Annotated in this window: 108 protein-coding genes, 1 rRNA gene and 1 riboswitch (1 of these 110 cut by a window edge); of the genes, 85 read left to right on the forward strand and 24 right to left on the reverse strand. The window is 73.0% G+C overall.

What is annotated here, in order from left to right:
• The 9 genes from BLT76_RS11100 to BLT76_RS11140 form a co-directional block, all read left to right on the forward strand.
• Positions 1 to 1,140: the 3' portion of an MCE family protein gene (locus tag BLT76_RS11100; RefSeq protein WP_090855280.1), read on the forward strand. The gene continues 282 nt to the left of window position 1, outside the view; 1,140 of the gene's 1,422 nt are visible here — the last part of the coding sequence; the start codon falls outside the window, past its left edge; its stop codon occupies positions 1,138 to 1,140.
• Positions 1,137 to 2,408 (forward strand): MCE family protein, encoded by a 1,272-nt coding sequence (locus BLT76_RS11105; RefSeq protein ID WP_090855283.1) that lies wholly within the window; start codon positions 1,137 to 1,139, stop codon positions 2,406 to 2,408. Before BLT76_RS11100 ends, BLT76_RS11105 begins: the two co-directional genes overlap by 4 nt.
• Entirely contained in the window at positions 2,405 to 2,983 is a 579-nt protein-coding gene (locus BLT76_RS11110; RefSeq protein ID WP_090855286.1) for a hypothetical protein, read from the forward strand. The genes BLT76_RS11105 and BLT76_RS11110 overlap by 4 nt, the downstream gene beginning before the upstream one ends.
• Before the next feature lie 10 nt (positions 2,984 to 2,993).
• Positions 2,994 to 3,797 (forward strand): hypothetical protein, encoded by an 804-nt coding sequence (locus BLT76_RS11115; protein WP_090855289.1) that lies wholly within the window; start codon positions 2,994 to 2,996, stop codon positions 3,795 to 3,797.
• Between the two features lie 117 nt (positions 3,798 to 3,914).
• Positions 3,915 to 4,883 (forward strand): NAD(P)/FAD-dependent oxidoreductase, encoded by a 969-nt coding sequence (locus BLT76_RS11120; protein ID WP_090855292.1) that lies wholly within the window; start codon positions 3,915 to 3,917, stop codon positions 4,881 to 4,883.
• A 5-nt stretch (positions 4,884 to 4,888) separates the two neighbouring features.
• Positions 4,889 to 5,080 (forward strand): ferredoxin, encoded by a 192-nt coding sequence (locus BLT76_RS11125; RefSeq protein ID WP_090855295.1) that lies wholly within the window; start codon positions 4,889 to 4,891, stop codon positions 5,078 to 5,080.
• Between the two features lie 2 nt (positions 5,081 to 5,082).
• A complete protein-coding gene (locus BLT76_RS11130) occupies positions 5,083 to 5,991 on the forward strand; it encodes a 3-oxoacyl-ACP reductase (protein ID WP_090855300.1) in 909 nt (302 codons plus the stop codon).
• Positions 5,988 to 6,752: an SDR family NAD(P)-dependent oxidoreductase gene (locus BLT76_RS11135; RefSeq protein ID WP_090855303.1), complete on the forward strand. Its 765-nt coding sequence runs from the start codon at positions 5,988 to 5,990 to the stop codon at positions 6,750 to 6,752. Before BLT76_RS11130 ends, BLT76_RS11135 begins: the two co-directional genes overlap by 4 nt.
• A 57-nt stretch (positions 6,753 to 6,809) precedes the next feature.
• Entirely contained in the window at positions 6,810 to 7,307 is a 498-nt protein-coding gene (locus BLT76_RS11140) for a pyridoxamine 5'-phosphate oxidase family protein (RefSeq protein WP_090855306.1), read from the forward strand.
• Positions 7,308 to 7,318: 11 nt separating this feature from the next.
• Here BLT76_RS11140 and BLT76_RS11145 read toward each other — a convergent pair whose 3' ends face one another.
• On the reverse strand, positions 7,319 to 7,948 hold the full coding sequence (locus BLT76_RS11145; RefSeq protein ID WP_244509363.1) for a TetR family transcriptional regulator: 630 nt from the start codon (positions 7,946 to 7,948) through the stop codon (positions 7,319 to 7,321).
• 235 nt (positions 7,949 to 8,183) lie between these two features.
• Between BLT76_RS11145 and BLT76_RS11150 the strand changes: the two genes are divergently transcribed.
• The 3 genes from BLT76_RS11150 to BLT76_RS11160 are packed head-to-tail and all read left to right on the forward strand — an operon-like array spanning position 8,184 to position 11,282.
• A complete protein-coding gene (locus BLT76_RS11150; protein ID WP_090855312.1) occupies positions 8,184 to 9,440 on the forward strand; it encodes a glycosyltransferase family 4 protein in 1,257 nt (418 codons plus the stop codon).
• On the forward strand, positions 9,427 to 10,176 hold the full coding sequence (locus BLT76_RS11155) for a class I SAM-dependent methyltransferase (protein ID WP_090855315.1): 750 nt from the start codon (positions 9,427 to 9,429) through the stop codon (positions 10,174 to 10,176). The genes BLT76_RS11150 and BLT76_RS11155 overlap by 14 nt, the downstream gene beginning before the upstream one ends.
• Positions 10,173 to 11,282: a glycoside hydrolase family 15 protein gene (locus tag BLT76_RS11160; protein ID WP_090855318.1), complete on the forward strand. Its 1,110-nt coding sequence runs from the start codon at positions 10,173 to 10,175 to the stop codon at positions 11,280 to 11,282. The genes BLT76_RS11155 and BLT76_RS11160 overlap by 4 nt, the downstream gene beginning before the upstream one ends.
• Here BLT76_RS11160 and BLT76_RS11165 read toward each other — a convergent pair.
• A complete protein-coding gene (locus tag BLT76_RS11165) occupies positions 11,253 to 11,897 on the reverse strand; it encodes a class I SAM-dependent methyltransferase (RefSeq protein ID WP_090855657.1) in 645 nt (214 codons plus the stop codon). The genes BLT76_RS11160 and BLT76_RS11165 overlap by 30 nt on opposite strands.
• A 64-nt stretch (positions 11,898 to 11,961) precedes the next feature.
• Between BLT76_RS11165 and BLT76_RS11170 the strand changes: the two genes are divergently transcribed.
• Together BLT76_RS11170 and BLT76_RS11175 are read left to right on the forward strand one after the other, a co-directional pair.
• Positions 11,962 to 14,037: an acyl-CoA dehydrogenase family protein gene (locus tag BLT76_RS11170; protein WP_090855321.1), complete on the forward strand. Its 2,076-nt coding sequence runs from the start codon at positions 11,962 to 11,964 to the stop codon at positions 14,035 to 14,037.
• A gap of 362 nt (positions 14,038 to 14,399) precedes the next feature.
• Positions 14,400 to 15,044 carry a 2'-5' RNA ligase family protein gene (locus tag BLT76_RS11175; RefSeq protein ID WP_170867022.1) on the forward strand — a complete coding sequence of 215 codons (645 nt, stop codon included), beginning with the start codon at positions 14,400 to 14,402 and terminating at the stop codon, positions 15,042 to 15,044.
• On the opposite strand, the gene BLT76_RS11180 is transcribed toward BLT76_RS11175, so the two are convergent.
• On the reverse strand, positions 15,028 to 16,272 hold the full coding sequence (locus BLT76_RS11180; RefSeq protein WP_090855327.1) for an alpha/beta hydrolase: 1,245 nt from the start codon (positions 16,270 to 16,272) through the stop codon (positions 15,028 to 15,030). The two genes, BLT76_RS11175 and BLT76_RS11180, sit on opposite strands and share 17 nt — an antisense overlap.
• 91 nt (positions 16,273 to 16,363) lie before the next feature.
• On the opposite strand from BLT76_RS11180, the gene BLT76_RS11185 reads away from it, so the two are divergent.
• Entirely contained in the window at positions 16,364 to 17,830 is a 1,467-nt protein-coding gene (locus BLT76_RS11185; protein ID WP_090855330.1) for a WS/DGAT/MGAT family O-acyltransferase, read from the forward strand.
• Here the strand turns inward: BLT76_RS11185 and BLT76_RS11190 are convergent.
• Entirely contained in the window at positions 17,784 to 18,698 is a 915-nt protein-coding gene (locus BLT76_RS11190) for an alpha/beta fold hydrolase (RefSeq protein ID WP_090855334.1), read from the reverse strand. The genes BLT76_RS11185 and BLT76_RS11190 overlap by 47 nt on opposite strands.
• Before the next feature lie 94 nt (positions 18,699 to 18,792).
• Here BLT76_RS11190 and BLT76_RS11195 point away from each other — a divergent pair, with 94 nt between their 5' ends.
• Genes BLT76_RS11195 through BLT76_RS11215 form a run of 6 tightly spaced genes read left to right on the forward strand, consistent with a single transcriptional unit; the run spans position 18,793 to position 24,846 of the window.
• Positions 18,793 to 20,991, forward strand: a complete 2,199-nt coding sequence (locus BLT76_RS11195) for an acyl-CoA dehydrogenase family protein (protein WP_090855336.1) — start codon at positions 18,793 to 18,795, stop codon at positions 20,989 to 20,991.
• Complete coding sequence (locus BLT76_RS25700) at positions 20,988 to 21,533, forward strand: FAS1-like dehydratase domain-containing protein (protein WP_170867023.1); 546 nt, start codon at positions 20,988 to 20,990, stop codon at positions 21,531 to 21,533. The genes BLT76_RS11195 and BLT76_RS25700 overlap by 4 nt, the downstream gene beginning before the upstream one ends.
• Positions 21,530 to 21,958 carry a Zn-ribbon domain-containing OB-fold protein gene (locus BLT76_RS25705; protein WP_244509364.1) on the forward strand — a complete coding sequence of 143 codons (429 nt, stop codon included), beginning with the start codon at positions 21,530 to 21,532 and terminating at the stop codon, positions 21,956 to 21,958. The genes BLT76_RS25700 and BLT76_RS25705 overlap by 4 nt, the downstream gene beginning before the upstream one ends.
• Positions 21,958 to 22,335, forward strand: coding sequence for a MaoC family dehydratase (locus BLT76_RS11205; protein ID WP_090855339.1), 378 nt, complete (start codon positions 21,958 to 21,960; stop codon positions 22,333 to 22,335). Before BLT76_RS25705 ends, BLT76_RS11205 begins: the two co-directional genes overlap by 1 nt.
• Positions 22,332 to 23,498 carry a lipid-transfer protein gene (locus BLT76_RS11210; RefSeq protein WP_090855342.1) on the forward strand — a complete coding sequence of 389 codons (1,167 nt, stop codon included), beginning with the start codon at positions 22,332 to 22,334 and terminating at the stop codon, positions 23,496 to 23,498. Before BLT76_RS11205 ends, BLT76_RS11210 begins: the two co-directional genes overlap by 4 nt.
• Before the next feature lie 49 nt (positions 23,499 to 23,547).
• On the forward strand, positions 23,548 to 24,846 hold the full coding sequence (locus BLT76_RS11215; RefSeq protein ID WP_211752880.1) for a glycosyltransferase: 1,299 nt from the start codon (positions 23,548 to 23,550) through the stop codon (positions 24,844 to 24,846).
• Here the strand turns inward: BLT76_RS11215 and BLT76_RS11220 are convergent.
• Positions 24,836 to 25,873 carry an LLM class flavin-dependent oxidoreductase gene (locus tag BLT76_RS11220; RefSeq protein WP_090855344.1) on the reverse strand — a complete coding sequence of 346 codons (1,038 nt, stop codon included), beginning with the start codon at positions 25,871 to 25,873 and terminating at the stop codon, positions 24,836 to 24,838. The two genes, BLT76_RS11215 and BLT76_RS11220, sit on opposite strands and share 11 nt — an antisense overlap.
• Positions 25,866 to 26,597, reverse strand: a complete 732-nt coding sequence (locus tag BLT76_RS11225) for a dienelactone hydrolase family protein (protein ID WP_090855347.1) — start codon at positions 26,595 to 26,597, stop codon at positions 25,866 to 25,868. The genes BLT76_RS11220 and BLT76_RS11225 overlap by 8 nt, the downstream gene beginning before the upstream one ends.
• A 145-nt stretch (positions 26,598 to 26,742) precedes the next feature.
• Here BLT76_RS11225 and BLT76_RS11230 point away from each other — a divergent pair, with 145 nt between their 5' ends.
• From BLT76_RS11230 to pyrF, 15 genes are all read left to right on the forward strand, one after another.
• The gene (locus BLT76_RS11230) at positions 26,743 to 28,206 is read left to right on the forward strand and encodes a cryptochrome/photolyase family protein (protein ID WP_090855350.1); all 1,464 of its coding nucleotides are present in this window, start codon (positions 26,743 to 26,745) and stop codon (positions 28,204 to 28,206) included.
• The gene (locus BLT76_RS11235; RefSeq protein ID WP_090855353.1) at positions 28,207 to 28,686 is read left to right on the forward strand and encodes a 2'-5' RNA ligase family protein; all 480 of its coding nucleotides are present in this window, start codon (positions 28,207 to 28,209) and stop codon (positions 28,684 to 28,686) included.
• Between the two features lie 62 nt (positions 28,687 to 28,748).
• Positions 28,749 to 29,093 (forward strand): hypothetical protein, encoded by a 345-nt coding sequence (locus tag BLT76_RS11240; RefSeq protein WP_139175488.1) that lies wholly within the window; start codon positions 28,749 to 28,751, stop codon positions 29,091 to 29,093.
• Positions 29,094 to 29,157: 64 nt separating this feature from the next.
• Positions 29,158 to 29,721 (forward strand): bifunctional pyr operon transcriptional regulator/uracil phosphoribosyltransferase PyrR, encoded by a 564-nt coding sequence (gene pyrR / locus BLT76_RS11245; protein WP_090855359.1) that lies wholly within the window; start codon positions 29,158 to 29,160, stop codon positions 29,719 to 29,721.
• A complete protein-coding gene (locus BLT76_RS11250) occupies positions 29,718 to 30,674 on the forward strand; it encodes an aspartate carbamoyltransferase catalytic subunit (protein ID WP_090855362.1) in 957 nt (318 codons plus the stop codon). The genes pyrR and BLT76_RS11250 overlap by 4 nt, the downstream gene beginning before the upstream one ends.
• The gene (locus BLT76_RS11255; protein WP_090855364.1) at positions 30,671 to 31,966 is read left to right on the forward strand and encodes a dihydroorotase; all 1,296 of its coding nucleotides are present in this window, start codon (positions 30,671 to 30,673) and stop codon (positions 31,964 to 31,966) included. Before BLT76_RS11250 ends, BLT76_RS11255 begins: the two co-directional genes overlap by 4 nt.
• Complete coding sequence (gene hrpB / locus BLT76_RS11260) at positions 31,953 to 34,430, forward strand: ATP-dependent helicase HrpB (RefSeq protein WP_090855368.1); 2,478 nt, start codon at positions 31,953 to 31,955, stop codon at positions 34,428 to 34,430. The genes BLT76_RS11255 and hrpB overlap by 14 nt, the downstream gene beginning before the upstream one ends.
• A 39-nt stretch (positions 34,431 to 34,469) precedes the next feature.
• Positions 34,470 to 36,566, forward strand: a complete 2,097-nt coding sequence (locus BLT76_RS11265; protein WP_090855371.1) for a carbon starvation CstA family protein — start codon at positions 34,470 to 34,472, stop codon at positions 36,564 to 36,566.
• Positions 36,563 to 36,736, forward strand: coding sequence for a YbdD/YjiX family protein (locus tag BLT76_RS11270; protein ID WP_090855374.1), 174 nt, complete (start codon positions 36,563 to 36,565; stop codon positions 36,734 to 36,736). Before BLT76_RS11265 ends, BLT76_RS11270 begins: the two co-directional genes overlap by 4 nt.
• 180 nt (positions 36,737 to 36,916) lie before the next feature.
• Positions 36,917 to 38,119 (forward strand): glutamine-hydrolyzing carbamoyl-phosphate synthase small subunit, encoded by a 1,203-nt coding sequence (carA, locus tag BLT76_RS11275; RefSeq protein WP_090855381.1) that lies wholly within the window; start codon positions 36,917 to 36,919, stop codon positions 38,117 to 38,119.
• Position 38,120: 1 nt separating this feature from the next.
• Positions 38,121 to 41,435: a carbamoyl-phosphate synthase large subunit gene (carB, locus tag BLT76_RS11280; RefSeq protein WP_090855385.1), complete on the forward strand. Its 3,315-nt coding sequence runs from the start codon at positions 38,121 to 38,123 to the stop codon at positions 41,433 to 41,435.
• A 145-nt stretch (positions 41,436 to 41,580) separates the two neighbouring features.
• On the forward strand, positions 41,581 to 42,606 hold the full coding sequence (locus BLT76_RS11285; protein ID WP_090855388.1) for a quinone-dependent dihydroorotate dehydrogenase: 1,026 nt from the start codon (positions 41,581 to 41,583) through the stop codon (positions 42,604 to 42,606).
• The gene (locus BLT76_RS11290) at positions 42,603 to 43,406 is read left to right on the forward strand and encodes an iron-sulfur cluster-binding protein (protein WP_090855391.1); all 804 of its coding nucleotides are present in this window, start codon (positions 42,603 to 42,605) and stop codon (positions 43,404 to 43,406) included. Before BLT76_RS11285 ends, BLT76_RS11290 begins: the two co-directional genes overlap by 4 nt.
• Complete coding sequence (locus tag BLT76_RS11295; protein WP_090855394.1) at positions 43,403 to 44,200, forward strand: HisA/HisF-related TIM barrel protein; 798 nt, start codon at positions 43,403 to 43,405, stop codon at positions 44,198 to 44,200. The genes BLT76_RS11290 and BLT76_RS11295 overlap by 4 nt, the downstream gene beginning before the upstream one ends.
• Positions 44,197 to 45,015 carry an orotidine-5'-phosphate decarboxylase gene (pyrF, locus tag BLT76_RS11300; RefSeq protein WP_090855397.1) on the forward strand — a complete coding sequence of 273 codons (819 nt, stop codon included), beginning with the start codon at positions 44,197 to 44,199 and terminating at the stop codon, positions 45,013 to 45,015. The genes BLT76_RS11295 and pyrF overlap by 4 nt, the downstream gene beginning before the upstream one ends.
• 4 nt (positions 45,016 to 45,019) lie before the next feature.
• Here pyrF and BLT76_RS11305 read toward each other — a convergent pair whose 3' ends face one another.
• Complete coding sequence (locus BLT76_RS11305; RefSeq protein ID WP_090855400.1) at positions 45,020 to 46,138, reverse strand: M48 family metalloprotease; 1,119 nt, start codon at positions 46,136 to 46,138, stop codon at positions 45,020 to 45,022.
• Positions 46,139 to 46,171: 33 nt separating this feature from the next.
• Here BLT76_RS11305 and BLT76_RS11310 point away from each other — a divergent pair, with 33 nt between their 5' ends.
• From BLT76_RS11310 to BLT76_RS11365, 12 genes are all read left to right on the forward strand, one after another.
• Positions 46,172 to 46,645, forward strand: a complete 474-nt coding sequence (locus tag BLT76_RS11310; protein ID WP_139175490.1) for a DUF3053 domain-containing protein — start codon at positions 46,172 to 46,174, stop codon at positions 46,643 to 46,645.
• Between the two features lie 102 nt (positions 46,646 to 46,747).
• On the forward strand, positions 46,748 to 47,074 hold the full coding sequence (mihF, locus tag BLT76_RS11315) for an integration host factor, actinobacterial type (RefSeq protein WP_090855406.1): 327 nt from the start codon (positions 46,748 to 46,750) through the stop codon (positions 47,072 to 47,074).
• Positions 47,071 to 47,646, forward strand: a complete 576-nt coding sequence (gene gmk / locus BLT76_RS11320; protein WP_090855410.1) for a guanylate kinase — start codon at positions 47,071 to 47,073, stop codon at positions 47,644 to 47,646. The genes mihF and gmk overlap by 4 nt, the downstream gene beginning before the upstream one ends.
• A 4-nt stretch (positions 47,647 to 47,650) precedes the next feature.
• A complete protein-coding gene (gene rpoZ / locus BLT76_RS11325; RefSeq protein ID WP_090855413.1) occupies positions 47,651 to 47,980 on the forward strand; it encodes a DNA-directed RNA polymerase subunit omega in 330 nt (109 codons plus the stop codon).
• Between the two features lie 25 nt (positions 47,981 to 48,005).
• Positions 48,006 to 49,256, forward strand: a complete 1,251-nt coding sequence (gene coaBC / locus BLT76_RS11330; RefSeq protein ID WP_211752884.1) for a bifunctional phosphopantothenoylcysteine decarboxylase/phosphopantothenate--cysteine ligase CoaBC — start codon at positions 48,006 to 48,008, stop codon at positions 49,254 to 49,256.
• A gap of 99 nt (positions 49,257 to 49,355) precedes the next feature.
• On the forward strand, positions 49,356 to 50,546 hold the full coding sequence (gene metK, locus BLT76_RS11335; protein ID WP_090855419.1) for a methionine adenosyltransferase: 1,191 nt from the start codon (positions 49,356 to 49,358) through the stop codon (positions 50,544 to 50,546).
• 47 nt (positions 50,547 to 50,593) lie between these two features.
• Positions 50,594 to 52,633: a primosomal protein N' gene (locus BLT76_RS11340; RefSeq protein ID WP_170867024.1), complete on the forward strand. Its 2,040-nt coding sequence runs from the start codon at positions 50,594 to 50,596 to the stop codon at positions 52,631 to 52,633.
• Positions 52,634 to 52,707: 74 nt separating this feature from the next.
• Positions 52,708 to 53,253: a peptide deformylase gene (gene def, locus BLT76_RS11345; protein ID WP_090855422.1), complete on the forward strand. Its 546-nt coding sequence runs from the start codon at positions 52,708 to 52,710 to the stop codon at positions 53,251 to 53,253.
• 1 nt (position 53,254) lies between these two features.
• Positions 53,255 to 54,184 (forward strand): methionyl-tRNA formyltransferase, encoded by a 930-nt coding sequence (gene fmt, locus BLT76_RS11350; protein ID WP_090855426.1) that lies wholly within the window; start codon positions 53,255 to 53,257, stop codon positions 54,182 to 54,184.
• Positions 54,174 to 54,593: an MmcQ/YjbR family DNA-binding protein gene (locus BLT76_RS11355; RefSeq protein ID WP_090855429.1), complete on the forward strand. Its 420-nt coding sequence runs from the start codon at positions 54,174 to 54,176 to the stop codon at positions 54,591 to 54,593. The genes fmt and BLT76_RS11355 overlap by 11 nt, the downstream gene beginning before the upstream one ends.
• Positions 54,586 to 55,923: an RsmB/NOP family class I SAM-dependent RNA methyltransferase gene (locus tag BLT76_RS11360; RefSeq protein ID WP_090855432.1), complete on the forward strand. Its 1,338-nt coding sequence runs from the start codon at positions 54,586 to 54,588 to the stop codon at positions 55,921 to 55,923. Before BLT76_RS11355 ends, BLT76_RS11360 begins: the two co-directional genes overlap by 8 nt.
• Before the next feature lie 6 nt (positions 55,924 to 55,929).
• Entirely contained in the window at positions 55,930 to 56,325 is a 396-nt protein-coding gene (locus BLT76_RS11365; RefSeq protein ID WP_139175492.1) for a hypothetical protein, read from the forward strand.
• A gap of 9 nt (positions 56,326 to 56,334) precedes the next feature.
• Here BLT76_RS11365 and BLT76_RS11370 read toward each other — a convergent pair whose 3' ends face one another.
• From BLT76_RS11370 to BLT76_RS11380, 3 genes are read right to left on the reverse strand one after another with little or no spacing between them, the layout of a single operon-like run.
• On the reverse strand, positions 56,335 to 56,970 hold the full coding sequence (locus BLT76_RS11370) for a hypothetical protein (RefSeq protein WP_090855438.1): 636 nt from the start codon (positions 56,968 to 56,970) through the stop codon (positions 56,335 to 56,337).
• Complete coding sequence (locus BLT76_RS11375; RefSeq protein ID WP_244509365.1) at positions 56,967 to 57,479, reverse strand: sigma-70 family RNA polymerase sigma factor; 513 nt, start codon at positions 57,477 to 57,479, stop codon at positions 56,967 to 56,969. The genes BLT76_RS11370 and BLT76_RS11375 overlap by 4 nt, the downstream gene beginning before the upstream one ends.
• A 48-nt stretch (positions 57,480 to 57,527) precedes the next feature.
• Positions 57,528 to 58,253 carry an AAA family ATPase gene (locus BLT76_RS11380; protein ID WP_090855441.1) on the reverse strand — a complete coding sequence of 242 codons (726 nt, stop codon included), beginning with the start codon at positions 58,251 to 58,253 and terminating at the stop codon, positions 57,528 to 57,530.
• A gap of 41 nt (positions 58,254 to 58,294) precedes the next feature.
• Between BLT76_RS11380 and ligD the strand changes: the two genes are divergently transcribed.
• The 8 genes from ligD to BLT76_RS11420 all read left to right on the forward strand — a co-directional run bounded on the left by ligD (position 58,295) and on the right by BLT76_RS11420 (position 68,871).
• Positions 58,295 to 59,362, forward strand: a complete 1,068-nt coding sequence (ligD, locus tag BLT76_RS11385) for a non-homologous end-joining DNA ligase (RefSeq protein WP_170867025.1) — start codon at positions 58,295 to 58,297, stop codon at positions 59,360 to 59,362.
• An 18-nt stretch (positions 59,363 to 59,380) separates the two neighbouring features.
• On the forward strand, positions 59,381 to 59,812 hold the full coding sequence (locus BLT76_RS11390; RefSeq protein WP_090855448.1) for a Fur family transcriptional regulator: 432 nt from the start codon (positions 59,381 to 59,383) through the stop codon (positions 59,810 to 59,812).
• A 22-nt stretch (positions 59,813 to 59,834) separates the two neighbouring features.
• Entirely contained in the window at positions 59,835 to 62,096 is a 2,262-nt protein-coding gene (gene katG, locus BLT76_RS11395) for a catalase/peroxidase HPI (RefSeq protein WP_090855451.1), read from the forward strand.
• Between the two features lie 111 nt (positions 62,097 to 62,207).
• On the forward strand, positions 62,208 to 63,176 hold the full coding sequence (locus BLT76_RS11400; protein ID WP_090855454.1) for a lipid kinase: 969 nt from the start codon (positions 62,208 to 62,210) through the stop codon (positions 63,174 to 63,176).
• Positions 63,177 to 63,207: 31 nt separating this feature from the next.
• On the forward strand, positions 63,208 to 64,320 hold the full coding sequence (locus tag BLT76_RS11405) for a phosphotransferase (RefSeq protein WP_170867026.1): 1,113 nt from the start codon (positions 63,208 to 63,210) through the stop codon (positions 64,318 to 64,320).
• 10 nt (positions 64,321 to 64,330) lie between these two features.
• On the forward strand, positions 64,331 to 64,990 hold the full coding sequence (gene rpe, locus BLT76_RS11410) for a ribulose-phosphate 3-epimerase (RefSeq protein ID WP_090855460.1): 660 nt from the start codon (positions 64,331 to 64,333) through the stop codon (positions 64,988 to 64,990).
• Positions 64,991 to 64,997: 7 nt separating this feature from the next.
• Positions 64,998 to 66,359 (forward strand): 3' terminal RNA ribose 2'-O-methyltransferase Hen1, encoded by a 1,362-nt coding sequence (locus BLT76_RS11415; protein ID WP_090855463.1) that lies wholly within the window; start codon positions 64,998 to 65,000, stop codon positions 66,357 to 66,359.
• Positions 66,352 to 68,871 carry a polynucleotide kinase-phosphatase gene (locus BLT76_RS11420; protein WP_090855466.1) on the forward strand — a complete coding sequence of 840 codons (2,520 nt, stop codon included), beginning with the start codon at positions 66,352 to 66,354 and terminating at the stop codon, positions 68,869 to 68,871. Before BLT76_RS11415 ends, BLT76_RS11420 begins: the two co-directional genes overlap by 8 nt.
• Positions 68,872 to 68,889: 18 nt before the next feature.
• Here BLT76_RS11420 and BLT76_RS11425 read toward each other — a convergent pair whose 3' ends face one another.
• On the reverse strand, positions 68,890 to 69,414 hold the full coding sequence (locus tag BLT76_RS11425; RefSeq protein ID WP_170867027.1) for a helix-turn-helix domain-containing protein: 525 nt from the start codon (positions 69,412 to 69,414) through the stop codon (positions 68,890 to 68,892).
• 277 nt (positions 69,415 to 69,691) lie between these two features.
• Positions 69,692 to 69,836: riboswitch (FMN riboswitch) on the forward strand.
• Positions 69,837 to 69,926: 90 nt separating this feature from the next.
• Here BLT76_RS11425 and ribD point away from each other — a divergent pair.
• From ribD to ribH, 5 genes are read left to right on the forward strand one after another with little or no spacing between them, the layout of a single operon-like run.
• Positions 69,927 to 71,024: a bifunctional diaminohydroxyphosphoribosylaminopyrimidine deaminase/5-amino-6-(5-phosphoribosylamino)uracil reductase RibD gene (gene ribD / locus BLT76_RS11430; protein ID WP_244509366.1), complete on the forward strand. Its 1,098-nt coding sequence runs from the start codon at positions 69,927 to 69,929 to the stop codon at positions 71,022 to 71,024.
• On the forward strand, positions 71,025 to 71,642 hold the full coding sequence (locus BLT76_RS11435; protein ID WP_090855473.1) for a riboflavin synthase: 618 nt from the start codon (positions 71,025 to 71,027) through the stop codon (positions 71,640 to 71,642).
• Positions 71,642 to 72,328, forward strand: coding sequence for a nicotinamide riboside transporter PnuC (gene pnuC, locus BLT76_RS11440; RefSeq protein ID WP_090855475.1), 687 nt, complete (start codon positions 71,642 to 71,644; stop codon positions 72,326 to 72,328). Before BLT76_RS11435 ends, pnuC begins: the two co-directional genes overlap by 1 nt.
• The gene (locus BLT76_RS11445) at positions 72,325 to 73,587 is read left to right on the forward strand and encodes a bifunctional 3,4-dihydroxy-2-butanone-4-phosphate synthase/GTP cyclohydrolase II (RefSeq protein ID WP_090855479.1); all 1,263 of its coding nucleotides are present in this window, start codon (positions 72,325 to 72,327) and stop codon (positions 73,585 to 73,587) included. Before pnuC ends, BLT76_RS11445 begins: the two co-directional genes overlap by 4 nt.
• On the forward strand, positions 73,584 to 74,072 hold the full coding sequence (gene ribH, locus BLT76_RS11450; RefSeq protein ID WP_090855482.1) for a 6,7-dimethyl-8-ribityllumazine synthase: 489 nt from the start codon (positions 73,584 to 73,586) through the stop codon (positions 74,070 to 74,072). Before BLT76_RS11445 ends, ribH begins: the two co-directional genes overlap by 4 nt.
• Positions 74,073 to 74,203: 131 nt before the next feature.
• Here the strand turns inward: ribH and BLT76_RS11455 are convergent, their stop codons facing one another.
• The 4 genes from BLT76_RS11455 to BLT76_RS11470 are packed head-to-tail and all read right to left on the reverse strand — an operon-like array spanning position 74,204 to position 78,462.
• On the reverse strand, positions 74,204 to 74,596 hold the full coding sequence (locus tag BLT76_RS11455; protein WP_090855485.1) for a response regulator: 393 nt from the start codon (positions 74,594 to 74,596) through the stop codon (positions 74,204 to 74,206).
• A 59-nt stretch (positions 74,597 to 74,655) separates the two neighbouring features.
• Positions 74,656 to 75,228 (reverse strand): hypothetical protein, encoded by a 573-nt coding sequence (locus BLT76_RS11460; RefSeq protein ID WP_090855488.1) that lies wholly within the window; start codon positions 75,226 to 75,228, stop codon positions 74,656 to 74,658.
• A complete protein-coding gene (locus BLT76_RS11465; protein WP_090855491.1) occupies positions 75,221 to 75,736 on the reverse strand; it encodes a pyruvoyl-dependent arginine decarboxylase in 516 nt (171 codons plus the stop codon). Before BLT76_RS11465 ends, BLT76_RS11460 begins: the two co-directional genes overlap by 8 nt.
• A gap of 17 nt (positions 75,737 to 75,753) precedes the next feature.
• A complete protein-coding gene (locus BLT76_RS11470) occupies positions 75,754 to 78,462 on the reverse strand; it encodes a PAS domain-containing sensor histidine kinase (RefSeq protein ID WP_090855494.1) in 2,709 nt (902 codons plus the stop codon).
• A 68-nt stretch (positions 78,463 to 78,530) separates the two neighbouring features.
• On the opposite strand from BLT76_RS11470, the gene BLT76_RS11475 reads away from it, so the two are divergent.
• Genes BLT76_RS11475 through BLT76_RS11485 form a run of 3 tightly spaced genes read left to right on the forward strand, consistent with a single transcriptional unit; the run spans position 78,531 to position 80,112 of the window.
• Positions 78,531 to 78,794 carry a phosphoribosyl-ATP diphosphatase gene (locus BLT76_RS11475; RefSeq protein WP_090855672.1) on the forward strand — a complete coding sequence of 88 codons (264 nt, stop codon included), beginning with the start codon at positions 78,531 to 78,533 and terminating at the stop codon, positions 78,792 to 78,794.
• 9 nt (positions 78,795 to 78,803) lie between these two features.
• A complete protein-coding gene (gene hisG, locus BLT76_RS11480) occupies positions 78,804 to 79,652 on the forward strand; it encodes an ATP phosphoribosyltransferase (protein ID WP_090855497.1) in 849 nt (282 codons plus the stop codon).
• Positions 79,636 to 80,112 carry a PH domain-containing protein gene (locus BLT76_RS11485; RefSeq protein WP_090855499.1) on the forward strand — a complete coding sequence of 159 codons (477 nt, stop codon included), beginning with the start codon at positions 79,636 to 79,638 and terminating at the stop codon, positions 80,110 to 80,112. Before hisG ends, BLT76_RS11485 begins: the two co-directional genes overlap by 17 nt.
• A 368-nt stretch (positions 80,113 to 80,480) precedes the next feature.
• Here BLT76_RS11485 and BLT76_RS11490 read toward each other — a convergent pair whose 3' ends face one another.
• Genes BLT76_RS11490 through BLT76_RS11505 form a run of 4 tightly spaced genes read right to left on the reverse strand, consistent with a single transcriptional unit; the run spans position 80,481 to position 83,603 of the window.
• Positions 80,481 to 81,407, reverse strand: coding sequence for an aldose 1-epimerase family protein (locus BLT76_RS11490; protein ID WP_090855501.1), 927 nt, complete (start codon positions 81,405 to 81,407; stop codon positions 80,481 to 80,483).
• A gap of 9 nt (positions 81,408 to 81,416) precedes the next feature.
• The gene (locus tag BLT76_RS11495; protein ID WP_090855504.1) at positions 81,417 to 81,971 is read right to left on the reverse strand and encodes a uridine kinase family protein; all 555 of its coding nucleotides are present in this window, start codon (positions 81,969 to 81,971) and stop codon (positions 81,417 to 81,419) included.
• A complete protein-coding gene (locus BLT76_RS11500) occupies positions 81,949 to 83,169 on the reverse strand; it encodes an amino acid deaminase/aldolase (protein WP_090855506.1) in 1,221 nt (406 codons plus the stop codon). The genes BLT76_RS11495 and BLT76_RS11500 overlap by 23 nt, the downstream gene beginning before the upstream one ends.
• Positions 83,169 to 83,603, reverse strand: coding sequence for a hypothetical protein (locus BLT76_RS11505; protein WP_090855509.1), 435 nt, complete (start codon positions 83,601 to 83,603; stop codon positions 83,169 to 83,171). The genes BLT76_RS11500 and BLT76_RS11505 overlap by 1 nt, the downstream gene beginning before the upstream one ends.
• Positions 83,604 to 83,675: 72 nt before the next feature.
• On the opposite strand from BLT76_RS11505, the gene BLT76_RS11510 reads away from it, so the two are divergent.
• The 6 genes from BLT76_RS11510 to BLT76_RS11535 all read left to right on the forward strand — a co-directional run bounded on the left by BLT76_RS11510 (position 83,676) and on the right by BLT76_RS11535 (position 87,822).
• Positions 83,676 to 84,200 (forward strand): SseB family protein, encoded by a 525-nt coding sequence (locus tag BLT76_RS11510; protein ID WP_090855511.1) that lies wholly within the window; start codon positions 83,676 to 83,678, stop codon positions 84,198 to 84,200.
• A gap of 263 nt (positions 84,201 to 84,463) precedes the next feature.
• A complete protein-coding gene (gene infC / locus BLT76_RS11515; protein WP_090855675.1) occupies positions 84,464 to 85,204 on the forward strand; it encodes a translation initiation factor IF-3 in 741 nt (246 codons plus the stop codon).
• A gap of 69 nt (positions 85,205 to 85,273) precedes the next feature.
• Positions 85,274 to 85,468 carry a 50S ribosomal protein L35 gene (gene rpmI, locus BLT76_RS11520; protein WP_056862815.1) on the forward strand — a complete coding sequence of 65 codons (195 nt, stop codon included), beginning with the start codon at positions 85,274 to 85,276 and terminating at the stop codon, positions 85,466 to 85,468.
• Positions 85,469 to 85,568: 100 nt separating this feature from the next.
• A complete protein-coding gene (gene rplT, locus BLT76_RS11525) occupies positions 85,569 to 85,961 on the forward strand; it encodes a 50S ribosomal protein L20 (protein WP_090855514.1) in 393 nt (130 codons plus the stop codon).
• An 8-nt stretch (positions 85,962 to 85,969) separates the two neighbouring features.
• On the forward strand, positions 85,970 to 86,764 hold the full coding sequence (locus BLT76_RS11530) for a TrmH family RNA methyltransferase (RefSeq protein ID WP_425287097.1): 795 nt from the start codon (positions 85,970 to 85,972) through the stop codon (positions 86,762 to 86,764).
• Positions 86,761 to 87,822, forward strand: a complete 1,062-nt coding sequence (locus BLT76_RS11535) for a sensor histidine kinase (RefSeq protein WP_139175494.1) — start codon at positions 86,761 to 86,763, stop codon at positions 87,820 to 87,822. Before BLT76_RS11530 ends, BLT76_RS11535 begins: the two co-directional genes overlap by 4 nt.
• Here the strand turns inward: BLT76_RS11535 and BLT76_RS11540 are convergent.
• Positions 87,785 to 88,654 (reverse strand): DUF817 domain-containing protein, encoded by an 870-nt coding sequence (locus tag BLT76_RS11540; protein WP_244509367.1) that lies wholly within the window; start codon positions 88,652 to 88,654, stop codon positions 87,785 to 87,787. The two genes, BLT76_RS11535 and BLT76_RS11540, sit on opposite strands and share 38 nt — an antisense overlap.
• A gap of 31 nt (positions 88,655 to 88,685) precedes the next feature.
• Here BLT76_RS11540 and pheS point away from each other — a divergent pair, with 31 nt between their 5' ends.
• The 3 genes from pheS to BLT76_RS11555 are packed head-to-tail and all read left to right on the forward strand — an operon-like array spanning position 88,686 to position 95,384.
• The gene (gene pheS / locus BLT76_RS11545) at positions 88,686 to 89,792 is read left to right on the forward strand and encodes a phenylalanine--tRNA ligase subunit alpha (RefSeq protein WP_090855517.1); all 1,107 of its coding nucleotides are present in this window, start codon (positions 88,686 to 88,688) and stop codon (positions 89,790 to 89,792) included.
• A 4-nt stretch (positions 89,793 to 89,796) separates the two neighbouring features.
• On the forward strand, positions 89,797 to 92,280 hold the full coding sequence (pheT, locus tag BLT76_RS11550) for a phenylalanine--tRNA ligase subunit beta (RefSeq protein WP_090855520.1): 2,484 nt from the start codon (positions 89,797 to 89,799) through the stop codon (positions 92,278 to 92,280).
• 5 nt (positions 92,281 to 92,285) lie between these two features.
• On the forward strand, positions 92,286 to 95,384 hold the full coding sequence (locus BLT76_RS11555; protein WP_090855523.1) for an ATP-binding protein: 3,099 nt from the start codon (positions 92,286 to 92,288) through the stop codon (positions 95,382 to 95,384).
• Between the two features lie 4 nt (positions 95,385 to 95,388).
• Here the strand turns inward: BLT76_RS11555 and BLT76_RS11560 are convergent, their stop codons facing one another.
• The 4 genes from BLT76_RS11560 to BLT76_RS11575 form a co-directional block, all read right to left on the reverse strand.
• The gene (locus BLT76_RS11560) at positions 95,389 to 96,216 is read right to left on the reverse strand and encodes an ABC transporter permease (protein ID WP_090855527.1); all 828 of its coding nucleotides are present in this window, start codon (positions 96,214 to 96,216) and stop codon (positions 95,389 to 95,391) included.
• Positions 96,213 to 97,253, reverse strand: a complete 1,041-nt coding sequence (locus BLT76_RS11565; RefSeq protein ID WP_090855529.1) for an ATP-binding cassette domain-containing protein — start codon at positions 97,251 to 97,253, stop codon at positions 96,213 to 96,215. Before BLT76_RS11565 ends, BLT76_RS11560 begins: the two co-directional genes overlap by 4 nt.
• 77 nt (positions 97,254 to 97,330) lie before the next feature.
• Positions 97,331 to 98,677, reverse strand: a complete 1,347-nt coding sequence (locus BLT76_RS11570; protein WP_090855535.1) for an exonuclease/endonuclease/phosphatase family protein — start codon at positions 98,675 to 98,677, stop codon at positions 97,331 to 97,333.
• Between the two features lie 115 nt (positions 98,678 to 98,792).
• Complete coding sequence (locus BLT76_RS11575) at positions 98,793 to 99,584, reverse strand: maleylpyruvate isomerase family mycothiol-dependent enzyme (protein ID WP_090855538.1); 792 nt, start codon at positions 99,582 to 99,584, stop codon at positions 98,793 to 98,795.
• Positions 99,585 to 99,666: 82 nt separating this feature from the next.
• Here BLT76_RS11575 and argC point away from each other — a divergent pair, with 82 nt between their 5' ends.
• From argC to BLT76_RS11635, 12 genes are all read left to right on the forward strand, one after another.
• Positions 99,667 to 100,716 (forward strand): N-acetyl-gamma-glutamyl-phosphate reductase, encoded by a 1,050-nt coding sequence (gene argC / locus BLT76_RS11580; RefSeq protein ID WP_090855686.1) that lies wholly within the window; start codon positions 99,667 to 99,669, stop codon positions 100,714 to 100,716.
• Positions 100,713 to 101,177, forward strand: a complete 465-nt coding sequence (locus tag BLT76_RS11585) for an ACT domain-containing protein (RefSeq protein WP_170867028.1) — start codon at positions 100,713 to 100,715, stop codon at positions 101,175 to 101,177. The genes argC and BLT76_RS11585 overlap by 4 nt, the downstream gene beginning before the upstream one ends.
• Positions 101,174 to 102,325, forward strand: coding sequence for a bifunctional glutamate N-acetyltransferase/amino-acid acetyltransferase ArgJ (gene argJ / locus BLT76_RS11590; RefSeq protein WP_090855544.1), 1,152 nt, complete (start codon positions 101,174 to 101,176; stop codon positions 102,323 to 102,325). The genes BLT76_RS11585 and argJ overlap by 4 nt, the downstream gene beginning before the upstream one ends.
• A complete protein-coding gene (argB, locus tag BLT76_RS11595; RefSeq protein WP_090855547.1) occupies positions 102,322 to 103,260 on the forward strand; it encodes an acetylglutamate kinase in 939 nt (312 codons plus the stop codon). The genes argJ and argB overlap by 4 nt, the downstream gene beginning before the upstream one ends.
• Positions 103,257 to 104,429, forward strand: coding sequence for an acetylornithine transaminase (locus tag BLT76_RS11600; protein WP_090855550.1), 1,173 nt, complete (start codon positions 103,257 to 103,259; stop codon positions 104,427 to 104,429). Before argB ends, BLT76_RS11600 begins: the two co-directional genes overlap by 4 nt.
• Positions 104,429 to 105,352, forward strand: a complete 924-nt coding sequence (argF, locus tag BLT76_RS11605; protein WP_090855553.1) for an ornithine carbamoyltransferase — start codon at positions 104,429 to 104,431, stop codon at positions 105,350 to 105,352. The genes BLT76_RS11600 and argF overlap by 1 nt, the downstream gene beginning before the upstream one ends.
• On the forward strand, positions 105,349 to 105,900 hold the full coding sequence (locus tag BLT76_RS11610; RefSeq protein WP_090855556.1) for an arginine repressor: 552 nt from the start codon (positions 105,349 to 105,351) through the stop codon (positions 105,898 to 105,900). The genes argF and BLT76_RS11610 overlap by 4 nt, the downstream gene beginning before the upstream one ends.
• On the forward strand, positions 105,897 to 107,324 hold the full coding sequence (argG, locus tag BLT76_RS11615) for an argininosuccinate synthase (protein WP_090855559.1): 1,428 nt from the start codon (positions 105,897 to 105,899) through the stop codon (positions 107,322 to 107,324). Before BLT76_RS11610 ends, argG begins: the two co-directional genes overlap by 4 nt.
• Positions 107,324 to 107,794, forward strand: a complete 471-nt coding sequence (locus BLT76_RS11620; protein ID WP_090855564.1) for an NUDIX hydrolase — start codon at positions 107,324 to 107,326, stop codon at positions 107,792 to 107,794. The genes argG and BLT76_RS11620 overlap by 1 nt, the downstream gene beginning before the upstream one ends.
• Positions 107,791 to 109,212 (forward strand): argininosuccinate lyase, encoded by a 1,422-nt coding sequence (gene argH / locus BLT76_RS11625; RefSeq protein ID WP_090855567.1) that lies wholly within the window; start codon positions 107,791 to 107,793, stop codon positions 109,210 to 109,212. The genes BLT76_RS11620 and argH overlap by 4 nt, the downstream gene beginning before the upstream one ends.
• Positions 109,196 to 109,780, forward strand: coding sequence for a DNA-3-methyladenine glycosylase (locus BLT76_RS11630; RefSeq protein ID WP_090855570.1), 585 nt, complete (start codon positions 109,196 to 109,198; stop codon positions 109,778 to 109,780). Before argH ends, BLT76_RS11630 begins: the two co-directional genes overlap by 17 nt.
• A gap of 454 nt (positions 109,781 to 110,234) precedes the next feature.
• Positions 110,235 to 110,397 (forward strand): 16S ribosomal RNA (locus BLT76_RS11635); the annotation flags it as partial.

Below are 110,397 nucleotides of genomic sequence, written 5' to 3' on the forward strand. Positions count from 1 at the left end.
AACACCACGGCCGACATCCGCCAGGTCAGCCTGCTCGGCGAGAAGTACGTCGCGCTGGAGGCCCCCGCCGGAGCTGCGGCCAGTGGTCGTCTGGGTCAGGGCGACACCATCGAGCTGCCCGACACTGGCCGCAACCCCGAGGTCGAGGAGGTGCTGGGCGCCCTGTCCTTCCTGCTCTCCGGCGGTGGCGTGGCCCAGCTCGGCACCATCACCACCGAGCTCAACGAGGTGATGGGCGGCCGCACCGACCGGCTGCGCAACCTGCTGGGCAACCTGGAGGGCGTCATCGGCACCCTCGACGCTCAGAAGCTCGACATCGTCCGGGCCCTGGAGTCCCTCAACAGCCTGACCGGCACCCTCAACGCCGAGCGCAAGACCATCACCGGCGCCCTCGACGTCGCCGGTCCCGCCGTGAAGGTGCTGGCCGCGCAGCACGACGAGCTGATCGGCATGCTGGGGGCGCTCGACGAGCTCGGCGAGGTCGGCACCCGGGTGATCACCCGGAGCAAGGACGACCTGCTCGCGTCGCTGCGTCACCTGCAGCCGGTGCTGGCCCGCCTGCACGAGGCCGGCGACGCGCTCGCCCCGGGCCTCAACCTGCTGATCAGCTTCCCGTTCCCCAAGGAGGCCTCCGAGATCGTCAAGGGCGACTACGCCAACACCTCGATCCGGGCCGACATCAGCCTCGAGAACCTGCTGCCGGACGGCGGGCTGCTGCCACCGATCGACGTCCCCGACCCGGGGGAGGTGGTCGATGCCGTCGTGAAGTGCATCCAGAGCGGCAGCCTCGGCAGCGCGGCCTGCGCGAAGGTGCTCGACGACCTCGACCTGATCGGCAAGCTGATCCGCGACTGCCGCAAGCCGGCGTACGACGACCGCCCGGTCTGCGTGGTGGTCAACCTGCTGCCGCCGAACCCCGACCTGGAGGGCGTCGTGCAGCTCCTCGACAACATCCTGGAGCTGCTCGGCCTGCCGGGCATCCCGGGCGTCGACAGCTCGGGCGTGAACCTGCCCGAGATCCCCGGCATCCCGGGCCTCTCGGGGGTCGCCCGCCTGCAGGCGTCGCTGGCGCTGGGCGACACGGGTGACGAGGCGTCGGCCGAGCCGACCCTGTCGGCGCTGCTGGGGGGTGCGCGATGACTCGCGGCAACCGGATCCGGATCCTGGCGTTCGTCGTGCTGAGCGCGGTCGGGATCGTCTACATCACCGCGACCTACCTGGGCTTCGTCGACCGGGTGCTCGGTCGGGGGATCACGGTGCACGCGACCCTCCCGGCCTCGGGCGGCCTGTTCGAGGGCAGCGAGGTCACCTACCGCGGCGTCAAGGTCGGCAAGGTCAAGGCCATGCACGCCACCCGCGACGGCGTCCGGCTCGACCTGGCCCTCGAGGAGGGGACCGAGCTGCCGCTCGACTCGCCGATGTTCGTGCACAACCTCTCGGCGGTGGGGGAGCAGTACCTCGACTTCGAGCCCCCCGACGACGACGGCCCGTACGCCGAGGACGGCGCGACCATCGCCGGCTCGGAGGAGTCCCTGCCCGTCGACGAGGCCGACCTGCTGGTCGAGGTCGACCAGTTCGTGAGCTCGGTCGACCAGGAGAAGCTGCAGGTCGTGGTCGAGGAGCTCGGGACCATGTTCCAGGACACCGGCGCGCCCCTGCAGCGGCTGCTCGACAACGGGCGGCTGTTCGTCGACGAGGCCGCGGCGCACACCGACGAGACCGTGAAGCTGCTGGACAGCGGGCTCACCGTGCTGGACACCCAGCAGGGCCAGGGCGAGAACATCCGGAGCTTCTCGCGGGACCTGAGCCTCATCACGAAGGCGCTGCGCGAGAGCGACCGCGACCTCCGCGGCACCCTCGACGGCACGCCGGGCACGGCACGCGAGGTCCGCAAGCTGCTCGAAGGGCTCGAGCCGTCCCTCCAGGTGCTGCTCGGCAACGCGATCAGCGTCAACCAGGTGGTGGTCTCGCACCTCGCGGGCGTCGAGCAGCTGCTCGTCACCTACCCGCGGGTGATCGCGTCCGGCTTCACCGGCACGCCCGGGGACGGCTACGGCCACGTCAACCTGCAGCTCGGCTACAGCCAGCCCCCGTGCACGAAGGGCTACCTGCCGCCCGACCAGTGGCGCGGCACGCAGGACCTGACGGACGGCCCGATCTTCCCCGCCCGCTGCGAGAGCCCGCTCCCGTACGCCGCCCGCGGGGCCAACTACGTGCCCGACGCGCGGAGCGGCACCGCGTCGTCCGGCCGCGCGTACCGTTCGTCGTACGACCCGGAGTCGGGCGTGCTGGAGGGGGCCGTCGACCAGGACGGCGACCCGGTCCGCTACGTCGACCCCGGCAACCTGTCGATCCTGGGAGGGGACTCGTGGAAGTGGCTCCTGGTGGGTCCGGTGGCCAGCAAGTGAGCGGCCCCGAGAACGGCTCGAAGCGAGTGCGGCTGAACCTGCTGCTCTACGTCGTCGTCCTGGTGGTGGCCGCGGCCGCGGTGGTCGTCGGTGTCTCCGTCGTCGACCGGCTGCGCGACGACCCGGCCCCGTCGTCGTTGCCCGGGGAGCAGGACGTGCAGGCGGTGGCGCTCGACGAGTCCGACGACGAGGAGCAGGAGCGGCTCGCCGCCGTCGTCGAGGCCGCCACGGCCGAGAGCAACGCCCTGCTCAACATCACCCACGAGGACCCGCAGGCCTCCTTCGACGCGGTGCTGGCCGGCGCGACGGGGGAGTTCCGCGACCAGTTCGAGAAGGCGGTCAGCGCGGTCAGCAAGAGCCTGAAGGAGAACCGGTCGGTCCAGGAGAGCGACGTGGTGTGGACGGGCGTCGTGGCGGCCGACGCCGACTCGGCCACGGTCGCGGTGGCGGCGTCCGGCACCGTGACGAACAAGCTCCTGGAGGGCAAGCAGGACGCCCGCAACTACCGACTGCAGCTGGAGCTCGTCCTCGAGGACGGCGCCTGGCTGACCCGCGACCTGCAGTTCGTGGGCTGAGGAGGACGCGATGACCGACCGACCACGCCGGACCACGTCCCGCACCGCCGCCGCCCGTCCCCGCCGGCTCGCCGGTCAGGGCGGTACGACGACGCCCGCGGCCCCGGGGCCGACCGCCGCCGACACGGCGGTCGAGGAGTTCGACCTCGACGAGCCGGACCGCGTCGAGGAGGTCCCCGAGTCCGAGTCCGACATTGAGCCCGACTCCGTCGAGTCTCCAGCCGAGGACTCCGCCGAGCCCGCTGCGCCCGCGGCCCGGCCCGGGCTGTTCGCCGGCTCCCGGGTCACCCGGGTGCTGCTCGCCGCGATCGTCGCGCTGACCGTCGTCACGGTGGCGATGGCCGTCTACCTCGGCGTCTCCGACGACGATCCCGCGGCGGCGGGCGCGCCGACCGAGGCGGGCGCGATCGCCGTCCCGTCGGACCGACCGATCCTGCTGCCCTGGGCCGACGCGCAGCGGGCGGCGTCGGCCGCCGCGGAGGCGGCGACCTCGATCGTCAGCACGTCGTGGCAGGACTACGACGAGCAGGTGACGAAGGCGACGGCGCTGATGACCCCGTCGTTCGCCGAGGAGTTCAGCACCACCAAGAGCGACGTCCGCGAGGGTGTCGTCACCGACAAGATCGAGGTGCAGGCCCGGGTCGTGGCCCAGAGCGTCGTACGGGCCAACCGCACCGAGGTGCAGGCCCTGGTCTTCCTGAACCAGTACATCACCCGCGACGGGGGCGACACGACGTACTCGCCCTACCGCGCGCTGGTGACCGTCGTGAACACCGACGGTGGGTGGCTGGTCTCCGAGATGGAGACCAAGTGACGGGTCCTCGCAGGGCGCGGGACGGTGCTGGACAACCCCTGGGGCGCCGGTTAGGTTTCTGACTGAACTAGAACACGTTCCAGTTGTGGGGCGCCGAGCGGAAGGGGCCGAACCGCGGTGATCGTCGAGACCGACCTGCTCATCGTCGGCGCCGGCCCGACCGGGCTGTTCGCCGCCTACTACGCCGGTTTCCGGGGACACCGTGTCGCGGTCGTCGACTCGCTGCCCGAGCTGGGCGGCCAGATCACCGCCATGTACCCCGAGAAGCAGATCCTCGACGTCGCCGGCTTCCCGAGCGTCAAGGGTCGTGACCTGGTCGCCGGGCTGGTCGAGCAGGCCAACACCGCGAAGCCGGAGTACCTGCTGGGTCGCACCGCCCGGACCCTCGAGCACCGCGACGACGGCGTGACGGTCGGCCTCGACGACGGCACCGAGGTGCGGGCCGGGGCCGTGCTGGTCACCGCCGGCATCGGCAAGTTCAGTCCGCGCCCGCTGCCGGTCGGGGAGGACTGGCTGGGCCGGGGGCTGGAGTTCTTCGTCCCGAGCTTCGCGCCGTACGCCGGCAAGGACGTGGTGATCGTCGGTGGCGGCGACAGCGCCTTCGACTGGGCGCTCCACCTGGAGCCGATCGCCCGCTCGGTCACCCTCGTGCACCGGCGCGACGCGTTCCGCGCCCACGAGCGCACCGTCCAGCAGGTCCGCGACTCGTCGGTCCGCATCGTCACCCAGGCCCAGGTGTCCGCGATCGACGGTGACGGCACGGTCGCGTCGGTCGACGTGACGGTCGGTGAGGAGACCACGACCTACCCCGCCCAGGCGGTGGTCGCCGCGCTCGGCTTCGTCGCCGACCTCGGGCCGCTCCAGCAGTGGGGGATCGAGGTTCACAAGCGCCACGTGGTGGTCGACCCGTCGATGCGCACGAGCCTCGCCCGCGTCTTCGCGGCGGGCGACATCACGGAGTACCCCGGCAAGGTCCGGCTGATCGCCGTCGGCTTCGGCGAGGCCGCGACCGCCGTCAACAACGCGACCGTCGCGATCGACCCGACCGCGCACGTGTTCCCCGGCCACTCCAGTGAAGGGACCTAGTAGCCATGAAGATCAAGGTGGACTTCGACCTCTGCGAGTCCAACGCCCTGTGTGAGGCGATGGCACCCGAGGTGTTCGAGCTGGACGACGACGACTTCCTCCAGCTGAAGACCGAAGAGACGACGCCTGAGAACGTCGACAACGTCAAGCGTGCCGTGGCGGCCTGCCCGCGCGCCGCGATCACCCTGGAGGGCTGAGGATGTCCGTCAACCTGGACGCGCCCCTGGACGGCAAGGTCGCGATCGTCACCGGCTCCGGAGCCGGGCTGGGGCGCGCCGAGGCACTGGCCCTGGCCGACGCCGGGGCCCGGATCGTCCTCAACGATCTGCCCGGCGGTGCTGACGAGGCCGCCGAGGAGATCCGCTCGCGCGGCGGCGAGGCGAGCGTGGTCGCCGGCGACGTCGGCGAGCGGACGACGGCCGACGCGATGGTCGCCGCCGCGGTCGACGGGTTCGGACGGCTGGACATCGTGGTGAACAACGCCGGCATGACCCGCGACCGGATGCTGTTCAACATGTCCGACGAGGAGTGGGACGCGATCATGCACGTCCACCTCCGCGGGCACTTCCTGCTCAGCCGCAACGCCTCGTCGTACTGGCGGGCGCAGGCGAAGTCCACCGGTGCCCCGGTGGAGGCCAGCGTCGTCAACACCGCCTCGGAGGCCTTCCTCAGCGGGCCGCCCGGACAGGCCAACTACGGCGCGGCCAAGGCCGGCATCGCGGCGCTCACCGTCTCGACCGCCCGGGCGATGGCCAGCAGCGGCGTCCGGGCCAACGCGATCTGCCCGCGGGCCCGCACCGCGATGACGGCCCAGGTCTTCGGCGAGGACACGTCGGGCGAGTCGGTCGACCCGTACTCGCCCGACCACGTCGCTCCGCTGGTGGCCTACCTGAGCTCGCCGGCCGCCGCCAACATCACCGGCCAGGTCTTCGTCGTGTACGGCGGGATGGTCGCGCTGATCGCCCCGCCGACCCTGGAGCAGCGCTTCGACGCGTCGGGGTCGGTCTGGGACCTCGACGACCTCGACAAGCAGGTCGGCTCCTACTTCGAGGACCGCGACCCACTGCAGGGCTTCGCGGCCGACTCGATCATGAGGCTGCAGGCGTGAGCGGCCGGCGGCTCGCGGGCAAGGTCGCGATCGTCACGGGCGGTGCCATGGGGCAGGGGGCGGGCATCGTCCGCGCCTACGTCGCCGAGGGGGCCAAGGTCGCGATCGCCGACGTGGCCAAGGACGAGGGTCAGGCGCTCGCCGACGAGCTCGGCGCCGACGTCGCGACCTTCCACCCCCACGACGTGAGCGACGAGGCCTCCTGGGTGGCCCTGGTCGCCGAGACCAACGAGCGCTACGGCCCGGTCTCGATCCTGGCCAACAACGCCGGGGTGCTCCGCTTCGGCCAGATCGAGCGTCAGGACATCGACGACCTGGAGCTGCTGTTCCGGGTCAACCAGCTCGGGCCCTTCCTCGGGATGAAGGCGGTCGCCCGCACGATGCGCAAGAACGGCGGCGGCTCGATCATCAACGCCTCGTCCACCGAGGGCCTGGGGGGCATGGCCGGCACGGTCGCCTACGGCGCGACCAAGTTCGCGGTCCGCGGGATGACGAAGGGTGCGGCCCACGAGCTCGGCCCCCACAACATCCGGGTCAACTCGGTGCACCCCGGCATGATCGACACTCCGATGACCCGGGTCCACGGCGGCGACGCCGCCATGGAGTACGGCGCCGCCAAGGTCCCCCTGCGGCGCGTCGGCCACCCCGAGGACGTGGCCCCGCTCTACGTGTTCCTGGGCAGCGACGAGTCGTCGTACATCAACGGGGCCGAGATCGCCATCGACGGTGGGGTCACCGCGACCCACGCCTTCGGCGGTTGAGTGAGACACATCTCTACCCCTGCCCACCCTGACAGTGGAACTGTGAGAGTCTGAGCCATGGCCAACCAGCGCGCGCAGATCGTCATGAGCGAGGCCGAGCAGCTCGAGTTCCTGCAGCAGCAGCGCTCGTGCACGCTCGGGTCCTTCGGTCCCCAGGGCCAGATCCACCTGGTCGGCATGTGGTACGGCGTGCTCGACGGTCAGATCTGGTTCGAGACCAAGCGCAAGGCCCAGAAGACGGTCAACCTGCGTCGCGACCCGCGGTGCAGCTTCCTCGTCGAGGCCGGCCACACCTACGACCAGCTGCGCGGCCTGGCCATCGAGGGCACGGCCGAGGTGGTCGACGACGAGAGCGTCGTCTGGGACGTCTGCGTGAACATCTTCGAGCGCTACAACGCGCCGTACACCGAGGAGCTGCGGCCCTTCGTGGAGTTCATGGCCCACAACCGGGTGGCCGTCCGGCTCGACGTCGACCGGGTGCGCACCTGGGACCACCGCAAGCTCGGGATGGACCCGATCGAGCTCGGCGGCTCGACCGCGGCCTTCCTCGAATGAGGTCGGACAGCTCAGTCGCGCAGCAGCAGGCCGACCGCGGTCTCCATGTGCTGCGCGGTCTCCGGCGCCGTGGAGCGGCCGGTCACCCAGGCGACCAGGGCCGAGAGCCACACGTCGCCGATGACGCGTGCGATGGCGACGTCGGTGTCGGTGAGGTCCGTCAGGTCGGTCTGCTCGGGGTGCATGGCCCGGGTCATCATCTGGGTCAGCAGCATGCCGACCGTGTGGATCTCGGCCTGCACGGAGGCGTCGGCGAACATGAAGGCGCGGGTCAACGCCTCGGTCAGGTGGGCATCGCCCTGCATGCCGCGGGTGGTGCGCTTCAGGACGTGGATGACCCGCTCGGCCGCGGTGTCGCCGGGGACCGGCTTGTCCCGCAGGGCCACGTCGGCCCGCTCCAGCTCGCGGCCGAGCGCCGAGACGAGCAGGTGGATCTTCGAGGGGAAGTAGCGGTAGAGGGTGCCGAGGGCCACGTCGGCCCGCTCGGCGACCGCCCGCATCTGCACCGCGTCGAAGCCGCCGGTCGACGCGAGCTCGATGGTCGCGTCGAGGATGCGCTTGCGCCGATCGCGCTGGGCGGCGGACCCCAGGTCCTCGACACTGAGCGAGTTGGCGGTGCTCGCCGTGTTTGCGGTGCTCAAGGGGGCCCCCATGCGTTCGTCGCGTCTGCGGTGGAGTCGTGGTCACCGACACGTGGTGGCGACGGCGCTGTCGCGTGCGTGGCGATGAGGAAACCAGATGGCGGCACTAGGCTATCAACCGGTGGGACATGATAGGAACACGTTCCACTTCGTCCGGCCCGGCGGGTCACCGTTCCCGGCAAGTGTCCGAATGCCGTTCATGAGCCCAGCAAGTCGTAGAGAGAGTCGGGACGAGATGCGCGTCGCTTTGCTGTCCTATCGCAGTCAGCCCCACACGGGCGGTCAGGGGATCTACCTGCGCCACCTGAGCCGGGAGCTGGCCAACCTCGGCCACCGCGTCGAGGTGTTCTCCGGGCAGCCCTACCCCGAGCTCGACCACCCCGACGTGACGCTCACGAAGGTGCCGAGCCTGGACCTCTACCGCCAGCCCGACCCGTTCCGGGTGCCGAAGCTACGCGAGTTCCGCGACCTGATCGACGTCGAGGAGTTCGCGACCATGTGCACGGCCGGCTTCCCGGAGCCGAAGACGTTCAGCACCCGGGTCGCCCGGGTGCTGGCCGACCGGGTCGACGACTTCGACATCGTCCACGACAACCAGGTGCTGGGCTACGGCATGCTCGACATCGAGAAGCTCGGGCTTCCGCTCATCACGACGCTGCACCACCCGATCACCTTCGACCGGCGCATCGACATCAGCCAGACCCGCAACCCGTGGCGCAAGCTCACGCTCAGCCGCTGGTACGGCTTCCTGCGCATGCAGGCCCGGGTCGCGCGGAAGGCGCGCAAGATCATGACGCCCTCGGAGACGTCCAAGCGCGACATCGCGAAGGACTTCGGCGTCGACCCGGCCCGGATGCAGGTGATCCTGCTGGGCGTCGACGACGGCTTCGTGCCGCCGACCAAGCCGCGCATCAAGGGCCGGATCCTGGCCATGGCCAGCGCCGACGCCCCGATGAAGGGCATCGCCACGCTGCTGGAGGCCTTCGCCAAGCTGCGCACCGAGCGCGACATCGAGCTGGTGCTGGTCACCAAGCCGCGCCCGGGCGGCCGCACCGAGCGGCTGATCGGCGAGCTGGCGATCGGCGACTCGGTGCGCTTCGTGCACGGCATCACCGACGCCCAGCTGGTCGAGCTGATGGGCTCGGCCGAGCTGGCCTGCGTCCCCTCGCTCTACGAGGGCTTCTCACTGCCGACCGCCGAGCTGATGGCCTGCGCCACGCCGCTGGTGGTCTCCCGAGCCGGGGCGATCCCGGAGGTCGTCGGGCCCGACGGGCTCTGCGCGGACCTGGTCACCGCCGGCGACGTCGGTGAGCTGGCCGCCGCGGTCGGGGCGCTGCTGGACGACCCCGAGCGTCGCGAGCGGTACGGCGCTGCCGGCCGCAAGCGGGTCGAGGAGCTGTTCAGCTGGCGCGCGGTCGCGGCGACCGTGGCCGCGGCGTACCAGGAAGTGATCGAGGACTACGAGAAGGAGAACGCGCGTGCTGACCGTTGACTTCGACCGCCTGGGGCTGCGTCCCGGCGAGCGGGTGCTGGACATGGGCGCCGGCGGGGGCCGGCACGCGTTCGAGATGTACCGCCGCGGCGCGGACGTCGTCGCGTTCGATATGGACGCGGACGAGCTGGCGGGCGTGCTGGAGATCTTCGGGGCGATGAAGGAGAACGGCGAGGTGCCCGCAGGTGCCTCCGCCGACATCAAGCAGGGCGACGCGCTCGAGCTCCCCTTCGCCGACGGCGAGTTCGACCGGATCGTGGCGGCCGAGGTGCTGGAGCACATCCACGCCGACGTGGATGCGATCAAGGAGCTCATCCGGGTCCTGCGGCCGGGCGGCACCCTGGCCATCTCGGTGCCCCGTTGGCTGCCCGAGGTGATCAACTGGAGGCTGTCGGACGACTACCACAACGCGGCCGGCGGGCACATCCGGATCTACACCGACCACGAGCTGGTCGACAAGGTCACCAAGGGCGGCCGCTTCAACGACGGCACGCCGGGCGAGGCGATGGTCTACGAGGGCAAGGACTACGCCCACGGACTGCACGCGCCGTACTGGTGGATCAAGTGCGCGGTCGGCGTCGAGAACGACACCCACCCGCTGGCCAAGGCGTACCACAAGCTGCTGGTGTGGGAGATCATGAAGCAGCCCAAGACCCTGCAGTACGCCGGCAAGGTCCTCGACCCGCTGATCGGCAAGAGCATGGTGCTCTACTTCCGCAAGCCCGGGACGCCGTGAGCCTCCCGTACGTCGACGGGGTCCTCTCCGCCCGCCAGGTCGCCGAGACCGCCGCCTCCATCCGGCGGATGCAGGAGCCGTGCGGCGCGGTGCCGTGGGCGGTGGGCGAGCACGTCGACATGTGGAACCACGTCGAGGCGGCGATGGCGATGCTGGTCGGCGGCGAGGTCGAGGCCGCCGAGCGCGCCTACGCCTGGATGCCCGGCCTGCAGCGCGCGGACGGCTCGTTCCCGATGAAGATCGTCGCGGGAGCGCCCGAGGACGAGCGTGGCGACGTGAACATGACGGCCTACCTCGCCGTCGGCGTCTGGCACCACTGGCTGGTCCGCCGCGACCTGCGCTTCGTGCAGCGCTACTGGCCGGTGGTGCGCGCGGCCCTCGACTGGGTGGTCGCCCAGCAGGTCGCGTGGGGCGGCATCAACTGGACGCCCACCGAGGACTTCTGCCTGCTCACCGGCAACGCCAGCATCTACCAGTCGCTGCGCGCCGGCGTCGCGCTGGCCGATCTGCTCGACGACCCGCAGCCCGAGTGGGAGCTGACCGGCGGCCGGCTCGGCCACGCCGTCCGGGAGCACCGCGACCTGTTCGCGGACAAGTCGGCGCACTCGATGGACTGGTACTACCCGGTCCTCGGCGGCGCGGTCCGCGGTCGCGCGGCCTTCGAGCTGCTGGAGAGCCGCTGGGACGACTTCGTCCGGCCCGGCCTCGGGATCCTCTGCGTCGACACCAACCCCTGGGTGACCGGCGCCGAGACCTGCGAGCTCGCGATGGCCCTCGACTGCCTCGGCGACCACCGGCGCGCGCTGGCGCTGCTGACCGACATGCAGCACCTGCGCGAGAGCGACGGCAGCTACTGGACCGGCTGGGTGTACGACGAGGGCGCGGAGACCGACGAGCCGCGCGACGTCTACTGGCCGGTCGAGCACACGACGTACACCGCTGCGGCGGTGATCCTCGCCGTCGACGCCCTCGGAGAGGTCGCCGGGCACGGCACGGCCGGCTCCGGGATCATGCGTGGCACCTCGTTGGCACCGCACTTCACCGAGCTGGCGCTGGAGTGCGGCTGCCCGTCCGGCTCAGCCGACCGGGTCGCCCGCCGCGCCTGAGACCCGGCGCAGCACCCGCATCGACCCGACCGTCTCCACGTCCTCGAAGCTGCCGCTCTCCATCGCGCGCAGCCAGACGTGGTACGGCGGCTGCCCGCCGTCGGCCGGGTCCGGGAAGACGTCGTGGATGACCAGGAACCCGCCCGGCTGCACCCACGGCGCCCACCCGCTGTAGTCGTTCTGGGCGTGCTCCTCGGCGTGGCCGCCGTCGATGAACAGCAGGCTGAGCGGGGTGCGCCAGTGGGCGCTGACCGTCCTGCTCCGGCCGACGACCGCGACGACCTGGTCCTCGAGGCCGGCCCGGGCGATGGTGCGGCGGAAGAACGGCAGCGTGTCCATCAGGCCGAGCTCGGGGTCGACCACCTCGGCGTCGTGGTGCTCCCAACCGGCCTGGTTCTCCTCCGAGCCGCGGTGATGGTCGACCGTGAACACGGTGCCGCCGACCTCGCGCGCCGCGGCGCCCAGGTAGACCGCGGACTTGCCGCAGTAGGTGCCCACCTCGAGGGCCGGGCCGTGGGGGAGTCGCTCGCGGGCCGCGCGGTGGAGGAGGAGGCCCTCGTCCTCGGGCATGAACCCCTTCGCTGCTCGCGCGTGGTCCATCAGGTCGGCAGGCATGTCGGTCACGGCCTCAGACTAGTAGAGTTGGAACACGTTCTAGTTTCCGACCGGAAGGACGCCGATGTCGATCGGGATCTCCGACGAGCACGTCGAGCTGGCCGACAGCCTGCGCAAGTGGGCGGCGACGCTCGACGGTCCCGCGGTGGTCCGCGCGGTCGACACCGAGCCGGCCGCGACCTTCGCCGAGGCGTGGGCCGCCGTCGGCGAGATGGGCGTCGCCACCATCGGGCTGCCGGAGGCCGCCGGGGGTGGCGGCGGGTCGGTGCTCGACGTCGCGGTGGCGCTCGAGGCGTGCGCCCACGAGCTGGCGCCCGGCCCGCTGCTCGGGCCGGCGGTCGCCGCGGCGCTGCTGGGGGAGTCGCCGGTGGCGTCCGCGCTCGGCGAGGGAGCCGTGGTGGCGCTCGGGCTCTCCGACGTCGTGTGGGACGTGCCGTCGGCGACGCACGTGCTGCTGGTGCTCGACGGGACGTGGACGGTGCTGCCGCGCTCGGCGGTCACGCTCACGCCGGTCCTCGGGCTGGACCTGAGCCGCCGGTTCGGGTCGGTGCGGGTCGACGACCCGACCGCGGGCGTCGGCGTACCCGGGCTGGACACCGAGCTGGTGCGTCGTACCGCGGTGACGCTGGGGGCCGCCGAAGCCGCGGGCGTCGCGCGCTGGTGCCTGGAGACGGCGGTCGACTACGCGAAGGTGCGCGAGCAGTTCGGCCAGAAGATCGGCAGCTTCCAGGCGATCAAGCACCTGTGCGCCGAGATGCTGGAGACCGCCGAGTCGGTGACCGCCGCCGCCTGGGACGTCGCGTCGGTCGCGTTCGGTACCGACGACGAGCAGTGGGCGTTCGCGGCCGACGTGGCCGCCGCGACCTGCTTCGACGGCGCGCTCTCGGTGGCCAAGACCTGCATCCAGGTGCTGGGCGGCATCGGGTTCACCTACGAGCACGACGCCCACCTCTACTACCGTCGCGCGGCCGGGCTCCGGGCCCTGCTCGGGGACGCCGACGCCGCGGCCGCCCGGCTCACCGACCGGGCGGTCGACGGCGTACGACGGCGCCTCGAGGTCGACCTCGACGGCCGCGACGACGGCCTGCGCGAGGAGGTGCGGGCGGCCGTCGAGGCGATCGCGGCCCGACCGGCGGACGAGCAGCGAGCGGGCCTGGTCGAGGCCGGCTACCTCACCCCGCACTGGCCCGCGCCGTACGGCCTGGGCGCCGATGCGGTCGCCCAGATCGTCATCGACCAGGAGCTCGCCCGGGCCGCCGTGACCCGTCCCGACATCGTGATCGCGGGCTGGGCCCTGCCCACGATCCTCGAGCACGGCACCGACGAGCAGCGCGAGCGGTTCGTGCGGCCCTCGCTGCTCGGCGAGCTGATCTGGTGCCAGCTGTTCTCCGAGCCCGGCTCCGGCTCCGACCTCGCCTCGCTGCGCACGCGGGCCGTGAAGGTCGACGGGGGGTGGAGGCTGACCGGTCAGAAGGTGTGGACCTCGGTCGCGCAGAAGGCCGACTGGGGCATCTGCCTGGCCCGCACGGACCCGGACGTGCCGCAGCACCGCGGCATCACCTACTTCCTGGTCGACATGAAGAACTCCTCCGGCCTCGACGTCCGGCCGCTGCGGGAGATCACGGGCGAGGCGCTGTTCAACGAGGTGTTCCTCGACGAGGTCTTCGTGCCGGACGCGATGGTGGTCGCGCAGCCCGGTGACGGCTGGAAGCTGGCCCGGACGACCCTTGCGAACGAGCGGGTCGCCATGGCGACCAGCCGGCTGTCGAAGTCGACCGAGCGAGCGGTCGCGCTGGCCGCCTCGGCGTCGCCGGCGCAGCGGGTGGCCGTCGGTCACTCCGTCGCGCTGTCCACCGTGTGCTCGCTGCTCGGCGTCCGCACCGTGCTGCGGTCGCTGGCCGGCCAGGGTCCCGGCCCGGAGTCGTCGGTGGCCAAGCTGCTCGGCGTCCGCAACCGCCAGGAGGGCTCCGAGCTCGTGGTCGCGCTGCACGGCGACCGGGCGGTGGTCGCGGCGACCGACGACGACGTACGGGCCGACGTCTGGGAGATGCTCAACACCCGCTGCCTGTCCATCGCCGGCGGCACCACCCAGATCCTCCGCAACGTCGCCGGCGAGCGGATCCTGGGACTTCCGCGTTAGCGGGCTGCGGCCACGTCCAGGCCCGGTGATCGGCCGCCCGCCCGCTGGTTGAGGTGCGAGGGCCGCCAGGCCCGAGCCTCGAAACCCGGTAGGACGAACTAGGGCTTCAGCTCCTCCCACCCTCGCGGTCCGGCCTTTCGGGTCCGCTTGGCTCCTCGTCTTGGCTGGCTACGGGGCGCGGTCAGTGCAGGCGGCATGGGCTGCGGGCTGGTCCCTGCGTCATCGTGGAGTCCAGCACGCACCTGATGCGTGCGGCACTCCACGATCGTGCAGTCGCCTGGACCACCCTGTGGGCCGGCGCCTAGGGGAGCGCAGTCCCGGTGGGACCGCGGACGCCCGTCGGTTGGCTACCGTCGGCTCTCGTGGACACCACGAACGGGGTGACCGTCGCGGAGGACGGTGCCGACCACTGGCAGTGGCGGCCCGACTGGGCGGACGAGCGGACGTGCGCGTTCTGGTACCTCACGGTCCCCGACGGCGCCGTCCGGCTGCCCGCCCTCGACGCGTACGTCGACGCCCTCGGCCGGTCCGCGTGGCTCGACCCCGTGCCGCCGCGGTGGCGGCACCTCACGCTGACCGAGATCGGGTACGACGACGAGCTCGGCGCGGACCTGCTCGCCGAGGTGGCGCGGCGCGTGGCGGACGGTGTCGCGGCGAGCGGGCCGTTGACGCTGGAGCTGGGGCCGGTGGTCCGGTTCCGGACCGCGGTCGCGCTGGCGGCCGGCCCCGGAGACCAGCTGCGGGAGCTGCAGACGCTGGTGCGGCGCCGGACCCAGGAGGTGCTCGGGGAGGAGCGACCGGTGGTGCACCCGACCCGGTTCCGGCCGCACGTCAGCCTGGCCTACCTCAACCGGGCCGTCCCGGCGGCCGACCTGGACCGAGCGGTCGCCGACGCGCCCGCCGTACGCGCGACGGTGCCGGTCGACCGGCTGACCCTGGCCGCGGTGACGCGTCGCGACCGGCACTACCAGTGGCACGTGGTGGACGAGCTCATGCTGGGTCGGTGAGCCGCTCGCGGCGGTAGCCGTTCCAGTGCCAGTGCAGATAGCGGTCGATCGCGCGCACGACGTGGGAGCTGCGGATCGACGGGAACACGTCGAACGCGTGCTGGGCGCCGGGCAGCTCGGCGTACACGACCGTGCGCTTCGAGACCTGACGCAGCCGCTCGACGAAGAGCCGGGCCTGGTCGACGCCGACGAGGGTGTCGAGCGAGCCGTGCAGGACGAAGAAGTCGGGGGCGTCGGCGCTGACCCGCAGGATCGGCGAGGCGTCCTCGAAGGCCTCGGGCGACTCGCGCCAGCGGCGCTTGAGCACCCGCGGGCCGAGGAACCGGTCGCGCATCAGCTCGGCGCTGCGCAATCCGGTCGAGCCGGCGAGGTCGTAGACGCCGTAGTGGGGGACCGCGACCTGGATCGTGGTGTCGGCGTCCTCGAAGCCGGGCTGGTACGCCGGGTCGTTGGGGGTCAGCGCGGCCAGCGACACCAGGTGACCCCCGGCCGAGCCACCGGTGATGGCCAGGTAGTCGGGGTCGCCGCCGTGGTCGGCGATGTGCTCGCGGATCCAGGCGATGGCCTTCTTCACGTCGACGATCTGGGCCGGGAACGGGTCGTGCGGCGCCAGCCGGTAGTTGATCGAGACGCACACCCAGCCCTTGGCCGCGAGGTGCTGCATGAGCGGGATGCCCTGCTGCTCCTTCGCCCCGACCGTCCAGGCGCCGCCGTGCACGTGCAGCAGCACCGGCGCACCGCCCTCGGGTACGCCGGCCGCGGGCGTGTAGATGTCGAGCAGGCCCCGTCGGCCGTGGCGGTCGTCGTAGACGACGTCGCGCTGGCGGTGCACGTCGGGACTGCTCATTCGGAACGGGTTGACCAGCCGTCGCCACGGGACGGCGAGGTCGGCCGGCGTCGGCTTGGCGTCGAGCTGCTCGACGTAGTCGAGACCGAGCCCCTCGGTCAGCGACTCCTCGGCCCGGGTCCCGACCCGGCGGGCCTGGTCGACGAGGAAGGCCAACCCGGCGGCGTTCGCGGCGGCGAGGGCCAGGCCGCGGACGCTGCGTCTGCGACCGCGGGCGTGCGTGGCCGCGTCGGCCGCGGTCACCGCCAGCAGGTGCGGGGCGAGCTCGCCGGTCAGCCAGCCGGCGAAGAAGGCGGGGATGCCGACCCGGAAGCCCGGCAGCGGTCGGATCGCGTTGGCGGTGAGGGCGGCGGTGACGACCTGGCGGCGCAGGAAGGACATGCGTCACACCCTAGGCACGGGACCTGACCGATCTCCCGTCGTTGAGGGGTAGAACACGTTCCAGAACGACGACCGAGGGAAACGTACGGTGATGGACCGCCTGTCAGGACTCGACGCGAGCTTCCTCTACCTGGAGACGCCCGCCCAGCTCATGCACGTCTGCGGGGTGATCGTCCTCGACCCGAGCACGATCCCCGACGGCTACTCGTTCGCGACGATGCAGGCCGAGATCGATCGGCGGGTGCGTGACGTCCCCGAGTTCACCCGCAAGCTGCGCCGGGTCCCGATGGGCCTCGACCACCCGGTCTGGGTGCGCGACAAGCAGTTCGACATCGAGCGGCACGTGCACCGCCTCGCCCTGCCCACGCCCGGCGGCTACCGCGAGCTGATGGACCTGGTCGGGCACCTGGCCGGCCTGCCGCTCGACCGCTCCCGCCCGCTGTGGGAGATGTGGATCATCGAGGGGTACGACGGGGGCAGCGGGTCCGACCGCATCGTGGTGTTCACCAAGATGCACCACGCGACCGTGGACGGCGTCTCCGGCGCCAACCTGGTCTCGCACCTGTGCAGCCTCGAGCCGGCCGCCGACCCGCTCGCCTCGGCCGAGCCGCAGGCCCCCGCTCACGACCCGGGCCAGCTGGAGCTGCTGGGCCGCGCCGTGGTCAGCAACGTCACCAAGCCGCTGAGCGCCGTACGGCTGCTCGCGCCGTCGGCGGCGCTGGTCACCAAGACCGTCGGACGCGCCCGGGCCGGGACCGCGATGGCCGCGCCGCTGCGTGCGCCGCGCACGTCGTTCAACGGCACCATCACCGGCCACCGCGCGATCGCGCTCGCCGACCTGGACCTCGAGGACGTCCGCGCGATCAAGCGCGAGACGGGGACGACCGTCAATGACGTGGTGCTGGCCGTCGCGGGCGGCGCGCTGCGCTCCTACCTCGACGACCGGGGCGAGCTGCCCGACGACTCGCTGCTGGCGACCGTCCCGGTCTCGGTGCGCGAGTCGACCCGTCGCTCCAGCGGTGCCAACAAGGTCTCCGCGCTGTTCACCAAGCTCGGCACCGACGAGGAGGACCCCCTGGAGCGGCTCTCGGAGATGGCGCTGCGGAACAAGAACGCCAAGGACCACCACCACGCGATCAGCGCCGACGCCCTGCAGGACTGGGCCGAGTTCGCCGCGCCGCGGACCTTCGGGCTCGCCGTGCGGGCCTACGCCAACCTGCGGCTGGCCGAGAAGCACCCGGTCGTGCACAACCTGGTCATCTCCAACGTGCCGGGCCCGCCGGTGCCGCTCTACTTCACCGGCGCGCGGGTCGACGTGCTCAGCCCGCTCGGCCCGGTCTTCCACGGTGCCGGCCTGAACATCACGGTGATGTCCAACAACGGCAAGGTCCATGTCGGCGTGATCGCCTGCCGCGAGTCGATGCCGGACGTCGACGACCTGGTCCAGCGGTTCCCGGCGGAGCTGGCCGTCCTGAAGGCCGCCGTCGCGGCCAGGAACACCGCGACGCCGCTCAGGAGGCGCCGCGCGCGAAGTCGCGCCGCCGGGCCCACACCGTGACCGCCGCCTCGACGACCACGGGCACGAACCGCTCGGCCTCGAGCACACACGCCGCGTGCCCGCCCTCGAGGTCGTGGACGGTCGCGCCGGGGATCGCCCGGGCCAGGGCGACCTGACGGGCCGGCGGGATGATGTGGTCGCGGCCGGTCACGACCACGGCGGTCGGGACGTCGATCCGGCCCAGCCACGGGCGCGAGTGGTGACGGCCGAGCGCGGCGAGGGCCTGGCCGACGGCCCAGGGGCTGGTACTGCGGAACTCGTGCATCGCCCAGTCGTGGATGTCGCTCGGCTCCAGCGACAGCGCGCGTACGGCGGTGCGCGCCGCGCGGACCGCCGTACGGGACCGGGACAGGCTGCGGGTGCCGAGCATCGCCGTGCCCATGCCGGTGAAGAACGCCCGCTCGGCGAGGTTGAGCTGGAAGCGGTCGCTGGTGGCGGCCAGGACCAGCCCCTGCACGCGGTCTGGGTGCTGTCGCCACATCCGCTGGGCGACCACGCCGCCCATGGAGTAGCCGGCCACGACGACGCTCTCCAGCTCCAGGACGTCGAGGAGCGCGGCCACGTCGTCCGCGCAGTCGTAGAGCGAGAACTCGTCGCTGCGGATGCCCTGCCCGTGCCAGCGCTGGTCGAGCGTGACCACCCGGAAGCGCCGCGACAGCGGCTCGATCGCCGGGTACCAGGTCAGCAGCCCGGTGCAGCCGAGCGCGTGCAGCAGCACGATGGTCGGGGCGTCGGGCGTGGGACCCGGCGTGTCGGTCACGTACGTCGTGCCCCGCCCGCCCAGCTCGACGGTCCGACCGGGTGGGATCCGGGCCCAGGGCATGTAGACGCTGCGACGCAGCAGGTCGCGCGGTGACAGCAGGCCCATCGTCGTCCTCCCACTCGACGGCTCGTGTCGTTTCAGGGTAGAACACGTTACAGTTTCGCGGAGAAGCGACCCCGTGGGCTGGTGAGGAGAAGGCGTGAGCTCGGACGGATTCATCCAGGCGGATGCGGACCAGGCGGAGGCCCTCGAGGCGGTCCGCTCGGTCATCCGCGAAGCCCTCGACCGCTCGGCCGACTGGCCCGCGCTGGCCGCGGCCGGGATGCTCGCCCTGCCGGTCCCGGAGACGTACGGCGGGGAGGGGCTCGGCCTGCCCGAGGTGGCCGTCCTGCTCCGCGAGACCGCCGCCCGGGCCGTGCACCTGCCGGTCTGGGAGACCCTCTGCTGCGGCGTGCTGACCCTGGCCGCGCACGGCACCGACGCCCAGCAGGCCGAGCTGCTGCCCGGCGTCGCGACCGGCGAGGTGGTGCTGACGCCGGCCCTGCGCGAGGTCGGCACCGGCATCACGGCCACCCCCGCGACGACGTACGCCGACGGGGCGGTTACCGGCCGCAAGGTCGGCGTCTCGTACGCCGAGGACGCGGCCCGCCTGCTCGTCACCGTGAGCCACGACGGCGCGCCGGCCGTGGCCCTGGTCGACCCGAGCGGTCCCGGCGTCCAGCTGCTGGCGTCGACGTCGTCCAGCAAGGAGCCGCAGCACACGGTCGTGCTCGACGGCGCGCCGGCCGAGCTGCTCGGCGGCGGTGCCGACGCCGCCCGGCTGCTGCGCGAGGTCGCGGTCGCCGGCCTGGCCCTGACCGCCGCCGGCGTGGTGACCGGCGCCCGCGACCTGACCGCGTCGTACATCAAGGGCCGCGAGCAGTTCGGGCGCTCGCTGGCCCAGTTCCAGGCCGTCGCCATGCAGATCGCCGACGTCTACATCGCCTCGCGCACCCTGGACCTGGCCGCCGAGAACGCCGCCTGGCGCGTGGCCCAGGGCCTGGCGGCGGCCGACGACCTCGCGGTGGCGTCGTACTGGGTGACGACGGAGGCGCCGCAGGCGCTGCGGACCTGCCACCACCTGCACGGCGGGATGGGGGTCGACGAGACCTACCCGCTGCACCACTACTTCTCCTGGGCCACCGACCTCGCGCACGCGCTGGGCGCCCGTGCCGAGGACGTCCCGGTCGAGGATCCGACCACCAAGAACCTCGAGCTGAGCCGGGCGCAGCGCGAGCTGAAGGCCGAGCTGCGCGCCTACTTCGGCGGCCTGGCCGACGAGAACGAGCACCGCGACATGGGCGTCGACCGGCACGGCCCGACGTACCAGAAGGTGGTGCGCCGGATGGGGGCCGACGGCTGGATGGGCGTCGGCTGGCCCCAGGAGTACGGCGGGCACGGGCTCGGCGAGGTCGAGCAGACGATCTTCGCGAACGAGGCGCAGTACTCCGACGTGCACCTGCCGGCGGTCACCCTGCAGACGGTCGGGCCGACGCTGATCCGCTACGGCACGGACAAGCAGAAGGACCTGTTCCTGAAGCGGATCCTCGAGGGCGACGTGCACTTCGCGATCGGCTACAGCGAGCCGGACGCGGGCACCGACCTCGCCTCGCTGCGCACCAGCGCCCGCCGCGATGGCGACCACTACATCGTGAACGGCCAGAAGATGTGGACCACCGGCGGCCACCAGGCCGACTACGTGTGGCTCGCGGTCCGCACGGATCCCGACGCCCCGAAGCACCAGGGGATCTCGATCCTGATCGTGGACACCACGGACCCCGGCTACTCCTTCACGCCGATCATCACCGCCGACGGCTCGCACCACGTCAACGCGACGTACTACAACGACGTGCGGGTCCCGGTCGACATGCTGGTCGGCCAGGAGAACCAGGGCTGGAAGCTGATCACCACCCAGCTCAACCACGAGCGGGTGATGCTCGGGCCGGCCGGCCGGATCGAGGGGCTGCGCGACCGGGTCGCGGAGTGGTGCGCCAAGGCGGGGGTGCTCGACCGGCCCGACGTCCAGGAGGTGCTCGGCCGCACGACCGCGGTGTTCCGGGTCAACGAGTTGCTCAACTGGGAGGTCGCCCGCGCCGGCGCCTCCGGCGAGGTCTCCGTCGGCGACGCGTCGTCGTCCAAGGTCTTCGCCGCCGACCAGGTCCAGCACCTCTCGGCGGCCCTGGTCGGGCTCGTGCAGAAGTACGGCGACCCCTCCGACGCCGAGACCGACCACCTGCTGGCCTACCTCGACGGACAGGCCAAGCGGAACCTGGTGCTCACCTTCGGCGGTGGCGTCCAGGAGGTGCAGCGCGAGCTGATCGCGATGTTCGGCCTCGGTCTGCCGCGGGTGCCCCGATGAGCGGGGCTTCCGGTGGTCGAGTAGCGCCTGCGAGGGACGAGCAGGCGCGTATCGAGACCCACGAGCGGATCGTCGCCGAGGCGGAGCGGATCAAGGCCCTCGGCGAGGCGAGCGAGTCGCAGGCGCCGTACCCGGTCAACGAGGCGACGATCGGCACCTGGCTGGACGCGATGGGCTACGACAACCCGCGCTTCCGCGACGGCGACGAGGCACCCCCGTCGATGGCGCAGGTCTGGACGATGCCCGGGCTCGGCCGCAAGCGGCCGCCCGAGGACCCGCTCAGCCGGATGACCGACTTCCTCACCGCGGAGGGCTACACCGCGGTGCTCGGCACCAACTGCGAGCAGACCTACGAGCGCTACCTGCGCGTGGGGGAGCAGGTGCGGGTCACCAGCGCCCTCGACGCGGTCGTGGGGCCGAAGAGGACGGCGATGGGCGAGGGCTACTTCGTGACGTCGCGCAACACCTGGTACGTCGAGGACGAGGTCGTGGCGACCATGCTATTCCGGGTGCTCAAGTTCATTCCGAAGGAGCGCTCGTGACCGTCCGCCCGATGATCAACCGGGACTCGCAGTTCTTCTGGGACGGCACCGCCGCCGGGGAGCTGCGCATCCAGAAGTGCAACGCCTGTGGCGCGAAGCGGTTCCCGCCCGGCCCGGCCTGCCAGGAGTGCGACGCCTACGACCGCGGCTTCGAGGTCGCGGCCGGCACCGGCACCGTCTTCTCGTACGTCGTCCACCGCCACCCGCCCGTCCCGGGCAAGGAGCTGCCGATCGTGATCGCGCTGGTCGACCTCGACGAGGGCGTGCGGATGGTGGCCGAGGTGGTCGACGTAGCACCTGAGGAGATCGCGATCGGCCAGCGGCTGCAGGTCGACTTCAACCGGGTCGACGACGAGCTGACCCTGCCGGTGTGGCGTCTCGATACGCCTCGTTCCTCGGCTACTCGACGACCGGAGGCAGAGTGATGAACGTCGGAGACCAGCTCCCCGAGTGGAGCCTGCCGCTCACCCCGACCACGATCGTGAGCACCGCGATCGCCACCCGCGACTGGCAGGACGTCCACCACGACCGCGACGTCGCCCAGGCGGCCGGGTCGAAGGACATCTTCATGAACATCCTGACCAGCAACGGCCTGGTCGAGCGGTACGTCGTCGACGCGCTCGGTCACGACACCACGCTGCGGGGCATCGCGATCCGGCTCGGCGCGCCGGCGTACCCCTACGACACGCTGACCTTCCGCGGCACCGTGTCGTCGGTCGAGGACGGCGTGGCGACCATCGCGGTCGTGGGATCGGTGTCGCTCGGCGACCACGTCACCGGGACGGTCCGGGTGACGGTGTGAGCACGCTGTCGCGCAAGGCGGCGATCGTCGGGATCGGGGCCACCGAGTTCTCCAAGGCCTCCGGCCGCTCCGAGCTGCAGCTGTCGGTCGAGGCGGTCCGGCACGCCCTCGCCGACTGCGGGCTGACGGTCGCCGACGTCGACGGGCTGACAACGTTCACCATGGACACCTCCTCCGAGATCGCGGTGGCCCGCGAGCTCGGGATGAAGGAGATGCGGTTCTTCAGCCGGATCAACTACGGCGGCGGCGCGGCGTGCGCCACCGTCCAGCAGGCGGCGATGGCCGTCGCGACCGGCGTCGCCGACGTGGTGGTCTGCTACCGCGGCTTCAACGAGCGCTCCGAGTCCCGCTTCGGGCAGTTCTCGCTCGCGGCCGCGACCCAGGTGAACACCAACGGCCTCGACAACGCCTGGTCCTACCCGATGGGCCTCGGCACGCCCGCGGCCACGGTGGCCATGCAGGCGACCCGTTACCTGCACGAGTACGGCGCCACCTCCCGCGACTTCGGTGCCGTCGCGGTGGCCGACCGGCGGCACGCCGCGAACAACCCCCACGCGTTCTTCTACGGCAAGCCGATCACGATCGAGGACCACCAGGCCTCGCGGATGATCGTCGACCCGCTGCACCTGCTCGACTGCTGCCAGGAGTCCGACGGCGCGGTCGCGCTGGTCGTGGTCTCGGCCGAGCGCGCGGCCGACCTGCCGCAGACCCCGGCGTACGTCGCGGCCGCGGCGCAGGGGAGCGGCGCGGACCAGTACGTCATGACGTCGTACTACCGCGACGACATCGGCATCCCCGAGATGGGCGTGGTCGGCCGCGAGCTGTGGCGCCAGTCCGGCCTCGGGCCGGCCGACATGCGGATGGGCATCCTCTACGACCACTTCACGCCGTACGTCCTCATGCAGCTGGAGGAGCTCGGCTTCTGCGGTCGCGGCGAGGCGCCCGGCTTCGTGGCCGACGGGCGGATCGAGGTCGACGGCGCGTTCCCGCTGAACACCCACGGCGGCCAGCTGGGCGAGGCCTACATCCACGGGATGAACGGCATCGCCGAGGGGGTGCGCCAGATCCGCGGCAGCTCGGTCAACCCGGTCGACGACGTCGAGCACCTGGTCGTCACCGCCGGCACAGGCGTGCCGACGAGTGGTCTGGTGCTGAGCCGCTGATCGAGCGATTCCGCTGCGAGCGGGCCGGGGCCCTCGCCAGGATGGCCGCGTGAGCGCCGACCGCCCCACGTCCCCGTCCGCGATCCTCTGCTCGATGCCGGCCGACGGCCACGTCGCGCCGATGCTGGCCATCGGCCGAGGGCTGGCCGAGCGGGGCTGGCGGATCCGCTTCCTCACCGGCGAGGCGTACGCCGACCGGGTCCGCGCGGCCGGCCTCGAGTTCGCCCCGCTGCCGCCCGAGGCGGTCACCCTCGACGAGGTGGCGGCCGGCGAGCGGCCGAAGGGCGCGGCCGCGATCAACGACGGCGTCACCCGGGCGTTCCTGGACCCGGCGCCGCACGCCGGTCGGGCGCTGCTGGCCCTGCTGGACGAGGAGCCCGCGGACGCCGTCCTCTTCGAGCTCACCTTCGTCGGCGCCGTGGTGCTCGAGGCGCTCCCGGACGCGACCCGACCGCTGCGGGTGATGTGCGGGATCGGGCCGCTCGGCCTCTCGAGTCGTGCGACCCCGCCGTACGGGCTCGGGGCGCTGCCGATGGCCGGCCCGCTCGGGACCCTGCGCAACGCCCTGATGAAGCAGGTCGCGACCCGGCTGGTCCTGCGGCCGGTCCACCAGCGGGTCGAGGCGCTCCTGGCCGAGGTCGGGGCAGCGCCGCTCGACGGGGGGTTCTTCTTCGACATCGTGACCCGGGCCGACCTGCTGGTGCAGCTGACGGTGCCGGAGTTCGAGTACCCGCGGCCCGACGCGCCCGACCACCTGCACTTCGTCGGACCGGTCAGCCGGACCACGCCGTCGAGCCTCCCGGTGCCGGAGTGGTGGGACCGGCTCTCGGCCGGTGCGCCCGTGGTGCACGTCAGCCAGGGCACGGTCGCCGTCTCGGACTTCGACGAGCTAGTGGGTCCGACCCTCAAGGGGCTCGCCGACGAGGACGTCCTGGTCGTGGTCAGCACCGGCAACGCGGCGCTCGACCTGCTCCCGCCGCTGCCGGCCAACGCCGTGGCGGCCGAGTTCCTGCCCTACGACCGGCTCTTCCCGCTGACCTCGGTCTTCGTGACCAACGGCGGGTACGGCGGGCTGCACTACGCGATGGAGCACGGCACGCCGATCGTGGTCGCCGGCGACACCGAGGACAAGGTCGAGACCTCCGCGCGGGTCGCCTGGTCGAGGGCGGGCGTCCGGCTCAAGACCGGCCGGCCGACACCGGAGCAGGTCCGCCGGGCCGTGCGCCGGCTGCTGGACGACCCGTCGTACGCGTCACGCAGTGCGGCGATCGGCGCCGCCATCCGCCGCTCGCCGGGTGTGCCCGGCCTGGTCGACCTGGTCGAGGCGCGGCTCCTGCTCAGCCGCTGACCGGGGACCATCCCAGCGCCGGTCCGAGCCGGGTCGCGAGGTCGGTGAGGATCTGCTCGTAGTCGGCCGGCGCGAAGGTGAACGGCAGCGCGAAGGCCACCTCGTCGACCCGCTGGAAGCCGGCATGGGCGCGCAGCCGCTGGGCGAGCTCGTCGGACGGGCCGACCAGGTCGGGCGCGAACATCAGCCGGGCCGGGCCCTGCGGCTCGCGGGTCCGGGCCAGCCGGGACTCGGCGTACGCCTCGTAGCGCCGGCGCTGGTCGTCGCTCGCGCTGTCGGTCGGGATGACGACGAGCCCCTGGGAGACCCGGGCCGCGTCGCCGAGCGGGTGGGCGGCGCGGAAGGCGTCGATCTGGGCCGCCTGGACCGTGGCGAAGTCGGCGCCGCTGTCGTCCTCGGCCTTCATCACGCTGCTGGTGAGCAGGTTCAGGCGCTGCTGACCGGCCCACTGCGCGGAGCGGAGGCTGGCGGCGCCGTACCAGACGCGGTCGGCGAGGCCGGCCGACTGCGGCTGCACCTGGCGGGAGAAGGTCTCGATGCCCTGGGTGCCCTCGAACGGGCTGGCCGGCTCGCCGCGCAGGAACCCGAGCAGCCGCTCGACCCGGCCGTAGGTGAAGTCCTCGACGTCGCCGGTGTCGGGGTAGAGCGCCTCGCGCACGTCGTCGTAGCGCATCGGCGGACCGACGCTCAAGCCCGGGTTGAGCCGGCCGCCGGAGAGGACGTCGAGGGTCGCGAGGTCCTCGGCGAGGCGGAGCGGGTTCTCCCAGCCCAGCGGCGTGACGGCGGTGCCGAGCTCGATGCGGCTGGTCCGCTGCGACGCGGCGGCGAGCACCGCGACCGGGGACGAGATGCCGTGCTGGAGGTGCCGGTGGCGCAGCCAGGCGCTGTCGAGGCCGAGCTGCTCGCCGCGCTCGATCAGCCGCAGTGTGGCCTCGTGGCCGGGCCGCGGATCGGCCGGGTCGAACAGGCCGATGGTCAGGAAGCCGAGCCGCTTCAGGGGCCGGCCCGCGGTCGGGTGCTCAGCCACGGAGCTTCTCCCCGAAGAAGTCGAGCACCCGCGCGACGGCGACCTGGCTGCGGTCCTCGGTCACGGTCGAGTGGCCCTTGCCGGGCAGGTCGACGCGGAGGAAGGCCTCACCCAGCTCCCGCTCGAGCGTGCGGAACCGGGTCCCGGTGAGCGGGTCCTCGTCGTACTGCACGCCGAGGACCTGGCAGCCACCCGCCGCGCGCCGTCGTACCGTCTCGAGGTCGGCGGGGGAGAGGTTGAGGTCCGCGGCCCGCCGGCGCCCGACCGGGAACGGCGCGGACGGCTGGCACAGCACCGGCGCGACCACGGAGTCGTCGACCATCATGGCCAGCGCGAACCCGCCGGTGAAGCACATGCCGAGCGCGCCGACGCCGGGGCCGCCGAGCTCCTCGTGCAGCGAGCGGGCCAGGCTGCGCAGCCAGCCGGCGACCGGGGTGGTCTCGCCGGTGGCCAGCTTGGTGAACTCGCGGCTCACGCAGACCTTCGCGAACGACCGGGCCACCTCGAGCCCGCCCATCGCGGCGCCGTCGCGGCCGAAGAGGCTCGGCAGCACCACCGTGTGACCCGCGTCGACCAGCTCCTCGGCGAAGGCCACCACCGACGGCGTGAGGCCGGGGAGCTCGTGGATCACGACGATCCCCGGCCCGGTGCCGCGGCGGTACGTCGGGTGCGTCGTCGCATCGGCGTCGGTGTGGCTGCCGCGCGTCCAGTCGTCGAGGGACATGGGCCGAGTATGACGGGCGGGCCTCGTACACCGACGGACACAAGTCGCCCCGAGCGCCCTCGTCCAGGCGTCCGGCGGGCCAGCGGTGCGGACTTGTGTCCGTCCGGGTACGACGCGCCCGCTGTCCGCGGGTACCAGGAGCACCATGGGGGACCGACTCGTCCGGCTCGTGATGCCGCACCAACTGTTCGAGCAGCACCTGCGCGCGGCCGCCGGGACGGTGTTCGTGCTGGTCGAGCACGACCTGCTGTTCCGGCAGTACGCGTTCCACCGCCACAAGCTGATCCTGCACCGGGCGTCGATGCGTCGCTTCGCCGAGCGCCTCCGCGACGCGGGGTACGACGTCGAGCAGGTCGACTCCGACGGCCGGACGACCAGCCGCGCGGCGACGGCGAGGGTGCTGGCGCGGCTGAGGCCCACCCGGCTCGCGGCGTACGACGTGGTGGACGACTGGCTCGCGCAGGACCTGGAGGCCACCGCCGAGGACGTGGGGCTGCAGGTCGAGTGGCGCGACACCCCCAACTTCCTCACCACCCGGGAGCAGGTCCGCGAGCAGGTGGGCGACGGCGGGGCGCGGATGCAGCACTTCTACTCGTGGCAGCGCCGGCGGCTGGACGTCCTGGTCGAGGGCGACGGCGCGCCGGTGGGCGGGCGGTGGTCCTTCGACGAGGAGAACCGCAAGAAGCTGCCGAAGGACCACCCGGTGCCGGAGGTGCCCTGGCCCGAGCGGCACCCGGCGGTCGAGGAGGCCGCGACCTGGGTGGACGAGCACTTCCCCGGTGCGCCCGGGAGGTCGGCCACCTTCGCCTGGCCGACCGACCACGCCGAGGCGCGGGCGTCGTACCGCGCGTTCCTGCGCGACCGGCTCGCCACGTTCGGTCCCTACGAGGACGCGATCTCCGCGCAGCACCCGTTCGTCTTCCACTCCCTGATGACCCCGGCGCTCAACATCGGCCTGCTCGACCCGCGCGACGTGCTGGCGCAGGCGCTGGCGGTCGACGACGTACCGCTGGCCTCGCTGGAGGGCTTCGTGCGCCAGCTGATCGGGTGGCGCGAGTACATGCGGGCGACGTACGTCGTCCACGGCCGCCGGATGCGCACCCGCAACCACCTGCGGCACACCCGCCCGCTCGTGCCGGGCTGGTGGACCGGCGAGACCGGTCTGGACCCTGTCGACCTGGTGATCGGCCGGGTGCTGGAGCGGGGCTGGGCGCACCACATCGAGCGGCTGATGGTGCTCGGCAACGCGATGTGCCTGCTGCGCACCGACCCCGAGGCGGTGTACGAGTGGTTCATGGAGATGTTCGTCGACGCCTACGACTGGGTGATGGTCCCCAACGTGCACGCCATGAGCCAGTTCGCCGCGGGCGGGCTGGTGACCACGAAGCCCTACGTCTCCGGCTCGAACTACCTGCGCAAGATGTCCGACCTGCCCGCCGGCGACTGGACCGCCGACTGGGACGCGCTCTACTGGACCTTCGTGCGCGACCATCACGACGTGTTCGCCCGCAACCCGCGCGCCTCCGTCATCGCGCGGGGGTACGACGGTCTCGCGCCCGCCACCAAGGCGGCCCACACGAAGCGGGCGACCCGCTGGCTGGAGGACTGAGTGCCCCGCCTGCACGCGTTCGAGCTGGTGCCCGACGAGGCCGGCCGCGCGGCGGTGCTGCGCGACTGGCAGGCGCTGCGCGACGCCGGGCTGCCGTCGCAGCTGGACCACAAGGGCATGACCAACACCCCGCACGTGACCCTGCTCGCCGGGGAGCGGCTGCCGCCCGACCAGGAGGCGGTCGACCTGGTCGGCCCACTGCTGCCGGTCCGGGTCCGGGTCGCCGGGGTGCTGCTCCTGGGCGGATCCCGGGTCACGGTCGCGCGGGCCCTCGACGTCGACGACGCCCTGCTGGCCGCGGTGCTGGGGCTCCGGGCGGGCGCCGGGGACCTCCAGCACCGCGGCTGGCTCCCGCACCTCACCCTCGGGCGCCGGATCCGGCGCGCCGAGGTCCCCGCCGCGCTGGAGGCGGTCGGCACCGCGGACGTCGAGCTGGTGCTGACCGCGCTGCGCCGCTGGGACCCCGACGAGGCACCGTGACGAGCCTGATCTGAGTACGCGGGCGGATCCGGCCGGGCCCGACCCGGAGCAGGGTGGACGCCATGACCCGTCGTACCTGGATCCCGCTGTCCGTCGCCCTCGGCCTCGCGCTGGTGGCCCTGCTCTCCTGGGGCGCGCACGCCGTCTACGTGCGCGAGATCCGCGGGGTGCCCCTGATCGACGAGTGGCAGTGCTCGGACGGCGAGGTGCCGGTGACCTACCCCGAGGGCGGGGCCGAGTGCCTCCGCGAGGGCGTCGAGCTGCCGGCCGGCGCCACGCTCGACCCGCTCGGCAACCGGCCGTTCTCGTGCGACCAGCGGTGGGGCTGGACGGTCGTCGTGAAGGGCGAGGACGAGGACTGCCTGCGCGACGGCCGGCCGCTGCCCGAGGGGTGGCGGGTGCGATAGGGTCGGCGCGATCGACATCCTTTAACGAGCCGTCCCGTGAGGCGGAGAAGGAGTCCGACACCTCGTGTCTGCACCCCCTGAACCCAGCACCGGCCGCGTGGTCCTCGACGCTCGTGACATCACCCGAGCACTGACCCGCATCTCCCACGAGATCCTCGAGCGCAACAAGGGCGCCGACGACCTCGTCCTTCTCGGCATCCCCAGTCGTGGGGTCCCGCTGGCCGAGCGGATCGCCGAGCGCATCGCCTCCGTCGAGGGGTACGACGTCCCCGTCGGCTCGCTCGACGTGACGATGTACCGCGACGACCTGCGCATGAAGCCGGCCCGCGCGCTGCTGCCGACCAAGCTGCCGCCCGGCGGCATCGACGGCCGGACGGTCGTCCTGGTCGACGACGTGCTGTTCTCCGGGCGGACCATCCGGGCCGCCCTGGACGCGCTCAACGACATCGGCCGGCCCCGGGCCGTGCGGCTGGCCGTGCTGGTGGATCGCGGCCACCGCGAGCTGCCGATCCGTGCCGACTTCGTCGGCAAGAACCTGCCCACCAGCCTGGTCGAGCGGGTGAAGGTGACGCTCGCGGGCGTCGACGACGCGGACGCGGTCACGATCTTCGGGGAGGTGGCCTCGTGAAGCGGCACCTGCTGAGCGCGGGCGACCTGACCCGCGACGACGCCGAGCTGATCCTGAGCACGGCGGCCGAGCTGCGCGAGCTGGCCGACCGGCCGATCAAGAAGCTGCCCGCGCTGCGCGGCCGCACGGTGGTCAACCTGTTCTTCGAGGACTCCACCCGCACCCGGATCTCCTTCGAGGCGGCCGCCAAGCGGCTGAGCGCCGACGTCATCAACTTCGCCGCGAAGGGCTCGTCGCTGTCGAAGGGCGAGTCGCTCAAGGACACCGCGCTGACCCTCGAGGCGATGGGCGCCGACGCGGTCGTCGTACGCCACGGCGCCAGCGGGGCGCCGCACCTGCTCGCGAACTCCGGCTGGGTCCGCTCCAGCGTGGTCAACGCCGGCGACGGCACCCACGAGCACCCCACCCAGGCGCTGCTCGACGCGTTCACCATGTGGCGGCACCTGGGCGAGTCCAAGCCGGGCGGGCTGGAGGGCCGCAGGATCGCGATCGTCGGCGACGTGCTGCACAGCCGGGTCGCCCGCTCGAACGCGCTGCTGCTGAACACGCTCGGCGCCGAGGTCACCCTGGTCGCGCCGCCGACCCTGATGCCGGTCGGCATCGAGAGCTGGCCGGTGCAGACGTCGTACGACCTCGACACGGTGATCCCGAAGGCCGACGCGGTGATGATGCTGCGGGTCCAGCGGGAGCGGATGCAGGGCGGGTTCTTCCCGACCGCGCGCGAGTACTCCCGCCGCTACGGCCTCGACGGGCGCCGGATGGCGACCCTGCAGGACCACACGATCGTGATGCACCCCGGCCCGATGGTCCGCGGCATGGAGATCACGGCCGACGTGGCCGACTCCAGCCGCTCGGTGATCGTCGAGCAGGTCACCAACGGCGTCGCCGTGCGGATGGCCGTCCTGTACCTGCTGCTGGGCGGCAGCGAGCCCGCCGTCGGAGGAGAAGAGTGAGCACCACCTACCTGATCAAGAACGTCCGTGTCCTCGGCGGGGAGCCGACCGACCTGCTGCTGCGCGACGGGGTGATCGCCGACCTCGGTGGTCGAGCAGCGAGCGCCAGCGAGCGTATCGAGACCATCGACGCCACCGGCCTGATCGCCCTCCCGGGCCTGGTCGACCTGCACACCCACCTGCGCGAGCCGGGCCGCGAGGACGCCGAGACCGTCGAGACCGGCACCCGGGCCGCGGCGATGGGCGGCTTCACCGCGGTGCACGCGATGGCCAACACCGAGCCGGTCGCCGACACCGCGGGCGTCGTCGAGCAGGTCTGGCGGCTGGGCCGCGAGGCCGGCTTCTGCGACGTCTACCCGGTCGGCGCGGTCACGGTCGGGCTGCAGGGCGAGAAGCTCGCCGAGCTCGGCGCGATGGCCGACTCGGCCGCCCGGGTCCGGGTCTTCTCCGACGACGGCAAGTGCGTCAGCGACGCGGTGCTGATGCGCCGGGCCCTGGAGTACGTCAAGGCCTTCGACGGCGTGATCGCGCAGCACGCGCAGGAGCCGCGGCTCACCGAGGGCGCCCAGATGAACGAGGGCGAGCTCTCCGGCAAGCTCGGGCTCACCGGCTGGCCGGCGGTCGCCGAGGAGGCGATCATCGCCCGCGACTGCCTGCTCGCCGCCCACGTCGGCTCCCGCCTGCACGTCTGCCACGTGAGTACGGCGGGCTCGGTGGAGATCGTCCGCGACGCCAAGCGCAAGGGCTGGGACGTCACCGCCGAGGCCTGTCCGCACCACCTGATCCTCACCGACGAGCTGGCCGCGACCTATGACCCGATCTACAAGGTCAACCCGCCGCTGCGCACCGCCGCCGACGTCGAGGCGCTGCGCGCCGGGCTGGCCGACGGCACGATCGACATCGTCGCCACCGACCACGCCCCGCACCCCCACGAGGACAAGGACTGCGAGTGGGCGGCCGCGGCGTTCGGCATGCTCGGCCTCGAGACCGCGCTGTCGATCGTCCAGGCCACCATGGTCGACCCCGGCCTGCTCGACTGGGCCGGCGTCGCCGAGCGGATGTCCTTCGCCCCGGCCCGGATCGGCCGGGTCGCCGACCACGGGCGTCCGATCGAGGTCGGCGAGCCGGCCAACGTCGTGCTCTACGACCCCGCGGCCCGTCGTACCGTCGACCCGACGGAGTCGGCCAGCCTGAGCCGCAACACGCCGTACCGCGGCATGGAGCTGCCTGGCCGGGTCGTCGCGACGTTCCTCCGGGGGAGGCCGACGGTCCTCGACGGTGCCCTGGTCTGAGCGACTCGGGGAGGTCGACCTCCCCGTCCGCGCCGGTCTCCCGGCGCTGACCGACGCGCTGCGCGGCCGCGGCGCGGCGGTCCTCTGGGCGCCGCCGGGCAGCGGCAAGACCACGCTGGTCCCACCCGCGGTGGCCGACCTCGGGCCGGGCCGGGTGGTCGTCACCCAGCCCCGCCGGATCGCCGCGCGGGCCGCGGCCCGGCGGCTCGCGTCGCTGGTCGGCCAGCCGCTCGGCGAGTCCGTCGGGTACGCCGTCCGCGGCGACCGCCGCTCGTCCGCGGCGACGCGGGTCGAGTTCGTGACCACCGGGGTGCTGCTCCGCCGGCTGCAGCGCGACCCCGACCTGCCGGGCGTCGCGGCCGTGGTGCTCGACGAGGTGCACGAGCGCGCGCTCGACGCCGACCTCCTGCTCGCTCTGCTGGTCGACGTGCGCGAGAACCTGCGCGACGACCTGCGGCTGGTCGCCATGTCGGCGACCCTGGAGGCACAGCGGTTCGCGGACCTGCTCGCGGCCGACGTGGTCGAGGTTCCGGGCGCGCTCCACCGCGTCGAGACGGTGTACGCCGCCCCGCCGCCCGGCGTGCTCCCGTACGACGAGCGCGGCCCGACGCCGGCGTTCCTCGACCACGTCGCCGCGATCGTCCGCCGTGCGCTGGCGGAGCGGGACGGCGACGTGCTCGTCTTCCTGCCCGGCGTCGCGGAGGTCGACGGGGTGGCCCGCCGCCTCGGCGGGAGCGACGCCGAGGTGCACCGGCTGCACGGCCGGCTGCCGGCCGCCGACCAGGACCGGGCGCTGACCGCGGGGGATCGGCGCCGGGTGGTCGTCTCGACCGCGGTCGCCGAGTCCTCGCTCACCGTCCCCGGGGTCCGGGTGGTCGTCGACGCCGGGCTGTCCCGCGAGCCGCGGACCGACCACCGGCGCGGTCTGGCCGGCCTGGTGACCGTCCGGGTCAGCCGCGCGGGTGCCGAGCAGCGGGCCGGTCGCGCGGGCCGGGAGGCGCCCGGGACGGCGTACCGCTGCTGGGGCGAGGCCGAGCACGCCCACCTGGCGGCCCACCCGGAGCCCGAGATCGCGGTCGCCGACCTGACCGGGTTCGCGCTGGAGCTCGCGGCCTGGGGGAGTCCTGACGGCCGGGGCCTCGCCCTGCCCGACCCGCCGCCGGCGCCCGCCCTGGCTGCGGCCCGATCCACGCTCGCCGACCTCGGCGCTGTGGACGACGCCGGCGCGGTCACCGAGCGCGGCCGGGCCATCGCCCGGGTGCCGACCGACCCCCGCCTGGCCCGCGCGCTGCTCGACGGCGCGCCCGTGGTCGGCCCCCGCCGGGCCGCGGAGGTGGTGGCCCTGCTCGCCGAGGACGTCCGGGCGCCCGGGGGAGACCTGGGCGCCGCACTGCGGCAGGTACGGCGGGGCGGGTCCGGCTCACCCGCCTGGAAGGCGGCCGTCGACCAGCTGGTCCGGTCCGCCCCGCCCGGCGAGCCCGGCGAGCGGCTCACCGACGACCTCGCGGTGGGCGCGGTCGTCGCCCTGGCCCACCCCGACCGGATCGCGCGTCGGCGGCCGGGCGGCTCGTCGTACCTGATGGTGGGCGGGACGGGCGCGGTGCTGCCCCGCGGCGAAGCCGCTCTTGCCGGGGCGGAGTGGCTGGCCGTCGCCGACGTGGACCGTCGGCCGGGGCAGCGTGACGCGACGATCCGCTCGGCCGCGCCGATCGACGAGGGGCTCGCGCTCGAGGCGGCCGCGGCCCGCTGGACCGAGGACGACGAGGTGACCTGGTCGTCCGGTCGGGTGGTCGCGCGCAGGGTCACCCGGCTGGGCGCGATCGAGCTGGCCGCGGCCACGCTCGCCGAGCCGCCGGCCGAGCGGGTCGGCGCCGCGGTGCGCGAGGGGCTCCGCCAGGAGGGACTGGCGGTGCTCCCGTGGACCGACGCGGCCCGGGCCCTGCGGGCGCGGATGGACTTCCTCTACCGCACCCTCGGCGCGCCGTGGCCCGACGTCGCCGACGAGGCCCTGGCCGCGAGCGTCGAGACCTGGCTCGGACCCGAGCTGGCCCGGGTCCGCGGCACCCGCGACCTGCGCCGCATCGACGTCCTGGCCGCACTGCGCCGGCTGCTGCCCTGGCCCGAGGCGGGCCGGCTCGACGAGCTCGCGCCCGAGCGGCTGGCGGTCCCGAGCGGGTCGGCGGTCCGGGTCGACTACGACGCCGAGCAGCCGGTGCTCGCCGTACGCCTGCAGGAGACGTTCGGCTGGGCGGAGACACCGCGGCTGGCCGACGGCCGGGTGCCGGTGCTGCTGCACCTGCTCTCGCCGGCGCGGCGACCGGTGGCGGTGACCGCCGACCTGGCGTCGTTCTGGGCCCAGGGCTACCCCCAGGTGCGGTCCGAGCTGCGCGGGCGCTACCCGAAGCACGCCTGGCCGGAGGACCCGTGGACCGCCCCGCCTACCCGAGGTGTGCGCCGGGTATAAGGGAGTGATCGCGCTCACATCTCGGACCGGAGGCGCTGCATGACCCCCAAAGCCCGCTCCATCGTCGTCTGGACGCTCGTCGCCGTCGTCGGCGCCGTCTGCTGGGCGGTGCTCGCCCTCAGCCGCGGCGAGGACGTCTCGGCGCTGTGGATCCTGTTCGCGGCGCTCTCGTCGTACCTGATCGCCTACCGCTTCTACTCCCGATTCCTGGCCCGGACCGTGCTCCGCCTCGACGACACCCGGGCCACGCCCGCCGAGCGGCTCGACGACGGCGCCGACTTCGAGGTCACCGACAAGCGGGTGCTCTTCGGCCACCACTTCGCCGCGATCGCCGGCGCGGGGCCGCTGGTCGGCCCGGTCCTGGCGGCGCAGATGGGCTACCTGCCCGGGACCCTCTGGATCATCGTCGGCGTCATCTTCGCCGGCGCCGTGCAGGACATGGTCGTGCTGTTCCTGTCCCTGCGCCGCGACGGCAAGAGCCTGGGCCAGATGGTCCGCGAGGAGATCGGCGTGGTCGGCGGCACGGCCGCGCTGATCGCCGTCTTCGCCATCATGATCATCATCCTGGCGGTGCTCTCGCTGGTCGTGGTCAACGCGCTGGCCGAGTCGCCGTGGGGCGTGTTCTCCATCGGCCTGACCATCCCGATCGCCCTGTTCATGGGCTGCTACCTGCGCTTCGTCCGCCCGGGCCGGGTCCTGGAGGTCACCGGCATCGGGGTGGTCCTGCTGCTGCTCGCCATCGTCGGCGGCGGGTACGTCGAGACCTGGGGCCTGGCCGACAGCCTGACCCTCTCCAAGGAGACGTTGACGGTCTGCCTGGTGGTCTACGGCTTCGTGGCCTCGATCCTGCCGGTCTGGCTGCTGCTGACGCCTCGCGACTACCTGTCGACGTTCATGAAGATCGGCGTCATCCTGCTGCTCGCCGTCGGCCTGGTGCTGGCCACGCCGGTCCTCCAGAACGACGCCGTCACCTCGTTCGCCACCGAGGGGAACGGCCCGGTGTTCGCCGGCAAGCTGTTCCCGTTCCTGTTCATCACCATCGCCTGCGGCGCCCTCTCCGGCTTCCACGCCCTCATCGCGTCGGGCACCACGCCGAAGATGGTCGGCAAGGAGAGCCACGTCCGGATGATCGGGTACGGCGGCATGCTGATGGAGTCGTTCGTCGCCATCTCGGCGCTGATCGCCGCTTCGGTCATCGACCAGGGGCTCTACTTCGCGATGAACGCCCCGGCCGGGATGACCGGGGGCACCGTCGAGGGCGCGGTCGAGTTCGTCAACGGCCTCGGCTTCACCCTCAGCCCCGACCAGCTGAACGCCGCCGCCGCGGCCGTGGAGGAGGAGCTGGTCTCGCGCACCGGCGGCGCCCCCACCCTGGCCCTCGGCATCTCGACCATCTTCAGCGACGCCTTCGGCGGCAACCTGGCCGCGTTCTGGTACCACTTCGCGATCATGTTCGAGGCGCTGTTCATCCTCACCGCCGTCGACGCCGGCACCCGCGTGGGCCGGTTCATGGTCCAGGACACCGTCGGCAACGTCTGGAAGCGGTACGCCGACACCACCTGGAAGCCGGCCGCCTGGAGCGCCTCGGCCGTGGTCGTCGCCTGCTGGGGCTACATGCTGTACGTCGGCGTCACCGACCCGCTGGGCGGGATCAACCAGCTCTTCCCGCTGTTCGGCATCGCGAACCAGCTGCTGGCGGCCATCGCGCTGACCCTCTGCGTGACCCTGTTCCTCAAGCACGGCTGGACGAAGTGGGTCTGGGTGCCCGCCGTACCCCTGGCCTGGGACCTGGTCACCACGATGACCGCGAGCTACCAGAAGGTCTTCTCCTCCGACCCCACCATCGGCTACTTCGCCCAGGCCGACCGCTACCGCGAGGCCCGCGACGTCGGCGAGGTCCTGGCCCCGGCGGCCGACGCCTCCCAGATGGCCACGGTGATCACCAACTCCACGGTCAACGGCGTCCTCCAGGCCTCGTTCGCCGTGCTGGTGATCGTGATCGTGGCCAACGCCGCGGTGATCTGGGTCCGCGCCCTGCGCGCGGGCTCGCTGCCCACCACCGAGGTCCCGCACGTGCCGTCCCAGCTGCCGCCCGACGGCGCGCAGGAGCGCGAGCCGGTGGGGGCGGGCCGGTGAGCGCACTCGCCGCGGTCCGCCGCTACCTGCGCGACTTCACCGGCGAGTCCCGCTGGGACGCCTACGTCGAGCGCTGTGAGCGGGAGGGCACCGAGCCGATGACCCGCCGCGCCTTCGAGCGCCACCGCGACGCCCACCGCGAGCGGTCCACCCAGGGTCGCTGCTGCTGACCGTCGAGCGACGCGAGATGGTCGCCGCCAGGGGTCGTGGGCAGCCATCTCGCGTCGCTCGACGAGGACGACCGGCCACCAGCGGACGGCGTGCCGGAACGACCGGCGGCCGCTGGTAGGGTCAGGGCCGTTCGACATCCTTTAACGATCCGTCCCGTGAGGCGGAGAAGGAGGTACGGCGTGCCGTCGCATGCCCCCGCGATCCTGGTCCTCGAGGACGGTCGCACCTTCACCGGCGAGGCCTACGGCGCCCCCGGCGAGACCTTCGGCGAAGCGGTCTTCAACACCGGCATGACCGGCTACCAGGAGACGCTGACCGACCCGTCCTACCACCGCCAGGTGGTGGTGATGACCGCTCCTCACATCGGCAACACCGGCGTGAACGACGAGGATCCCGAGTCCTCCCGCATCTGGGTGGCCGGGTACGTCGTCCGCGACCCCGCCCGGGTGCCCAGCAACCACCGCAGCCGGCGCTCGCTCGATGACGAGCTGCGCGACCAGGGCGTCGTCGGCATCTCCGGCGTCGACACCCGCGCGCTCACCCGCCACCTGCGCGAGCGGGGCGCCATGCGCGTCGGCATCTCCAGCACCGAGACCGACCCCGCGGCGCTGCTCGACCGGGTCCGCGCGTCGGGTGAGATGGCCGGCTCCGAGCTGGCGACCGAGGTCTCCACGAGTGAGACGTACGTCGTCCCCGCGCACGGCGAGAAGCGGTTCACCGTGGCCGCGCTGGACCTCGGCATCAAGACCATGACGCCCTACCGGATGGCCGAGCGCGGCATCGAGGTGCACGTGCTGCCCGCCGCCGCGACCCTCGACGACATCCTCGCGGTGCAGCCCGACGGGCTCTTCTACTCCAACGGCCCCGGCGACCCGGCCGCGACCACGCAGCAGATCGAGGTCCTGCAGGGCGCGCTCGCGCGTGACCTGCCCTACTTCGGCATCTGCTTCGGCAACCAGCTCTTCGGCCGCGCGCTCGGCTTCGGCACCTACAAGCTGAAGTACGGCCACCGCGGCATCAACCAGCCGGTCCTGGACCGCACCACCGGCAAGGTCGAGGTCACCGCCCACAACCACGGCTTCGCGGTCGACGCCCCGCTCGACGCGCCCACCACCACGCCGTACGGCGTCGCGAGCGTCAGCCACGTCTGCCTCAACGACGACGTCGTCGAGGGCCTCGAGCTCCGGGCCTCGACCGGCTCGGCCACCGAGGTGGGGCGATTGAAGAGCTTCTCCGTCCAGTACCACCCCGAGGCCGCCGCCGGCCCGCACGACGCGGCGTACCTCTTCGACCGGTTCGTCGACCTGATGAGCGGTGCCCCGGTGGTTGAGGAGGTTGCGCAGCAACCGTCTCGAAACCCGGTGAGCCGAGAGGAAGCCTGAGATGCCGAAGCGCGAGGACATCAAGTCCGTCCTGGTCATCGGGTCCGGCCCGATCGTCATCGGCCAGGCCTGCGAGTTCGACTACTCCGGCACCCAGGCCTGCCGGGTGCTGAAGGCCGAGGGGATCCGGGTGATCCTGGTCAACTCCAACCCGGCCACGATCATGACCGACCCGGAGTTCGCGGACGCGACGTACGTCGAGCCGATCACGCCCGAGTTCGTCGAGCAGGTGATCGCCAAGGAGCGCCCCGACGCGCTGCTCCCGACCCTGGGCGGCCAGACCGCGCTCAACGCGGCGATCGCGCTGCACGAGAACGGCGTGCTGGAGAAGTACGGCGTCGAGATGATCGGCGCCAGCTTCGAGGCCATCCACCGCGGCGAGAACCGCGAGCTGTTCAACGCGATCGTGCACAAGGTCGGCGGCGAGGTGGCGCGCAGCTTCGTGTGCCACTCGATGGACGACTGCGAGCAGGCGGTCGGCGAGCTCGGCTACCCCGTCGTGATCCGGCCGTCGTTCACCATGGGCGGCACCGGCTCCGGCATCGCCTTCGACGCGACCGAGCTGGCCCGGATCGCCGGTGCCGGCCTGGCCGCGAGCCCGACCACCGAGGTGCTGATCGAGGAGTCGATCATCGGGTGGAAGGAGTACGAGCTGGAGGTGATGCGCGACAAGGCCGACAACGTCGTCATCATCTGCTCGATCGAGAACCTCGACCCGATGGGCGTGCACACCGGCGACTCGATCACCGTCGCGCCGGCGATGACGCTGACCGACCGCGAGTACCAGCACCTGCGCGACCTGGCCATCGGCATCATCCGCGAGGTCGGGGTCGACACCGGCGGCTGCAACATCCAGTACGCCGTCAACCCCGCCGACGGGCGCGTCATCGTCATCGAGATGAACCCGCGGGTCAGCCGGTCGAGCGCGCTGGCGTCCAAGGCGACCGGCTACCCGATCGCCAAGATCGCCGCGAAGGTGGCGATCGGCTACACCCTCGACGAGATCCCCAACGACATCACCGTGCGCGCCGACGGCTCCAGCACGCCGGCCGCCTTCGAGCCGACCCTGGACTACGTGGTCGTGAAGGTCCCGCGGTTCGCGTTCGAGAAGTTCCCGGGCGCCGACAAGCGGCTCACGACCCACATGAAGTCGGTCGGCGAGGCGATGGCGATCGGCCGCAACTTCACCGAGGCGCTGCAGAAGGCGCTGCGCTCGCTGGAGTCCAAGGACGCCGTCTTCGACTGGCACCAGGAGTACGTCGAGCTCGACAAGGCCGCGCTGCTGGCCGAGATCGCCACGCCCACCGACGGCCGCCTCAAGCGGGTCATGGACGCGATCCGGGCGGGTGCGACGCCCGAGGAGATCTTCGAGGCCACCGGCATCGACCCCTGGTACGTCGACCAGTTGGTGCTGATCAACGAGATCGCCGAGGAGGTCACCGCCGCGCCCGAGCTCACGCCCGGCCTGCTGCAGCTGGCCAAGCGGCACGGCTTCTCCGACGCCCAGATCGGCAAGATCCGCGGCATGACGGCCGACGTCGTCCGCGGGGTCCGGCACGCGCTCGGCATCCGGCCGGTCTACAAGACCGTCGACACCTGCGCGGCCGAGTTCGCGGCGGCGACGCCGTACCACTACTCGTCCTACGACGAGGAGAGCGAGGTCGCCCCGCGCGAGCGGGCGGCCGTCATCATCCTTGGCTCGGGGCCGAACCGGATCGGGCAGGGCATCGAGTTCGACTACTCCTGCGTCCACGCGAGCCTGGCGCTCAGCGAGGCCGGCTACGACACGGTGATGGTCAACTGCAACCCGGAGACGGTGAGCACCGACTACGACACCTCGGACCGGCTCTACTTCGAGCCGCTCACCCTCGAGGACGTCCTGGAGGTCGTGCACGCCGAGACCCTGGCCGGCCCGATCGCCGGCGTCATCTGCCAGCTGGGCGGCCAGACCCCGCTCGGGCTCGCCCAGGGCCTCGCGGCCGCCGGCGTCCCGATCGTCGGCACCTCGCCCGACTCCATCGACCTGGCCGAGGAGCGCGGCGCCTTCGGGCGGGTGCTCGCGGAGGCCGGCCTGGTGGCGCCCAAGCACGGGACCGCGACGTCGTACCCCGAGGCGCAGCGGATCGCCGCCGAGATCGGCTACCCGGTCCTGGTGCGGCCGTCGTACGTCCTGGGCGGGCGCGGCATGGAGATCGTGTACGGCGACGACGCTCTCCAGGCCTACCTGGAGAAGTACGTGGCCGCCGGGCTGATCTCCCGCGAGGCCCCGGTGCTGGTCGACCGCTTCCTCGACGACGCCATCGAGATCGACGTCGACGCGCTCTTCGACGGCGAGGAGCTCTTCCTCGGCGGCGTGATGGAGCACATCGAGGAGGCCGGCATCCACTCCGGCGACTCGTCCTGCGCGCTGCCGCCGATCACCCTCGGCGCCCGCGAGATCGAGCGGATCCGCGAGGCCACCGAGGCGATCGCTCGCGGGGTCGGCGTCCGCGGCCTGCTCAACATCCAGTTCGCGCTGGGCTCGGACATCCTCTACGTCCTGGAGGCCAACCCGCGCGCCTCGCGGACGGTGCCGTTCGTGTCGAAGGCGACCGCCACGCCGCTGGCCAAGGCCGCAGCCCGGGTGATGCTGGGGGAGACCGTCGCCGAGCTGCGCGCGGCCGGTCTGCTGCCCGCGACCGGCGACGGCGGCACCCTGCCGGCCGACCAGCCGATCGCGGTCAAGGAGGCGGTGATGCCGTTCAACCGGTTCCGCACCCCCGACGGCCAGCAGGTCGACACCGTCCTCGGCCCCGAGATGAAGTCGACCGGCGAGGTGATGGGCTTCGACACCGACTTCGGCAAGGCCTTCGCCAAGTCCCAGGCCGCCGCGTTCGGCCCGTTGCCCACCAGCGGCAAGATCTTCGTGTCGGTCGCCAACCGCGACAAGCGCTCGATGATCTTCCCGGTGCGGGTGCTGGCCGACCTGGGCTTCGAGATCCTCGCGACCCAGGGCACCGCCGAGGTGCTGCGCCGCAACGGCGTGCCGTCCACGATCGTGCGCAAGCACTTCGAGGGCGAGGGCCCGAACGGCGAGCGGACCACCGTCCAGCTCATCCACGACGGCGAGATCCAGCTGATCGTGAACACGCCGTACGGCGCGGGCACCGGCGGCCAGGCCCGCCTGGACGGCTACGAGATCCGCACCGCCGCCGTCCGCGCCAACGTCCCCTGCATCACCACCGTCCAGGGCCTGGGCGCCGCGGTGCAGGGCATCGAGGCGATGCGCCGCGGCGACATCGGCGTCCGGTCCCTGCAGGAGTGGGCCGCGCGATGAACGCGACCGCGGTGGTTGAGGAGGTTGCGCAGCAACCGTCTCGAAACCCCTCGTGCCGAGAGTCGGCCTCGATCGGGGTCGTCGTCCCTCTCACCGGGTTTCGAGACGGGACTTCGTCCCTCCTCGACCAGCGGGAGGCCAGGCCGTGACCGCCTACGACGTGCTCTTCGACCGCGTCGCGACCCGGATCGACCCGGAGCGGGCCCACCACCTGGGCTTCCGGGCGATCCGGGCCGCCGGTCCGGTGCTGGCGCGCCGCAAGCAGCCCGGGGCGCCGGTGCACGCGCTGGGGCTGACCTTCCCCAACCGGCTCGGCCTGGCCGCGGGCTTCGACAAGAACGCGGTCGGGATCGACGCGCTGGCCGCGCTCGGCTTCGGCCACGTCGAGGTCGGCACGGTCACCGGCGAGGGCCAGCCCGGCAACCCGACGCCGCGGCTGTTCCGGCTCACCGCCGACCGGGCCGTGGTCAACCGGATGGGCTTCAACAACGACGGCGCCGAGGCGGTCGCCGCCCGGCTCGCGGTCCGGGGCCGCCGCCCCGGACCGGTCCTCGGCGTGAACATCGGCAAGACCAAGGTGGTGCCCGACGACGACCAGGCCGCGGTCGAGGCCGACTACGCCAAGAGCACCCGGCTGCTGGCGCCGCACGCCGACTACCTGGTGGTCAACGTCAGCTCGCCGAACACCCCGGGCCTGCGCAACCTCCAGGCGGTCGAGAAGCTGCAGCCGCTGCTGGAGCACGTGCGTCGTACGGCGGACGAGGTGACCGCGGCGCGGGTGCCGCTGCTGGTCAAGATCGCGCCCGACCTGGCCGACGACGACGTGCTCGGCGTCGCCGACATGGCGCTGGCCATCGGCCTCGACGGGATCATCGCCACCAACACCACGATCTCCCGGTCCGGACTGGCCAGCCCGGACGCCGAGGTCGAGGCCGTCGGCGCCGGCGGGCTGTCCGGCCGGCCGCTGACGGCCCGCTCGCTGGCGGTGCTTCGGCTGCTCCGCGGCCGGGTCGGCCCCGACCTGACGTTGGTCGGCGTCGGCGGCATCACCACCGTCGAGGACGCACGCGACCGGCTCGACGCCGGCGCGGACCTGCTCCAGGGCTACACGGCGTTCGTCTACGAGGGCCCGGGCTGGCCGCGCCGGATCCTGCGGGGCATCTCGGGATGAGCCTGCACGTCACCGGGGAGCTGCTCGACAGCAAGCGGGTGGGCGCCTACCGCCACCTCACCCTGGTGGCGCCGGGTGTCGCCGAGCGCTTCCGCCCGGGCACGTTCGTCGCGCTCACCCTGGCCGACTCGGCCCGGCTCGCGCGCCGGTCGTACTGGATCCACCAGGTCCGGCCGGTCGGCGGGTACGGGCCCGCGCTGCAGCTGGTCGTGGAGCCGATCGGCGTCGCCGGCACCTGGCTGGCCGGGCTGCCGGTCGGCTCGAAGGTCGGCCTCACCGGCCCGTTGGGGCGGCCGTTCGCGCTGCCCAAGGAGCCGGTCTCCTGCCTGCTCGTGGGCGAGGACGTCTCGGCCGCGCCATTGTTCCCGCTGGCCGAGCGGCTCCGCGAGCGCGGTTGCGCGGTGACCCTGCTGGTCGCCGGGCGCGACGAGGCCCACCTGCTGTCGGCCCTCGAGGCCCGGCGCTCGGCGCGCGCGGTCACCGTCGTCACCGCGGACGGGTCGGTGGGGCAGAAGGGGCGGGTCGCCGACGTCGTGGTCGAGACCCTGGCGCGCGCCCGCGCGGAGGTCGTGTACGCCGCCGGCCCCCACGAGACGCTGCACGCCGTGGCCGCCGCGGCCGAGGACCAGGGCGCCTGGAGTCAGACCGCGGTCGAGGTGACCCAGCCCTGCGCGACGGGTCTGTGCCACGGCTGCGCGCTGCCCGTCGTCGGCGAGGACGGCGTCTCCCGGACCGTGCGTGCGTGCACCGAGGGTCCGGTGGTCCGCGGCGACCGGGTCCGCTGGGGAGCGCTCGCATGAGCGTCTCGCTGGGCGCCCTGGAGCTGCCCGGACCCGTGCTGGTCGCCGCCGGCTGCGGCGGCACCGGCCGCGAGCTGGAGCCGTACGTCGACCTGGCCACCCTGGGCGCCTTCGTCACCCGCTCGATCAGCCTCGACCCGCGGTCCGGTGCCGAGGCCCCTCGGGTCGTCGAGACCCCTTCCGGCCTGCTCCACGCCGAGCCGCCCAGCCCCGGCCTGGAGCCGTTCCTGGCCAGCGAGCTGCCCTGGCTGGTGCGCTCCGGCGCCCGCGTCGTCGTCTCCATCACCGGCCGGAGCCTGGGGGAGCACACCGAGATCGCCCGCCGGCTCGGCCGCGCGCCCGGCCCGGTCGCGGTCGAGGTCGCCGTCAGCGGTGAGCCCTTCCACGCGGCCAGCCTGGTCGCCGCCGTCGTCCGGGACCTGCCCCGCGGGCTCCCCGTGCTCGCCAAGCTCCGTCCCGACCCCCTCCGCGTCGTCGAGACCGCCCGGGGCGTCCTCGACGCCGGGGCCGCGGCCGTCGTCGTGGGCGACGCCCAGGCGGCCGCGCTGCCCGACGGCCGGCCCGCGGGCCTCTCCGGCCCGGCGATCCGGCCGGTGGCCCTGCGCTGCGTCACCGAGGTGTGCGCCGCCCTCCCGGACGCTGCGGTGATCGGGGGCGGGGGCATCGCCACCACCGCCGACGCCCGCAGCTTCCTCGCCGCCGGGGCGCGGGCCATCCAGGTCGGCACCGCCCTGCTCCACGACCCCACCACCGCCGCGCGGATCGCGGCCGAGCTCGACCAGGAGACCCCATGAGCCCCTTCGGCACCCGCCTGCACGCCGCCATCACCGACCGCGGCCCGTTCTGTGTCGGCATCGACCCGCACGCCGGGCTGCTGCACGAGTGGGGACTCGCCGACGACGTCGCCGGGCTGGAGCGGTTCGCGCTGACCGTCGTGGAGGCGGTGGCGCCGTACGCCTCGGTGGTGAAGCCGCAGTCGGCCTTCTACGAGCGCTTCGGGAGCCGTGGCGTCGCCGTCCTGGAACGGGTGGTCGCCGACTCCCGCGCGGCCGGCGCGCTGGTGCTGATGGACGTCAAGCGCGGCGACATCGGCTCCACCTCCCAGGCGTACGCCGACGCCTACCTCGACCCGGCCTCCCCGCTCGCCTCGGACGCGATCACCGCCAGCCCGTTCCTCGGCTTCGGGTCGCTGGACCCGATGATCGACACCGCGCGCACCCACGGGGCGGGCGTCTTCGTCCTCGCGCTCACCTCCAACAAGGAGGGTCCCGAGTTCCAGCACGCCCGCACCGACTCCGGCGCCACGGTGGCCGGCACCGTCCTCGACCACCTGCGCCGTCTCAACGCGGACGCCGATCCGCTCGGCAGCTTCGGCGCGGTCATCGGCGCCACCATCGGGGAGTCGGACGAGGACCTGGCCTTCAACGGCCCCGTCCTCGCCCCCGGGTACGGCGCCCAGGGCGGCACCACGGCCGACATCCGCCGGATCTTCGGCCCGGCCGCCGGTGCGGTGCTGGCCAGCTCCTCGCGCGAGGTGCTCCGGCTCGGCCCCGACACCGGTGCGATGCGCGACGCCGTACGACGGGCGAACGACGAGCTGACCGCGTAGCCGCTCAGCGGTACCAGTCGGCCCGGCGACGCAGAGCGGCGTCGAGGAAGGGACGCAGCTCGCCGTCGATGGCCGCGACGCGTTCGGCGTCCAGGACGATGGTGCCGGGGGAGGGCGGCAGGCTACGCTGCAGGCGCAGGCGCTCACCGGTCGGCGGATGGGTGCGGTCGATGCCGCTGCGCTCGCCGGAGGCGAGCAGGGCCTCCGCGTGGTCGCGCTCGTCGAGGGCAGTCACGCGAGCGCGGATCTCGACGGCCAGGTCGGGACGCCGCGGGTCGACGGCGGCCCGGTTGGCGGCCCGGTCGATCACGTCGGCCGCGAGCATGAGCTCCAGCACCTCGATCGTCGCGGGCGTGCCGGCCACGACGGCCGACTCGAGATCGGCCAGCAGCTCGGCACGCCGGGAGGCGGCCGAGTTGACCCACCCGAGCACCCGGAGCGAGCCGGTCGACGCCATCCGCATCGGCCAGAGGGCGACGGTGGCGATGATCGGGGTGTGGCCGAGGTTCGACGCGCGTTCCTCGCCGGGGGATGAGGCGTCGGCCCATGTCTGCAGGGTGGCGAGCGCGGTGCCGACGTACCGGCCGTGCACGACGTCGCGCCGAGCGAAGTGCCCGAGCTCGTGGCCGAGCAGCGCGATCCGGGCCTGCGGACCGAGCGCCACCCACAGCGGGGCGCCGAGGACGAGGGTCCGGGTCCGCAGCCCGCTGCGGCGGGCGTAGGCGTTGGTGTCCTCGTCGATGCCGAGGTACGTCGGGGGCCGCGTGCCGAGCGCGCCCGCCACCTCGGCGACGAGGTCGGTGAGGACCGGGGCCGCCTCGGGTGTCACCTCGTCGGCGCCGTCGCGGTGGGGCCGCCGGACGAGGAGCAGCACGGGCAGCAGCAGGACGATCCCGGCGAGGCGCTGGACGAGGTTGTCGCCCGCCACCACCAGGCCGACGCCGCCGGCGAGCAGGGTGAGCACCGAGAGGTGGACGACCGTGGCCAGCGCCAGGGCGATGATGGCGGCCGGCGGCGGCACGGCCCTGGACGAAGGCGTCGACAGGCGGTCGACGGTCCGTCGGTCGAGGACGGCGGCGACGCGGGCGTCGACCCTCTCGCGCAGGCGCTGGTGCTCGGCCACCCGAGGAGCCTAGGGAACGTAGGGTCCCGGGACATGGGGAACCACAGGATCGGACGTGCACGACGTCGCGCCCGGAGCGGGGTGGCACTGCTGGCGCTGGTCCTGCTCCCGCTGACGGCCTGTGCCGGGGATCCTGCGGAGGACTACTGCGCCACGGTGCAGGAGCACCAGGAGGAGCTCACCGAGATCGTCGCCGCCGGCGGCCCGACCGCGCTGCTCGGGGCCCTGGACGCCTTCCGCGACCTGCAGGAGCAGGCCCCCGGCGACATCCGTGACGAGTGGCAGCAGGTGGTCGGGCGGCTCGACGACCTGGAGGAGGCGCTGGAGGACGCCGACGTCGACCCTCAGACGTACGACGCCGCCGAGCCGCCGGACGACCTGTCCGCTGCGGACCGGTCCCGGATCGCCGCCGCGGGCCGGGCCCTGGTCGCCCCGGAGACCGCCGACGCGCTCGAGGCCCTGCAGCAGCAGGCACGTGACGTGTGCAAGACACCTCTCACCCTGTAGGACATCGGGTAGAACATGTTCTCGTTGCCGCGATTGCCGCTCGCCGCGGGTTCTGACTAGATTGACCTCTCACGCCGCCCCCCTCACGAAGGACCCGCTCACGTGGCACTGCCCCCACTCACCCCCGAACAGCGTCAGGCGGCTCTCGAGAAGGCCGCAGCATCCCGGCGGGAGCGGGCCGAGGTCAAGAACCGGCTGAAGAACTCCGGCGCCTCGATCGTCGACGTGCTGCGCCAGGGCCAGACCAACGAGGTCGTCGGCAAGATGCGGGTCGTCGACCTGCTCCAGTCGATGCCCGGGCTCGGCAAGGTCCGCGCACGCCAGGTCATGGAGCGGCTCGGGATCGCCGAGAGCCGCCGGGTCCGCGGGCTCGGGGCCAAGCAGGTCGCGGCCCTCGAGGCCGAGTTCGCCCCGCGCGACGACACGTGAGCCGCTCGCGCCTCGTCGTACTCGCCGGCCCGACGGCCGTCGGCAAGGGGAGCGTGGCGGCCGCCGTGCGCGCCGCCCACCCCGAGGTCTGGATCTCGGTCTCGGCGACGACCCGCCCGCCGCGCCCCGGGGAGGAGAACGGCGTCCACTACTGGTTCGTCTCCGACGAGGAGTTCGACCGGATGGTCGCCGAGGACGACCTGCTCGAATGGGCGGTCGTCCACAAGGCGGCCCGCTACGGCACCCCGCGGCAGCCGGTCGAGCTCGCCCTGGCCTCCGGGCACCCGGCCATGCTGGAGATCGACCTCCAGGGTGCGCGCCAGGTGCGCGAGACGATGGCGGACGCGCTGTTCGTCTTCCTGAAGCCTCCGTCGTGGGACGAGCTCGTGCGCCGGCTGGTCGGCCGGGGCACCGAGACGGAGGAGGAGCGCGAGCGGCGGCTCGTCACCGCTCGCGACGAGCTGGCCGCCGAGCCGGAGTTCGACGTGACCATCGTCAACCACGAGATTCACGCTGCCGCTGAGGAGTTGGTAGCCTTGATGGTGCAATCCCCAACTGATCGTGAGGCGTAACCGCGTGTCTTCTCCGAACATCGCCGCCGAGGGTGTCACCAACCCCTCGATCGACGACCTGCTGACCAAGACGGACAGCAAGTACAAGCTGGTGCTCTACAGCGCCAAGCGCGCCCGCCAGATCAACGCCTACTACTCCCAGCTCGGTGAGGGCCTCCTCGAGTACGTCGGCCCGCTCGTGGACACCCACGTCCAGGAGAAGCCGCTCTCGATCGCGCTCCGCGAGATCAACGACGACCTGCTGACCTGCGAGGACGTCGACCCGGCCGAGCTCGCGGCCGAGGAGGCCGCGGCCAAGGCCGCCGCCGCCGACGCGTTCCCCGCGAGCGAGTAGTTCGCTGAGCACCAGCTCCGACCACGTGGCCGCGTCTCCCTCGGGGACGCGGCCACGGGTCGTCCTGGGCGTCTCCGGCGGGATCGCGGCCTACAAGGCCTGCGAGGTGCTGCGACGCTTCAGCGAGTCGGGACACGACGTCACCGTGGTGCCGACCGCCGCGGCGCTGGAGTTCGTCGGAGCCCCCACCTGGGCCGCGCTGTCCGGCAGGCCGGTGGCCAGCGACGTCTGGTCGTCGGTGCACGAGGTGCCCCACGTCCGGATCGGCCAGAGCGCCGATCTGGTCGTCGTGGCCCCCGCCACCGCCGACCTGCTCGCCAAGGCCGCCCACGGACAGGCCGACGACCTGCTGACCAGCACCCTGCTGACGGCTCGCTGCCCGGTGGTCTTCGCCCCGGCCATGCACACCGAGATGTGGGAGCACCCCGCCACGCGGGCCAATGTGGCCACGCTGCGCGCCCGCGGCGCCGTCGTCCTCGAGCCCGCCGAGGGTCGGCTCACCGGCGCCGACACCGGCAAGGGCCGGCTGCCCGACCCGGGCGAGATCTTCGAGGTGGCGCGCGAGGTCCTCATCCGGGGAGTCTCGATGGGCTCGACCGCCGGGCTCACCGACCTCGCCGGACGCCACCTCGTCGTGTCGGCCGGCGGCACCCGCGAGTACCTCGACCCGGTCCGCTTCCTCGGCAACCGCTCGTCCGGTCTGCAGGGCTACGCCCTGGCCCGGGCCGCCGCTGCCCGCGGGGCCGAGGTCACGCTGGTCGCCGCCAACGTGACGCTGCCCGACCCGGCCGGCGTCACGGTGGTCCGGGTCGAGACCACGGCCGAGCTGCGGGCCGAGGTCGTCGCGGCGGCGGGTTCCGCCGACGCCGTGGTGATGGCGGCCGCCCCGGCGGACTTCCGGCCCACCACCGTCAGCGACGCCAAGATCAAGAAGTCCGACGACGGCTCGGCGCCGGGCATCGAGCTCGCGCAGAACCCCGACATCCTCCACGAGATCAGCACCCACCGGACCCGGTCCGGCAGCGTGATCGTGGGCTTCGCCGCCGAGACGGGCGATGCGACCGGGTCGGTCCTCGACCTGGCCCGCGCCAAGCTGGCCCGCAAGGGCTGCGATCTGCTGGTCGTCAACGACGTCAGCGGGGGAGCGGTGTTCGGCAGCCCCGACAACGAGGCCGTGATCCTGGCCGCCGACGGGGCGACCGTCGAGGTCCCGCGCGGCACCAAGAGCGCCCTCGCGCACGTGATCTGGGACCAGGTCGCGACGCGCCTCGGCTGAGACCGTCGTCTCGGCCTGCGGGACGACGGCTAGGGTGTGCGCGCAGCACGAATCTGCACCAACCAACTGCACCATTGACATACGGGAGCGAGTAGCACTGTGGCTGGACGTCTCTTCACGTCGGAGTCGGTGACCGAGGGTCACCCGGACAAGATCGCGGACGCGATCAGCGACACCGTCCTCGACGCCCTGTTGGCCGACGACAAGCACAGCCGGGTCGCGGTCGAGACCCTGCTGACCACGGGCCTTGTGGTCGTGGCCGGCGAGGTGACGACGACGTCGTACGCCCCGATCGCCAAGCTGGTCCGCGAGAAGATCGTCGAGATCGGCTACGACGACGGCGCCAAGGGCTTCGACGGTCGCGGCTGCGGCGTCCAGATCGCGATCGGCGCCCAGTCGCCCGACATCGCGCAGGGCGTGGACACCGGCCACGAGTCGCGCACCGGCTCGGTGGACGCCAAGGACAAGCAGGGCGCCGGCGACCAGGGACTGATGTTCGGCTACGCGTGCGACGACACGCCCGAGCTGATGCCGCTGCCGATCACCATCGCGCACCGCCTCTCGGAGCGGCTGACCGCGGTCCGCAAGGACGGCACGCTCGCCTACCTGCGTCCCGACGGCAAGACCCAGGTCACCATCGAGTACGACGCCGACGACCGCCCGGTCCGCATCGACACCGTCGTGCTCTCCAGCCAGCACTCCGAGGACACCACCCTCGAGACGCTCGAGGCCGACGTGAAGAAGCACGTCATCGACCCCGTGCTGGCCAGCTTCGACATCCCGTCCGAGGGCTACCGGCTGCTGGTCAACCCGACCGGCAAGTTCGTCATCGGCGGGCCGATGGGCGACGCCGGGCTGACCGGCCGCAAGATCATCGTCGACACCTACGGCGGCATGGCCCGCCACGGCGGCGGCGCGTTCTCCGGCAAGGACCCGTCGAAGGTCGACCGCTCCGCGGCGTACGCCATGCGCTGGGTCGCCAAGAACGTCGTGGCCGCCGGCCTGGCCCGGCGCTGCGAGGCCCAGGTCGCCTACGCGATCGGCAAGGCCCAGCCGGTCGGGGTCTTCATCCAGACCTTCGGCACCGGCACGGTCTCGGACGAGAAGATCCAGGAGGCCGTGCTGGCCGTCTTCGACCTGCGTCCGGCCGCGATCATCGAAGACCTCGACCTGCTTCGCCCGATCTACGCCAAGACGGCCGCCTACGGCCACTTCGGCCGCGAGCTGCCCGAGTTCACGTGGGAGCGCACCGACCGCGCCGACGCGCTGAAGGCCGCCGTCCAGGCCTGATCCAGGCGCCTGCGGGCTCGGGGGTGGTGGCTGGTAGGAATACCGCCATGACCCCCGAGCCCGAGCAGCCCGAGCTGCTGCCGGGCATGGTGCGGGCGACCGTGCGGGCCTCCCAGGCGAAGGCCCGGGCCACCCGCGAGCGCAAGGCCGTCGAGGCCGAGATCACCGGCGTGCTGCCGGTGGCGCAGGTGCTGGTCGACGTCCCCCTGGCCCACCTCGACCGGCCGTTCGACTACGCCGTCCCGGTCACCATGGCTGAGGCCGCGCAGCCCGGGGTGCGGGTCAAGGTCCGCTTCGCCGGCCAGGACGTCGACGGCTACGTCGTCGCCCGCGTCGATCGGTCCGACCATCCGGGCCGGCTCGCCCCGCTGCGCCGCGTGGTCGGCGCCGAGCCGGTGCTGACCCCCGCCGTGGCGGCGCTGACCGGCGCCGTCGCCGAGAGGTACGCCGGCAGCCGCGCCGACGTGCTTCGCCTCGCGGTCCCGGCCCGGCACGCCACCACCGAGAAGGAGCCCTCGCCGCCCCCGCCCGCCGCGACCCCCGACGTCGCCGACGCGGGGCGCGCGGCCTGGGCCGACCACGAGCACGCCGACGCGTTCCTGGCCCACCTGCGCTCCGGCGGGTCGCCCCGGGCCGTGTGGGGCGCCGCACCCGGCACCGACTGGCCGCTGCTGCTCGCCCACGCCGCGGCGGCGACCCTGGCCGGTGGCCGGGGCGCGCTGCTCGTGGTGCCCGACCGGCGCGACCTCGACCGGGTCGACCAAGCGCTGACCGAGCTGCTCGGAGAGGGCCACCACGTGGCCCTGGCCGCCGACTCGGGGCCGGCCCGGCGCTACCGCGACTTCCTCGCGGTCAGCCGCGGTGCCCGTCGCGTGGTCGTCGGCACCCGCGCCGCCGGGTTCGCCCCGGTCCGCGACCTCGGGCTGGTCGCCATCTGGGACGACGGCGACGACCTGCACGCCGAGCCGCGGGCGCCGTACCCGCACGCCCGTGAGGTGCTGCTGCTGCGCGCGGAGCGGGAGGGTGCCGCCGCGCTGGTCGGCGGCTTCGCCCGCACGGTCGAGGCCGACTACCTGCTGCGCACCGGCTGGGCCCGCCCCCTCGCCCCGCCTCGAGCCGTCATCCGCTCGGCGCTGACCGTGACCGTGGCCGGCGCCTCCGACTTCGACGTCGAGCGGGACGCGCACGCCCGGGCCGCGCGGATGCCGCTGCAGGTGCGCGACCTGGTCCGCGACGCCCTGGCCAGCGGGCCGGTGCTGGTGCAGACGCCGCGCTCCGGCTACGTCCCGAGCCTGGCCTGCGAGCGCTGCCGCACCCCCGCGCGCTGCACGACCTGTGCCGGACCCCTGGCGCTCTCGGGGCCGACCCGGCCGCCGGCCTGCCGCTGGTGCGGCAGCGAGGCCGAGGCCTGGGCCTGCGCCGAGTGCGGCCACCACGGGCTGCGCGCCCCGGTCGTGGGCGACTCCCGGACCGCCGAGGAGCTCGGCCGGGCCTTCCCCGGGGTCCGGGTGCTGACCTCGTCGGGCGACCGGGTCGTGGCCCGGGTCGACGGGCGGCCCGCGGTGGTGGTCGCGACCCCGGGGGGTGAGCCGGTGGCTGAGGACGGGTACGCCGCGGTCGTCCTGCTGGACGCCTGGCTGGCGCTCGGCCGCGCCGACCTGCGCACCGATGAGGAGGCGCTGCGTCGCTGGAGCAATGCCGTCGGACTGGTTCGCCCGGGCGGACAGGCCCTCGTCGTGGGCGATGCCGCTCACCCGGCGCTCCAGGCCCTGGTGCGCTGGGACCACGCCGGCTTCGCCGAGCGCGAGTCCACCCAGCGCCAGGCCGCCCACCTGCCGCCCGCCTCCCGGCTGGCCACGATCAGCGGCGAGCCGGGCCCGGTCGACGACGCGGTCACCCTGCTCGACCTGCCCGCGGCAGCCGAGGTGCTGGGCCCGGTGGAGACCGAGGAGGGCTCGCGGGTCGTCGTCCGCGTCCCCCGGGCGCTGGGTGCCGAGCTGGCCCGCGCCCTCGGCCAGCTCCAGCGGGTGCGCTCCAGCCGCAAGCTCGACGCGGTCCGGATCCAGGTCGACCCCTACTCGCTCTGAGCGCCAGGGGGCGCCGAGTCAGCGCCGGTCGTGCTGACTCGGCGCCAGGCGACCCGGCTCTCTAGACTCCTCGGGTGGCCATCCAACCCATCCGGCTCTTCGGCGACCCGGTCCTGCGCAAGCCCGCCCTGGTGGTGGACCGCTTCGACAAGGAGCTGCACCGCATCGTCCAGGACCTCACCGACACGATGCTGGCCGCGCCGGGCGCGGGTCTGGCCGCGCCGCAGATCGGCATCGGGCTGCGGGTCTTCACCTGGAACGTCGAGGGGGAGGTCGGCCACCTGGTCAACCCGACCCTCGAGCTCTCGGAGGAGAAGCAGGACGGCATGGAGGGCTGTCTGTCCATCCCCGACCTGAGCTTCGACTGCCTGCGGGCGCTGCGGGTCGTCGCGCACGGCTTCGACATGCACGGGGAGCCGGTGACCATCGAGGGGTCCGACTACCTCGCCCGGGCGATCCAGCACGAGACCGACCACCTCGACGGCGTGCTGTTCGTGGACCGGCTCGACGGGGAGACCCGCAAGGCCGCGATGAAGGCGATCCGGGAGGCCGAGTGGTTCGGGCTGGAGAAGCCCACGGTCAAGGTCAGCCCGCACGCGACCAACGGGCTGGGGTTCTGAGGTGCGCGTCGTCTTCGCCGGCACCCCCGAGGTGGCCGTCCCGGCGCTCGACGCCATCGCCGCCTCCCGCCACGAGCTGGTCGGCGTCGTCACCCGTCCCGACGCCCCGGCCGGGCGCGGGCGCAAGCTGGTGGCCAGCCCGGTCGCGCTGCGGGCCGAGGAGCTCGGCGTACCCCTGCTGAAGCCCGACCACCCGCGCGACCCGGAGTTCCAGGCCGCGCTGCGCGAGCTGGCGCCGGACTGCTGCCCCGTCGTGGCGTACGGCGCCCTGCTGCCGCAGTCGGCCCTCGACATCCCGCCGCTGGGCTGGGTCAACCTGCACTTCTCCTGCCTGCCCGCCTGGCGCGGCGCGGCCCCGGTGCAGCACTCCATCTGGGGCGGCGACGAGGTCACCGGCGCGACCACGTTCCGGATCGTCAAGGAGATGGACGCCGGCCCGACGTTCGGCGTGATGACCGAGCGCATCCGGCCCACCGATACCGCCGGCGACCTGCTCGGCCGGCTCGCCGAGGGCGGCGCGGGGCTGCTCGTCACCACGCTCGACCACCTCGAGGTCGGCGACATCGAGGCCCGCCCCCAGCCTGACGACGGGGTCAGCATGGCCCCCAAGATCACCGTCGAGGACGCCCGGGTCGACTGGGCCGAGCCCGCCGCCGCGGTCGACCGGCGGATCCGCGCGTGCACGCCCGGGCCCGGCGCGTGGTCGACGTACGACGGGGAGCGGATCAAGCTCGGCCCGGTCGCGGCCGAGCCCGACCTGGCCCTGGCGCCCGGCACCCTCGAGGTACGCAAGAACGCCGTCCTGGTCGGCACCGGCACCCACGCGGTCCGGCTCGGCGAGGTCAAGGCCTTCGGCAAGAAGCAGATGCCGGCGGCCGACTGGGCCCGCGGCACCCGCGTGGAGACGGGTGCGGTGTTCGGTGGCGAGTGACCGTCCGGCCACCCCGGACGACGTCGACGACATCTGCCGCTCGCTGCCGGAGGTCGAGCTCGGCACGTCCTGGGGTGACGTGCCGACGTACCTCGTGCGCGGCCGCGGCTTCGTGCTGTTCCGCAAGCCCCACCACACGGCCGTCGACCCCGCGACAGGCGAGGAGTACGACGACCTGCTGGTGATCGTGACCCCGACCGCGGTCGAGAAGCAGGCGCTGGTCGATGACGAGCGGCTGCCGTTCTTCACCATCGACCACTTCCGCCGCACCAACGCGGTGCTCGTGCAGCAGTCCCGGCTCGGCGAGCTGGGCCGGGCCGAGCTGGCCGAGATCATCACCGACGCCTGGGCCGCCCGGGCGCCGAAGAAGCTGGCCCGCGAGCACCTCGACGGTTCCTCGGATGGCTGAGCGCTCGCGCGGACGGCGGCCCGACCCGTCGCGACTGGCCGCGTTCGAGGTGCTGAAGGCGGTCCGGGTCGACGACGCCTACGCCAACCTGGCGCTGCCTCCCGTGCTCCGCGAGCACGGCCTGAGCGGCCGCGACGCGGCCTTCACGACCGAGCTGGTCTCGGGCACGCTGCGCCGACGGGGCACCTACGACGCGGTCCTGGCCGCGTGCGTCGACCGGCCGCTACGCAAGGTCGAGGCCAAGGTCCTCGACGCGCTCCGGCTCGGGGTGCACCAGCTGCTCGCGATGCGGGTGCCGGCGCACGCCGCCATCAGCACGACCGTCGACCTGGTGCGTTCCAAGGTCGGGCCCGGTGCGGCGTCGTTCAGCAACGCCGTGCTGCGCAAGGTGTCGGCCCGCGACCTCGACGGCTGGCTGGCGACCTTCGGCGACGACCTCGCGACCGTGCACAGCCACCCGGCCTGGATCGTCGAGCGGCTCCGCGAGGCGGTCGGCCCCGAGGAGCTCCCGGCCCTGCTGGCCGCCGACAACGAGCCGCCACGGGTCACCCTGGTCGCGCGGCCCGGGTGGGCCACCCGCGAGGAGCTGCCGGGCGCGCCGACGTCGTACTCGCCCTGGGGGGTGGTGCTCGAGGGCGGTGACCCCGGTGCCGTCCCGGCGGTCGCCGAGGGCCGCGCCGGCGTGCAGGACGAGGGCTCGCAGCTGGTGGCGGCGGTACTGGCCGCGGCTCCGGTCGACGGCCCGGACACCGCCTGGTTGGACCTGTGTGCCGGTCCCGGGGGCAAGGCCGCCCTGCTGGCGGCGCTGGCGGCCCAGCGCGGCGCGACCCTGCTGGCCAACGAGCGCCAGACGCACCGTGCCCGTCTGGTCGCCCGTTCGGTCGCCGGCGGACCGGGGGTCCTCGGCGTGGTGGCCGGCGACGGCACGGCCCCGCCGTACCCGTCCGGGGCCTTCGACCGGGTCCTGGTCGACGCGCCCTGCACCGGCTTGGGCGCGCTCCGCCGGCGCCCGGAGTCGCGCTGGCGCCGCCGTCCGGCCGACCTCGACGAGCTGGTGCCGCTCCAGGGCGCCCTGCTGCGCTCGGCCCTCGACCTGGTCCGACCGGGCGGGGTGGTGCTCTACGCGACCTGCTCGCCGATGCTGGCCGAGACCTCCGGCCTGGTGAGTGGAGTCCTGGCGGGCCGCACGGACGTCGTGCTCGAGGACGCGACCGCGCTGCTCCCGCAGGTCCCCGACGCGGCCGGGCCGCTGCCCGGCACGCTGCAGCTGTGGCCGCACCGGCACGGCACCGACGCGATGTTCCTGGCCCTGCTGCGCCGCCAGGGGTAGGTCGCGATGAGGTACCGCCCGCGTCCGCCGAGCGGACCAGCAGCGGACTCGGCCGTCGGAGGCATCGAGCGCCTGCTCGGTGAGGCGGCGTCGCGCCACCCCGCGGGGGTGTGGCAGGGGCGGGCCCAGCACGTCCTGATGATCTGTGCCTGCGTGACGCTCCACGGGTCGCCCGACTGGATCGTCTTCGACACGGTCGACGGCCTGGGCTGGCGGCGCTGGCCCGATGACCTTCCCGACGAGGAGATGGTGCGGGCACCGCGCGAGGCGGGAGGTCATGCGGATCCGTCCGACGTGCTCGCCTGGCTGCGGGGTGACGCCGCCGATCCCTGGACGAGCGGCGACGGCCATGGTGACCCGGAGGTCGCCGGGGCCTTGCGACGGTGGATGGTCGACGACTGATCGAGCCCCTCAGGACCGCTCGTCGGTCCAGGCCAGGGTCGCGCCGACCTCGGCGGCCGCCTCGGCGGAGGTGCCGGCCCCGGGCTCGACGGTCACGAAGATGCCGCCGTGCACGTCGCTGACGTAGGTGCCGGGCCCGGAGCCGTCCGGGCCGAGGTACTTCGGGCGGCTGGCGGCCGGTCGCCACACCAGGTGCAGCGACTCCGTGCCCCGGGTGCAGCCGAACTTCTCGTCGGCCGGCTCGTCGCAGGTCCAGCCGGGCACGGTGACGTCGAACGGAGCGAGGTCGCGGGCGGCCTCCCTGAGCTCGGCCTGCTCGCTCGCCAGGCGGGCCAGCTCGTCCAGTCCGGATCCGCTCTCGCCGGTGCCGGTGAAGGTGCGGTCGGTCGGCTCCGCCGTACGGGGTCGCTCGGCGAAGCCGGGCCCGCCGTTCGTCGTACCGGAGGACCCGGCGAGCTGGCTGCCGGCGATCGCGACGGCGGCGACGCCGGCGCACGTCGCCAGGGCAGCGACGGTGGCGCGGCGGCGCCGGATCCGGGTGCCGCTGCGGGTGGCGTCGGCGACGAGCCGCTCGAGGTCGGGGCGCTCGTCGCGCAGGCGGTCGTGCAGGGCGGTGCCCAGGCGGTCGGGGTCGAGGTCGTTCACGGGTGGTTCCTCTCGGTGAGCTCAGCGGCGACCAGCGGCCGGAGCCGCTGCAGCGCGCGTCGCGAACGGGTGCGGACCACGGACTCGGTGAGGTCGAGGTCGCGCGCGGTGTCGGCGACCGAGCGGTCCTCCCAGTAGCGCAGTGCGACGATCGCCCGGTCGAGCGGGGGCAGCGTCGCGAGCGCGTCCAGGAGGTCCAGGCGGGTCGTCGGGTCGTCCGCGGGCACGGAGCTCTCGTGCCCGAGGTCGGGGCCGGCCGGCAGCTCGCTGCTGCGACGCAGCCGGCGGTGCGAGAGGAACGAGTTGAGCAGCGTCGTCCGGGCGTAGGCGAGCGGGCTGTCCGCCCGCGACACCCGGCGCCAGGACGCGAAGACCTTGGCGTACGTCGTCTGGGTCAGGTCCTCGGCCAGCTGGCGGTCGCCGGTGAGGAGCAGGGCGGCCCGGTGCAGCTGGGTGCCCGTCTCGCGCACGAACGTCGCGAACTCCTCGGCCTGCTCGTCCCTCGTCACACCTGATCAGACGCCTCGGGGCCCTCGCGACGTGACACGGTCGCGAGGTCAGTCGAGGACGTGGCGCAGGTAGCGGCCGGGAGCGTCGAGGTAGGCCTTCCAGTGCTGGACCAGCTCCAGCTCGTCCCACGTCGTACGACGCAGGCCCCACTCGCCGACCTCCAGGATCGTGGCGCCCGGCATCGCGGCCAGCACGGGGGAGTGCGTGGCGCACAGCACCTGCCCACCGTCGGAGACCAGGTCGTGGAGGGCGGCGATCAGGCCGAGGGTGGACGAGAAGGACAGAGCGGCCTCGGGCTCGTCCAGGCAGTAGAAGCCAGGGGTGTCGAAGCGGGTGCGCAGCACCGCCAGGAACGACTCGCCGTGGCTCATCTCGTGGAAGCGGGGTTCGCGCAGCGTGCCCGGGTTCTCCTCCAGGTAGGTGTAGTAGCCGTGCATGGTCTCGGCGCGCAGGAAGAAGCCCCAACGACCGGAGCCGAGCCCGCGTCGTACCTGGAGGGCGGCGCCGAGCGGGGACTCCGAGGGGCGCGTCGAGTGCCGAGCCCCGACCGACCCGCCTTCCGGCGACAGGCCGTAGGCCATCGCGACCGCCTCGACGATCGTCGACTTGCCCGAGCCGTTCTCCCCGACCAGGAACGTGACGCCCTTCGGCAGCTCCAGGCCTCGCCGCAGCAGCTGGGCCACCGCGGGGATCTCCGCCGGCCAGTCCTCCGGGTCGAGGCCGTGACCGGTGCGCGCGGAGACATGCACCACGGGCGGCTCGTCGAAGTCCACGTCCCGCACCGTAGTCGGCCCCACCCCCTAGATTGAGCGGCATGCCCAGCAAGCCGCCCGCGGTCGAGATCGAGGTCGACGACAAGGTGGTCCGGGTCAGCAACCCCGACCGGGTCTACTTCCCGGAGTCGGGAGCCACCAAGCTCGACCTGGTCGACTACTACCTCGCGGTCGGGCCCGGCATCGTCAACGCGCTGTTCGAGCGCCCGTGCATGCTGCACCGCTTCCCGAAGGGCCTGGCCGGCGACAAGGTGCACCAGAAGCGCGTCCCCGCCGGCGCGCCCCCCTGGGTCGAGACGGTGCGGCTGCACTTCCCCCGCTGGAACCGCACCGCCGACGAGCTCTGCGTGACCGAGCTGGCCAGCGTGATCTGGGCGGTGCAGATGTCCACGGTCGAGTTCCACCCCTGGAACAGCCGCCGTCATGACACCGAGAAGCCCGACGAGTGGCGCATCGACCTCGACCCGGGCCCGCTGTGCGACTTCGCCACCGTCCGCCGGGTCGCCCACGTCGTGCACGAGGTGCTCGACGAGCTGGGTGCGGTCGGCTTCCCCAAGACCAGCGGCGGGTCCGGGCTGCACGTCTACGTCCGGGTCCCGCCCGCCCACGGCTTCTCCGACGTACGACGGGCCGCGCTGGCCTTCGCCCGCGAGGTCGAGCGCCGGGCCCCCGACGACGTGACGACCGCCTGGTGGCGCAAGGACCGCGACCCCCACCACCTCTTCGTCGACTACAACCAGAACGCCCGCGACCACACCATCGCCGCGGCCTACTCGGTCCGCGGGGTCGCCGACGCGCGCGTCTCGACTCCGATCCGCTGGGACGAGGTCGACGACGTCGATCCCCACGACGGCACGATCTTCACCGTGCCGGCCCGCTTCGCCGAGCTCGGCGACCTGCACGAGGAGATCGACGCCCACCCGTTCGACCTCGCGCCGCTGCTGGAGTGGGCCGAGCGGGACGAGGCCGCGGGCCAGGAGACCCCCGACCCCCCCGGACGACTGAGGCCGGTGGTCGAGCAGGTTGCGCAGGCCGACACGCTCGTCGCTAGCGCTCCTCGCTGCTCAACCACCGGATCGGCGCGTCCTTTCTTGACTCGTTCCAGATAGCGCGGCATGCTGGCTCCCATGACCGCACCGGACTTCGCGAGCCAGCTACGCGCCGCCTCGCTCCGGGTGACCCGGCCGAGGCTGGCCGTGCTGAGCGCCGTCCACGAGCACCCGCACCTCGACACCGACGCGGTGATCGGACACGTGCGGACCGACCTCGGAGCCGTCTCCCACCAGGCCGTGTACGACGTGCTGCGTGCCCTCACCGACGCCGGGCTGGTGCGCCGCATCCAGCCCGCCGGTGCGACCGCGCGCTACGAGTCGCGGGTCGGCGACAACCACCACCACGTGGTCTGCCGCTCCTGCGGTGCGATCGCCGACGTCGACTGCGCCGTCGGCCACACCCCCTGTCTCACCGCCTCCGACGACCACGGCTTCGTGGTCGACGAGGCGGAGGTCGTGTACTGGGGCACCTGCCCTGAGTGCGCGGCCGCGCGTACCCCTCAGTGATGGCCCCCGTGGAAGGAAGCAGATGAGCGACAGCCAGACCCCCGAGAGCCCCCAGGGCGTGGACCGCAAGGCGGAGGGTGGTTGCCCGGTGATGCACGGTGGTGCGACCGAGCACGGCAGCGAGAGCGAGAACCCCGCGCTCGACTCCCCGACGCCGAAGACCGGCGGCCGGCCGCACACCAACAAGGATTGGTGGCCCAACAGCCTCGACCTGTCGGTGCTGCACGCCCACTCGTCGAAGGGCAACCCGCTCGGCCCGGACTTCGACTACGCGCAGGAGTTCGCCAAGCTCGACCTGGCCGAGCTGCGCCGCGACGTCGTCGAGGTCCTCAACACCTCCCAGGACTGGTGGCCCGCCGACTTCGGCCACTACGGCGGGCTGATGATCCGGCTCAGCTGGCACGCCGCCGGCACCTACCGCACGTACGACGGCCGCGGCGGTGCGGGCGACGGCTCGCAGCGGTTCGCGCCGCTCAACAGCTGGCCCGACAACGGCAACCTCGACAAGGCCCGCCGGCTGCTGTGGCCGGTCAAGCAGAAGCACGGCCAGAAGATCTCGTGGGCCGACCTGCTGGTCCTCGCCGGCAACGTCGCGCTCGAGGACATGGGCTTCACGACCTTCGGGTTCGGCTTCGGCCGCGAGGACGTCTGGGAGCCCGAGGAGATCTTCTGGGGTCCCGAGGACGCCTGGCTGGGCGACGAGCGCTACAGCGGCGAGCGCGAGCTCGGCGAGAACCTCGGCGCGGTCCAGATGGGCCTGATCTACGTCAACCCCGAGGGCCCCAACGGCAACCCGGACCCGCTGGCCTCGGCCCGCGACATCCGCGACACCTTCGGCCGGATGGCCATGAACGACGAGGAGACCGTCGCCCTCATCGCCGGTGGCCACACCTTCGGCAAGACCCACGGCGCGGGCGACGCCGACCTCGTCGGCCCCGAGCCGGAGGGTGCTCCGCTCGAGGAGCAGGGCCTCGGCTGGAAGAGCGCGTTCGGCACCGGCAAGGGCGCCGACGCGATCACCTCCGGCCTCGAGGTCACCTGGACCTCCACGCCGACGCGGTGGAGCAACGACTTCTTCAAGTTCCTCTTCAAGTACGACTGGGAGCTCACGAAGAGCCCGGCCGGCGCCTACCAGTGGGTCGCCAAGGACGCCGAGGACATCGTCCCCGGTCCGGCGGCCGACTCGCCGAAGCGCAAGCCGACCATGCTGACCAGCGACCTCGCCCTGCGCTTCGACCCGGCGTACGAGAAGATCTCGCGCCGCTTCCTCGAGAACCCCAACGAGTTCGCGCAGGCCTTCGCCAAGGCCTGGTACAAGCTGCTGCACCGCGACATGGGCCCGGTCGAGCGCTACCTCGGTCCCTGGGTCCCGGAGCCCCAGCTGTGGCAGGACCCGGTCCCGGCCCACGAGGGCGAGCTCGTCGGCGACGCCGACGTCGCGACGCTGAAGGCCAAGGTCTTCGAGTCCGGCCTCACGGTCTCCGAGCTCGTCTCGACGACCTGGGCCGCGGCCGCGAGCTTCCGCTCCACCGACAAGCGCGGCGGCATCAACGGCGCCCGCATCCGTCTGGAGCCGCAGCGCAGTTGGGCGGTCAACCAGCCCGAGCAGCTGGCGAGGGTCCTCGACAAGCTCGAGGCGGTCCGCAGCGAGTTCAACGCGGGTGGTGGCGCGCAGGTGTCGCTGGCCGACCTCATCGTCATCGCCGGCAACGCCGCGGTCGAGAAGGCCGCGAAGGACGCCGGCGTCGAGGTCACGGTGCCGTTCCACGCCGGTCGCACCGATGCGTCCGAGGAGCAGACCGACGTCGAGTCCTTCGCCCTCCTCGAGCCGCGCGCCGACGGGTTCCGGAACTACCTGAGGGCCGGCGAGAAGCTGCAGCCGGAGGAGCTGCTGGTCGAGCGGTCCTACATGCTCGACCTGACCGCGCCCGAGATGACCGTGCTCGTGGGTGGCCTGCGGGCCATCGGGACCAACGTCGACGGCGCCCAGCACGGCGTCCTGACCGACCGTCCCGGCCAGCTCACGACCGACTTCTTCACCAACCTGCTGACCCCGGGCCGCACCTGGAAGGCCTCCCGGACCGACGAGCACGTCTACGAGATCCGTGAGGGCGACTCGGTGCTCTGGACGGCCACCGCGGTCGACCTGATCTTCGGCTCCAACTCGCAGCTGCGGGCGTTCGCCGAGGTCTACGCCAGCGCCGACGCCCAGGAGAAGTTCGTCCACGACTTCGTGGCGGCCTGGACCAAGGTCACCGAGGCCGACCGGTTCGACCTCGACTGACGCCGGCCTGACGCTGCGCTGACCCACCCGGCGACCCCGGTCCGTCCTCACAGGACGGGCCGGGGTCGTTCTCATCTGGCCCTTAGCAACGCCTCGTAGCGTCGTCGCATTTTGCTGCACGCGAGAGATGCCCGTGAGGTCGCCGTCGTGGTCAACGCCGGATCGCGCCGCGGCGCGGCCGCCGTCGACCGGGTCGCCGAGCTCCTGGCCCAGGCCGGGTACGACGCCGTCCGCACCTACCCGGTGCTCCGTGGGGCCGACCTGCCGCGCCGGATCGAGGAGGCGCTGGCCACCGGTCCCGACCTGCTGGTCGCGGGCGGGGGCGACGGCACGGTCAGCTGCGCCGCTGGCCGGGTCGCCGGCACCGGGGTGACGCTGGGCGTGCTGCCGCTGGGGACGGCGAACGACTTCGCGCGGACCCTCGGCGTACCGGCGGGCCTCGACGAGGCCGTCGCGGCCCTGGTCGCCGGCCGGGTGGTCGACGTGGACCTCGGACGGGTCGACGGCCGGGCCTACCTCAACGTGGCCTCGATCGGGCTGTCGGTGGGCGTCACCGAGCGCCTGACACCGCGCCTCAAGCGCCGCCTCGGGCCGTTGGCCTACCCGCTGGCCACGCTCCTGGCCTACCGCCACCACCGCCCCTTCCGCGCCCGGCTGGAGTTCCCCGACGGCGACCGCGACCCGCTGGAGCTCGACGACCTGCTGCAGGTCGCGGTCGGCAACGGTCGGCACTACGGCGGCGGCAACGCGGTGTCGCCGACGGCCTCGATCGATGACCACCTGCTCGACGTCTACGCCATCGTCCGGGGCCGGTTCACCGACCACGTGTCGATCGCCCGGATCCTCAAGGACGGCTCCTTCATCGAGCATGAGCGGGTCCACCACCTGACCACCCGTGCGGTCCGGGTGGTCACCGACCCGCCGCTCCCGGTCAACCTGGACGGCGAGATCGCCGCCACCACGCCCGCGACCTTCACCGTCGAGCGCAACGCGGTCCACGTCGTCGTGCCGCTCGGCTCCGAGGCGGCGCGGCTCGACGGCCCGCGGGCCCATGAGCCAACTGAGCGGTACGGCGCTTGACGCGACCCGGGGCCGCTGCGACGTTGCGGGGATGCCCGACGTCGTCGCCCTGGCCCGGCTCGGCGGCCGGGTGGTCCGCGAGGCCTCCCGCGCGGCGCTCGCCCCGACGAGCGGCCTGCCCCGCCGCGTCCAGGAGTACGACGCCGCCGCGCTGACCCGGCTGCTCGGCCGCCGCGTGGACGCGGTGACCGTGCTCGCGGGGTCCTCCGGCACGACCGATCGGGCCCGGTTGGGATTGCGCGGGCGCGCCGTACCGCCCTCGGTGTTCGTCAAGGCCACCGCGGGGGAGGCCGGCACCCGGGTGTTCGGCGGGCTGGCCCGGCTGGGCGCGGTCGAGGTCGGCTTCTACCGCGACCTGCGCCCCGGCCTGCCCGTCGAGGCGCCCGCCCTGGTCGCGGCCCGCCAGGAGGGCCGGACCGGTCGGTTCGCGGTCGTTCTGGAGGACCTCGCCGCCCGGGGCGCCCGGTTCGTCGACACCCGCACCCCGCTGACGCCCGACCGGGTGGCGGCGGTGCTGCGCGAGCTCGCGCTGCTCCACGGCCGCACGCACGGGAGACGCACGCCGCGCTGGCTCGGCACCAACGCGGGCGACGCCTTCCTCCCGCTGGTCGACGCCACCCTCGGGCGCCTGCAGCAGCGGGTGCTGCGCCACGACCCGACGCTCACCTCGGCGGCCGCCGAGCCGCTGCTGCGCGGCTACGGGCACTGGGCCCGGCTCCTCGACGACGGACCACCGAGCGTCCTGCACGGGGACCCGCACCCGGGCAACGTCTACCTCCTCGACGGGGCCGCTGGCGGCGAGCGGGCCGGGCTGCTCGACTGGCAGGCCGTGCGGCGGGGCGTGGGTCTGCGCGACGCGTCGTACCACCTGGTCCTCGCGCTGGAGCCCGACGTACGACGGGCCGTCGAGCGCGACCTGCTCGACGACTACCGCACGGCGCTGCGCAGCGCCGGCGGTCCGGACCTGTCCGCGGCGGAGACCTGGGCCGGCTACCGCAGACAGGTCGCCTACGCCTACGTCTCGACGGTCTTCACCGTCGGGCTCGGCGGCCTCCAGGGTGCCGACGTGGCGGCCGTCGGCCTGCGTCGGGCGCTCGCCGCCGTCGAGGACCTGGACACCGCCGAGGCCCTGCGGCACCCCTAGGATCGCCCGCGTGGGTATCCAGATCACGCCGAGCATCCTGAACGCCGACTTCGCCGCCCTGGGCGCGGAGGTCGCGCGGATCCCCAGTGCCGACTGGGTGCACGTCGACGTGATGGACAACCACTTCGTGCCCAACCTGACCTTCGGTCCGACGATGGTCGAGGCGCTCGCCCGCAGCACCGACCTGCCCCTCGACGCGCACCTGATGATCGCCGATCCCGACCGGCATGCGCCGACGTACGCCGAAGCGGGCTGCGGGTCGGTGACCTTCCACGTCGAGGCGGCGGCCGCCCCCGTGCGGCTGGCCCGCGAGATCCGCGCGGCCGGGGCCCGGGCGAGCATGGCGCTGCGGCCGGCCACGCCGGTCGAGCCCTACGAGGATCTGCTCCCCGAGCTCGACATGCTGCTGCTGATGACCGTCGAGCCGGGCTTCGGCGGCCAGAAGTTCCTCGACCTGGTGCTGCCCAAGATCCGTCGTGCCCGGGCGCTGATGGAGAAGCACGGCGTCGAGACCTGGCTGCAGGTCGATGGCGGCGTCTCCCTGGAGACCATCGAGCGCTGTGCCGAGGCCGGCGCGGACGTGTTCGTGGCCGGCTCGGCGGTCTACTCCGCCGACGACCCGGACGCGATGGTCGAGGCGCTGCGCGCCGCGGCCGAGGCAGCCGGGTGACGCTCCCGTGCTGCTGACCGTCTCGACCACCCACGAGCCCGCGCGCGACCTCGGCTACCTGCTGCACAAGCACCCCGACCGGGTGCAGGAGTTCCGGCAGTCGTTCGGGACCGCCACCGTGCTCTTCCCTGAGGCCACCGACGAGCGGACCACGGTCGCGCTGCTGCTCGACGTCGACCCGGTGCGGCTGGCCCGGTCGAGGCCGCGCAACGCGCCCGACTTCAGCCTGGCCCAGTACGTCAACGACCGGCCGTACGCCGCGTCCTCGCTGCTCGCGGTCGCCCTCGGCGACGTGTTCAGCACCGCGCGGGCCGGCCGCGGCGGGTCCCGCCAGGACCTCGCCGACACCGCGCTCCCGCTGGTGATCGAGGTGCCGGTGCTGCCGTGCCGCGGCGGCAGCGAGGTCGCGCACCGCCTGTTCGCCCCGCTCGGCTGGAGTGTCGAGGCCGACCCGCTGCCGCTCGACGAGCGGTTCCCGGCCTGGGGCGACTCCCGCTACGTGCGGCTCCGGCTGACCGGCACGGTCCGGCTCGCCGACGCGCTCAACCAGCTCTACGTCCTGCTGCCGGTGCTCGACGAGTCGAAGCACTACTGGCAGCCCGCCGACGAGGTCGACAAGCTGCTCCGCTCCGGTGGCGACTGGCTGGCCACCCACCCCGAGCGCGAGCTGGTGACCCGGCGCTACCTGGCCCGCACCGGCCTCGCGCGTGCCGCCCTGGTCCGGCTGGCCGAGGTCGGGGGCGACGTCGCGGACGAGACCGACGAGCGGCCGGTGCCGCTCAACACGCGACGCCGGGACGCCGTGCTGCAGGTGCTCTCCGAGCTCGGGGCCACCTCGGTGATCGACCTCGGCTGCGGCCAGGGCCAGCTGGTCGAGGCGCTGCTGGGCGACCCGTCGTACACCCGGGTCGCGGGGATGGAGGTCTCCAGCGGTGCCCTGCGCCAGGCCGCGCGCCGGCTGCGGACCGACGAGATGGGGGAGCGGCAGGCCGAGCGGCTGACCCTCTTCCAGGGCGCGCTGACCTACGAGGACCCGCGCCTCGCCGGGTACGACGCCGCGGTGCTGATGGAGGTCGTCGAGCACGTCGACCCGCCCCGGCTGGCCGCCCTCGAGCACGTCGTCTTCGCGACGGCGCGGCCCGGGGCCGTCGTCCTGACCACGCCGAACGCCGACTACAACCCGCGCTACGAGCACCTGGTCGGGATGCGGCACCCCGACCACCGCTTCGAGTGGACCCGGGCCGAGCTGGCGGACTGGGCGGGCGGCGTCGCCGAGCGGAACGGGTACGACGTCGAGCTCCGCGGCATCGGCGACCCCGACCCCGAGCTCGGCGCCCCGACCCAGCTGGCGGTGTTCCGACGTGCCTGAGCTGAGGATCCCCGAGCGCGGGCTGGTGATCCTGGTCGGCGTGTCCGGCAGCGGGAAGTCCACCTTCGCGGCCCGCCACTTCGCCCCCACCCAGGTGATCTCCAGCGACTTCTGCCGGGGGCTGGTCGCCGACGACGAGAACGACCAGGACGCCACCCGCGACGCCTTCGACGTCCTGCACTACATCGTCGGCACCCGGCTGCGCCGCGGCCTGCTGACCGTTGTGGACGCGACCAACGTCCAGGACCGCGCCCGGGCGAGCCTGATCGAGGTGGCCCGCGAGCACGACGTCCTGGTCGACGCGATCGTCCTGGACGTCCCCGAGTCCGTCGCCCAGGAGCGCAACCGGCTGCGTCCCGACCGTGACTTCGGCCGGCAGGTGGTGGCGCGCCAGCACCGCGACCTGCGCAAGGGCCTCTCCCGGATGGGGAAGCGGATACGGCGCGTCCACGTGCTGCAGGGCACCGACGAGATCGACGCCGCGACGGTGGTCACGGAGCGTCCCTGGAACGACCGTCGCGACCTCACCGGCCCCTTCGACCTGGTCGGCGACGTGCACGGCTGCGCCTCCGAGCTGCGCACCCTGCTCGGCGAGCTCGGCTGGGACCTCGAGTACGACGACCGCGGCCGGGCCGTCGGCGCCGCGCACCCGGAGGGTCGGACCGCCGTCTTCGTCGGCGACCTGGTCGACCGCGGCCCGGACACCCCGGGCGTGCTGCGCCTCGTGATGGGCATGGTCGCGGCCGGCAGCGCGCTCTGCGTCAGCGGCAACCACGAGGCCAAGCTGGTCCGGGCGCTGAAGGGCTCCGACGTCCGCCGTACGCACGGGCTGGCGGAGTCGCTCGACCAGCTCGAGGGGGAGAGCGCGGAGTTCCGGGCCGCCGCGCTCACCTTCATGGACGGCCTGATCAGCCATTACGTCCTCGACGAGGGCCGGTTGGTGGTGGCCCACGCGGGGCTGAAGGAGTCCTACCACGGCCGGACCTCGGGCCGGGTCCGCTCGTTCGCCCTGTACGGCGACACCACCGGCGAGACCGACGAGTTCGGGCTGCCGGTGCGCTACCCGTGGGCGCAGGAGTACCGGGGCCGCGCGATGGTGGTCTACGGCCACACGCCGGTCCCGGAGACCGAGTGGGTCAACAACACCATCTGCCTCGACACCGGCGTCGTCTTCGGTGGCGCGCTGACCGCCCTGCGCTACCCGGGCAAGGAGGTCGTCTCCGTCCCTGCGGAGCAGCAGTGGTTCGAGCCGGTCCGTCCGCTCGCCCCGCCGGTTCCCGAGCGCGCTCCCGGCACCCTCCGCCTGGAGGACGTGCTCACGCCGGGCGCCCCGACCTGGCTGAGCACCCGCACCGGGAAGGTCAAGGTCCCGGAGGAGAACGCCGCCGCCGCGCTGGAGGTGATGAGCCGGTTCGCGGTCGATCCGCGCTGGCTGGTGCACCTGCCGGCGACCATGGCCCCCGCACCGGCGTCCCGCGAGGACGGCTACCTCGAGCACCCCGAGCAGGCCTTCGACGCCTATGCCCGGGCGGGGGTGGAGTCGGTCGTGTGCGAGGAGAAGCACATGGGCTCGCGGGCGATCGTGGTGCTGGCCCGCGACGAGGCCTCCGCCGAGCGACGCTTCGGGGTCGCCGACGGCTCCACCGGGACCGTGCACACGCGCACCGGCCGGGCGTTCTTCGATCCGACCCTCACCGGCCGGCGGGTCGACGGGCTGCGCGCGTCCTGCGCCCCGCTGTTCGAGCAGCTGGCGACCGACTGGCTGGTCCTGGACGCCGAGCTGCTGCCGTGGTCGGCCAAGGCCGAGGGCCTGATCCGGGAGCAGTACGCCGCGGTCGGCACCGCGGCCCACCACGCACTCCCGGCCGTGCAGCGGGTGCTGGACGCGGCCGCCGGCCGCGGGCTCGAGGTCGCCGGACTGGCCGACCGCGCGGCCCGTCGTACCGCGGGAGCGGACGCGTTCCGGGACGCCTACGCGGCCTACGTGCGACCCACCGACGGCCTCGACGGCGTCACCCTGGCCCCGTTCCAGGTGCTCGCGGCCGAGGGCCGCAACCTGGCGGCCAGCGAGCCGCACCCCTGGCACCTGGCGCAGCTCGGCGTCCTCGCCGGCCCGCTGCTCACCCCGACCCGGCACCGCATCGTGGACCTGGCCTCGCCGGACTCACGCGCGGCCGCGACCCGGTGGTGGCTCGACCTGACCGCGGCCGGGGGCGAGGGGATGGTCGTCAAGCCCGCCCACCTCGTCGACCGCGCCGGGAAGGTGCAGCCGGGCCTGAAGGTGCGCGGCCGCGACTACCTGCGCCTGGTCTACGGGCCCGACTACCTCGACTCGCTCGACCTGCTGCGCGGCCGGGACACCGGCCGCAAGGGTGGCCTGGCGATCCGCGAGCACCGGCTGGGCCTGGAGTCGCTCGACCTGCTGGTCGAGGGCGAGCCGCTGTGGCGGGTGCACCAGGCGGTGTTCGCGGTCCTCGCGCTCGAGTCGGAGCCCGTCGACCCGCGGCTGTGACGGGTCGTCGACGCCGGCTCAGACCGCGTCGACGAGGATCCGCCGGGCCAGCCCGACGTCGAGCGGGTCGCAGTAGCGCGTGGTGGCGGCCCGCAGCCCGTGCAGCAGCGCCTGCACCAGCTCGACCTGCTCCGGGTCCCGGCAGCGGTCACCGGCCGCGCCGTACAGCATGGACTGCTCCCTCTCCGCCACGGCCGCCACGCTGTTCCCGACGTGCTCGTCGCGGCGACCGAGCTCGACCACCCCCAACCACGCCCGGGTGAGCATGATCCCGTCCTCGTCGTCGCGCAGCATCGCGCCGACACCGGTCGCGCGGACCTCGCTCTGGCAGGCGTCCACCAGCGCGAGGCCGATCCGATAGCTCAGCACGCGCAGCAGTCGCTCGCGGGACTCGTAGTGGTGGTAGAGCGAGGCGATGCTGAGCTTGATCTCCGCGGCGATCCGCCGGCTCGACGGCGCCTCGAGGCCACCCTCGTCGATCAGCCGGGCCAGGGTGTGGGCCAGCTCGTCGGTGCGGGTGTTGGTGTCGAGGAGTCGGGGCACCCCCCGATGCTGACCGATCCGCCGGCCGGTGGCGACCGGGCCTCCACAGCCTCGGGAATCGGTTGATCGACTGCTCGATCAGGAATGGCCGCGTCGTGGTTGAGCGAACGATCGATCAACCCCCGGAGGACCTACCGGGCAGGGACCTGGTGGAACGAGCGCGCGTGCTTGCGCGAGTCATAGACCACAAGTTCCCGTTGGGTTGCCGCATGTCGGAACTCACATCCAGCCCCCGGACACCCTGTGGCAGACTCGGCCCCGACGAGTTGTGTACAGCTCGCGTGCTCTGGGGTCGGTGTAATTCCGAGCCGGCGGTGACTGATCGACGATCAGGAGTCCGCGACCCGGTCGCAGCCAGCGGCCGGTTGACCAGGTGAGAATCCTGGACCGACGGTGAAAGTCCGGATGGGAAGCGCACGCAGGTGACACACCGACGCCCCGTCCCCGTGACGAGCGCGTGGGTGACGTCCCGTCCGCCCCGGAGTCCGTGAGCATCCCGGACGGAGGGCGAGATGACGTTCAGCACCGCAGAGCGCGACGCGATGGCGCGCGCCCTGGTGCTCGCGGCCACGCCCGGCGTCCCGCTCGGTCCCAACCCGCGGGTCGGCTGCGTCCTCCTGACCGACGACGGCCGAACGGTCGCCGAGGGCCACCACCGTGGCGCCGGGACCCCGCACGCCGAGGCCGACGCGCTCGCCCGGGCGGGGGAGTCGGCGCGGGGGACCACCGCGGTCGTGACCCTCGAGCCGTGCAACCACACCGGACGCACCGGGCCCTGCGCGCAGGCGCTGATCGAGGCCGGCGTACGACGGGTCGTGTACGCGCAGGCGGACCCGAACCCGGTGGCCACCGGGGGCGCGGCGACCCTGGCCGCGGCCGGGATCGAGGTCGAGCAGGGTCTGCTGGAGGACGAGTCGCGGGCGCTCAACCGGGTGTGGTCGTTCGCCGTCGAGCGTGGCCGCCCGTTCGTGACCTGGAAGCTCGCCACCACCCTCGACGGGCGCAGCGCCGCGGCCGACGGCACCAGTCGCTGGGTCAGCTCGCGCGCCTCCCGGCTCGACACCCATCGCCTCCGGGCCCGCTGCGACACCATGCTGGTCGGGACGAACACGATCGAGGTCGACGACCCGCTGCTCACCGTCCGCGACGAGCACGACCGGCCGCTCCCGCACCAGCCGCTCCGCGCGGTCATGGGCCTGCGTGACCTGGACCCCGCGAGCCGGGTCTTCAACGGTGACGCCGCGTCGGTGCACCTGCGCACTCGCGACCCCGAGCAGGCGCTGGCCGAGCTGTTCGCCCGCGACCGTCAGCACGTCTTCCTGGAGGGCGGCCCGACGCTGGCCGCGTCCTTCCTCCGCGCGGGCCTGGTCGACGAGATCGTCGTCTACGTGGCCCCGATGTTCCTGGGCGCCGGTCGCAGCGCCGTCGCCGACCTCGGAATCTCCACGATCTCCGCGGCGTTCCGTCCCCGCGTCACCGACATCGCCGTGCTGGACCCGATCGAGGACGACGAGCCCAACGTGCGCCTGACCCTGGCGCCCACCGTGCCGGTGGTTGAGGAGGTCGCGCAGCGACCGTCTCGAAACCCCGTGACCCGAGAGGACACCTGAATGTTCACCGGAATCGTCGAGGAGCTCGGCACCGTCGAGGCGGTCGAGGACCAGGGCGACGCGATCCGCCTCACCATCCGCGCCGCGACCGTCCTGGAGGACGCCGGCCTGGGCGACTCGATCTCGGTCAACGGCTGCTGCCTCACCGTCGCCGAGCGCACCGGGGAGACCTGGACCGCCGACGTGATGCAGGAGACCCTCGACAAGACCAGCCTCCTCGGCGTCCGGCCGGGCGACCGGGTCAACCTGGAGCGCGCGGTGACCGCCGACAAGCGCCTGGGTGGCCACATCGTCCAGGGCCACGTCGACGGCGTCGGCCACGTCGTACGACGCACCGCCAGCGAGCACTGGGAGGTCGTCGAGATCTCCCTGCCGGCCGACCAGCACGGCGGCCTGGGTCGCTACCTGGTCGACAAGGGCTCGATCACCGTCGACGGGGTCAGCCTGACCGTCGTCGAGGCCGGGCCCGAGTCGTTCACGGTCAGCCTGATCCCCGAGACGCTCGCGCGCACCACGCTCGGCTCCCGCGCGCCGGGCGACCGGGTCAACCTGGAGGCCGACATCCTGGCCAAGCACGTCGAGAAGCTGCTCGCCCACCGGAGCGAGGTGCGGGACTGATGCTGCACTGGCTGCTCGACGGCACGATCCCGGTCGGGGACGGCTACCTCTCGGTCCGCGAGGTCGTCGGCAACGGCTTCGGCCTGGCCAGCGCGCTGCTGGGCATGCGCCGCCTGGTCTGGGCCTGGCCCGTCGGCCTGGTCGGCAACGTCCTGCTGTTCACCGTGTTCGTCAGCGGCGAGCTGAGCGGTGCCGTCGCGGAGCCGCTGTGGGGCCAGGCCGGCCGGCAGGTGCTCTTCGCGGTGGCCAGCGCCTACGGCTGGTGGCGCTGGCAGCACACCCGCGGCGCCACCGACGGCGGGGCGGTCGCCCCGCGGTGGGCCACGGCGACCGAGCGGCTGGCCCTGCTGGGCGTCGCGGCCGTCGGCTACGTCGTGGCCTACGAGATCCTCCAGCACATCGGCTCCTACAGCCCGCCGACCGAGGCCTGGATCCTCACCGGCTCGGTGCTCGCCACCTACGGGATGGCCCGCGGGTACGTGGAGTTCTGGCTGGTCTGGGTGGCCGTCGACGTCGTCGGCGTGACCACCCTCGTCGACGCCGGCTACTACCCGACGGCCGGCATGTACCTCTTCTACGGCGGCTTCTGCGTCCTGGGCTTCTTCGCCTGGTGGCGCGCGGAGCGTCGTACCGAGCCGGAGGCCGACCTGGCCGCCGGCCAGCACTCCGAAGGAGCCCTGGCATGAGCCAGCACGAGAAGGTCCGCCTCGACAGCGTGGAGCGGGCGATCGCCGACGTCGCCGACGGCAAGGCCGTGGTCGTCGTCGACGACGAGGACCGCGAGAACGAGGGCGACATCATCTTCGCCGCGAGCAAGGCGACCCCGGAGCTGATGGCCTTCACGATCCGGCACTCCAGCGGGGTGATCTGCGTGCCGATGCCGGGCGACATGCTCGACCGGCTGGAGATCCCGCTGATGACGCCGCACAACAAGGACAAGCTGCGCACGGCGTACACGATCTCGGTGGACGCGCGCGACGGCGTCAGCACCGGCATCTCGGCCGCCGACCGGGCGCACACCGCCCGGGTGCTGGCCGACTCGGCGACCGAGCCGTGGGAGATCACCCGGCCCGGGCATGTCTTCCCGCTGCGCTACCGCGAGGGCGGCGTGCTGGCCCGCCGCGGCCACACCGAGGCGGCCGTCGACCTGGCGAAGCTGGCCGGGCTGACGCCGGCCGGGGTGCTGGTCGAGGTGGTCAACGACGACGGCACCATGAAGCGTGCGGCCGAGCTGCGCGAGTTCGCCGACGAGCACGGCCTGGCGATGATCTCGATCGAGGACCTGGTCAAGTACCGCCGCCGCCACGAGGTGCTCGTCGAGCGCGAGGCCGAGACCCGGCTCCCGACCCGGCACGGCGACTTCACCGCCTTCGGCTACCGGATCACCACCGACGACTCCGAGCACATCGCCCTCGTGTACGGCGACGTCAGCGGCCCCGACCCGGTGCTGACCCGGGTGCACTCGGAGTGCCTGACCGGCGACGTGTTCGGCAGCAGCCGCTGCGACTGCGGCCCCCAGCTCGACGAGGCGCTCGAACGGATCGTCGCCGAGGGCCGGGGCGTCGTCGTCTACCTGCGCGGCCACGAGGGCCGGGGGATCGGCCTGGTCGCCAAGCTGCAGGCCTACCAGCTCCAGGACGGCGGCCGCGACACGGTGGACGCGAACCTCGACCTGGGTCTGCCCGCCGACGCCCGTCACTACGGCGCCGCCACCCAGGTGCTGAAGGACCTGAAGATCGACACCGTGCGGCTGATGACCAACAACCCCGACAAGGTCACCAACCTCGAGGACTACGGCATCTCGGTCGCGGAGCGGGTCCCGCTGACGCCGCACCCCAACGACCACAACATCGCCTACCTGCTGACCAAGCGCGACCGGATGGGCCACGTGCTCCCCGACCTCGACCTGGCGCAGGACCCGACCCAGAACGGAGAACTCCGATGAGCGGAGCCGGATCGCCCACCCCCCAGCCGATCGACTGCCATGACCTGCGCGTGGCGGTGGTCGCCGCCAGCTGGCACGACCAGGTGATGGACGGCCTGCTGGCCGGCGCCGCCCGGGCCTTCGCCGACTTCCAGGTCGAGGCCCCGGTCGTCGTCCGGGTGCCGGGCACCTTCGAGCTGCCGGTGGTGGCCTCCGCGCTGGCCGCGCAGGGGTACGACGCGGTCGTCGCGCTCGGCGTGGTGATCCGCGGCGGCACGCCCCACTTCGACTACGTCTGCAACGCCGCCACCGACGGCCTGACCCGGGTCGCCCTCGACCACACCGTGGCGGTCGGCTTCGGCGTCCTCACCTGCGACGACGACCAGCAGGCGCTCGACCGCGCCGGCCTGGAGGGCTCGAAGGAGGACAAGGGCTACGAGGCCACGTCCGCCGCCCTGGTCACCGCCCAGACCCTGAAGCGGGTCAAGCGCGGCTACGAGGCCTGAGCACCCGACCCCGGTGGTTGAGGAGGGACGAAGTCCCGTCTCGAAACCCTCGCATCCGGAGCCCCGGTGGTTGAGCAGGTTGCGCTAGCAACCGTGTCGAGACCCCCGCACCCGACCGCGGACCCCAGACCTCACGGAACCTGCCCGCCTACCCACCCGAGCATCTCGGCGACCTGGCTGTGCAGCGTCATCGGATCGAACGGCTTGGCGATCACCCCGACGACGTCGATGTCGCTCCACGCCTGCCGGTCACCGACCTGCACCTTGGCGGTGAGCAGGATGACCGGGATGTCGCTGGTGGCCGCGTCGGCGCGCAGGTGCGCGAACGTCGTCGGCCCGTCCATCTCGGGCATCATCACGTCGAGCAGGACCGCGTCCGGGTGGTGCTCGCGCGCGAGGGCGAGCGCCGGCTCGCCGCCGTTCGCGCTCAGCACCTCCCAGCCGCCGACGACCTCGAGGGCGATCTGGGTGATCTCCCGGATCGAGTCGTCGTCGTCGACCACGAGCACACGCGGCACCGTCATCGGTCCTCCTCCCAGAGCGGTCAGCGTAGCGACCGCGTCCGTGGGGTGAACGAGGCGGCTCAGGCAGGCGGCGAGAAGACGGCCGCGAAGTACGTCTGCCGGTCGATCGGGGCGACCTGCAGCTCGGGGTGGTGGTCGAGCATCCGCCGGATCGCCGGGCCGAGGCCGAGCTCCTCGTCGTTGTAGAAGCACATGTCCCAGGCGCATACCGCGCGCTCGCGCAGGATGAGCTCGGTGCAGGCCGCGATCATCGCCTGGAAGACGTGCGACTCACGCCGGCTCTTCGCCACCAACGTGACGCCCAGGTAGTAGACGGCGTCCCGCGCCCACTGCTCGGGGTAGTGGTGCTCGAAGTACGCCGGGCTGATCCACGGGACCGTCTCGAGGTGCTTGGTCAAGGTGGTCAGCCCGATGACGTCGTCGCCGTCCCACGCGACGTACTTGCTGACCCGGGGGTCGTGCATCTCCTCGAGGAACTCGTCCTCGTGCAGGAGCTGCCGGGCGACGGCCTTGGTGGCCAGGTGGCCGAACGTCTCGACGTACAGCCGGTAGTAGGTGGCGGCGGTCTCGGCGTCGACGTCGGTCTCGACGCTGATCCGGACCGGCAGCTCCGGCCGGGGGGTGTCAGGCACGGGGGGTCCATCCGCTGACCTCGTAGGCGGCCACGGCGAGGGCACAGACCGGGCGGTCGACGTACGACGCCGAGGCGGTCAGCGTGCGGAACTCGCCGTACCCGCCGCCACGGTGCGCGACCACGTCTCCGAGCGAGTCGCTCAAGGCGCGGTGGAGGTCCTCCTCGGTCCGGGCGGCGTGCTCGACGAAGAGTCCACCACCGGTCTCCTCGTCCACGGTCCAGCCGAGGCCGGCCCAGGCGACCTGACCCGGCTCGACGGCGTACGCCGTGGACAGCACGCAGTAGAGCCGGTCGCCGTGGTCGCCCTCGACCGGCTGCTCGGAGCCGTCGGCGACGTGCGTGACGGTGCTGCCCGGCGGGATCACCGACGAGAGTGCCAGCAGGTTGAAGTTCGCCACGCCGGCGTTGAGCAGCGCGTGGTCGAACGCCGAGAGCGTGGTGCGTCCGGCGCCCGAGGCCGTGCGGATCGAGATGTCGACGCCGAGGCGCCGCGATCGCGTGCTCACGGGCGGCTGGGATGGGTTCAAGTGGGGCCTCCGCCCAAACGGGCTGTCACGATGTCCATCAGCGCCACGAGTCGCTGGCCGAGGATGTCGTCCTCGGTCCGGTCCGAGGACGATCCTGCCGGATCGCTCGCGGCGGTGCCCACCCGCCCCTGCCGGGGCGACGCCCGGTAGGCGATGACCGCCGTCTCGCCGTCCCGGATGCGGGCGCGGAGGTCGCGCACCAGGCCGAGGGCCTCCGCCCACGAGCGCTCGAGGTCGACGACGAGGACGGTCGGCCGCAGCTGCCCGAGCAGGGTCTGCCCCTCGGAGCTGCTGGGCACCGACGCGACCGGGACGCCGCTGTCGGCGATCCAGCGACTGACCTCGTCCGCGATCCGCTCGTCCGGCTCCAGGACCAGGGCGGTGTCGCCGTCGCTGCGCCGCGAGACCTCGAGCGCCGCGAGCATCCGCTCGCGAGTCAGCGGCTCGCTGGCCGGACCGGTGACCACGACCGCCGGCGACCGGTCGCCCTCCAGGTGGTATCCGGCCGCGCCGAGGCGGGCCGCCCACGAGGACCTGGCGGCCACGTCGGAGGCCAGGAGCACGACGTGCCCGATCGGCAGGTCGTGCTCACCCGGGGCCGCAAGCTGGGAGCGACGGGGGGTGGGCAGCGTGAACCGGACCGTCGTCCCCGCGCCCACCTCGCTCTCGGCCCAGATCCGGCCGCCGTGTCGCTCGACGATGCCGCGACTGATCGTCAGGCCGAGTCCGGTGCCCCCCTTCTGACGGGCGTCGGAGGAGTCGACCTGCTGGAAGCGCTCGAAGATGGTGGCCAGCTTGTCGGGCGGGATGCCGCGCCCCTGGTCGCGCACGCTGAACACGACCTCGTCTTCCCCCGCGGCGGCCTCGAGGACGACCACGTCGCCGTCGCCGGAGAACTTGACGGCGTTGCCGATCAGGTTGGCGAGGGTCTGCACGACCCGGTCCCGGTCGGCGACCACCACGCCCTCGGCGGCGCCGACCGCGAGGCGCATGTCGTGGTCCCGGGCCAGCGCCGTCATTTCGTCGGCCGACGCGGCGAGGAGGTCGGCCGCCCGGTGGGTGCCGAGGTCGAGCTGGCGACTCCCGGACTCGATGCGCTCGAGGTCGAGGATGTCGTTGATCAGCCGGCCCAGCCGCTCGCTCGACTCCAGCGCGATCGAGGTGATCGACTGCGCGCGCGGGCTCAGCTCGCCCAGGCTGCCGGTCGCCAGCAGACCCAGGGCGCCCCGGATCGAGGTCAGCGGCGTCCGCAGCTCGTGGCTGACGACCGAGACGAACTCGTTCTTCATCCGGTCGACCTCGCGGCGCTGGGTCATGTCGCGGAAGACCACGACCGCACCCCGGATCCGCTCGTGGTCGTCGCCGTCGAGCAGCGGGCTGGCCGTGATCTCGACCGGGAACAGCTCGCCGTTGGCGCGCTGGTACTCGTCCAGCTCGGCGCTCGAGACCCGGCCGGACAGGATCGCGTCGGTGATGTAGCACTGCTCGAGCGGGTACGGCGTCCCGTCGGCGGCCGGTCCGTGGAAGTCCAGGTGCGCGTTGCGACCGAGCAGTTCGTCGGGGGAGTAGCCGAGTGCCTTCGCGCCCGAGGGGTTGACGAAGGTGATCCGTCCGGAGAGGTCGACGCCGTAGATCCCGTCGCCCACCGAGCTGACCAGCACCTCGGTCTGGCGCACCAGGCGGCGCAGGTCGGCGGTCTGCTCGCGCACCCGGTGCTCCAGGCCGCGCCGCAGGGTTGCGTTGTCGTAGGTGAGCAGCGTCTGCCGGACCCCCGCGGCCAGGACCAGCACCAGCCAGACGACGGCCTGGGCGCCGGCGATCTCGGTCTCGGAGGAGAAGGCCACCTGCACGGTCGCCGCAATGAGGGTGACCGCGTAGACCAGCAGCGTGTCGCGGGCGTCGGAGGACCCGGTGGCGTCCTGCTCGGGGCCGTCGACCTGGGCACTCGGGTACCACGCGGCCAGTCCGATGAGCAGGTAGCCGGCCATCCACCCGAGGTCGCCGACGGTGCCGAAGTGGAACTCGTCCTCCGCGACCCGGACGGCGAAGGAGAGGTCGGCCGCGGTGTACATCACGAACCCGGCCGAGACCAGCGCCAGCACCGGGCGGTCGGCGCCCCCGCTGCGCAGCACGAGGAGCAGGGCGACGGTCGCCAGCACGACGTCGAGGACGGGGAGCAGGACCGGGGTCACGTCGGGTCCGGAGCCGCCGACCGGGTCGGCCAGGGCGGCGTAGACCAGGACCGAGGCGATGATGAGGACGCCGGCGGCGATGACGATGCCGTCGAGCACGAGCAGGAGCAGGTCGATCCCGCGCCGTCGTACGGTCGGGAAGTTGAGCAGGGCCGCGATCGAGAGCACCAGCGCCAGCGCGAGCAGCAGGTCGCCGAAGGTGCTCGGGGACTCCAGGGGGTCGGACCCGACCGCCGCCACCCAGACGTTGCTGAGCACTCCGGAGGCGCCGGCGGCGATCAGCAGCAGCCAGGAGCGCTGCCGCCGGCCGGCGGTCTGGCGGGCCCGGACCGCGCAGCTGGTCATCCCGACCACGGCGACGATGATGAGCCCCGCGCTGCTCGCGCTCTCGCGCACCGCCGTGGAGAACCACGGCTCCAGCAGCAGCCCGAAGACGAGCAGGAAGGCCAGGGCAGCGGGGACCGCGATCCGGAACCGCCGGCGCTGCCTGGTCAGCGACGCCGTCTGGCCCATGCCCGGACCGTACCAGCGTGGGGGCCGCCGTCCCGGCCAGCGGCCACGACCGCCTAGAGTTGCCGACCGTGAAGACGTTCGACGAGCTGTGGGCCGAGCTGAGCGAGAAGGCTCGCACCAGGCCCGAGGGATCCGGGACGGTGCAGCAGCTCGAGGCCGGCGTCCATGCCATCGGCAAGAAGCTGGTCGAGGAGGCCGCCGAGTCCTGGATGGCCGCCGAGCACGAGGGCGCCGAGCGGGCGGCCGAGGAGATCAGCCAGCTGCTCTACCACGCCCAGGTGCTGATGCTGGCGACCGGCATCGAGCTCGACGACGTCTACGCCCACCTCTGAGAGATCCCCATGTCCCTGCTCCGCATCGCGGTCCCCAACAAGGGGTCGCTGTCCCAGTCCGCCTCCGAGATGCTGCGTGAGTCCGGCTACCGCCAGCGCGAGGACGCCAAGCAGCTCACGCTGACCGACGCCGAGAACGGCGTCGAGTTCTTCTACCTCCGCCCGCGCGACATCGCCCTGTACGTCGGCGAGGGCACGCTCGACATCGGCGTCACCGGCCGCGACCTGCTGCTCGACTCCGGCGCCAAGGCCGAGGAGGCGCTGAGCCTCGGCTTCGGCCGCAGCCGGTTCCGCTTCGCCGGGCCGAAGGGCGCGTTCACCGACCTGGCCCAGCTGTCCGGCGCGCGGATCGCCACGTCGTACGTCGGGGTGGTGCGCGCGTTCCTGGAGGAGCGCGGCATCGAGGCCAGCGTGGTCCGTCTCGACGGTGCGGTCGAGACCAGCATCCAGCTGGGGGTGGCCGACGCGATCGCCGACGTCGTCGAGACCGGCAGCACCCTGCGCCAGGCCGGGCTGGAGGTCTTCGGCGAGACGATCCTGGAGTCCGAGGCCGTCCTGGTGACGCGCAGCGGCTCGGTGCCGCCGGGCTTCGACGTGTTCAAGCGTCGGCTCGAGGGCGTCCTGGTCGCCCGCGGTTACGTGATGATGGACTACGACATCGAGGAGTCGCGGGTCGCCGAGGCGGTCCGGCTCACCCCCGGCATCGAGGGCCCGACGGTCTCCCCGCTGCGCCGCGAGGGCTGGGTCGCGGTGCGGGCGATGGTCCCGCGCGACGGCTCCCAGCGGCTGATGGACGAGCTCTACCAGATCGGCGCCCGCGGCATCCTGACGACGAAGATCGATGCCTGCCGGCTCTGAGCCGGCGGCGGCGCCCGACCACGCCGTGAGCCTTCCCCATACCTGGCGCCCCCTCGGTCCTCGGATCGCCGGCGCGGCGGGCGGCACGCTGCTGCTGGCGCTCTTCCTCGCCGCCTGGTTCGCCTTCGACGACGAGACCCGGGCCCGCTTCACCGCGATCCAGATCGGCACTCTCACCGTCCTCTGGCTGCTCGGCGCGACCGCGATGAACGCGCTGGTGCGCTCCCGCGTGGTCGCCGAGCGGGACCGGCTGGTCGTCGTCAACGGCTACCGCCGCCACGAGCTCGACTGGGCGCAGGTCATCGCCGTCCGGCTGCCTCCCGGCGCGCCCTGGGTCACCCTCGACCTCGCCGACGGCGAGACGCTCTCGGCCATGGGCATCCAGGGCTCCGACGGCCAGCGCGCCACCCGCGCCGTCCGCCAGCTCCGCGCCCTCGTCGACCAGCCGCCGAACCGGTGATCGAGCAGCCCCCTCCGGTGATCGAGCAGCGAAGGTCGACGTCCTGAGCGCCCGTCGAGATCCCCGCAGCCAGCCGGTGACGGCGGCCACCGCCGGTGGTCCCCGTCGGTGGTTGAGCAGCGAGGGGCGCTAGCGACGAGCGTGTCGAAACCCCCGCAGCCGGCAGGTGACGGTGGCCACCGCCGGCGGACCCCTCACCGGGTCTCGACATGCGGGTCGCGACGTCGTGCCTCGGTCGCGCCGCTCGCTCGACCACCAACGACGGGTTCGCTGGCGCGTCCCCAGGTCTCGACACGCGGGTCGCGACTTCGTTCCTCAGTCGCGCCGCTCGCTCGACCACCAACGACGGGTTCGCTGGCGCGTCCCCGTCAGTCGACGGCCCGGATCCCCCAGGTCGCCGAGACCTCGTCGTCCGGGCTCCCCGCGGCGCCCAGCACCAGCAGGTCGTCCCCGGACCGGAACGCGTCCGGCGGCGCCGTCATCGGCTCGACGGCGATCGACCGGCGAGCCGTGCCCGCGACGTCGTCGGCGGTGTAGAGCAGCAGCCACGGGTGGTGCTCGTCGACCCAGAGCGCGACGCCGAGGCCAGAGCCCGGGTCCCGGAGCACCGTGGTCGCCATGCCGCGCGAGTCCCGGGCCAGGTCGGTGAAGGAGTCGTTGAGGGCCACCGCACGCAGCGGCCGCGTCACGCGGAAGTCGTACGGCGTCCCGTCCACCGCCTCGCGCCCCGTGGGGAGCAGCCGCTCGGGGTCGGTCAGCAGCCGCGTCGCGGCGGGCATGGTGAGCTCCAGCGTGTCGACCGGGCCGGCCCCGACCGTGAGATACGGGTGCGCCCCACTCGCGTACGGGGCTGCCGCGTCGGAGGTGTTGGTCGCCGTCTGGGTGACGGTCAGCCCGTCCGCCGACAGGTCGTAGACGACGCTGAGGTCGACCGTCCACGGGTAGCCGGTCTGCGCCATCAGCCGGTAGGTGAGCGCCACCGAGTGCGCGGTGTGCTCCTGCACGGTCCAGGCCACCCAGCGGGCCAGGCCGTGCGAGGCGTTGTGCCGCTTCGGCTCGGTCAGCGCGAGCTGGTGGTCGGCGCCGCCGAAGGAGTACTGCCCGTCGCGGACCCGGTTCGGCCAGGGCACCAGCAGTTGGCCGCGGCCGCCCGAGGACTGCTCCTGCTCGCCGAACCCGTCGACGAGCGCGCGGCCGCCGTACGTCAGCAGCCGCAGCGCGGCGCCGCTCTCGGTGACGACGGCGCGGTAGCCGCCCGCCGCGATCTCGAACTGGTCACCGCTGGGAGGGAGCACGCGTAGACCCTAGGCGCTCGGGAGGTTCCCGACGTGGAGGTCCGCCGTGGTGGACGTGCCCTCCTCGGCGAAGTGCCGCGCCTCGTCGGCCACCCAGGCCGGGAGGTACGGCGCGACGGCGGGCCCGTCCCGCTCGACCACCCGCCGCAGCCGCTCCTCGTCCGGAGCGCCGACCCACACCAGCAGCGTCCGGTACGGCGCCAGCAGCCGCGCGCCCGAGCCGACGCCCTCCAGGACCAGCAGCGGGGTCCGGGGGACCGCCACCTCCTCGGCGTACCGCCCGGCGAACCAGTCGTAGCGGAGGTACGACGAGTCCTCGCCCCGGGCCAGCGGCTCCAGCAGCGCCGCCAGCCGCGGCGCCAGCGTCGGCAGTCCCGCCCAGCCGTCGAGCAGCTCGTCGGTGTGCACGACCACGGCGCGCGGGTCGAGCGCGGCCAGGCCCGCAGCGAGGGTGGTCTTGCCGGACCCGGCCGGGCCGTCGATGCAGACCAGCCGTCCGTCGCCGAGCGTGGCCGGCCGGTCGAGGGCCAGCCGCAGGACGTCAGAAGGCGAGACCGTGGCCACGGTAGGTGGTGGCCGTGCCGACCAGCGCGTCGCCGGCGAGCAGGTGCGCGGCGTTGGTGTGCTCCATCAGCTCGCCGGCCTTGGCGTGGCGGAACCACACCAGGTCGCCGATCTGCAGCAGCGCGGCGGTGTGCCCGACGAGCGGGGTCTGCACCTCGCCCGCGCCCTCCAGGGTGGTCACCTGCAGCCCGGCGGGTGCCCAGGGGGTCGGCAGCCGGTCGGGGCCGGCGGGGCCGGAGGCGACCAGGCCGCCGCCGTGCACGGTCGCGACGTCGGGCGAGGGGCGCCGGGTGACCGGCAGCCCGTAGAACGCCGCCGGTCGCGGCGCGAAGGAGCGGTAGTGGTCGAAGAGCGTGGGGACGAGGAGGCCGGAGCCCGCGGCGATCTCCGTCACCACGGGGTCCCCGCCGGAGGACTCCACCGACCCCGAGCCGCCGGCGTTCCAGAACTCCAGCTCGGTGATCTCGGCGAGCACGTCGGCGACCTCGCGCCGCCGGCGGGCGAGCTGGGCGACCGACGCGGTCTTCAGGCCGCGCACGATCATCGACCGCGCCCGCGCGGTCGGGACGACGTCCTGCAGTCCGGCCACCTGGCCCTCGTAGGTCATCACGCCGACCAGCCGGAAGCCCGGCCGGGAGGTGATGGTGCGGGCCAGCTCCAGCACCCCGGAGGCGTCGTACAGGGGGGAGCGCTTGGGGCCGACGTGCTGGCTGCCGATCCGCAGCCCGGCGTCGACGTCGATGGCGATCCGCACCGGGACGGCGGTCGAGGACCGCACGGAGTCGACCACGTCGAGCTGGGCGACGTCGTCGACCATCAGCGTGACGTGGGCGGCGGCCCGGGGGGAGGCGACCAGCGTGGCCAGCGCTCCGCGGTCGACGGTCGGGTAGGCGACGACCAGGTCGTCGCTGACCCCCTGCTCCTCGAGCCACAGCGCCTCGCGGAGGGTGAAGGCCAGGACGCCCTCGAACCCGTCGCGGGCCAGGACCCGGCGCAGCAGGTCGGGCACGCGGACCGACTTGGAGGCGACCCGCACCGGCTTGCCGGCGGCGCGGCGTACGAGGTCCTTGGCGTTGGCGTCGAACGCGTCGAGGTCGACCACGACCAGGGGCGAGGAGAAGGGGGTCTCCTGGGCGGCGACGGCGGTGTTCAGCCGGGCCCAGAGCCGGTTGCGCTCGATGGTGGTGCTCCCGGCCATCAGGAGATGCCCCGCTTGCGCAGCAGCGCCTCGATGTCGGCCATGTCGTCGTCCCGGACCGCAGGTGCGCCGCGCTGCTCGGCGTTCGCGGGCCGCTCCAGGCGGCCGGGCTCCTCGGCCGGGGGCGCGACCCGGGGCCGGCGCGCGTCGATGGCCCGGGCCACGACGAAGGCGACGACGGCGACGCCCGCGACCACGATGCCGGACCACACCCGGGGGTTGAGGGCCAGGCCGCCGGCCCAGTCGCCGACCGCGTCGACGATCCGGGTGAACATCCGCAGCGTGTCGGTGAGGTACGCCGCCAGCGGCAGCAGGGTCAGCCCGATCCCGCGGATCCCGGAGGCCAGGCCCCGGCGGCGGAAGGCGTACCAGGTCCAGATCCCGCCCACCACGGTGAGGCTCAAGGTCAGCGCTGCCCAGCTCGCGTCGTCCACGCGATCAGCCTCCCACACGGCGCGCGGCGGCCCCGGTTCCCGTCACCGGGTCGTCCGCCTGACAATGGAGCCATGGAGCAGGTGGACGGAGCCCGTCGCGAGCTGGCGAGCCCGGCGTACCCCGACGACACGGGTGCGGTCCCGGGCGACCTGGCCGCGGCCCTGGCGTCGTACGACGAGGCGCCTGACGAGCCGGGTCGGTACGCCGGCGTGCTCGCCGCGCTGCAGACGGGGCGACTCCTGGTGCCGGTCGTCGCGGTGCTGGGGGAGGTGGAGGTCGACCAGGCCGGCCGGACCCGCGACAAGTCCGCCGACATGGCGGCCGTGCTGCTCACCGGCGCCGACGGCCGGCTGGCGCTGCTGGCGTTCACGGGGCTGGAGGCCTTGCGGGCCTGGGACCCGCAGGCCCGTCCGGTGCCGGTGCTCACGCAGCTCGCGGCCCAGTCGGCGGTCCAGGAGGGGGCGGCTGCCCTGGTGGTCGATGTCGCCGGTCCGATCCCTGTCGTCGTCGAGGGCGAGGACCTGCACGGTCTCGCTGCCGGCTGGACGCTCGCCCAGGTTGCCGGGCAGCCCGCCTGGGTGCGCCCCACCGATTAGCGGCATGCCGGAATGTTCGGCTAACCTCGGGTGTTGACCGATCAGTTCCCCGTGCCGCGAGGCGTCCGGGGAGCCGATCATCAAGCGGAGGACAAGCAACATCGTCTCCCACCCGCATCGGCCGAAGCACGATCAGGTCGTCGGGTCCGGTCCCGTAGGTCCCACCAGGCGCTGGTCGTCCGGTGGTGGTCCTCGGTGGTGCGATCACCTCGCGGTGACGTGTCGCGACTGGCTTCCGCTTGGATGAGCGGAAGCCTTCGTTGATTTCGGGCCCCCGCCCGCACGACGAGACCACCTGGCCACCTACCACTGGAGGACACATCAGCACCGAGCTTCGTATCAACGACCGGATCCGGGTTTCCGAGGTCCGCCTCGTTGGACCCAGCGGCGAGACCGTCGGCATCGTGCCGACGGCCGATGCGCTGCGCCTTGCCCAGGAAGCCGACCTCGACCTCGTCGAGATCGCGCCCATGGCCCGCCCGCCGGTCTGCAAGCTCATGGACTACGGGAAGTTCAAGTACGAGAACGCCCAGAAGGCCCGCGAGGCCCGCCGGAACCAGACGAACGTGATCATCAAGGAGATGAAGCTTCGTCCCAAGATCGACGCGCACGACTACGAGACCAAGAAGGGTCACGTGGTGCGCTTCCTCAAGGCCGGCGACAAGGTCAAGATCACGATCATGTTCCGCGGCCGCGAGCAGCACCGCCCCGAGCTGGGCTTCCGGCTGCTGCAGAAGCTGTCCGAGGACGTCGCGGAGCTCGGCTTCGTGGAGTCCTCGCCCAAGCAGGACGGCCGCAACATGATCATGGTGCTCGGCCCGCACAAGAAGAAGGCCGACGCCAAGGTCGACGCCCTCGCCGCCAAGGAGTCCCGCGCCGCCGAGCGTGCCGCGGCCCAGGCCGAGGAGCAGGCCGAGCGCGACGCCGCCCACGCCGCCGGACCGGTGGCGAAGAAGAAGGAGCGTGGCCGCTCCGAGAACCTCGATCCCGAGATCGAGGCCTGAGCCCCACCGCAGACCATCCTCGCCGGCGCGCCACCGTGCGCCGGGCAGGACGACGAGAGAGAGAAACAGATGCCGAAGAACAAGAGCCACTCGGGTGCCGGGAAGCGCTTCCGCGTGACCGGGTCCGGCAAGATCCTTCGCGAGAAGGCCGGCAAGCGCCACAACCTCGAGAAGAAGGCCTCGAAGGTCACGCGCCGCCTGACCGGGACCGTCGAGGTCGCCAAGGCCGACGTCCCCCGCGCGAAGAAGATGCTGGGTCTCTGACTCCCACGGGGCTCCGCCCCCGTGAGCCCCCGCTGGGGCTCTGCCCCAGACCCCGACCGGGGGTCTCCCGAACCGAACTTTGAGCACCAAGGAGTAACAAGTGGCACGCGTCAAGCGGGCGGTCAACGCCCAGAAGAAGCGCCGGGTCGTCCTCGAGCGGGCCAGCGGCTACCGCGGTCAGCGCTCGCGCCTGTACCGCAAGGCCAAGGAGCAGGTCACCCACTCGCTGGTCTACAGCTACAACGACCGGCGCAAGAACAAGGGCAACTTCCGCAAGCTGTGGATCCAGCGGATCAACGCTGCGGCCCGCGCCCAGGGGATCACCTACAACCGGTTCATCCAGGGCCTCGGCCTGGCCGGTGTCGAGGTCGACCGCAAGATCCTGGCCGAGCTGGCCGTCAACGACGTGGCCGCCTTCAACGCGCTGGTCGAGGTCGCCAAGGCCGCGCTGCCCGCGGACGTCAACGCCCCCAAGGCGGAGGCCTCGGCCTGACCACCCCTCTGACGACCGGCAACGGTCGTCTCAAGGACACGCGCAAGCTCAGCCGCCGCTCGGTGCGATCCGAGCGGCGGCTGTTCCTCGCCGACGGCCCGAAGGCCGTCGAGGGGGCGCTGTCCGTGCCGGGCTGCGTCGTCGAGGTCTTCGCGACCCCCGCCGCCACCGAGCAGTACGCCGGGCTCGCCACGGAGGCGGTCGAGGTCCCGTGGACGCTTGTCGACGACCGGGCCCTGGCCTCGCTGAGCGACAGTGTGTCGCCCGCCGGCGTGGTGGCGCTCTGCCGCCACCTGGACCGGCCGCTCGACGACCTGCTCAGCACCCCGCGCCGGCTGGTGGCGCTGTGCGCCGACGTGCGTGACCCCGGCAACGCGGGCACCGTCGTCCGGTGCGCGGACGCGGCCGGCGTCGAGGTCGTGGTGCTCGCCGGCAGCTCCGTCGACGCCTACAACCCGAAGACGGTTCGGGCGAGCGTGGGCAGTCTCTTCCACGTCCCGGTCGCGGTCGAGCCGGACGCCGCCGCCGCGGTCCGGGCCGCCCGGGCCGCGGGCCTGACCGTGCTGGCCGCCGACGGTGCCGGCGAGGTCGACCTCTTCGAGGCCGACGAGCTGCTCACCCGTCCGACGGCCTGGCTGTTCGGCAACGAGGCCTGGGGGCTGCCCGACGAGCTGGCGGCGCTCGCCGACCACCGGGTCCGGATCCCGATTCATGGCCGCGCCGAGAGCCTCAACCTCTCCACCGCGGCCGCCCTCTGCCTCTACGCCTCCGCGCGGGCCCAGCGCCGTACCCTGCAGGAGTGACCGACCCGGAGCACGACGCCCAGGCGCTCGCCGACTCGCTGCCCGACGGCGTGGTGGTGGCCGGCCCCGACCGGGTCGTGACCCTGGTGTCCTCGGTCGCCGCCACGATGCTCGGCCTGACCGCCGTCGAGACGGTCGGTCGGCCGCTGGGTGAGGTCCTCACGCTGCAGGATCACGAGGGCCAGCACTGGTACGACGTCAACCGCCCCTACCGCGGCCTCGCGACCCGGCGGGCGGTCCCCGAGCAGTCCTGGCAGCTCCCCAACGGGGAGGAGGTCCTGGTCGCGGCCCGGATCCACAGGCCCGCCCTCGACCAGCCGGTGTCCCGGGTCGTGGTGACCCTGCGCTCGGGCCGTGGTCGCGCGCGCCTGGACCGCGAGCGCTCCGACCTGGTCGCGACGGTGGCCCACGAGCTGCGCTCGCCGCTGACCGGGGTGAAGGGCTTCGTCCAGGCCCTGCTGAACCGGTGGGACAAGCTGAACGACGAGCAGAAGAAGCTGATGCTCACCACCGTGCACGCCGACTCCGACCGGCTCAGCCGGCTGATCGCCGAGCTGCTCGACGTGGCCCGCATCGACACCGGGCGGCTCCAGCTCTACCCGCGGCCCGCCGACGCCCAGGTCCTGGTCCACCGGATCGTCGAGTCGGTCTCCGCCGGCACCGCCACCCCCGTCGAGCTGGAGGTCGGCCCCGACCTGCCGGAGATCACGGTCGACCCCGACAAGTTCACCCAGGTGGTCACCAACCTGGTCGAGAACGGCGTCCGGCACGGCGACGGCACGGTCCGGGTGGCCCTGCGCGCGATGCCCGAGGGCACCGAGTGGCCGGGCGTGGAGGTCACCGTCGACGACCAGGGCACCGGGATCCCCGTCGAGCTGCGCCGCCGGGTCTTCACCAAGTTCTGGAAGGGCGGCGTACGGGGCGGCTCGGGCCTCGGGCTCTACATCGTGCACGGTCTGGTCCGCGCCCACGGCGGCATCGTGGTCATCGACGACGCCCCCGGCGGCGGCGCCCGTGTAGTCACGTGCTGGCCGGCCGAGGATCGTCGCCAGGACTGACCGACGACTCCTCCACGTGGTGCAGGACGCCCTCGTACCGCTTCACGGTCGCCACGAGCACGAAGCTCATCGTGACCAGCAGCGCCCAGGCCCCGATCTTCGACGCGTGCACGACGTGCCAGACCTGCTCCTGGCCGGGGTAGGCCCAGGCGTCCAGCAGGGTCGCGAGGTTCTCGGCGATCCAGAGGAAGAGCCCGATCAGCAGGAACGACACGGCCAGGGGCATCCGGTAGCGGGCCGGGCCGACGGTGAAGTGCACCCAGGTACGGCGCAGCAGCACCAGCCCCGCCAGCGCGAGCGGCACGCGCAGGTCGACGATCCAGTGGTGGGTGAAGAAGTTCGCGTAGATCCCCACGGCGACCGCCGTCGCGGGCAGTGCCGGGTAGTGGCTGACCCGCAGGTCCAGGCGCCGCCAGGCCTGGCAGATGTAGGAGCCGACGGCGGCGTACATGAAGCCGGAGAAGAGCGGCACGCCCGCCACCTTGGTCACCGCGTCGCCGGGGTAGGACCAGGAGCCGACGTGCACCTTGAACAGCTCCAGGCCGAGTCCCAGCAGGTGGAAGGCGCAGATCACCAGCACCTCGCGCCAGCTCTCCAGGCCCAGCCACCAGAAGCCGAGCGTGACCGCGACGCACCACACCAGCAGTGCGTCGTACGACGCCACCGGCAGCGGGACGACGAAGCAGACCAGCAGCCCGGCGAACACCGCGGCGGCGAAGACGCAGGACTGCAGCTCCGCCCACGCGAAGCGGAGCAGCTGCCGGACCGGGTACGCCGGGAACCGGTTCGCGCGTCCGGCGACCGGCTCCCTAGACTCCACGGTGACGTTCACCCTGCTATTGACGCACGACGAGAGGCCCGAGTTGTCCGGCCCGAACACCGACTACGACCCCGTGGAGGTCACGCCCTTGAAGTCCGAGGAGGTCGAGGCCGCCCGTGACGCCGCCCTCGCGGCGATCGCCGGCGCTGCCGATCTCGACGGGCTCAAGCAGGTGCGGATCGACCACACCGGAGACCGGTCGCCGCTGGCGCTGGCCAACCGCGAGATCGGGGCGCTCCCGCCGCAGGCCCGCAAGGAGGCCGGCCAGCGCATCGGCCAGGCCCGCGGTGCCGTCAACAAGGCGCTGGGGGAGCGGCAGGCCGTGCTCGAGGTCGAGCACGAGGAGCGGATGCTGGTCGAGGAGACCGTCGACGTCACGCTCCCGACCGACCGGCTTCCGTCGGGTGCCCGCCACCCGATCACCACCGGCTCCGAGCTGATCGCCGACATCTTTGTGGCCATGGGCTGGGAGGTCGCGGAGGGCCCGGTCATCGAGGCCGAGTGGCTCAACTTCGACGCCCTCAACCTCGGTGCCGACCACCCGGCGCGCACGATGCAGGACACCTTCTGGACCGAGCCGGCCGAGAACGCGATGGTGCTGCGCACCCACACCTCGCCGGTGCAGGCGCGCACGATGCTGACCCGTACGCCGCCGATCTACGTCGTCTGCCCGGGGCGGGTCTTCCGCACCGACGAGTACGACGCCACGCACAGCCCGATGTTCCACCAGGTCGAGGGCCTCGCGATCGACGAGGGCATCAGCATGGCCCACCTCAAGGGCACCCTCGACCACTTCGCGACGTCGATGTTCGGCGAGGGGATCACGACCCGGTTCCGGCCGTCGTACTTCCCCTTCACCGAGCCGTCCGCCGAGGTCGACCTGGTCTGCTTCGTCTGCCGGGGCGCCGGCGAGCTGGAGGGCTCGCCGTGTCGCACCTGCCGCGGGGAGGGCTGGATCGAGTGGGGTGGCTGCGGTGTCGTGAATCCGCGGGTGCTCACCGCCTGCGGCGTGGACGCCGAGCGCTACACCGGCTTCGCCTTCGGCATGGGCATCGACCGGACGCTGATGTTCCGCCACGGGCTCGAGGACCTCCGCGAGCTCTTCGAGGGCGACGTCCGCTTCACCACCGCTTTCGGAACGGAACTCTGAGCACATGAAGGCATCCCGATCCTGGATCGAGGAGTACGTCGACCTGCCGGCCGGCGTGACCACCGACGACCTGACCGCGCGGCTGACCGCGCTCGGTCTCAAGCTCGAGGCGATCGACCGCGCCGGCGACGCGATCACCGGCCCGCTGGTCCTCGGCCGGGTGCTCACGATGGAGCCCGAGCCGCAGAAGAACGGCAAGACGATCAACTGGTGCACCGTCGACGTCGGCGACGCCAACGGCACCGGCGAGCCCCAGGGCATCGTCTGCGGCGCCCACAACTTCGCACCCGGCGACCTGGTCGTCTGCGTGCTCCCGGGAGCAGTGCTCCCCGGCGACTTCGCGATCTCCGCGCGCAAGACCTACGGCCATCTCTCCGCGGGGATGATCTGCTCGGCGCGCGAGCTGGGTCTGGGCGAGGACCACGACGGCATCATCGTGCTGCCCGCCGACGCGGGCGAGCCGGGTCAGGACGCCTTCGGCGTGCTCGGGCTCGACGCCGAGGTGATCGAGTTCGAGATCAACCCCGACCGGGCCTACGGCCTGTCGCTGCGGGGCATCGCCCGCGACGCGGCCCTGGCCTACGACGCGCCGTACCGTGACCCGGCGCTGCGCGAGACCCCGGCCGCCAACGCCGAGGGCTGGCCGGTCGAGGTCGACGACGCCGTCGGCTGTCCGGTCTTCGTGGCCCGGCAGGTGACCGGGTTCGACCCGGCCGCCCCGACGCCCGCGTGGCTGGCCGAGCGGCTCCAGCACGCCGGCATGCGCTCCATCTCGTTGGCCGTCGACATCACGAACTACGTGATGCTCGAGACCGGCCGCCCGATCCACGGCTACGACGCCGACAAGGTGCAGGGCACGGTCCGGGTCCGCCGGGCGACTGAGGGCGAGCGGCTGACCACCCTTGACGGCACCGACCGGGCGCTGTCGCCCGAGGACCTGGTCGTCACCGACGACTCCGGCCTGATCGGCCTGGGCGGCGTGATGGGCGGTGAGACCACCGAGATGTCGTCCACCACGACCTCGGTCCTCGTCGAGGCGGCCCACTGGGACGCCACCGCGATGTTCCGCACCGGCAAGCGGCACAAGATCTCCTCCGAGGCCGGCAAGCGCAACGAGCGCGGCGTCGACCCGACGATCTGCGAGGCCGCGGCCGACCGGGTGGTCGAGCTGCTCACGACGTACGGCGGCGGCACGGTCCACCCTGGTGTGACCGTGGTCGGCACCCCGCCGGTGCCGCTCGCGATCGCCATCGACGCCGACCTGCCCGCGCGGGTCACCGGCATCGCCATCGACCCCGCCACCGCCGTCGCCGACCTCGAGGCCGTGGGCTGCACCGTCACGGTGGACGGCGACCGGCTCACCGCAGTCCCGCCCAGCTGGCGCCCCGACCTCACGGACCCGTTCGACCTGGTCGAGGAGGTCGCCCGCGTGGTCGGCTACGACCAGGTGCCGAGCGTGCTGCCGACGCCGTCTGCGGGCCGCGGGCTGACCCGCGAGCAGCGGCTGCGCCGTCGGGTCGGGCGCACCGTGGCCGGTGCCGGCTACGTCGAGGTGGTCAGCTTCCCGTTCGTCGGCGAGGCGACCTTCAACGCCCTCGGCCTGCCGGCCGACGACCCGCTGCGGCACACGGTCGGGCTGGCCAACCCGCTCTCGAGCGAGGAGCCGGCCTACACGACGACGCTGCTGCCCGGCCTGCTGAAGGCCGCGGCCCGCAACGTCGGCCGCGGCGCGGCCGGGGTCGCGCTCTTCGAGACCGGCACGGTCGCGTTCCCCGTCGACCGCGGGCCGGCCCCGATCTACGGCGTCGACCGGCGCCCCACTGACGACGAGCTCGCGAAGCTCTTCGACACGCTGCCCGAGCAGCCGCTGCACCTCGCCGTGGTGCTGGCCGGTGAGCGGGAGCGGGCCGGCTGGTGGGGCGAGGGCCGCGAGGCCGGCTGGGCCGACGCGATCGGCCTCGCCCGTCGCGTGGCCACCGAGCTCGGGGTCGAGCTCGTGGTCGAGTCCGCGAGCCGGATGCCGTGGCACCCGGGTCGCTGTGCGCGGCTGCTGGTCGGCGACGAGGTCCTCGGTCACGCCGGTGAGCTGCACCCGAAGGTCGCGAAGGCCTACGGCCTGCCGCCCCGCCCCGCGGCTCTCGAGCTCGACCTCGACCTGCTGCTGCGCCGGGCCGTCGACGTGGCCTCCGGCCCGGTGGTCTCCGGCTACCCGGTCGCCAAGGAGGACGTCGCCCTCGTCGTCCCCGCGGCGACCGCCGCGGCGGCCGTCGAGGCGGCGCTGCGCGAGGGAGCCGGTGCCCTGCTCGAGTCGATCCGGCTCTTCGACGTCTACACCGGCGAGCAGGTCGGCGACGGGCACAAGTCGCTCGCCTTCGCGCTCCGGTTCCGCGCGACCGACCGCACGCTCACCGACGAGGAGGTCGGGGCCGCCCGCGACGCAGCCGTGGCCCTGGCCGCCGAGCGCACCGGCGCCGCCCAGCGGGCCTGAGTCCCGTGGACCTGCGCCTGCTCGACGCCGTGAGCTGGCGCGGGTCACCGGTGGCGGGGGAGCGCACCCACGCCCTCCTCGCCGCCCTCGCCTCGGCGCCCGGCGAGGGCGTGAGCGAGGAGCGGCTGATCGACGAGATCTGGGGCGACGACGTCCCCGCCAACCCGGTCAAGGCGCTCCAGGTCGTCGTCTCGCGCGCGCGCACGGCGACCAGCGCGGACGCCGTCGTCCGGGCGCCCCACGGCTACCGCCTCGGCCCAGTCGACAGCGACGTCACCGAGGTACGGCGGGCGACGCTGGCCGCCCACGACGCCGAGCGCCGCGGCGACTGGGCCGGCGCCGCCGCGGCGGCACGCATCGTCACGGGGCAGCGGATCGCCGACTCCGGGGAGGGCGAGCTCGCCACCCTGCGCGCGACCGCCCGCACCGCACGGGAGGCGATGACCCGGCTGCTGGGCCGGGCGCTCTCCGTCCTCGGCGAGCACGAGGAGGCGCTGACCGTCCTCGACGGCTCGGCCCCCGACGAGCCCACCCTGCTGGCCCTGCTGCGCAGCGAGGCTGCCGTCCGCGGCGTCCCGGCGGCCCTGGAGCGGTACGACGAGGTGCGCCGCAACCTCGCCGACCGCCTCGGCGTCGACCCCGGCCCGGAGCTGCAGGCACTGCACGCCGAGCTGTTGGCCCGCGACCACCCGGTCCGCGAGGGACTCCGGTACGACGCGTCGCGGCTGATCGGTCGCGACGACGACCTCGCCGCCCTGGCCGCGATGACCCGCTCCTCAAGGCTGGTCTCGATCGTCGGGCCCGGCGGGCTGGGCAAGACCCGGCTGGCCCACCTGCTCGGCCGGCGGGCCGAGCAGGCGACGGTGCACTTCGTGGAGCTGGTCGGCGTCACCTCGCCGGAGGGCGTCGCCGCGGAGGTCGGCGACACCCTCGGGGTGCGCGACTCCTACGTCACCCGGGTCAGCGAGGCGGCCCGCCGTACCGACCTGCTCGCCCGCATCGTCGACCGGATCGGCACCGCGCCCTCACTGCTGGTTCTCGACAACTGCGAGCACGTCGTCGAGGCCGCCGCCGACCTGGTCGCCCAGCTGCTGGCCCGCACCCCGCAGCTGAGCGTGGTCACCACGACCCGCTCGCCGCTGGGGCTGGCCGCGGAGCGGGTCTACCTGCTGCCGCAGCTCGGCACCGACGACGCCGTCGAGCTGTTCCGCGAGCGGGCCACGTCCGCGCGGCCCGGCGTACGTCTGGACGACGGGGAGGTCCGGTCCCTGGTGGAGCGGCTCGACGGGCTGCCGCTGGCCGTCGAGCTCGCCGCGGCCCGGGTCCGTGTCATGTCCGTCGCCGAGATCACGCGTCGCCTCGACGACCGCTTCACGCTGCTGCGCGGAGGGAGTCGCGACGCTCCCGAGCGGCATCAGACGCTGCTCGCCGTCATCGACTGGTCGTGGGCGCTGCTGCCCGACGACCAGCGGGCCGCGCTGCGCCGGCTGTCGGTCTTCCGCGACGGCTTCGCCCTGGACGGCGCGGTCGCGGTCGTGGGCTCGCCGGACGCCCTCGACCTGGTGGAGCGGCTGGTCGAGCAGTCCCTGGTCACCGTTCATGAGACCGGCGACGGGCTGCGCTACCGGCTGCTGGAGACGGTGCGCGAGTTCGGCCGGCTCCGGCTGCAGGAGGCCGGCGAGGAGGCCGGTGCGACGACCGGGCTGCGCGCCTGGGCGACGAGTCTCGCCGGTGCCCTCGCTCCCCAGCTCTTCACCGTCGACCAGGTGGCCGTGATGCGGGCGGTCCGGGTCGAGGAGGGGAACCTGGTCGACGCCCTGCGCCGGGCGCTGGCCGACCGCGACGCCGACGCGGTCGTCGTCCTCGCCGCGGCCCTGATGGGCTTCTGGTCGATCGAGGGCGCCCACCTGAAGGTGGTGGGGATGGCGGACTCCGTCGAGGACGTGCTGCACGACGCCGAGCTCCGCGACGACCTCGGGGTCGTGCTGCGCGCGGTCCTTAGCGCGGTGGTCGTGAACGCGATGATCTTCGCGAACGAGACGTCGAAGCGGGCGATGGCCCGGCTCGAGGAGCTCGGCCCGGGCGATGAGCCACGGGTCGCGGGCATGGTCCGCGGCCTGCTGGCGACGGGCGGCAGCGAGGACGACCCGGCCGCGATGGAGGCGCTCTGCGACGACCCCGACCCCTTCGTCGCGCGGATCGCGCTGCAGTGGGCGTGCCAGGTCTACGAGAATGCCGGCGAGCTGGCCCTGGCCCGGCAGCGTGGCGAGCGGTCCCTGGCGCTGTGGACCGTCGAGGACGGGCCCTGGGGCCGGGCCCTGACGACCGCCCAGCTGGCCAGCCTGGCCCTCTCCGCCGGCGACATCGCGGAGGCCGAGCGGCTCGCGGCGGCCGCGCTGCCCGACCTCGTCGCGCTCGGGGCCGACGAGGACGCCGGGCAGACCCGCTCGGTCTTCGCGATCGCGGCGCTGCGGTCCGGGCGGGTCGACGAGGCGGAGCGGATCTTCGAGGAGATCGCGGCCACCGACGGGGGCCAGTCGCTGATGGGCGGGGCCATCAGCATCCTGTGCGGTCGGGCCGAGGTCGCACTGGCCCGCGGGCAGGTCGGCGAGGGGCTGGCGTCGTACCGGGCCGGCATCGCGGAGCTCGAGCGGCGTACCTTCCCGGGCAACGCGCTGCCCACGGGCTTCTCCCCGTGGGTCCTCTACCCGAGTGCCGCCGCTCTCTGTGCCCACATCCAGAGCGGCGAACGGGCCTCCGGCCGGTCGCTGCACGCCGGGCTGGTCGAGCGGGCCGGACTCGCGCTCGACGTCGAGGCGCCGTACCTCGACTACCCGGTGGTCGGCTCGGTCGTCTACGCCCTCGGCCTGTGGGAGCTCACCCGCCCGGAGGGCCCGGGGGAGCACGCCGCCGCCCTGATCGCGACAGCCGACCGCTTCGCCTACAACCGGATGCTGCCGAGCCTCGACTGGGCCTGGGCGCAGCAGCGCGCCGAGGACCTGGTCCCCGGCGCACTGACTGCTGCCGCCGACGCGCTGGGCGAGCGCCGTCCGCACGAGCTCCGCGACGACGTACGACGCCTGGTCGTCCGGCTCGTTCCGTGACGACTCACATCTTCCGGGCGTAGCTCCGCACGGCGAGCGGCGCGAAGATCGCGACGACGACGGCGCAGCCGAGCAGTGCCCAGGCGACCTCGCCGGTGACGTTGCCATCGTTGATCAGGTCGCGGACGGCCGAGACGACGTGCGAGACCGGGTTGACTTTGACGAAGGCCTGCAGCCAGCCCGGGAGGGTGCTCTCGGGCACGAAGGCGTTGGACAGGAACGTCAGCGGGAACATGATCATCATCGAGATGCCCTGCACGGCCTGGGCGCTGCGGGCGATGGTGCCGAGATAGGTGAAGATCCAGGCCAGCGACCAGCCGGCGACGATGGTCAGCGCCCAGCCGGCGAGCACGCCGAGCACCCCGCCGCCCGGCCGGTAGCCCATGGCCAGGCCGACCAGGATGGTCAGGGTCGCGGCCGTGCCGTAGCGGAGCAGGTCGGCGAGGGCCGGGCCCGCGAGCGGGGCGATCCGCGCGATGGGCAGCGACTTGAACCGGTCGAAGACGCCCTTGTCCATGTCCTCGCGCAGCTGGATGCCGGTCGCCATGCAGGCGGTGAGGGCGGTCTGGGCCAGGATGCCGGGGATGATGACCGGCAGGTAGTCCGCGACGCTGCCGGAGATCGCGCCGCCGAAGATGTAGGCGAACATCGCCGTGAACAGCAGCGGCTGGATCGTGACGTCGAAGAACTGCTCGGGGTTGCGCCGCATCTTCTTGGTCGAGCGCCAGGCCATCGACACGGTCTGGCTCAGCGTCTCGGCGAGCGTCGGGCGGGGGGCCAGCGTGCGGTCCTCGACGAGGACCGTCTCGTGCTCGGCAGTCAGGGTGGTCATCGGGTCGCCTCCGGGGTGAGGTCGGGAGTGGTGGTGTCCTCGTCGGTGCCGTGGCCGGTGATGGCCAGGAACACCTCGTCGAGGGTGGGCTTCTGCACGGTGGCGGCCGCGATCGACAGCCCGGACTGGCGCAGCGCGATCAGGACGTCGGCGGCCTGGTTGGCGTCGCTGAGCGAGGCGTTGAGGCCGCCGTGCTCCGGGGTCAGGACGGGCTCCTCACCCAGCACCCGCCGGACGACCTCGAGCGCGGCGGCGGTGTCGGCCTCGTTGGACATCCGCAACTGCAGCGAGGAGCTGCCGACCGAGGTCTTCAGCTCGTCGGGGGTGCCCTCGGCGACCTTCAGGCCGCGGTCGATGACGGCGATCCGGTCGGCCAGCTGGTCGGCCTCGTCGAGGTACTGGGTCGTCAGCAGCACGGTGCTGCCCTCGCGGACCAGGTCGCGGATGGTGTCCCACATCTGGCCCCGGGTCCGCGGGTCGAGGCCGGTGGTCGGCTCGTCGAGGAAGATGAGGGGCGGACGCGAGATCAGGCTGGCCGCGAGGTCGAGGCGGCGGCGCATGCCGCCCGAGAAGGTCGAGATCTGCCGGTCGGCCGCCTCGGTGAGGCCGAAGCGCTCGAGCAGGTCGTCGGCGGTCGCCCGGGCCCGCGCCGAGCGCAGGCCCTGCAGCCGGCCGAAGAGCCAGAGGTTCTCGCGCCCGGTGAGGTTCTCGTCGACCGAGGCGTACTGGCCGGTCACGCCGACCAGCTGGCGCACCATGTGTGGCTGCTCGCGGACGTCGACGCCGAAGACCGACGCCGTGCCGCCGTCGATCGGCAGCAGGGTGGCGAGCATCCGGATCATCGTGGTCTTGCCGGCCCCGTTGGGACCGAGCACGCCGAACACCTCGCCGCGACGGACCTCGAGGTCGACGCCGTCCACGGCGCGATGGGAGCCGAAGGTCTTGACCAGGCCGGTCGCGGTGACCGCCAGGTCGGTGCCGGCCAGGTCGGTGTCGGCCAGGGCGGTGGGGGCCAGGGAGGAGGGGAGTGCTGTCATGCCCCCAGGGTGGGGCGGCCCGGTTTCACGGCGCCTTCACGGCGCCTTCACGGACCGCCCCCCGGTGCCTGGGTTCCTCAGAGGTGGCGCAGCGGCACCGACGCGACCTGCATAAAGTGGTCGGAGGACGTCTGCGACTTCGCGGTGAAGTAGAGGTTCGTGTAGCCGCAGGAGCCGCGCGGGCCGCCGTACGTCAGGATGTAGTCGCGCCGGTGCGGCGAGGGGCCGAGCGGGAACTTATAGAGGTTCGACGTCGGCATGTGCGCCCCCTTCAGGGCGCTCGTGGCGTAGGTGTCGTACAGACCCGCGTTGAGCAGGGCACGCTGCACGTTGTTGAAGGGCATCGTGTTGGCCGTGGAGTTGAGGTCACCCGCGACCACGATCTGGTCGCTCGGGAAGGCCTTGCGGAGGCTCTTCAGGAAGCCGAGCGTCTTGGCCGTCTGGCGACCGCGGATGTCGAAGTCGCCGCGGGTCTCGCCCACCCGCAGGTGGTTGGACGTGACGACGAACGAGGCCTGGGTGCCACTCGTGGCCTGCAGCCGCACCCAGGGCATCAGGGAGTCCAGGGGCGCCTTCGGGTCGGTGACCCGGGAGAGCCCCTGGGCCAGCTCGGTGTAGACGTTCGCGTCGTAGATGATCCGGGTGCCGGTCAGGCCGCCGAGCACCCCGTAGTACGAGTTGTCCACGCCGTCGACCCAGGCGGCGGAGTCGTCGGCCTCGTTGAGCCGATCGATGATCCACTGGTGCTGGCGCACCGACCCGTTGCCCATGCCCTCCTTGCCGCTGGCCTCCTGGAGCGCGACCACGCGGGCGCCGCTGCGCCGGATGTCCTTGATGACGTTGGGCCCCCGGAGGTTCCAGCCGAGGCCCTTCGGCTTGTCGGTCGTGTCGCCCTTCCAGGTGCGGACGTTGAAGGTGCCGACCGTGACCCGGTCCTGGGGGAGCGCGGTGCAGGGGAAGGTCAGCGGCGCCTGGATCCACTTGGTGGGGCTGCCGCCCTTGGTGCCCTTCTTGCGGATGGCCGAGATCCGCACGAACGAGTAGTTGCCGGACGTCGGCAGCGCGTCGACGGCTCGCGCGACGACGATCGACGTCTTGCGGCGATTGACCTTGTACGTCTTGACGTCGCGGTCCAGCCGACGGCTCGGACCGACCGTGAGCACGTAGTGCTTGAGGCGCTTGACCGGCCCCGGCCGCTTCCAGCTGACCTTGATTCGGCCGTCCGGCAGGCTCGCCAGGCTCAGCCCCAGGCCACCGACGCCGTTCGCCGGGCTGCCGGCGTTGGTGCCGGTCGGGTTGGTGTTGCGTCGCTCCAGCGCAGTGGTGGCCACCCCGGCCTGCGCGGGCGCGGTGCCGAGCACGAACGCGAGCAGCAGCAGGGCCGTGAGTGCCTGGACGAGGCGGGCGGTCGGACGAGCGGGCATGAGTGACTCCAGGGAGCATCGAGGGTCGTGGGCGCTCGTCGGGTCTGTCGGCGGCCCAGCCGTCGACCTTAGCGAGATGCCCGCGTGCGCGGGGGCGCTTTCGGGAAGCTCGCGCTCAGTCGAGGGGCTGGTCGACGCAGGCGCGGAAGGCGTCGTACGTCGCCGGGTCGCCGCTCACCGCGATGCCCTCCTCGTCGCGGCGCCGCCAGAGCCAGGCGTCCAGGTCGGCCGCGCTGCCGGCGATCACCGCATGGGCCGGGCTGCCCGGATCGTCCACGACCTGCACGTGCGGACCGTCGTAGACCTTGCCGGACCCCGGGTCGGTGCCGAAGAACATCGACGGACGGACCCAGATCGCGGTGCCGAGGTCGACCAGGTCGAGGCGCAGGAGGGACGTGCCGACCTCGACGCGTCCCCACGCGGGGGCGTCCCCGCCGTACATCACGTCGAGCACCTCGAGCACTCCGTCCCCGGCCAGGGCCGCGTCCAGGGGCGTGACCGTCCCGGCGGTCTGCTCCGCGTCGAGGCGGTGGATCAGCGCCTCGTGCGCCTGCCGGCGGAAGCTGGTGCCGACGGTCTGCACGGGGGACCAGTGCCAGGCCGCCGCGTGGGGGCCGGCCGCCTCGAGCTCGTGCACCAGGGCGGCCGAGTGCTCGTCGAACGCCGCCAGCAGCCCGTCGTACGACGCCGACCGCGCGGGGCGGGGCAGCTCCTCGTCCGGGGGTGCCGGCCGGGTCCGGACCACGTGGGCCCAGAACCACTGCACCTCGGTGAGGTGCCAGAGCAGGTCGGCCGCGTCCCAGTCGGGGCAGGCCGGGACCCGGGCGGCCGGGTCGCAGGGGGCGAGGACGGCGCGGAACCGGGCGGACTCGCGACGGATGTGGTCGAGGAAGGTCGGGTACTCCACGGGCGGAACCTAGTCCGCCGGGCCGACATCGGCGAGCGCCTTCACCCCGACTTCACATGCTCATGCATGGCGCTGTATGGTCATGCACATGTCAACGAAGACCCGCGTGGCCGTCGCCGGCGCGAGCGGCTACGCCGGTGGCGAGCTGCTCCGGCTGCTGCTGGCCCATCCTCAGGTCGAGATCGGCGCCCTGACCGGCGCGTCCAATGCGGGCCAGCCCCTGGGTGGGCTCCAGCCCCACCTGGTGCCGCTCGCCGACCGGATCCTGGAGCCGACCGAGCTGTCGGTGCTCGAGGGCCACGACGTCGTCTTCCTGGCCCTCCCGCACGGCCAGTCCGGTGCGATCGCGGCCCAGCTCGGAGAGGGCACCGTGGTCGTCGACTGCGGCGCGGACTTCCGGCTGGCCGACCCGGGCGCGTGGGCGCAGTTCTACGGCGGTGAGCACGCCGGCACCTGGCCCTACGGCCTGCCCGAGCTCCCGGGTCAGCGCGCGCTGCTCGCCGGAGCGACCCGCGTCGCGGTTCCCGGCTGCTACCCGACGGTCTCCACGCTGACCCTCGCGCCCGCCGTCGCGGCCGGCCTGGTCGAGCCCGAGGTGGTCGTGGTCGCCGCGTCCGGCACCAGCGGCGCCGGCAAGGCGGCGAAGCCGCACCTGCTCGGCAGCGAGATCATGGGCAACGCCAGCGCGTACGGCGTCGGCGGCACCCACCGCCACACCCCCGAGATCACCCAGAACCTGTCCGGCCTGCTCGGCGAGGAGAGCGGCACGGTCAGCGTGAGCTTCACGCCGCTTCTCGTCCCGATGTCCCGCGGCATCCTCGCGACCTGCTCGGCGCCGCTGAGGCCCGGCGTCACCCCCGACGACCTGCGCTCCGCCTACGCGAAGGCGTACGACGACGAGCGCTTCGTGCACCTGCTCCCCGAGGGGCAGTGGCCCCAGACCAAGTCCGTCATCGGTTCCAACGCCGTGCACGTCCAGGTGACCGTCGACGCCGCCGCCGGCCGGATGGTCGCCGTGGGAGCGGTCGACAACCTGGCCAAGGGCACCGCCGGCGCCGCCGTGCAGTGCATGAACCTCGCCCTGGGCCTCGACGAGGGCCTGGGCCTGACCACCGTGGGGATCGCGCCGTGACCGAGCAGACCGAGACGACCGAGCAGCCGACGTACACGCTGCAGCAGTTCCCCGAGAAGCTCGCCGTGGTCCGGCTGCCTCCCGGCTCGGAGATCCCGACCTGGGCCGAGTCGTCCTCGCTGTTCTCCATCACCGCCACGGCGACCGAGACCTCGCTGGTCTGCGCCGGGCGCAACGTGCCCACCAAGCAGGTCGCCCAGAAGGGCCTCACCGCGTTCGCGGTCCAGGGTCCGCTGGACTTCGAGCTGGTCGGCGTCCTGGTCGAGCTGCTCACGCCGCTGGCCGAGGAGCGCATCAGCGTCTTCACCCTGTCGACCTACGACACCGACTGGATCCTGGTGCCGCTCACGGACGCGGAGAGGGCGGCCGAGGCCTGGCGACGACGGGGGCACACCGTCGCCCTCGCCGTGCCCGCCAAGCCCGTGAAGTCCACCCCCAGGAAGCAGAAGCCCAAGAAATGACCGTCACCACCCCCGCCGGGTTCACCGCCGCCGGCGTCCCCGCCGGCCTGAAGTCCACCGGGGCCAAGGACGTCGCGCTCGTCGTCAACGCCGGCCCGACGTACGACTCGGCCACCGTGTTCACCGCCAATCGCTGCAAGGCCAACCCGGTCCTCTGGAGCCAGGAGGTCGTGAAGGACGGCACCGTCCGCGCAGTCGTCCTCAACTCCGGCGGCGCCAACTGCTACACCGGCCCCGACGGCTTCCAGACCACGCACGCCGTGGCGGAGCGGGTCGCGACCCACCTCGGGATCGGCGCGATCGACGTCGTCGTCTGCTCGACCGGCCTGATCGGGCTCGCCAACGACCGCGAGCAGCTGCTCGCCGGCGTCGACGCGGCGTACGACGCCCTCGCGCCGGACGGCGGCCCGCAGGCGGCCGAGGCGATCATGACCACCGACTCCGTGAGCAAGCAGGTCGTGGTCGAGGGCGCCGGCTGGAGCGTTGGCGGGATCGCCAAGGGCGCCGGCATGCTCGCCCCGCAGCTGGCCACCATGCTGGTGGTCCTGACGACCGACGCGGTCGTCCCCGCCGCCGACCTCGACGCCGCGCTGCGCGCCGCGACCCGGGTCTCGTTCGACCGGCTCGACTCCGACGGCTGCATGTCGACCAACGACACGGTCACGGTGATGGCCAGTGGCGCCAGCGGCATCACACCCTCGCTGCCCGACTTCACCGAGGCGCTGACCCAGGCCTGCACCGACCTGGCCATGCAGCTGCTGAAGGACGCCGAGGGCGCCGACCACGAGATCGCGATCACCGTGCTCAACGCGGCCACCGAGGACGAGGCGGTGGAGGTGGGGCGCAGCGTCGCCCGCTCCAACCTGTTCAAGGCCGCCGTGTTCGGCAACGACCCCAACTGGGGTCGGGTGCTGGCCAGCGTCGGCACCACCCAGGCGCGGTTCGACCCCGCCGACCTCGACGTCGCGATGAACGGCGTCTGGGTCTGCCGTTCCTCGACCCCGCACGCCGACCCGGAGACGGTCGACCTGAAGCCCCGTGAGGTGAGCGTGACCATCGACCTGAAGTCCGGGTCCGAGCGGGCGACCGTCTGGACCAACGACCTGACCCACGCCTACGTCCACGAGAACAGCGCGTACTCGTCATGAACGACTCGACCAGCGGTGCCTTCGACACCAGCAAGCCCGACCAGGCCAAGGCCCGCACCCTCGCGGGCGCCCTGCCGTGGCTGAAGCAGTACCACGGCAAGATCGTCGTGGTGAAGTACGGCGGCAACGCCATGACCGACGAGACGCTCAAGCGGGCGTTCGCCGAGGACATCGCCTTCCTGCGCTTCGCCGGCTTCAAGCCGGTCGTCGTGCACGGCGGTGGCCCGCAGATCTCCCAGATGCTGGCCAAGCTCGGCATCGAGTCGGAGTTCCGCGGTGGCCTGCGGGTCACGACGCCCGAGGCGATGGACGTCGTCCGGATGGTCCTGGTGGGCCAGGTCCAGCGCGAGCTGGTCGGGCTCATCAACGAGCACGGCCCGCTGGCGGTCGGCTGCTCGGGCGAGGACGCCGGCCTGTTCACGGCCGAGCCGACCAACACGATCGTCGACGGCGAGGAGGTCGACCTCGGGCTGGTCGGCGAGGTCAGCCGGGTGCGCCCGGAGTCGGTGCTCGACCTGATCGAGGCCGGCCGGATCCCGGTCGTCTCCAGCGTCGCCCCCGACGTCCACGGCGTCGTCCACAACGTCAACGCCGACACCGCCGCCGCCGCGCTCGCGGTCGCGCTGAAGGCCGAGAAGCTGCTGGTGCTGACCGACGTGGAGGGTCTCTACCTCGACTGGCCGGACCCCACCGACGTGGTCGGTGAGATCAGCCCCGAGTCGCTCGCCGAGATCATGCCGTCCCTCGCCAGCGGGATGGTGCCGAAGATGGGCGCCTGCCTGAAGGCCGTCCAGGAGGGCGTGCCGCGGGCCACCGTCGTCGACGGCCGCGAACCGCACGCCGTCATCCTCGAGCTCTTCACCAAGGAGGGCGTCGGCACCCAGGTCCTCCCGGGTGTCGAGACCAAGACCCGGAAGGTGAGGGACACCCCGTGACCGACCTCCACGAGCGGTACGCCGCCTCGCTGATGAACACCTTCGGCCCGCCCAAGCTGGCGCTGGTCCGTGGTGCGGGCGCCCACGTCTGGGACGCCGACGGCCGGGAGTACGTCGACCTGCTCGGCGGCATCGCCGTCAACGCGCTCGGCCACGCCCACCCGGCCCTGGTCGAGGCCGTGACCACCCAGCTGCAGACGCTCGGCCACGTCTCCAACTTCTTCACCACCGGCCCGCAGGTCGAGCTGGCCGAGAAGCTGCTGGAGCTGGCCGGCGGCGGCCCCGGTCACGTCTTCCTCACCAACTCCGGCACCGAGGCCAACGAGGCCGCGTTCAAGCTGACCCGCCGTACCGGCCGCACCGAGGTGGTGGTCGCCGAGGGCGGCTTCCACGGCCGCACGATGGGCGCCCTGGCGCTGACCTCCAAGGAGGCCTACCGCGCGCCCTTCGAGCCGCTGCCCGGCGACGTCGTCTTCGTCCCGTACGGCGACGCGCAGGCCCTCGCCGTCGCGGTCTCGGAGCGGACCGCCGCGATCCTGCTCGAGCCGATGCAGGGCGAGGCGGGGGTCGTCGTACCGCCGGAGGGCTATCTCGCCGCCGCGCGGGCGATCGCCGACGAGCACGGGGCACTGCTGTGGTTCGACGAGGTGCAGACCGGCATGGGCCGCACCGGCCGTTGGCTCGCCTCCGAGGGGGTCACGCCCGACATCGTCACCCTGGCCAAGGGCCTGGCCGGCGGCTTCCCGATCGGCGCCTGCGTCGGCCTCGGCGCGGCCGGCGAGCTGTTCGAGCCCGGCAACCACGGCACGACCTTCGGCGGCAATCCGGTCGCCTGCGCGGCCGCGCTCGCCGTGATCCGGACCATCGAGGACGACGGCCTGCTCGAGCACGTCACCGTGCTGGGCCAGAAGATCCGCGACGGCCTGGCCGCCGACCCCCGGGTCACCGAGGTCCGGGGCGAGGGCCTGCTCATCGGGCTCGACCTCAGCGCCGACGTCTCGGCCCACGTGTTCGCCGCCGCGCTGGAGCACGGGTTCATCCTCAACAACCCCACCCCGAACCGGGTCCGGCTGGCCCCGCCGCTGGTGCTGACCAGCGACGACGCCGAGGCGTTCCTCGCGGCCTGGCCGGCGATCCTGGACGCGGCGTACGCGCAGGCGGGTTCCTGATGACCCGGCACTTCCTGGCCGACGACGACCTCAGCCCCGCCGAGCAGGCCGAGGTCCTGGAGCTGGCCGCCACCCTCAAGGCCTCCCCGTACGACGCCCGCCCGCTGGCCGGCCCGCAGTCGGTGGCGATGGTCTTCGACAAGCCCACGCTGCGCACCCAGGTCTCGTTCGGCGCCGGCATCGCCGAGCTCGGCGGCAACCCGATGCTGGTCGAGGGGCGCCTCGCGGGCATCGGCATCCGTGAGTCCGTCGAGGACGTGGCGCGGGTGCTGGGCCGTCAGGTGTCCGCGATCGTGTGGCGCACCTTCGAGCAGTCCGACCTCGAGCTGATGGCCGAGCACGCCGGTGTCCCGGTCGTGAACGCGCTGACCGACGAGTTCCACCCCTGCCAGCTGGTGGCCGACCTGCTCACCGTCCGTGAGCACGTCGGCCCGCTGGCCGGGCTGACCGTGGCCTTCGTCGGCGACGGCGCGTGCAACATGGGCAACTCCTGGCTGCTGGCCGGCGCCACCGCGGGGATGCACGTGCGGGTCAGCGCGCCCGAGGGCTACGTCCCGTCGCCGGCGATGTTCGACCGGGCCAACGCGATCGGCGCGACCACCGGAGGCTCGGCCACGGCGGTCCCCGACCCGGTCGCCGCCGTCACCGGTGCCGACGTCGTGGTCACCGACACCTGGGTGTCGATGGGCAAGGAGGAGGAGTCGGCCGCCCGCGAGGTCGTCTTCGGTCCCTGGTCGCTGACCGCGGACCTCCTCGCCCACGCGCAGCCCGAGGCGGTCGTGCTGCACTGCCTGCCCGCCTACCGCGGCAAGGAGATCGCGGCCGACGTGATCGACGGTCCGCAGAGCGTGGTATGGGACGAGGCGGAGAACCGCCGGCACGCGCAGAAGGCGATCCTGACCTACCTGCTGGAGCACCCGTGAGCGAGTCCGCGCTCCGGCCGGCCACGAAGGGCGCACGGCACCAGCAGATCGTCGACCTCGTTACCCACCATGAGATTCGGTCGCAGACCGAGCTGGCCGACCTGCTCGCCGAGAACGGCGTCCGGGTCACCCAGGCCACGCTGTCGCGCGACCTGGTCGAGCTCGACGCCATCAAGGTGCGGGCCTCCTCGGGGGCGCTGGTCTACGCCGTACCCGCGGAGGGCGGCGACCGCCGGCCCGCCGCGCCCGGCGAGACCGCGGCGGCCTCGGCGCGCCTGGCCCGGCTCTGCGGCGAGCTCCTGGTCAGCGCCGAGAGCAGCGCCAACCTGGTCGTCCTTCGCACCCCGCCGGGCGCCGCGCAGTTCCTGGCCTCCGCCTTCGACAAGGCGGAGTTCCCCGAGGTCCTCGGCACCATCGCCGGCGACGACACGGTCCTGGTCATCGGCCGGGACCCGGAGGGCGGCGACGCGCTCGCCCGGAGGTTCCTCTCCCTCGCCGACCACCACTACGACAAGCAGCACCACGACAAGAAGGAAGTCCACACGTGAGCAAGGTCCTGACGTCCCTCCCGGTCGGCCAGCGCGTCGGCATCGCCTTCTCCGGGGGGTTGGACACCTCCGTGGCGGTGGCCTGGATGCGCGACAAGGGCGCGGTCCCGTGCACCTACACCGCCGACATCGGCCAGTACGACGAGCCCGACATCTCCGGCGTGCCCGACCGCGCCAAGCAGTACGGCGCCGAGATCGCCCGCGCCGTCGACTGCCGCACCCAGCTGGTCGAGGAGGGCCTGGCCGCCATGGCCTGCGGCGCCTTCCACATCCGCTCCGGCGGTCGCACCTACTTCAACACCACCCCCCTCGGCCGCGCCGTCACCGGCACCCTGCTGGTCCGCGCGATGCACGAGGACGGCGTCGACATCTGGGGCGACGGCTCGACCTTCAAGGGCAACGACATCGAGCGGTTCTACCGCTACGGCCTGCTGGCCAACCCGCAGCTGCGCATCTACAAGCCGTGGCTGGACGCCGAGTTCGTCCACGAGCTCGGGGGCCGCACGGAGATGAGCCAGTGGCTGGTCGCCCACGACCTGCCCTACCGCGACTCCCAGGAGAAGGCCTACTCGACCGACGCCAACATCTGGGGCGCCACCCACGAGGCGAAGACCCTCGAGCACCTCGACGTCTCCCTGGAGACCGTCGAGCCGATCATGGGCGTGAAGTTCTGGGACCCGAGCGTCGAGATCGCGAGCGAGGACGTCACGGTCGCCTTCGAGCAGGGCCGTCCGGTCTCCATCAACGGCGTCCGGTTCGCGGACCCGGTGGCGCTGGTCATGGAGGCGAACGCGATCGGCGGCCGGCACGGCCTCGGCATGTCCGACCAGATCGAGAACCGGATCATCGAGGCCAAGTCCCGTGGCATCTACGAGGCCCCGGGCATGGCGCTGCTGTGGGCGGCGTACGAGCGGCTGCTCAACGCGATCCACAACGAGGACACGATCGCCAACTACACCGCCCAGGGCCGCCAGCTCGGCCGGCTGCTCTACGAGGGCCGCTGGCTGGACCCGCAGGCGCTGATGATCCGCGAGTCCATCCAGCGCTGGATCGCCTCCCTCGTCACCGGCGAGGTGACCCTGCGGCTGCGCCGCGGCGAGGACTACACCGTCCTGCGCACCGACGGCCCGGCGTTCTCGTACCACCCCGACAAGCTCTCGATGGAGCGCACCGACAACGCCGCCTTCGGCCCGACCGACCGGATCGGCCAGCTGACGATGCGCAACCTCGACATCGCCGACTCCCGCTGGAAGCTGGAGATGTACGCCGACCAGCCCGTCGAGCAGGGCCAGGTGCTGGTCGAGAACGGCACGCTCTTCGGCGAGCTGCCCGCGGGTGGTCGCGACGTCATCGCCAGCCCCGTCGGCGACGAGCTCGACGACGAGGCGCTCGACGCGGCCGCGATGGAGTTCGGCACCGACTGATGACCGACCCCGTCCGCCGCGTCGCCGCGCGCGTCCTGCCGGTGAGCGCCACCGGCGAGGTGCTGCTCCTCCAGTGCCAGGACCCCGCCCGCCCGGGCGACCTGCACTGGATCAGCGTCGGCGGCGCGGTCGACGCGGGGGAGTCGCTGCAGGAGGCGGCGCTGCGCGAGCTGGTCGAAGAGACCGGCGTGGTCGTGACGGCCGACCTGCTCAGCTCGCCACTGCACCGGGGCGAGTACCCGTTCACGTGGGACGGCGTCGACTACCTCAGCGACACCACCCTGTTCGCCCTGCCGCTCGACCGCGGCACCGAGGTGAGCTTCGCGCGCCTGGAGGAGGCGGAGGTCGGTAACGTCCTCGCCGCGGGCTGGTGGACCCCCGATGCCCTCCGGGCCGACGGTTCCGCCGCGTCGCCCGACCTGCCCGACATCATGGAAGCCGCGATCGCGGCCGTACGAGGAGACACGTGAGCACCAACACCGGCAAGCTGTGGGGCGGACGCTTCGAGGGCGGCCCGTCGCCGGAGCTGGACGCGCTGTCCCGCTCGACCCACTTCGACTGGCGGCTCACGCCGTACGACCTGGCGGGCAGCCGGGCGCACGCCAACGCCCTGCACCGCGCCGGCCTGCTCGCGGACGCCGACCACGCCGAGCTGCTCCGCGGCCTCGACGCCCTGGGGGAGCGGTACGCCGCCGGCGACCTGCGACCGGACCCCTCCGACGAGGACGTCCACGGCGCCCTGGAACGACTGCTTCTGGAGGAGGTCGGTCCGGACGTCGGGGGCCGGCTCCGCGCGGGCCGCAGCCGCAACGACCAGATCGCGACTCTGTTCAAGGTCTTCCTGCGCGACCACGCCCGCACCGTCGGCGGCCTGGTCCTCGACCTCGCCGACGTGCTCGTCGCCCAGGCCCGCGACCACCTCGCCCCGGTCCCGACCGTGATGCCCGGCCGCACCCACCTCCAGCACGCCCAGCCGGTGCTGCTGGCCCACCACCTGCTGGCCCACGCCTGGCCGCTGCTGCGCGACGTCGACCGTCTTCTCGACTGGGACGCCCGCGTCGCCGCGGACTCGCCGTACGGCTCGGGCGCGCTGGCCGGCCAGAGCCTGGGCCTCGACCCCGAGGGCGTCGCCCGCGAGCTCGGCTTCACCGGCTCCAGCGCCAACTCCATCGACGGTACGGCGGCCCGCGACTTCGTCGCCGAGTTCGCCTTCGTGGCCGCCCAGGTCGGCGTCGACGTCAGCCGGCTGGCCGAGGAGGTCATCCTGTGGTCGACCCGCGAGTTCGGCTTCGTGACGCTGCACGACTCGTGGTCGACCGGGTCGAGCATCATGCCGCAGAAGAAGAACCCCGACATCGCCGAGCTGGCCCGCGGCAAGGCCGGCCGGGTCATCGGCAATCTCTCCGGGCTGCTGGCCACCCTCAAGGCGCTGCCGCTCGCCTACAACCGCGACCTGCAGGAGGACAAGGAGCCGGTCTTCGACTCCGTCGACACCCTCGAGGTGCTGCTCCCGGCGTTCTCGGGGATGGTCGCCACCCTCGTGTTCGACCGCGACCGGCTGGCCGAGCTGGCTCCTCAGGGCTTCTCGCTCGCCACCGACGTCGCCGAGTGGCTGGTCCGCGAGAACGTGCCGTTCCGCATCGCCCACGAGCTCGCCGGTGCCTGCGTACGGCGCTGCGAGGAGCTCGGCATCGAGCTCGCCGACCTGAGCGACGAGCAGTTCGCCGCGATCGACCCCCGGCTGACGCCCGCGGTCCGCGACGTGCTCACGGTCGAGGGCTCGGTGGCCTCCCGCTCCGGCCGCGGCGGCACCGCGCCGAGCCGGGTCGCTCAGCAGCTCGACGAGGCGGTCGCCGCCATCGCCCGACACCGTGGACGCCTCGCCTGACCTGCTCGCGGTCCTCGCCGGGCCGGTCGAGCAGGTCGCCCCGCGCCTGCTCGGCGCCCACCTGACCCACGCCGGCGTCACCGTCCGCCTCACCGAGGTCGAGGCGTACGCCGGCCCGCTCGATCCCGGCTCGCACGCCTACCGGGGCCGGACCCGGCGCAACGCCGCGATGTTCGGTCCGGCCGGTCGCCTGTACTGCTACTTCACCTACGGCATGCACGTGTGCTGCAACGTGGTGACCGGCGACGAGGGCGATCCCGGTGCGGTCCTGCTCCGCGCGGGCGAGGTGGTCGCCGGCGTCGACCTTGCGCGAGAGCGGCGCCCGGGGTCCACCGATCGCGACCTGGCACGCGGGCCCGCTCGCCTGTGCCGCGCCCTGGCCGTGGGTCTCGAGCACGACGGCGTCGACCTGGTCTCCGGCCCGGTGCATCTGGTGCCGAGCAAGCCGGCGGGCGCGGTCTCGACCGGCCCTCGCGTCGGGCTCCGGGGAGCACCCGACCGTCCGTGGCGCTACTGGATCGCGGGGGAGCCGAGCGTGTCGTCGTACCGGCCCGCGAGGATCCGCTGAACCACGTCGAGGGGCGATGGCCACCCCGATTTTGCATGCCTGCAACGCCCGTGTAATGTTCCATCTCGCCGCGGCAAGCGGCTCCCACACTCGGGCCGAGAGGCCAAACAACGTGGGTGCCGCACGTCCAAGGCCAGGAACACCAGCTCAGCAAGATCGAGTCGCTCACCGAGTTGACGAGGTCAGCCAGAACCGGTAAGTTTCTGCAGGTTGCCCCGGGGCAAGGCCGAAAGGCCGGATCCGAGCGCGTCTGATTCTTGAGATCTCAACAGTGTGTCATAGTCGACGAATTAGTTTGTTATGCCCCGTCGGCTGATCTGATCCTGCTTCGGTAGGTGAGGTGATGTCAACGGTTTCTTTGGTAAGACAATGATTCTGACAATTGTCAGTATCGTCTTGTCAGGCATCTCTTTTTCCACGCATCGGCCTTTGGGTTGGTGTGTGGGTGTTGTTTTCAACGGAGAGTTTGATCCTGGCTCAGGACGAACGCTGGCGGCGTGCTTAACACATGCAAGTCGAGCGGTAAGGCTCCTTCGGGAGTACACGAGCGGCGAACGGGTGAGTAACACGTGAGTAATCTGCCCTCCACTTTGGGATAAGCCTCGGAAACGAGGTCT

Origin of the sequence: Nocardioides lianchengensis (genome assembly GCF_900101465.1) — a bacterium.
GTDB lineage: Bacteria > Actinomycetota > Actinomycetes > Propionibacteriales > Nocardioidaceae > Nocardioides > Nocardioides lianchengensis.

What these genes read in the sequence shown, in the direction of transcription:
- BLT76_RS11105 (WP_090855283.1), top strand. Translation starts at nt 1,137, where the DNA reads ATGACTCGCGGCAACCGGATCCGGATCCTGGCGTTCGTCGTGCTGAGC.
- BLT76_RS11115 (WP_090855289.1), top strand. Translation starts at nt 2,994, where the DNA reads ATGACCGACCGACCACGCCGGACCACGTCCCGCACCGCCGCCGCCCGT.
- BLT76_RS11125 (WP_090855295.1), top strand. Translation starts at nt 4,889, where the DNA reads ATGAAGATCAAGGTGGACTTCGACCTCTGCGAGTCCAACGCCCTGTGT.
- BLT76_RS11130 (WP_090855300.1), top strand. Translation starts at nt 5,083, where the DNA reads ATGTCCGTCAACCTGGACGCGCCCCTGGACGGCAAGGTCGCGATCGTC.
- BLT76_RS11140 (WP_090855306.1), top strand. Translation starts at nt 6,810, where the DNA reads ATGGCCAACCAGCGCGCGCAGATCGTCATGAGCGAGGCCGAGCAGCTC.
- BLT76_RS11150 (WP_090855312.1), top strand. Translation starts at nt 8,184, where the DNA reads ATGCGCGTCGCTTTGCTGTCCTATCGCAGTCAGCCCCACACGGGCGGT.
- BLT76_RS11165 (WP_090855657.1), bottom strand. Translation starts at nt 11,897, where the DNA reads ATGCCTGCCGACCTGATGGACCACGCGCGAGCAGCGAAGGGGTTCATG.
- BLT76_RS11170 (WP_090855321.1), top strand. Translation starts at nt 11,962, where the DNA reads ATGTCGATCGGGATCTCCGACGAGCACGTCGAGCTGGCCGACAGCCTG.
- BLT76_RS11180 (WP_090855327.1), bottom strand. Translation starts at nt 16,272, where the DNA reads ATGTCCTTCCTGCGCCGCCAGGTCGTCACCGCCGCCCTCACCGCCAAC.
- BLT76_RS11185 (WP_090855330.1), top strand. Translation starts at nt 16,364, where the DNA reads ATGGACCGCCTGTCAGGACTCGACGCGAGCTTCCTCTACCTGGAGACG.
- BLT76_RS11190 (WP_090855334.1), bottom strand. Translation starts at nt 18,698, where the DNA reads ATGGGCCTGCTGTCACCGCGCGACCTGCTGCGTCGCAGCGTCTACATG.
- BLT76_RS25700 (WP_170867023.1), top strand. Translation starts at nt 20,988, where the DNA reads ATGAGCGGGGCTTCCGGTGGTCGAGTAGCGCCTGCGAGGGACGAGCAG.
- BLT76_RS11205 (WP_090855339.1), top strand. Translation starts at nt 21,958, where the DNA reads ATGAACGTCGGAGACCAGCTCCCCGAGTGGAGCCTGCCGCTCACCCCG.
- BLT76_RS11225 (WP_090855347.1), bottom strand. Translation starts at nt 26,597, where the DNA reads ATGTCCCTCGACGACTGGACGCGCGGCAGCCACACCGACGCCGATGCG.
- BLT76_RS11230 (WP_090855350.1), top strand. Translation starts at nt 26,743, where the DNA reads ATGGGGGACCGACTCGTCCGGCTCGTGATGCCGCACCAACTGTTCGAG.
- BLT76_RS11240 (WP_139175488.1), top strand. Translation starts at nt 28,749, where the DNA reads ATGACCCGTCGTACCTGGATCCCGCTGTCCGTCGCCCTCGGCCTCGCG.
- BLT76_RS11265 (WP_090855371.1), top strand. Translation starts at nt 34,470, where the DNA reads ATGACCCCCAAAGCCCGCTCCATCGTCGTCTGGACGCTCGTCGCCGTC.
- carB (WP_090855385.1), top strand. Translation starts at nt 38,121, where the DNA reads ATGCCGAAGCGCGAGGACATCAAGTCCGTCCTGGTCATCGGGTCCGGC.
- BLT76_RS11290 (WP_090855391.1), top strand. Translation starts at nt 42,603, where the DNA reads ATGAGCCTGCACGTCACCGGGGAGCTGCTCGACAGCAAGCGGGTGGGC.
- BLT76_RS11295 (WP_090855394.1), top strand. Translation starts at nt 43,403, where the DNA reads ATGAGCGTCTCGCTGGGCGCCCTGGAGCTGCCCGGACCCGTGCTGGTC.
- pyrF (WP_090855397.1), top strand. Translation starts at nt 44,197, where the DNA reads ATGAGCCCCTTCGGCACCCGCCTGCACGCCGCCATCACCGACCGCGGC.
- BLT76_RS11310 (WP_139175490.1), top strand. Translation starts at nt 46,172, where the DNA reads ATGGGGAACCACAGGATCGGACGTGCACGACGTCGCGCCCGGAGCGGG.
- BLT76_RS11340 (WP_170867024.1), top strand. Translation starts at nt 50,594, where the DNA reads ATGACCCCCGAGCCCGAGCAGCCCGAGCTGCTGCCGGGCATGGTGCGG.
- BLT76_RS11360 (WP_090855432.1), top strand. Translation starts at nt 54,586, where the DNA reads ATGGCTGAGCGCTCGCGCGGACGGCGGCCCGACCCGTCGCGACTGGCC.
- BLT76_RS11365 (WP_139175492.1), top strand. Translation starts at nt 55,930, where the DNA reads ATGAGGTACCGCCCGCGTCCGCCGAGCGGACCAGCAGCGGACTCGGCC.
- ligD (WP_170867025.1), top strand. Translation starts at nt 58,295, where the DNA reads ATGCCCAGCAAGCCGCCCGCGGTCGAGATCGAGGTCGACGACAAGGTG.
- BLT76_RS11390 (WP_090855448.1), top strand. Translation starts at nt 59,381, where the DNA reads ATGACCGCACCGGACTTCGCGAGCCAGCTACGCGCCGCCTCGCTCCGG.
- katG (WP_090855451.1), top strand. Translation starts at nt 59,835, where the DNA reads ATGAGCGACAGCCAGACCCCCGAGAGCCCCCAGGGCGTGGACCGCAAG.
- BLT76_RS11405 (WP_170867026.1), top strand. Translation starts at nt 63,208, where the DNA reads ATGCCCGACGTCGTCGCCCTGGCCCGGCTCGGCGGCCGGGTGGTCCGC.
- ribD (WP_244509366.1), top strand. Translation starts at nt 69,927, where the DNA reads ATGACGTTCAGCACCGCAGAGCGCGACGCGATGGCGCGCGCCCTGGTG.
- BLT76_RS11435 (WP_090855473.1), top strand. Translation starts at nt 71,025, where the DNA reads ATGTTCACCGGAATCGTCGAGGAGCTCGGCACCGTCGAGGCGGTCGAG.
- pnuC (WP_090855475.1), top strand. Translation starts at nt 71,642, where the DNA reads ATGCTGCACTGGCTGCTCGACGGCACGATCCCGGTCGGGGACGGCTAC.
- BLT76_RS11445 (WP_090855479.1), top strand. Translation starts at nt 72,325, where the DNA reads ATGAGCCAGCACGAGAAGGTCCGCCTCGACAGCGTGGAGCGGGCGATC.
- ribH (WP_090855482.1), top strand. Translation starts at nt 73,584, where the DNA reads ATGAGCGGAGCCGGATCGCCCACCCCCCAGCCGATCGACTGCCATGAC.
- BLT76_RS11455 (WP_090855485.1), bottom strand. Translation starts at nt 74,596, where the DNA reads ATGACGGTGCCGCGTGTGCTCGTGGTCGACGACGACGACTCGATCCGG.
- BLT76_RS11470 (WP_090855494.1), bottom strand. Translation starts at nt 78,462, where the DNA reads ATGGGCCAGACGGCGTCGCTGACCAGGCAGCGCCGGCGGTTCCGGATC.
- hisG (WP_090855497.1), top strand. Translation starts at nt 78,804, where the DNA reads ATGTCCCTGCTCCGCATCGCGGTCCCCAACAAGGGGTCGCTGTCCCAG.
- BLT76_RS11485 (WP_090855499.1), top strand. Translation starts at nt 79,636, where the DNA reads ATGCCTGCCGGCTCTGAGCCGGCGGCGGCGCCCGACCACGCCGTGAGC.
- BLT76_RS11500 (WP_090855506.1), bottom strand. Translation starts at nt 83,169, where the DNA reads ATGGCCGGGAGCACCACCATCGAGCGCAACCGGCTCTGGGCCCGGCTG.
- BLT76_RS11510 (WP_090855511.1), top strand. Translation starts at nt 83,676, where the DNA reads ATGGAGCAGGTGGACGGAGCCCGTCGCGAGCTGGCGAGCCCGGCGTAC.
- rpmI (WP_056862815.1), top strand. Translation starts at nt 85,274, where the DNA reads ATGCCGAAGAACAAGAGCCACTCGGGTGCCGGGAAGCGCTTCCGCGTG.
- pheT (WP_090855520.1), top strand. Translation starts at nt 89,797, where the DNA reads ATGAAGGCATCCCGATCCTGGATCGAGGAGTACGTCGACCTGCCGGCC.
- BLT76_RS11560 (WP_090855527.1), bottom strand. Translation starts at nt 96,216, where the DNA reads ATGACCACCCTGACTGCCGAGCACGAGACGGTCCTCGTCGAGGACCGC.
- BLT76_RS11565 (WP_090855529.1), bottom strand. Translation starts at nt 97,253, where the DNA reads ATGACAGCACTCCCCTCCTCCCTGGCCCCCACCGCCCTGGCCGACACC.
- BLT76_RS11570 (WP_090855535.1), bottom strand. Translation starts at nt 98,677, where the DNA reads ATGCCCGCTCGTCCGACCGCCCGCCTCGTCCAGGCACTCACGGCCCTG.
- argC (WP_090855686.1), top strand. Translation starts at nt 99,667, where the DNA reads ATGCACATGTCAACGAAGACCCGCGTGGCCGTCGCCGGCGCGAGCGGC.
- argJ (WP_090855544.1), top strand. Translation starts at nt 101,174, where the DNA reads ATGACCGTCACCACCCCCGCCGGGTTCACCGCCGCCGGCGTCCCCGCC.
- argB (WP_090855547.1), top strand. Translation starts at nt 102,322, where the DNA reads ATGAACGACTCGACCAGCGGTGCCTTCGACACCAGCAAGCCCGACCAG.
- argF (WP_090855553.1), top strand. Translation starts at nt 104,429, where the DNA reads ATGACCCGGCACTTCCTGGCCGACGACGACCTCAGCCCCGCCGAGCAG.
- BLT76_RS11620 (WP_090855564.1), top strand. Translation starts at nt 107,324, where the DNA reads ATGACCGACCCCGTCCGCCGCGTCGCCGCGCGCGTCCTGCCGGTGAGC.